The organism is Pedobacter hiemivivus (assembly GCF_004331685.1).
Classification (GTDB): Bacteria; Bacteroidota; Bacteroidia; order Sphingobacteriales; family Sphingobacteriaceae; genus Pedobacter; species Pedobacter hiemivivus.
On the sequence record NZ_SJSM01000005.1, the window covers coordinates 288,358 to 382,806 of the forward strand.

General features: G+C 39.6%; 79 protein-coding genes and 1 rRNA gene (1 of these 80 only partly in view). 48 read left to right on the forward strand and 32 right to left on the reverse strand.

All coding sequences use genetic code 11. The features are described from left to right. The 9 genes from EZ444_RS11680 to EZ444_RS11720 all read right to left on the reverse strand — a co-directional run. Nucleotides 1-324, reverse strand: partial view of a pectate lyase gene (locus tag EZ444_RS11680; RefSeq protein WP_131609135.1) — the 5' end (the start) only. 930 nt of this gene lie to the left of the window's left edge; only the first 324 of its 1,254 coding nucleotides appear in the window; its start codon is at nt 322-324; its stop codon lies beyond the left edge, outside the window. Beyond that, complete coding sequence (locus EZ444_RS11685) at nt 311-2,830, reverse strand: glycoside hydrolase family 20 zincin-like fold domain-containing protein (RefSeq protein ID WP_131608974.1); 2,520 nt, start codon at nt 2,828-2,830, stop codon at nt 311-313. Before EZ444_RS11685 ends, EZ444_RS11680 begins: the two co-directional genes overlap by 14 nt. Continuing rightward, complete coding sequence (locus EZ444_RS11690) at nt 2,827-4,401, reverse strand: glycoside hydrolase family 28 protein (protein ID WP_131608976.1); 1,575 nt, start codon at nt 4,399-4,401, stop codon at nt 2,827-2,829. Before EZ444_RS11690 ends, EZ444_RS11685 begins: the two co-directional genes overlap by 4 nt. Next, on the reverse strand, nt 4,394-5,686 hold the full coding sequence (locus EZ444_RS11695; RefSeq protein WP_131608978.1) for a sugar MFS transporter: 1,293 nt from the start codon (nt 5,684-5,686) through the stop codon (nt 4,394-4,396). Before EZ444_RS11695 ends, EZ444_RS11690 begins: the two co-directional genes overlap by 8 nt. Before the next feature lie 3 nt (nt 5,687-5,689). Continuing rightward, nucleotides 5,690-6,505 carry an N-acetylmuramic acid 6-phosphate etherase gene (murQ, locus tag EZ444_RS11700; RefSeq protein WP_131608980.1) on the reverse strand — a complete coding sequence of 272 codons (816 nt, stop codon included), beginning with the start codon at nt 6,503-6,505 and terminating at the stop codon, nt 5,690-5,692. A 35-nt stretch (nt 6,506-6,540) separates the two neighbouring features. Next, on the reverse strand, nt 6,541-7,833 hold the full coding sequence (locus tag EZ444_RS11705) for an MFS transporter (protein ID WP_131608982.1): 1,293 nt from the start codon (nt 7,831-7,833) through the stop codon (nt 6,541-6,543). Next, nucleotides 7,830-8,630 carry a sugar phosphate isomerase/epimerase family protein gene (locus tag EZ444_RS11710; protein ID WP_225874703.1) on the reverse strand — a complete coding sequence of 267 codons (801 nt, stop codon included), beginning with the start codon at nt 8,628-8,630 and terminating at the stop codon, nt 7,830-7,832. Before EZ444_RS11710 ends, EZ444_RS11705 begins: the two co-directional genes overlap by 4 nt. Then, on the reverse strand, nt 8,627-9,520 hold the full coding sequence (locus EZ444_RS11715) for a phytanoyl-CoA dioxygenase family protein (RefSeq protein ID WP_131608984.1): 894 nt from the start codon (nt 9,518-9,520) through the stop codon (nt 8,627-8,629). Before EZ444_RS11715 ends, EZ444_RS11710 begins: the two co-directional genes overlap by 4 nt. Before the next feature lie 101 nt (nt 9,521-9,621). Continuing rightward, the gene (locus tag EZ444_RS11720; RefSeq protein WP_131608986.1) at nt 9,622-10,395 is read right to left on the reverse strand and encodes a phytanoyl-CoA dioxygenase family protein; all 774 of its coding nucleotides are present in this window, start codon (nt 10,393-10,395) and stop codon (nt 9,622-9,624) included. 160 nt (nt 10,396-10,555) lie between these two features. Here EZ444_RS11720 and EZ444_RS11725 point away from each other — a divergent pair, with 160 nt between their 5' ends. Further along, on the forward strand, nt 10,556-11,437 hold the full coding sequence (locus tag EZ444_RS11725; protein WP_131608988.1) for a helix-turn-helix transcriptional regulator: 882 nt from the start codon (nt 10,556-10,558) through the stop codon (nt 11,435-11,437). A gap of 60 nt (nt 11,438-11,497) precedes the next feature. After that, nucleotides 11,498-12,514: a GntR family transcriptional regulator gene (locus tag EZ444_RS11730; protein WP_131608990.1), complete on the forward strand. Its 1,017-nt coding sequence runs from the start codon at nt 11,498-11,500 to the stop codon at nt 12,512-12,514. Between the two features lie 7 nt (nt 12,515-12,521). Here EZ444_RS11730 and EZ444_RS11735 read toward each other — a convergent pair whose 3' ends face one another. Further along, nucleotides 12,522-13,811 (reverse strand): DEAD/DEAH box helicase, encoded by a 1,290-nt coding sequence (locus EZ444_RS11735; protein ID WP_131608992.1) that lies wholly within the window; start codon nt 13,809-13,811, stop codon nt 12,522-12,524. Between the two features lie 270 nt (nt 13,812-14,081). Here EZ444_RS11735 and EZ444_RS11740 point away from each other — a divergent pair, with 270 nt between their 5' ends. Next, on the forward strand, nt 14,082-14,510 hold the full coding sequence (locus EZ444_RS11740) for a VOC family protein (protein WP_131608994.1): 429 nt from the start codon (nt 14,082-14,084) through the stop codon (nt 14,508-14,510). 54 nt (nt 14,511-14,564) lie between these two features. Here EZ444_RS11740 and EZ444_RS11745 read toward each other — a convergent pair whose 3' ends face one another. Continuing rightward, nucleotides 14,565-15,356 (reverse strand): response regulator transcription factor, encoded by a 792-nt coding sequence (locus tag EZ444_RS11745; RefSeq protein ID WP_131608996.1) that lies wholly within the window; start codon nt 15,354-15,356, stop codon nt 14,565-14,567. Between the two features lie 200 nt (nt 15,357-15,556). Here EZ444_RS11745 and EZ444_RS11750 point away from each other — a divergent pair, with 200 nt between their 5' ends. Genes EZ444_RS11750 through EZ444_RS11760 form a run of 3 tightly spaced genes read left to right on the forward strand, consistent with a single transcriptional unit; the run spans nt 15,557 to nt 20,021 of the window. Continuing rightward, nucleotides 15,557-16,420, forward strand: coding sequence for a DUF3575 domain-containing protein (locus tag EZ444_RS11750; protein ID WP_131608998.1), 864 nt, complete (start codon nt 15,557-15,559; stop codon nt 16,418-16,420). Between the two features lie 55 nt (nt 16,421-16,475). Next, nucleotides 16,476-17,561, forward strand: coding sequence for a winged helix DNA-binding domain-containing protein (locus EZ444_RS11755; RefSeq protein WP_131609000.1), 1,086 nt, complete (start codon nt 16,476-16,478; stop codon nt 17,559-17,561). Between the two features lie 51 nt (nt 17,562-17,612). Beyond that, nucleotides 17,613-20,021 carry an alpha/beta hydrolase family protein gene (locus EZ444_RS11760; RefSeq protein ID WP_165503597.1) on the forward strand — a complete coding sequence of 803 codons (2,409 nt, stop codon included), beginning with the start codon at nt 17,613-17,615 and terminating at the stop codon, nt 20,019-20,021. 4 nt (nt 20,022-20,025) lie between these two features. Here the strand turns inward: EZ444_RS11760 and EZ444_RS11765 are convergent, their stop codons facing one another. After that, nucleotides 20,026-21,246, reverse strand: coding sequence for an ABC transporter permease (locus tag EZ444_RS11765; RefSeq protein WP_131609139.1), 1,221 nt, complete (start codon nt 21,244-21,246; stop codon nt 20,026-20,028). 138 nt (nt 21,247-21,384) lie between these two features. Here EZ444_RS11765 and EZ444_RS11770 point away from each other — a divergent pair, with 138 nt between their 5' ends. Together EZ444_RS11770 and EZ444_RS11775 are read left to right on the forward strand one after the other, a co-directional pair. Continuing rightward, on the forward strand, nt 21,385-21,594 hold the full coding sequence (locus EZ444_RS11770; protein ID WP_131609004.1) for a hypothetical protein: 210 nt from the start codon (nt 21,385-21,387) through the stop codon (nt 21,592-21,594). Nucleotides 21,595-21,646: 52 nt separating this feature from the next. Next, the gene (locus EZ444_RS11775; protein WP_131609006.1) at nt 21,647-22,921 is read left to right on the forward strand and encodes an exo-beta-N-acetylmuramidase NamZ family protein; all 1,275 of its coding nucleotides are present in this window, start codon (nt 21,647-21,649) and stop codon (nt 22,919-22,921) included. A 74-nt stretch (nt 22,922-22,995) separates the two neighbouring features. On the opposite strand, the gene EZ444_RS11780 is transcribed toward EZ444_RS11775, so the two are convergent. Then, nucleotides 22,996-23,262 (reverse strand): hypothetical protein, encoded by a 267-nt coding sequence (locus EZ444_RS11780; protein ID WP_131609008.1) that lies wholly within the window; start codon nt 23,260-23,262, stop codon nt 22,996-22,998. A 156-nt stretch (nt 23,263-23,418) separates the two neighbouring features. Between EZ444_RS11780 and fmt the strand changes: the two genes are divergently transcribed. Next, nucleotides 23,419-24,327 (forward strand): methionyl-tRNA formyltransferase, encoded by a 909-nt coding sequence (gene fmt, locus EZ444_RS11785; protein WP_131609010.1) that lies wholly within the window; start codon nt 23,419-23,421, stop codon nt 24,325-24,327. On the opposite strand, the gene EZ444_RS11790 is transcribed toward fmt, so the two are convergent. The 3 genes from EZ444_RS11790 to EZ444_RS11800 all read right to left on the reverse strand — a co-directional run bounded on the left by EZ444_RS11790 (nt 24,322) and on the right by EZ444_RS11800 (nt 27,301). Beyond that, nucleotides 24,322-24,960: a DUF6266 family protein gene (locus EZ444_RS11790; RefSeq protein WP_131609012.1), complete on the reverse strand. Its 639-nt coding sequence runs from the start codon at nt 24,958-24,960 to the stop codon at nt 24,322-24,324. The two genes, fmt and EZ444_RS11790, sit on opposite strands and share 6 nt — an antisense overlap. A gap of 455 nt (nt 24,961-25,415) precedes the next feature. After that, nucleotides 25,416-26,252 (reverse strand): aminotransferase class IV, encoded by an 837-nt coding sequence (locus tag EZ444_RS11795; RefSeq protein ID WP_131609014.1) that lies wholly within the window; start codon nt 26,250-26,252, stop codon nt 25,416-25,418. A gap of 17 nt (nt 26,253-26,269) precedes the next feature. After that, nucleotides 26,270-27,301 carry an RluA family pseudouridine synthase gene (locus EZ444_RS11800; protein ID WP_131609016.1) on the reverse strand — a complete coding sequence of 344 codons (1,032 nt, stop codon included), beginning with the start codon at nt 27,299-27,301 and terminating at the stop codon, nt 26,270-26,272. Between the two features lie 349 nt (nt 27,302-27,650). Between EZ444_RS11800 and EZ444_RS11805 the strand changes: the two genes are divergently transcribed. Continuing rightward, a complete protein-coding gene (locus EZ444_RS11805; RefSeq protein ID WP_131609018.1) occupies nt 27,651-28,529 on the forward strand; it encodes a 1-aminocyclopropane-1-carboxylate deaminase/D-cysteine desulfhydrase in 879 nt (292 codons plus the stop codon). Nucleotides 28,530-28,602: 73 nt separating this feature from the next. Further along, the gene (locus EZ444_RS11810) at nt 28,603-29,736 is read left to right on the forward strand and encodes a sensor histidine kinase (RefSeq protein ID WP_131609020.1); all 1,134 of its coding nucleotides are present in this window, start codon (nt 28,603-28,605) and stop codon (nt 29,734-29,736) included. Here EZ444_RS11810 and EZ444_RS11815 read toward each other — a convergent pair. The 4 genes from EZ444_RS11815 to EZ444_RS11830 are packed head-to-tail and all read right to left on the reverse strand — an operon-like array spanning nt 29,733 to nt 34,276. Next, complete coding sequence (locus EZ444_RS11815; RefSeq protein ID WP_131609022.1) at nt 29,733-30,761, reverse strand: class I fructose-bisphosphate aldolase; 1,029 nt, start codon at nt 30,759-30,761, stop codon at nt 29,733-29,735. The two genes, EZ444_RS11810 and EZ444_RS11815, sit on opposite strands and share 4 nt — an antisense overlap. Before the next feature lie 14 nt (nt 30,762-30,775). Next, a complete protein-coding gene (locus EZ444_RS11820; RefSeq protein ID WP_131609024.1) occupies nt 30,776-31,387 on the reverse strand; it encodes an HAD family hydrolase in 612 nt (203 codons plus the stop codon). Next, complete coding sequence (gene tkt, locus EZ444_RS11825) at nt 31,375-33,399, reverse strand: transketolase (RefSeq protein WP_225874704.1); 2,025 nt, start codon at nt 33,397-33,399, stop codon at nt 31,375-31,377. Before tkt ends, EZ444_RS11820 begins: the two co-directional genes overlap by 13 nt. Next, nucleotides 33,374-34,276 carry an SPFH domain-containing protein gene (locus tag EZ444_RS11830; RefSeq protein WP_165503598.1) on the reverse strand — a complete coding sequence of 301 codons (903 nt, stop codon included), beginning with the start codon at nt 34,274-34,276 and terminating at the stop codon, nt 33,374-33,376. Before EZ444_RS11830 ends, tkt begins: the two co-directional genes overlap by 26 nt. A 184-nt stretch (nt 34,277-34,460) precedes the next feature. Here EZ444_RS11830 and EZ444_RS11835 point away from each other — a divergent pair, with 184 nt between their 5' ends. From EZ444_RS11835 to EZ444_RS11850, 4 genes are all read left to right on the forward strand, one after another. Next, entirely contained in the window at nt 34,461-35,549 is a 1,089-nt protein-coding gene (locus tag EZ444_RS11835; protein WP_131609026.1) for an alginate lyase family protein, read from the forward strand. Nucleotides 35,550-35,778: 229 nt separating this feature from the next. Continuing rightward, nucleotides 35,779-36,246 carry a hypothetical protein gene (locus tag EZ444_RS11840; protein WP_131609028.1) on the forward strand — a complete coding sequence of 156 codons (468 nt, stop codon included), beginning with the start codon at nt 35,779-35,781 and terminating at the stop codon, nt 36,244-36,246. Between the two features lie 177 nt (nt 36,247-36,423). Beyond that, a complete protein-coding gene (gene lat, locus EZ444_RS11845) occupies nt 36,424-37,755 on the forward strand; it encodes an L-lysine 6-transaminase (RefSeq protein ID WP_131609030.1) in 1,332 nt (443 codons plus the stop codon). After that, complete coding sequence (locus EZ444_RS11850) at nt 37,755-38,159, forward strand: hypothetical protein (RefSeq protein ID WP_131609032.1); 405 nt, start codon at nt 37,755-37,757, stop codon at nt 38,157-38,159. Before lat ends, EZ444_RS11850 begins: the two co-directional genes overlap by 1 nt. A gap of 4 nt (nt 38,160-38,163) precedes the next feature. Here the strand turns inward: EZ444_RS11850 and EZ444_RS11855 are convergent, their stop codons facing one another. The 4 genes from EZ444_RS11855 to EZ444_RS11870 form a co-directional block, all read right to left on the reverse strand. Then, entirely contained in the window at nt 38,164-39,477 is a 1,314-nt protein-coding gene (locus EZ444_RS11855) for an acyl-CoA dehydrogenase family protein (protein ID WP_131609034.1), read from the reverse strand. Between the two features lie 68 nt (nt 39,478-39,545). Then, nucleotides 39,546-40,262 carry a bacillithiol biosynthesis deacetylase BshB1 gene (gene bshB1 / locus EZ444_RS11860; RefSeq protein ID WP_131609036.1) on the reverse strand — a complete coding sequence of 239 codons (717 nt, stop codon included), beginning with the start codon at nt 40,260-40,262 and terminating at the stop codon, nt 39,546-39,548. Nucleotides 40,263-40,269: 7 nt separating this feature from the next. After that, nucleotides 40,270-40,752, reverse strand: a complete 483-nt coding sequence (locus tag EZ444_RS11865) for a glutathione peroxidase (protein ID WP_131609038.1) — start codon at nt 40,750-40,752, stop codon at nt 40,270-40,272. A gap of 4 nt (nt 40,753-40,756) precedes the next feature. Next, a complete protein-coding gene (locus EZ444_RS11870) occupies nt 40,757-41,374 on the reverse strand; it encodes a DUF4294 domain-containing protein (RefSeq protein WP_131609040.1) in 618 nt (205 codons plus the stop codon). A gap of 248 nt (nt 41,375-41,622) precedes the next feature. Here EZ444_RS11870 and EZ444_RS11875 point away from each other — a divergent pair, with 248 nt between their 5' ends. The 4 genes from EZ444_RS11875 (at nt 41,623) to EZ444_RS11890 (ending at nt 47,045) form a co-directional block, all read left to right on the forward strand. Beyond that, entirely contained in the window at nt 41,623-43,830 is a 2,208-nt protein-coding gene (locus tag EZ444_RS11875) for a RelA/SpoT family protein (RefSeq protein WP_090785886.1), read from the forward strand. Nucleotides 43,831-43,893: 63 nt separating this feature from the next. Continuing rightward, the gene (locus EZ444_RS11880; protein WP_131609042.1) at nt 43,894-44,385 is read left to right on the forward strand and encodes a Fur family transcriptional regulator; all 492 of its coding nucleotides are present in this window, start codon (nt 43,894-43,896) and stop codon (nt 44,383-44,385) included. A 33-nt stretch (nt 44,386-44,418) separates the two neighbouring features. Continuing rightward, nucleotides 44,419-45,696 carry an adenylosuccinate synthase gene (locus EZ444_RS11885; protein WP_131609044.1) on the forward strand — a complete coding sequence of 426 codons (1,278 nt, stop codon included), beginning with the start codon at nt 44,419-44,421 and terminating at the stop codon, nt 45,694-45,696. 95 nt (nt 45,697-45,791) lie between these two features. Next, entirely contained in the window at nt 45,792-47,045 is a 1,254-nt protein-coding gene (locus EZ444_RS11890) for an anthranilate synthase component I family protein (protein WP_131609046.1), read from the forward strand. 48 nt (nt 47,046-47,093) lie between these two features. Here the strand turns inward: EZ444_RS11890 and EZ444_RS11895 are convergent, their stop codons facing one another. From EZ444_RS11895 to EZ444_RS11910, 4 genes are read right to left on the reverse strand one after another with little or no spacing between them, the layout of a single operon-like run. Then, the gene (locus EZ444_RS11895; protein ID WP_131609048.1) at nt 47,094-47,900 is read right to left on the reverse strand and encodes a M48 family metallopeptidase; all 807 of its coding nucleotides are present in this window, start codon (nt 47,898-47,900) and stop codon (nt 47,094-47,096) included. Between the two features lie 10 nt (nt 47,901-47,910). Beyond that, nucleotides 47,911-48,558, reverse strand: a complete 648-nt coding sequence (gene plsY / locus EZ444_RS11900) for a glycerol-3-phosphate 1-O-acyltransferase PlsY (protein ID WP_131609050.1) — start codon at nt 48,556-48,558, stop codon at nt 47,911-47,913. 3 nt (nt 48,559-48,561) lie between these two features. Beyond that, nucleotides 48,562-49,404 carry a carboxylating nicotinate-nucleotide diphosphorylase gene (gene nadC / locus EZ444_RS11905; protein WP_131609052.1) on the reverse strand — a complete coding sequence of 281 codons (843 nt, stop codon included), beginning with the start codon at nt 49,402-49,404 and terminating at the stop codon, nt 48,562-48,564. Between the two features lie 36 nt (nt 49,405-49,440). After that, nucleotides 49,441-49,833, reverse strand: a complete 393-nt coding sequence (locus EZ444_RS11910) for a DUF4783 domain-containing protein (RefSeq protein ID WP_225874705.1) — start codon at nt 49,831-49,833, stop codon at nt 49,441-49,443. A 137-nt stretch (nt 49,834-49,970) separates the two neighbouring features. Here EZ444_RS11910 and gpmI point away from each other — a divergent pair, with 137 nt between their 5' ends. Beyond that, entirely contained in the window at nt 49,971-51,491 is a 1,521-nt protein-coding gene (gene gpmI / locus EZ444_RS11915; RefSeq protein ID WP_131609056.1) for a 2,3-bisphosphoglycerate-independent phosphoglycerate mutase, read from the forward strand. Further along, nucleotides 51,491-52,018 (forward strand): hypothetical protein, encoded by a 528-nt coding sequence (locus EZ444_RS11920; protein WP_131609058.1) that lies wholly within the window; start codon nt 51,491-51,493, stop codon nt 52,016-52,018. Before gpmI ends, EZ444_RS11920 begins: the two co-directional genes overlap by 1 nt. Before the next feature lie 172 nt (nt 52,019-52,190). Here EZ444_RS11920 and EZ444_RS11925 read toward each other — a convergent pair whose 3' ends face one another. Then, nucleotides 52,191-52,817: a tetratricopeptide repeat protein gene (locus EZ444_RS11925; RefSeq protein ID WP_131609059.1), complete on the reverse strand. Its 627-nt coding sequence runs from the start codon at nt 52,815-52,817 to the stop codon at nt 52,191-52,193. A gap of 261 nt (nt 52,818-53,078) precedes the next feature. On the opposite strand from EZ444_RS11925, the gene lon reads away from it, so the two are divergent. Together lon and EZ444_RS11935 are read left to right on the forward strand one after the other, a co-directional pair. Further along, on the forward strand, nt 53,079-55,556 hold the full coding sequence (gene lon, locus EZ444_RS11930; RefSeq protein WP_131609061.1) for an endopeptidase La: 2,478 nt from the start codon (nt 53,079-53,081) through the stop codon (nt 55,554-55,556). Nucleotides 55,557-55,681: 125 nt separating this feature from the next. Then, nucleotides 55,682-56,632, forward strand: a complete 951-nt coding sequence (locus tag EZ444_RS11935) for a lipid A deacylase LpxR family protein (protein WP_131609063.1) — start codon at nt 55,682-55,684, stop codon at nt 56,630-56,632. Between the two features lie 22 nt (nt 56,633-56,654). Here the strand turns inward: EZ444_RS11935 and arfB are convergent, their stop codons facing one another. Continuing rightward, a complete protein-coding gene (gene arfB / locus EZ444_RS11940) occupies nt 56,655-57,065 on the reverse strand; it encodes an alternative ribosome rescue aminoacyl-tRNA hydrolase ArfB (RefSeq protein WP_131609065.1) in 411 nt (136 codons plus the stop codon). 81 nt (nt 57,066-57,146) lie between these two features. Between arfB and cmk the strand changes: the two genes are divergently transcribed. The 25 genes from cmk to EZ444_RS12060 all read left to right on the forward strand — a co-directional run bounded on the left by cmk (nt 57,147) and on the right by EZ444_RS12060 (nt 92,908). Beyond that, nucleotides 57,147-57,824, forward strand: a complete 678-nt coding sequence (gene cmk, locus EZ444_RS11945; RefSeq protein ID WP_131609067.1) for a (d)CMP kinase — start codon at nt 57,147-57,149, stop codon at nt 57,822-57,824. Nucleotides 57,825-58,243: 419 nt separating this feature from the next. Beyond that, the gene (locus EZ444_RS11950; RefSeq protein WP_262711256.1) at nt 58,244-58,717 is read left to right on the forward strand and encodes a TetR/AcrR family transcriptional regulator; all 474 of its coding nucleotides are present in this window, start codon (nt 58,244-58,246) and stop codon (nt 58,715-58,717) included. Between the two features lie 18 nt (nt 58,718-58,735). Continuing rightward, nucleotides 58,736-59,905 (forward strand): efflux RND transporter periplasmic adaptor subunit, encoded by a 1,170-nt coding sequence (locus EZ444_RS11955; protein ID WP_131609069.1) that lies wholly within the window; start codon nt 58,736-58,738, stop codon nt 59,903-59,905. Nucleotides 59,906-59,937: 32 nt separating this feature from the next. Further along, nucleotides 59,938-63,114, forward strand: coding sequence for an efflux RND transporter permease subunit (locus tag EZ444_RS11960; protein ID WP_131609071.1), 3,177 nt, complete (start codon nt 59,938-59,940; stop codon nt 63,112-63,114). A gap of 10 nt (nt 63,115-63,124) precedes the next feature. Further along, nucleotides 63,125-64,528, forward strand: coding sequence for an efflux transporter outer membrane subunit (locus EZ444_RS11965; protein WP_131609073.1), 1,404 nt, complete (start codon nt 63,125-63,127; stop codon nt 64,526-64,528). A 146-nt stretch (nt 64,529-64,674) separates the two neighbouring features. Then, on the forward strand, nt 64,675-65,352 hold the full coding sequence (locus EZ444_RS11970) for a response regulator transcription factor (RefSeq protein WP_131609075.1): 678 nt from the start codon (nt 64,675-64,677) through the stop codon (nt 65,350-65,352). A gap of 36 nt (nt 65,353-65,388) precedes the next feature. Continuing rightward, complete coding sequence (locus EZ444_RS11975; RefSeq protein ID WP_131609077.1) at nt 65,389-66,699, forward strand: sensor histidine kinase; 1,311 nt, start codon at nt 65,389-65,391, stop codon at nt 66,697-66,699. Nucleotides 66,700-66,771: 72 nt separating this feature from the next. After that, nucleotides 66,772-66,972 (forward strand): hypothetical protein, encoded by a 201-nt coding sequence (locus EZ444_RS11980; protein ID WP_131609079.1) that lies wholly within the window; start codon nt 66,772-66,774, stop codon nt 66,970-66,972. A 508-nt stretch (nt 66,973-67,480) separates the two neighbouring features. Beyond that, nucleotides 67,481-67,621: a hypothetical protein gene (locus EZ444_RS27215; RefSeq protein ID WP_165503599.1), complete on the forward strand. Its 141-nt coding sequence runs from the start codon at nt 67,481-67,483 to the stop codon at nt 67,619-67,621. A 189-nt stretch (nt 67,622-67,810) separates the two neighbouring features. After that, entirely contained in the window at nt 67,811-70,189 is a 2,379-nt protein-coding gene (locus tag EZ444_RS11985) for a TonB-dependent siderophore receptor (RefSeq protein ID WP_131609080.1), read from the forward strand. An 8-nt stretch (nt 70,190-70,197) separates the two neighbouring features. After that, nucleotides 70,198-71,343, forward strand: coding sequence for a PepSY-associated TM helix domain-containing protein (locus tag EZ444_RS11990; protein ID WP_131609082.1), 1,146 nt, complete (start codon nt 70,198-70,200; stop codon nt 71,341-71,343). Nucleotides 71,344-71,457: 114 nt separating this feature from the next. After that, a complete protein-coding gene (locus EZ444_RS11995; RefSeq protein ID WP_131609084.1) occupies nt 71,458-72,432 on the forward strand; it encodes a GlxA family transcriptional regulator in 975 nt (324 codons plus the stop codon). A 206-nt stretch (nt 72,433-72,638) separates the two neighbouring features. Beyond that, on the forward strand, nt 72,639-74,576 hold the full coding sequence (gene rpsA, locus EZ444_RS12000; protein WP_131609086.1) for a 30S ribosomal protein S1: 1,938 nt from the start codon (nt 72,639-72,641) through the stop codon (nt 74,574-74,576). Between the two features lie 103 nt (nt 74,577-74,679). Then, a complete protein-coding gene (locus EZ444_RS12005) occupies nt 74,680-76,278 on the forward strand; it encodes a beta-N-acetylhexosaminidase (protein WP_131609089.1) in 1,599 nt (532 codons plus the stop codon). A 156-nt stretch (nt 76,279-76,434) separates the two neighbouring features. After that, complete coding sequence (gene pyrR / locus EZ444_RS12010; protein ID WP_131609091.1) at nt 76,435-76,983, forward strand: bifunctional pyr operon transcriptional regulator/uracil phosphoribosyltransferase PyrR; 549 nt, start codon at nt 76,435-76,437, stop codon at nt 76,981-76,983. Nucleotide 76,984: 1 nt separating this feature from the next. Next, nucleotides 76,985-77,917, forward strand: a complete 933-nt coding sequence (locus tag EZ444_RS12015) for an aspartate carbamoyltransferase catalytic subunit (protein WP_131609093.1) — start codon at nt 76,985-76,987, stop codon at nt 77,915-77,917. Nucleotides 77,918-78,086: 169 nt separating this feature from the next. Further along, a complete protein-coding gene (locus EZ444_RS12020; RefSeq protein WP_131609095.1) occupies nt 78,087-81,104 on the forward strand; it encodes a tetratricopeptide repeat protein in 3,018 nt (1,005 codons plus the stop codon). 11 nt (nt 81,105-81,115) lie between these two features. Continuing rightward, a complete protein-coding gene (locus tag EZ444_RS12025; RefSeq protein ID WP_131609097.1) occupies nt 81,116-82,834 on the forward strand; it encodes a porin family protein in 1,719 nt (572 codons plus the stop codon). Between the two features lie 53 nt (nt 82,835-82,887). Next, on the forward strand, nt 82,888-84,312 hold the full coding sequence (locus tag EZ444_RS12030; protein ID WP_131609099.1) for an HU domain-containing protein: 1,425 nt from the start codon (nt 82,888-82,890) through the stop codon (nt 84,310-84,312). A gap of 2 nt (nt 84,313-84,314) precedes the next feature. Next, on the forward strand, nt 84,315-85,025 hold the full coding sequence (locus EZ444_RS12035) for a MotA/TolQ/ExbB proton channel family protein (RefSeq protein WP_131609101.1): 711 nt from the start codon (nt 84,315-84,317) through the stop codon (nt 85,023-85,025). Beyond that, nucleotides 85,025-85,426, forward strand: a complete 402-nt coding sequence (locus tag EZ444_RS12040) for an ExbD/TolR family protein (protein ID WP_090785820.1) — start codon at nt 85,025-85,027, stop codon at nt 85,424-85,426. Before EZ444_RS12035 ends, EZ444_RS12040 begins: the two co-directional genes overlap by 1 nt. Further along, nucleotides 85,426-86,244 carry an energy transducer TonB gene (locus EZ444_RS12045; protein WP_131609103.1) on the forward strand — a complete coding sequence of 273 codons (819 nt, stop codon included), beginning with the start codon at nt 85,426-85,428 and terminating at the stop codon, nt 86,242-86,244. Before EZ444_RS12040 ends, EZ444_RS12045 begins: the two co-directional genes overlap by 1 nt. A gap of 41 nt (nt 86,245-86,285) precedes the next feature. Next, nucleotides 86,286-87,572, forward strand: a complete 1,287-nt coding sequence (locus EZ444_RS12050) for a bifunctional folylpolyglutamate synthase/dihydrofolate synthase (RefSeq protein WP_131609105.1) — start codon at nt 86,286-86,288, stop codon at nt 87,570-87,572. Between the two features lie 131 nt (nt 87,573-87,703). After that, a complete protein-coding gene (gene pafA / locus EZ444_RS12055; protein ID WP_131609107.1) occupies nt 87,704-89,365 on the forward strand; it encodes an alkaline phosphatase PafA in 1,662 nt (553 codons plus the stop codon). 150 nt (nt 89,366-89,515) lie between these two features. Continuing rightward, the gene (locus EZ444_RS12060; protein WP_131609109.1) at nt 89,516-92,908 is read left to right on the forward strand and encodes a methylmalonyl-CoA mutase family protein; all 3,393 of its coding nucleotides are present in this window, start codon (nt 89,516-89,518) and stop codon (nt 92,906-92,908) included. 96 nt (nt 92,909-93,004) lie between these two features. Here EZ444_RS12060 and EZ444_RS12065 read toward each other — a convergent pair whose 3' ends face one another. Both EZ444_RS12065 and rrf read right to left on the reverse strand, forming a co-directional pair. Then, a complete protein-coding gene (locus tag EZ444_RS12065) occupies nt 93,005-93,985 on the reverse strand; it encodes an acyl-ACP desaturase (RefSeq protein WP_131609111.1) in 981 nt (326 codons plus the stop codon). Between the two features lie 264 nt (nt 93,986-94,249). Continuing rightward, nucleotides 94,250-94,361: ribosomal RNA gene (gene rrf / locus EZ444_RS12070) — 5S ribosomal RNA — on the reverse strand. Nucleotides 94,362-94,449 lie beyond the last annotated feature (88 nt).

Sequence of the window (94,449 nt, forward strand, 5' to 3'; positions counted from 1 at the left end):
GATCTGCAGGCCAACCCAGTAGTTCCCGGCTTTCTTAGCAGCATTTAACCAACTTTCATTACCCCTGATCTTATAGCCTGCCAGCAGGGCATTGATAGCCTGGCCAGTATGCCATGGCACCTCATAAGGATACCATTTACCTTCCGTCAGGTTGTAATCACAACGTGATTTACCCTGCTCATCCAGGATCACATTGACAATACAATTGGCCGTCTGATCAATTGCGGTTACAATCTCTTCCTTTTTTACCTGGGAAAAGGCAGGAATTGAGGCGCTAATAAGGGCGACCAGGATTAAACTGGTCAGGATCTTAATCTGCTTCATGGCTCTCTTGGTTAGCATTGATAGTATATTTATGTTTATGGTTGGTTAGTGGCTCATTGGTGTCTAAGCGAAAGGTGAAAGCTGCATTTGTGGCATTACTTTTTACCTTTAACACGATATAATTGGTACCTGCTTTTAAAGGCAGGTCATAGGATTTCTCTTTTGGCAGGGCGATATTGCCTGCAGGGGCTACAGCACCTTCGGCAACCTGACTACCGTTACAGAATAGCTGCACTGCCGAGTTGTTTCCAATCCATGCTGATAGTGGTTTAGCGGTTTCAGTAGTGATCGTACAAAAAGCATAGACATAAGTATCGGCCCCAGGATTTTTAAATTTATCGATGATGCCACCATTGTCGGTATTGTATTTCATCCAGCGGGATTGCTTACCGTTGTACTGCGCAAAATCTCCGGGTTTGGGTGGATGATTGGCCTGTTGGTCTTCAGAATAAAGAAATTCAGGAAATGTGTTGTTTTTAAAAGGGCCACTGAGCAACCAGTAATTGAAATAGTAGCGATCGCTTTCCAGCACACTTAATCCTATAGTTGCAGCCTCAGGCAATTTGGCATTTCCCGCAGCATTGTTTATCGTTTTTAGTCTATCTTCAAGTCTATTTAAAGCAGCAATACGTGTTCGATAAGGTTTCAGTGCATAGTCCAGTGTATAAGGCTGGTTTTCCTGGTTCCATTTGTTTTGAAAATCAGCTTCCATAGCCACATAACGGTTTTTTAAGGATTGCAGCAGGGCTATCTGTTCGTTTAAACCTATGGCCTGTTTCCCCTCATTTTTCTGGTACCACTTTGCTATTGCCGCAATCTGTGTCCTGGTCTCAAAAAGCAGGTTGTAACGGTCTACAGTGTATTTTAATGTAGCGAGGTCGGAAAGATTTTTTGCAGGCTTTGCAAATTGCAGCAACGCTGCGGCTTCATTCACCAATCGTAAACCTTCTGGTACGTCTTTATTGTTCAGGATCAGGGTCTCGCCATCTAGGGGCAAAATTTGCTGCCACCAGATTTCGTGAGTCATATTGTAAGTCAGGGGCAGGTCTCTCAATTCCATCAACTTATCAATCGCTTTCACATAGGCGCCATTTTCGGTGCCATAAGCTGTTTTTTCATAGCGTTTATCAAACCCATCGTTGAAAACAGCTTTTGTATTCCAGCTTTTCTCTGCCGCCATATAAACACCATACCAATCTTCCGAAAACAGCTGGTCACCACCTTCGTCCCAAATGGTCGTACATGCACCAATAGTACCTTTTTCATAGCCTTCATTGATAAATCCGTTGATATTTGCTTTGGCGATGGCCAGATCAGGGAAGAGCCTGTTGGTGTTTAAAATACCCGGACAAACCATAAACTGCAGGTTACGTTTTACAAAAGGGTCTATCCATTTGCTGTACGATTTCGGATCACCATACTCCCAGGTCATATAAATAATATCTTTTGGCAGCATGTCCAGAATTTCCTCATGCTGTAATGCGATGTCGCCCCACATCATCAGTTTCTTGCCGTTCCTTTTAACCACATCATACAGGAACTTAAGATGGTCGGCATAGAATTTAGCGATACCGACACTATCGGTATATTTTTTAGATTTTCCCTTCCCCAGGTCAAAAGTCTCATCACAGTTGACATTGAAATAAGGAGAGCTGAAAGCACCACACATTTCAGTAATCACGCTTTCCAGAAAGTGTTTTGCCTTAGGATCGAGCGGTGAGATCATAGTAGAAGTTTCGCCCATCGACTGGTATTGGGGCAGGGACAAGATGTTATTGAAATGTCCGAATGACTGGAAGCTACCCACCAGCTGCATATGGTATTTCGCAGCATAAGCATCAAGCGCTTTGACATCGGCAATAGTCAGTTTTCCATCCGCAGGGGCAAAATCGGGATATGCATTAGTCTGGATCACATGCTCAATATAAAACGACAAGCCATTCACCTTTAAAGCGGCCATCCTTTCAATCTGCCGTTTGATATAGGCGACCTTTGAAATGGGGCCACGGCTAATGTCGTCAAACATGATCCTGTTAGGCAGGGACGGCCAGTCAGTAATAACCAACTCTTTATTCCAGCCGGCATCAGTTAATTGCCTTAAAGTCTGCAATCCGTAAAACAGGCCTGTTTCTGTGTTCGCCACCAGCAGCTGTTCCTTTTTGTTCAGAACCAGCACATAGCCTTCTTTTCCGATCTGTGTTTTCCAGTCAACCTTTAACTGTATAGTATACGCTTTTATCAATGCATCAACCATTTTGTTCCCGCTTAAGCTTAGCTTCAAGACGACACCAGTTCTTGTATCGGTGCTGTATTTAGCGACGTCAGCCAGGCGTTTCAACATAGGCAGATCTATCCCAATCGCTTTAACAGCTATGCTTTTACCCAATTTCATGGTAGCAACACCCTGCTCTACCTGTTGAGGATAAGGCACAACCGGAACCTCTGCCGCAAACAGTTTTATGTTCAGCAATAAGAGCAAAATGAGTATGTTTATTTTGCAGATCATTTTTTTATGATTTGATTACTGGTTGATTTAATTTTCGGATGATTGTTATTGCTTACCGCTACATCGGTTACCCTACCTTCCTTCCAGATGAAATGCTTTGCTGGATTGTACACTGAATTTGCGGTGATGAACCCCCTTGTTGTATTCTTCAGATAAATCAGTGCATTGGTATTTGCGCTGCTGTTCATTGTTAAGCCTTTAATTTCAAAATCGCTTGTATTTTCCAGTGCGATAGCAGGGCGCTCATCAGTCTCCGTAAAGGAGCAACTGATGTTGTTTAACCTGATACCTTTCACATGTTTGATAAATAAGCCATATGCGGGCAGCGGGCCAAACATAGTGGCTTCAGGATAATGATCAGCCAGGTTTTCCAGCTTCCTGAACATCGCATCAGCTTTAGCACCACCTGAACCAGATAGGGTAATATTACTTAGAGAGACATTTTCAATAATAGCATTTTCGAGTCCTATTACCGAACTGCCAGTAATGTCTGCACCTGTAGCCGTCACATTTGAAATGTGGATATTCCTGGCGATGCCAATACCTGGCGCCGGAGCGTTATCGGTATGTTTCCTTGCCCTGTTGCCCAGTCGGATAAACAAAGGCACCTGAGGGCCATCAATTACCACATTGCTGATGGTAATATTTTCCATAATCCCACCATCTACCATTTCCAGTGAAATACCGCTATTGCCGGCCGGCTTACCATAAATGGTGGTCAGCTGCGCAGATGGTTTGATCACAATATTGCTGACGGTCACATTCCTGAAACCACCGGTAGATTCTGTACCGAATTTCAACCCGTTACAATGACTACTGAATACACAATTACTGATGACAATATTCTCTGAAATGAGTTTAGAGGTACTTTTCAGGGTCAGGCCATCATCATCGGAATCTCCCTTAACATTGGTGATCAGTACATTTTTACAGCCGTCAATATCAATCATGTCGTTATTTTTATTCGAATGGTTCCAGATAGAAATACCATCTATGACTAGGTCTTCACAACCCAGGTAATGCTGCATCCAGAATGCAGAATTACGCAGATGAACCTCCTTAACGCTCACTTTTTTACAGCCTACAAACCAGATCAGGTACGGCCTGTTCATATAACGATCTGGTTTTTTGATCGTATTGATCTCGAAGCTCGCCCCCTGACCATCTATTGTTCCTGATCCTTCAATACCTATATTTTCGGCTTTATTGGCATAGATTAGTGCCTGCTTTGCCCAGTTTTCTCCATAAAAAGGGATTTCTGCCTGCTGATATGGGTAATTTGAGGCACCTTTAACGCCGATCAGTGTGCAACCATTAGCAAGGTAAAGGGTTACATTGCTTTTCATGACTATGGTTGCCGTCATGAAATTACCTGCAGAGAAGATCACTTTCCCCCCACCCGATCCCGCGCAGGCATCGATACTTTTTTGAATAGCTACAGTGTTTACGGTACTCCCATCGCCTTTGGCGCCATAGGTGGTTACCTCCACATCGGCTGCCTGTACAAGAATAGAAGTACCTGTGAGTATCACAAATAAGAAATTACGCATATGTAAGATTGAGCTAAGCATGATAAGTTTGTTTTTTAGTCCTGGAGATTTGGTAATACACATTAAAAAGGTAGCATGGAACCAATAGCAGGTAAGCGAGCTGGTTGTTGGAAATATGTGAAAGCCAACTGTAAACCAATGGCAGGATGGCACCACCTGCAATACCCATAATCAATATGGCTGATCCGCGGTTTAATAAGGCTCCACTTAATCCATGTAAAGCGAGTGGCCAGATTGCCGGCCAAAGCATCGCATTGGCAAAGCCTAGTAATGCGATAAATACGATTGAGGTCTGGCCCGGTACGAATACCGCAAGCAGTGTAAGCAGTATACCCAGCAGGGAAGAATACAAAAACGCCTTTTCCTGGGTGATGAGTTTAGGGATAAATAAAGCACCCAGAATATACCCCGTAAGCATAGATGCCAACGTATAAGAGGTGAGGCTTTTAGCGACATCAAGCCTTACCCCATGATAAATACCGTAATTACTGATGGTATCACCGGCAATTACTTCTACCGCTACGGTTACAAATATGGCTGTAAAACCTAGCGCAAATGCAGTATTATGGCTTTTACCGGTATTGGCCAGTTTTTGTTTTTCATTCAATGCCTGTTCTTCTTCCGAAGGTGTAATTTCAGGAAGATGCGCATACTTTATACCAAAGGCAATGATGCAGAGTATAATGGTTAACACAATATAGGGCATAATTACATCCCGGGCCAATTCGTCCAGGCGTGCGGTCTTTGCAATTGGAGCCAGGCTTTCCAATTCGGCCAGCAGACCATCAGAATTTTTAAGGATAATAGCACCCAGGATCATTGGCGCAAGGATACCTGCGAATTTATTACAAATCCCCATAATGCTGATCCGCTGTGCGGCCCTGGCTGGATCGCCCAGCTTGGTGATGTACGGATTTACTGCAGTTTGCAATAATGTAGTGCCTGCGCCTACCACAAACAAACCCAGTAGGAACAGTGGATAATAGCGCATCATGGCCGCGGGAACAAACAACAGACAGCCTGCAGCCATAATGAGCAAGCCCACCTGCATGCCTTTGATGATTCCTGTAAGCTGCAATATGCGACTGGATGGCAGCGCCATAAAGGTATACGAGATATAAAAGGCGAAGGTAACCAGATAGGCCTGCCATTCCTGTAGCTCGCAGGCAATACGCAGATAAGGGATCAGTGTTCCATTTACCCAGGTTACAAAGCCGAAGATGAAAAAGAAAAAACCGATGGTCATTACCTGTTTGACGTAAGTACCATTTGTTGCCGGCTTAGCCATGTTTACTATTGCATCCATAATTTACATTTTTAATTTTTCCATTGCATTCTTCACATTCCCATATTTTAACAGGCTTGCCTTAGCCTGCGCATAGTCTGTTATTCCGGTTTTCTCCATCAGCATTTTCACCCCACGCTCTACCAGCTTTTCATTGCTGATCTGCATATTCACCATACGGTTGTCTTGCACTTTCCCCAGCCTGATCATAACTGTAGTAGAGATCATGTTTAAAATCAATTTTTGGGCCGTCCCGCTTTTCATACGGGTACTGCCGGTAACAAACTCCGGACCTACCACCGCTTCAATTGGAAAATCTGCATATTCAGCTATTGGTGAATCGGCATTGCATACGATACAAGCAGTAAGGATACCATGCTCCTGTGCTTTTTTCAAAGCCCCCAAAACATAGGGTGTAGTACCGCTGGCGGCTATGCCGATCAGGATATCCTGATTGCTAATGTTGTATTTTTCCAGATCCAACCAGCCTTGTTCATGACTATCTTCCGCATCCTCAATACCAAAACGCAAGGCTTCATCGCCACCGGCCATAATACCGATCACCACATCGTCTGGCACCCCGTAAGTAGGCGGGCATTCGCTGGCATCCAGTACACCTAACCTGCCACTGGTACCTGCGCCGATGTAAAACAGCCGACCTCCTTGTTCCATGTGTAATGCAGCCGCATCAACCAGTCCTGCAATGCGGGGCACCAATCCACGTATCACAGCTGCAATGGAGGCATCTTCATCGTTAATGTGGTTCAGCAGTTCTTCTATCGACATCTTTTCAAGATGACGGTAGACTGATGGCATTTCGGTTGTTCTGATAAAACTCATTTTTATATAGAAGCTATGTTAAATTCTCATTTTTGTTAAAGTTTAACCTTTTCCATTTTAGGAGCAAGCAGGTGTATGACCAGCCATGCGACCAGAAATGAACAGCCACAGACTAGGAAAATGACGTTATAGCCTGCGACAATATTTCCTGTGCTTTTGTAAAAATCGAGGATAAAACCAATAAACATGGGAAAGAGCACACCACCTATGGCACCGGCCATGCCGCCTAAACCGACTACAGAGCTCACCGCCTTTTTAGGGAACATGTCTGAAACAATAGTAAAGATATTGGCACTCCAGGCCTGGTTTGCGGCTACCGACAGACTAATGAGGGCAATTACAAACCACATATTGGTCGTATAACGGGTTGCCATTACCGGGATCACACAGATGGCGGCAACCATTAATGCCGCTTTACGGGCTTTGTATACCGGCCATCCTTTTTTAATGAGCCAGGAAGAAAGGTAGCCCCCTCCGATACTGCCGATCATGGTACCGGTATAAACGATCACGAGCGGCAGACTTGGCTTTTTAAGGTCGAGGTGAAAATAAGTGGCGAAATAAGAAGGCAACCAGAACAGGAAAAAGTACCAGATCGGATCAGTAAAAAACTTACCGGCAATAAATGCCCAGGTTTGTTTAAGGCTCAACAGCTTTTTCCAGGTAACCGTACTGGTATCGTTATCTTCCAGAAGTGCATCCTCATCACTATTGATATAAGCGAGTTCTGCCGGTTTCAATTTCTTTTGCTTAACAGGGATCTCATAAAAAGAGATCCAGGCGGCCAGCCAGACAAAGCCCAGAGCCCCGGTTACAATAAATGCCATTTGCCAGCCGTATACCGACAGGATCCAGGGCACCAGGATTGGTGCCACACATGCACCGATGTTAGATCCGGAATCAAAAATACCTACGGCAAGCGCCCTTTCTTTTTTAGGAAACCATTCGGCAACAGTTTTAACACCTGCGGGATAATTACCGGATTCTCCCATTCCCAGTAAGGCACGCATGGCGCCAAAGCCAAAGGTTGTTCTTACGGCTGCATGCAGCATGGCTGCAATGCTCCATACGGTGATAGAAATGGTATAGCCCAGTTTTGTGCCTATTTTATCTATTAGTTTTCCATAAAACAGCTGACCTAAAGCGTAAGTCGCTGTAAAAGCCATTACGATATGACTGTAATCAGTCTCTGTCCAGCTAAATGTTTTTTCCAGACTTGGTTTCAGCAGACCGAGAATCTGTCTGTCCAGGTAATTGATAGTTGTCGCAGCAAATAGCATAAAGCAAATGAACCACCTGTAATTTCCGATCTTAGTTTCTTTTATCATGATTGGTTTAGCTGATATCTGTTTTTTAAAAGGTTCATTATATACAGGTTGTTTTGCCATTGCCTCTCCTGTGGCAGATGGTGTGGCATGTAAGGAATAGGGCCAAACTCCGGTGTGATGGTCAATATGTCCCCTTTATAATTTTCGACCACTTTATCCCAGCAGTTCAAATGAAAAGCCAATGCTTCCGCATATTCGGGAAGCGATGGATCTGCTACCTGTGGTCCCTGTGCGAAGCCTACCCTTGCATGGATATGTGCGGTATGCTTGATAGCCAGGTTAACTACCTCAGGCTGATCCTGCAACAGGCTCTCTGCTACAGCACACCAGTGCGAAACATCAAGGGTAAGCTGCAATTCCGGCCGTTGATTAAGGAATGGAGCGGTTACATGTGCGGCATAAGCAAACCTGCCGCGGTGGGTTTCATGTACAATCCGGACTCCCGTTTCTTTTTCTATTTTTTGGGCGCTATCCAATAGGCTGCAATTCTGTTCCCAGCTAAAAAAGTCCCTGCCCGTATGCGAATTGATGAACAGTGGTTTTAATGCGGCCAGCTTATGCAGCCTTTCCTCATACTCCTGCTGATGCGACTTCAGGTTTATAGCTGTTGTTTCCCAATGCTGGGCTATAAACTTCAATCCGTATTTTTCCAGCCCCTCCATAAACTCATTCTTTTCTCCTTCAGCAGGCAGATCTGTTTCTACGCCCTGGTAACCATGCGAAATGATCCCGCTAAAAAATTCATCCCAGCTATTCATTTTTTGTCCCCATGTTGTACAAAAGTAAAGTATCCTCATAAGCGTAGTTTTAGTGGTTCATCAAACAATAAAGGGTGAAACTGGCCTCCCATCTTTGTTCCTTTAGGAATTGGTATAGCTCCTGGCATCAGTTCCTTATCGGTATCAGACAAGGTTCCATCTGCGAAAACATTCAATACATAAGCCCGTCTTCTGTTCAGCGACTTGTTCTCATAAGAACCATGAACCAACAGGGGATGATGAAAAGTACCATAACCCTTTTTCAGCTCTATAGGCACAGGCTTAAATTCCGCCATTTGCTGTTCGTTAAGCTGGGCCAGCAGGCCGTCCATTTCTCCGGCAAGCTCAGGCTTATCCAGCAGCCCCCAGCGATGACTATCGGGCACATAATACAAACAACCGTTCTCTATAGTAGCATCATCCAAGCCAACCCAACAGGTTAAATGATGCATAGGTATCGTACGTGTCCAATACGAATAATCCTGGTGCCAGGCGACTACACCACCATGCTGTGCGGGTTTATAAAACAACTGATCATGCCAGAAACGCACAGCCTTATTCCCAAGCAGCTGACTTGCGGCCATTACAAAAGCAGGGTTCCACAGTACATCATGAAAACCAGGTGTAACCCGCCATGCCCCTAATGCGTGAAATAGTACCGCATTAGGATCTGAAGACTCATTGGAATAAAACTGATGGAACAAAGCACTTCCCGGATGTTGCGGATCAATAATCGCATCGAGCTCATCCCGTAGTATTAAGATCTGTGCCTCATCCAAAAATTTAATACCACTTACATATCCGTGCTCCCTGTAACACTCCATCTGCTCCTCATTAAGCTTATACTGTTCCCATTCCTCCCTGCTTTCAGGCCACTTAAATAAACCTGAAACCTGGGTATGAAATTTGGATAAGTCTTTATATTCCATAGTAAAACATGTTATAAAAAATGTAAACTAGTACATACTGGTACATAAATATAAACAACATATATTTCAGTTCCAAACCTTTATTTTAACATTTAAAGATGTTAATCTTTGAAATCGTCATTCTTCAATTTTCTGTCGCCCGCATTGTTTCTTCCATGGTCAAAACCCCGCTCCCTTTCATATTTTATCATTTCGGCCGGTCTGAAATTTAAGATAAAAGCCCTCCGCTCGGTATGGGTTGAATTACCTCTGCTGTAATGCAGGGTACGGCCCTGGTGGAAAGTACAGGAACCCGGTTTAAGCTCAATATATACGCCTTCATTTTCTGTTGCATTACAAGTTAGTGCACCACCTTCTTTTCCGGCAAAACGATGTGGTCTTACCTCTTTTAAATTAGAGCCCGGCACAAACCACATACAACCATTATCCACCGTTGCTTCATCCAGGGCCAGCCAACAACTTGCGGCACGCTTATCGGGCACATTTAGCCAGTAAGCTTCGTCCTGGTGCCAAGGCGTAATGGTATTGGTATTCGGGGCTTTATTGATCAGCATGTCAAAATCCATCTCAGCATCATCGCCGATCAGTTCTCTGCTAATGGCCAGTGCCCGCTGATGAAATGGCATATCTATCAGCTCCTTCACAAAATCACTTGGCCACATGATCTGGGTAATACTCTCCCTGGTTTTACTTTTTCCTAATCCATCACCAAGATCCGAGCGGTTAGCGCCTACATCTATCTTCTTAGACAGGAAATCGTTATAAATGTCCTTATAGTGTTCAATCTCATCGGGAGTAATAATATCTTCAACGGTCAAGTATCCGTTAGCATTAAAAAAAGCGATCTGTTCAGCAGATAAATACTTCTTGTTCATACGCACATATTTGGTTTTATAATCCTACAAGCAATGTCTATAAATCATCACAAGCGTTTGGCTGAATGATTCAATATTTGATTTGCTGAATTATTTTATCAAATTTAACTTTTGAGCAATAGCAAAACTTTCAATTTAGTAGGAACATACAATTTTATACATGTCAGATTTTGATACCCGCTCCACCACAGAAAGGAGCATTATAAATTTTAAAAAGTTTAATCTCGATGAGAAGATCAGGTTAGGCCGGTATTCCTACAAGCATGTACATGGCGAACTGGAAACCCATTCGCATGATGGCATGATGGAGATCTGTTATTGTGATAAAGGTATGCAGGTATACGAGGTGAATGGCAAAGAGTACCAAATCAGGGGTGGCGATGTATTTATTACCTTCCCCAATGAACCTCATGGAACAGCCCGGCACCCTGAAGAAAAGGGAGCTTTATACTGGCTGATCGTTCAGATTCCCAAAAATGAACGTTTCCTACATTATGATGATGAAGAATCAGCTGTATTTATAAAAGAACTAATGTCGATCGGACAAAGGCACTTCAAGGGAACTGATAGTATGAAGAAGATGCTGGACCAGCTCTTTATCCTGCACGAAGAACCTGTACAACAACCGCTACATAAATTGCAGACCTTAAACCTGATCAGCAATTTTTTATTAACGGTAATTGAATATTCGCAGAAAAATGTAGCCAGGGAGCAGTCCGACAGAATCTCGGAAATCAGAAACTATATCCATACCAATATTTACCAAAGTCTGCCTATTGAGCTGCTGGCCAAAGAACTCTGCATGTCGGATTCCCATTTTAAAAGCTGGTTTAAAAAGGAGTTTGGAATGCCCCCGGTAGATTATATTTTACGTACCAGGGTTGAGGAAGGGAAAAAACTATTGCAATTACCAGATGCTGAATCGGTAACCTCCATTGCTTTTAAGCTCAATTTCTCTTCTTCTCAATACTTCGCGACCGTATTTAAAAAGTATACAGGAGTAAGTCCGGCGGAATTTAAACAGCGCCACCTAAAAACTTAATTGCTATATTTTAATAGAATTATGACCTATTTTTGCGAAGACTAAACATGACCAAGAAAGATGAGCTATAATGATGCTGGGATCATAAAAATTGACAATGCGTTATCACTGCCATTGTATAAACAGATCGTTGCTTCTGTTCATGAGGCTATATCCAATGGCACATTAAAAAATGGCGACATATTACCTTCTGTAAATTCAATTGCCGCAGCACATTCACTGGCACGGGGCTCTATATTTAAGGCGTATAACGAATTAAAGACTGCCGGAATTATTGATTCTACACCCGGAAAAGGCTATTTTGTAACCAGCACCAATGTCCAAGTCAAGAAAAACATTTTTTTGTTACTCAGTACATTCAATCCCTATCGGGAAGTATTATACAATGCCTTTATAGACCAGATCAAAAATCAGGCAACGGTAGACCTTTACTTTCACCACCATAATATCAGTGTTTTTGACACACTGATCCGAAATCATGCAGCCTATTACAACACTTTTGTAATTATGCCGGAGATCAACAAAAAAACAAATGGTATTTTAAAACAGCTGGATGCTAAAAAGCTTTTCATCCTTGATTCGGGCTTAAATGAATTTGGCAACGACTACCCCTGCGTTTGCCAGAATTATGAAAAGGATATTTCGGGAATACTTAAAGCACATTTTGAGCAGCTTAAAAAATACAAAAGGATCATTTTATTGTTTCCTGACAACATTAAAACTGAAGGTGTAGTAAATGGTTTTACATCGGTATTCAAAAAAACAGATTTCCCGGCAGAGGTGATCAGGAATACCAGCGATTATGAACCGCAGCAGTTTGACTGCTGTATTATTATGGACGACATTGACCTGGTAAAAATGATGCGTGTCACAAGGAAGAACAAGTGGAAACTCGGCACTGATATCGGCATTCTTTCTTACAACGAAACACCACTCAAAAGCATTATCGCCGATGGCATTACGACTATTACCACAGATTTTGAACAGATGGGAAAGTCAATGGCCGATATGATCATTAAAAACAAACCAAGCCGTATAGAGAATCCTTTTCTGATGATAGATAGGAAATCTTTTTAAGAAGCACTTAGCCGTGCTTCTTCTTCATCGTCATTTTAGCCTTTTGCCCTATCCCGTAGTTATGGGTTTTTGAATTACTTTCCTTTTTCTCATGGAAAGCTCCACCACCAATAGGTCCTTCAACAACTACTTTTTTGGTTTTAATCGAGGCTGCTTTGGCAGCTTTATCAATCACCAAATCTTCAGGCAAATCCATCACATCGATTTTTTTACCCATAGATTGTTCAATCTTTCTTACTTCAGCAAGTTCAAGGTCAGTCGCAAAAGTAATTGCAACCAGTTCGTTCGCATCCCCTTTAACCACCCTTCTTAAGAAAGTTTCCTTTTCTTCAGGAATCTCAAAATGGAACATAAAATTGATACCCGAAAGATCAAGATCCGACGTACCTTCATTCGCGACAATTAAAACTCTCGCTTCAGGAGTATCCTTAAAATCCGCTATATGATCAAAACCATCCTCATCAAAAAACAAAGGGTTTAATACAGTAACAGCACCAGGTGTCGCCGAATGCAAGTTTTTAGCCAACTTTTGAGCAGTTAAACGAGTATTTACAAACACAACAACCTTATCAAATACCTCATCGTCCCTTAGTAAAAGATTCAACAGGTTAATCTTTGTCTTAGCATTAGGTACCTGATACAGTAAAAGCTCATGCGTTTCCACTTCACTATCACCCAAATCTTCCACTTCAATTGTGGTCGGAAAATTCATAAACTGATCAATCATCAGGCTCAGTTTATCATGTATTACAGTAGTAAATATCAAATGTTGTACTTTACCGGCACTTCTGGCCAGCTCGGCCACAGGCAATTGCATCCCTTGCTTTACAATCACTTCTGCATCATCAACAATAAAAGTTTGGAGTCTATTTAAGTTTAAACCTAGCTTAAGGTAAATAGCACGTGCCCTTGTTGGTGTAGCTACAACAATATCAATTCCATCTAAAAGAACCTGAATATCCTCATCCATACCACCTGTACCGTATAAGCCAATAATCCGCAAGTCTCTGTTTTTACTTAACAGCATAAACTCTGCAATTAAAGCCTCTACACGTTCTCCATCTGGAACCAGAATCAATACTTTAGGAGCTTCATCCCTACTGTATTTTAGCCTCATTAAAACACCAAGCACATAAGTGGTAGTTTTACCACAGCCTTCGGGACCAATAGCAATTATATCCTGCCCACCAATAATCCGTGACATTGTTTTTGCCTGAATTTCTTTTGCAGAGATGTATCCCGCATCATTCATTGCGGCTATAAGCGACTTGCTTAGTTTTAATTTATCTAACGACACAGTATCTTTATTAATTAATCAATTCGCAAATTTACGGATTTTACCATGTACTACACCTTTCTATCTGTAAAAGATGTCAATCAATCTACTTACGTTAGAAATGCTGATCACAATTATGCCGCAGACCACCCCTAACATTGGCGTATTACCACCCATCCATTTCAGACCATTCGGGTTAATTTTGAATTGTAAGAGCAGACAATAAAAACGTTTGTTATTAACAGTACAACCTATCAAATAACATAAAACTTACACTTAAAATTCAAAATTATGACCACGCTTAATCCTTATTTGAACTTTCCGGGGACAACCGAAGAAGCTTTTAATTTGTATAAAACTATAATTGGTGGCGAGATCACAATGATCATGCGTTTCAGGGATATGCCCGATGATAAAACACCCGAAAATGAAAAAGACAAAATCTGTCACATTTCACTAAAATTTCCTAACGGCAACATTCTTATGGCAACAGACACATTGGAATCAATGGGACAAAAAATAATATTGGGAAACAACTTCTACCTATCTCTTGGTGTAGAGAGTGAAGCCGAAGCAGACCGCATTTTTAAGGAGCTATCTCCCGGTGGAAAAGTAGAGATGCCAATGGAAAAAATGTTTTGGGGAGACTATTTCGGCATTGTCCAGGATAAATTCGGAACCCAATGGATGATTACTTATACCTACCCGCAAGCAAAATAAATCAACTAATTGATCTGCACAGTAATGCGATGGCTGACTGTGCAGATCATCTTTTTATATTACCCCATTTTTAATTGCAAAACTGACCAAAGCAATGGCATTTGCTGTATGCGTTTTATCATGCATATGTCTGCGGTGATTATTGATCGTATGCTCGCTAATAAACAACTTATCGGCAATCATTTTACTACTCAACCCCTCTGCCATCCACAACAGCACTTCCTTTTCACGCTTAGAAAACAGCTTATCTTCCTCGTTTAGGTAATACACCTTTTTGTAGATGGACTCATGCTCACCTATTCCAATACCATCAACTTTATCAACCGTTTGTACGATAGAATTGTGGTTACCAAAATGATTGATGTTCATGATCATCCCCATACTAAAGATCGGATTCCCTTCCTTATCTGATAAAAAACAATTACGCTGAAGAAAATCTTCATAAATACCTTCCCTGTTTTTCATCCGCTGTGTATAAGAGAAAACATAGTTCTTATGTTCTTCCGGTTTGATTTTTTTTAAAATGTCCAGTCGATCCGGAAAAATCTCTTTATCAAAAACATTTAAATGATCAGGATCATAAATCTGAAGCGTATGATTAATCCCATCTTTTAAAAAACATTCGGAACTGTAACCGGCAAAATTATCAGACATGTTGATATACATCCCCGTCCGATAATCCAGCAAGTAAATAAATGGGACATTGTATCTAAAAAATGAGTAAGCGAAACCATTGGCTTTGATGAAATCATCAAATGCAGTTAGGCTAAATTGGCTGGACTCATGAACACGCTGCCTTAAGTTCTCCAAATAGCCAAACCATGTTGGCCTACTTTTCGTTTTCATAGCACATTTTTATTTTATTGAATGACTAAATCTAAGGGACGATGTATACTACTATACACTCAGAAAGCAAAATAGTTTTATAAACTCATGTCGGCTTCATTACCATTGAAAAACAAAATTATACTCCAATGAAAAATGACAACAAATTGCTATATACTAAGAAGTTAACTAAGCTTAAATTTAACTAAATTTTTCGCACCATGAAACATTTCTTAACCTTAAGGGCTCCTGGGATTTCAATACTCTGGGGGACGTTACTCCTGTTAGCACTATCTGCAACCGGAGCAAAAGCACAGTCTGAAACAGACAGCATAAATACAGATAGCACAAATACAACAATTGACACTCCTAGAGTGGAAAAGGATCCTAGGCCTTATCGAAAAAATCTGATAAAGATCAACCTCGCTGCGTTAACCATGTTAAAAAGTTACAACTTTAGTTACGAGCATTTACTAGGCCGAAAAGTCAGTTTTGTATTTGGATACAATAAGATGTCAGAAAATACACTGTCGGACCTTCCAATTACAGAAAGAGTATCCGACAAAATATTTGATGATGATGACAGGATAAAAGATGATCTGGACAGAATCAGGGTTTCAAATACAGCCTATACTGCTGAGTTTCGCTTTTATGGTGGCCAATTCTCCGGAGCAAGAGGTTTTTATCTCGCCCTATATGGTCGGTACGTGAATACCAAGATTAATTATGATTATGAATTCCAGGCCAACACCAGAACCTATAACGTTCCTTTAAAATCGAACTTAAAAGGCTATGCGGGCGGTATTCTACTGGGAAGTCAATTCATCATTTCCAGGACCATATCACTTGACATTTATGTTGGTGGCCATTATGGAACCATAAAAGGCGATGCTGATGGACCTGTTGATTTAAGTACAATGTCGCAACAGGACAAAACGAATTTAAGAGAGGATATCGAGAGTACGACGACCATACGGGATAAACAATACGTAAATGCAACAGTCACCAATTCAGGTGTAACAGCAAAAGTAAAAGGTCCGCTGATTGGTTTAAGAGGTGGATTCAGTTTAGGAATTGCATTCTAATCGGGGATTGCTTTAGGCTCTTTTGATCTGTAAGTTAGTTTATTTAATTTGCAGGATGACAAAAGCAGCGTTACTGAATCATAGACTTGTTAACCAACAGATCTCGGAAACTGTATTTAAAACCCCTCAGGAAATTGTGAGCTGGATGGTGGCCATGCAAGCTCAGGAATATGCAATGTCGAAATGGGCAATTGCCCTACGCTTAAAAGGAGTAACAGAACAAGATGTTGAAAAAGCTTTTAATGAGGGTTTAATTTTAAGAACACATTTGTTACGGCCAACCTGGCATTTTGTAACTCCGACAGATATCAGGTGGCTAATTGGACTCACTGCGCCCAGGGTTGAAGCAGTTATGGCTTTCTATAACCGCGAATTGGGACTTGAGAGAAATCTGTTTAACAAATGTAATAATCTAATAACCAAAGCGCTTGAAGGTGGCAAACACCTTACGCGAGCGGCGATTGCTGCGGAGCTACTGCGCTCGGACATTCCTTTGAATGGACGTCAAATAGGGCATGTAATGATGCAGGCAGAACTTGACTGTATAGTTTGCAGTGGTGCGAGACAAGGCAAACAGTTTACCTATGCCCTATTTGATGAACGCGTACCTGCGGCTAAACCGATGCCACGTGAGGAAGCATTGGCCCTATTGGCGCATAAATACTTTAGTAGTCGAGGGCCGGCGACAATCAAAGACTTTTCAGTATGGTCGGGTTTAACACTCACCGAAGCAAAAAAAGGAGCAGCATCAATGAGCAGTTCGGCTTTTTTTGAGGAAACCTTTGAGGGCAAAACATATATTTTACCTTTCGAAAATCCTTCCGGTATTTTCAACCGAGCTGTAACAAGCTTATCCAAAAGCTTCCTCATGCCCGATTATGATGAATATGGCATGGGCTATATAGACCGCAGCGCTATATTTAACCCGATTAAAATAACTCCCGACTTTAAAAGAAACAATCCAGTGTTTAACAGGATGATCATTATAGATGGTATAATTGAAGGCACATGGCAGCGAACCTTAAAAGGGAAATCCCTTGTTGTGGAGACATTCCCATTCCATACTTTAAATAAAATACAATCCTCAGCCCTATCCAAGGCAGTCGAAAGGTTTGTCAATTTCGCTGAACACAAATGGTAATCTTAACTGAAAGAATCTTAAGTTTATACTTTGTAAAGTTAAATATCGATTATGAAAAGACTTATACTTCATCTATTTCTACTAGCTGGCTCCATTAACCTTTACGCGCAAGATGCCGTAGATTATCAAATACCTCCAAAAGAGATGGCCGACCTGCTACTAGCCAAACCAACACCTGCAGTTAGCATTGATAGTAAGGCAGAATGGATGTTGTTAAGTGGTCGTAATTCTTATCCATCGGTAGAGGAACTGGCCATGCCTGAATACCGCATTGCAGGATTACGAATCAACCCTGACAATTACTCGCTAAGTAGACAAACCTATATCAACAGCCTTACACTTAAAGACATTAAGACTGATAAAAATTTTACCATTACAGGCCTTCCAACTCCATTATTTGCCGGAAATATAAGCTGGAGCCCTGATGAGAAAAAAATAGCTTTCACCAATACCACTCAAAAAGGGGTAAATCTTTACCTCATTGATATTGCAACCAAAAAAGCGACAAAAATCAATACGCAATTCCTTAATATGGTACTTGGCACAGGTGTAACCTGGCTAAATCCAAGCACCTTATTGTACAAAGTGGCTACAAGGCCTGCCAGTGCAGCGCCTAAAAAACCTTTAATGCCTAAAGGCCCTACGGTACAACAAAACTTAGGCAAAGCCGCCCCAAGTGCAACCTATCAGGATTTAATTAAATCACCATACGACGAGCAATTGTTTGAGTTCTTCGCTACCGCTCAGTTGGTAAAAAATAAAAATGGTGTAGAAACACCTATTGCTAAACCTGCAATTTATTCGAGCGTAAGCAGCTCTCCTGATAAAAATTATTTGCTGATCAGAACGATAAAAAAACCTTTCTCTTACCTCGTTTCTGCAAATGGCTTCCCCTCTACCCTAAGTATAACAGATTTAAGTGGAAAACTGGTTAAAACACTTGCAGAACTACCTTCAAGCGAGGGCCGACCTTCCGGCTATGACAATGTACAAAACCTGCCTCGAGGCTATGACTGGCGCGATGACGAACCTGCCACCATCATCTGGGCACAGCCTTTGGATAGCGGATTAATCAAAAAACAAGTAGACTTTCATGATGCCGTTTATGCCTTAACGGCCCCTTTTAATGGGGAAGCAAAAGAACTTTTCAAAACCCAAATGCGCTATCAAGGAACTGCCTGGGGTGATGCTTCCCTGGCAATGGTACAAGAAGGACTACGAAGTAAGCAAAAACTTAAGGTAAGCCGCTACAATACCACAACTGGCAGCTTAGAGACTTTGTACGAGCGCAACGAAACCGATGCTTATAATGATCCTGGAGAACCTGTTACTACTAAAAATAAATATGGCCGACAAGTTATTCAACTCCTCAACAACGGAACTCAGCTATTGATGAACAATACCGTTGGTTCTTCGCCCAAGGGAGACTTACCCTTTCTCGCTAAGTTTGATCTGGGCACAAAAAAGAATGAGCTCATTTGGCGTAGCGCAGAAGGAACTTACGAAGTTGTCGTTGATGTATCGGATGCAAACAAGCTTGTTTTATTAACCAGAAAAGAATCGCAAAAAGAGGTTCCTAATTATTTCATCAAAAATTTAATACTCCGCATAGCCAACCGCCAGATCACCAACTTTACCAACCCCTATCCGCAACTGGATGGTGTTAGTAAAGAAAAAATCACCTACAAACGGGCTGATGGCATTGACTTAACTGGCAACTTATATCTGCCTAAGGGTTATGACAAAAGCAAAGATGGGCCCCTCCCCGTACTGGTCTGGGCTTATCCACGCGAATTTAACTCTGCCGCCGATGCTGCACAAATCAGAGGCTCTAAGGATCGTTTCACTACCATTAGCTGGGCTTCTCCTATTTATTGGGTTACACAGGGCTATGCCGTACTAGACAATGCAGAGATGCCAATTGTATCAGTAGAAGGGAAAAAGCCAAATGATACTTTTATTGAGCAACTAAAACTAAATGCGGAAGCAGCAATTAACAAACTGGTTGACGCGAAGGTTGGCGATAGAAATCGTATGGCCGTTGGTGGCCACAGCTATGGAGCTTTTATGACCGCCAACTTACTTGCGCATACCAACTTGTTTAAAGCTGGCATTGCACGTAGTGGTGCCTACAACAGAACATTAACTCCATTTGGTTTCCAAAACGAGGAACGCACCTATTGGGAGGCTCCACAACTGTATTATGAGATGAGTCCGTTTAGTTACGCCAACAAAATTAAAACACCATTACTATTGATACATGGTGATTCGGATAACAATCCGGGAACCTTCCCGATCAATAGTGAACGTCTATTTAATGCCATTAAAGGCTTTGGTGGCACCAGTCGTTTTATATTTTTACCTTATGAATCACATAGTTATAGCGGTAAAGAAAACTTGCTTCATATGCTTTGGGAAATGAACACCTGGCTTAACAAATATGTAAAGAACGCCAAGTAAATTTTTACTTAAACCTAATCGCTTTTAGTGGACTAATTCGGCTAACCAACATGGAAGGTAATATCAATACCACGAGGCAAATCACAAATGTGGCCAGGTTTAAGATCAAAACATCAACGAAATGAATCTCTATTGGGACGTACGATAAATAATATGAAGTCTGGTCTAGTTTATAAATGTGTGTGTATTGCTGTAAAAACCCTAAGCCCAATCCCAATATATTGCCAAGCAATAGCCCAAAACCTACGAGGTAAAGGGCATTGTACATAAATATTTTCATTACGCTGTAGTCCGTCATGCCGAAAGCTTTCAATATGCCGATCATATTGGTTCGCTCAAGGATCATGATCAATAAAGCGGTAATCATATTGATCACCCCTACGACCATCATCAATACCAACAACACTTTGGTATTGACATCCAGTAAGGACAGCCAGGTGAAAATTGCCGGAAAATACTCGGAAACAGACTCTGATTTTAGATTCAGCTCCATGTTCTCGTAAATATGATCGGATACTAATTTTAATTTAGAGAAGTCTTTAATTCTGATTTCAATACCACCAATCTCATTAGGCTTCCAGTTATTCAACCTTCTGATGATGTTTAGATCGCCGATTACAAAACCCTTATCAATTTCTTCAACACCGATGTCATAAATACCTACGATTTTAAAGGGGCGCTTACGCGGTGGATTCTGTACAAAGTACATGATAAAGTCGTCGCCAACTTTAAGTCTTAATCTGTTGGCCGTAAATTGAGAAATCATGATTTGCCTTGTCGCTTTAGCGCTATCTGCAAAATCAATCACCTTACCACTAACCAAATGCTTGCGAATATAATCCCAATTAAAAGTCTTATCTATCCCTTTAAAATTGATCCCTTCAACCTCATCATTGGCCGAAATAATTGCTGGTTTTGTAGCATAAGGCTGGTAAAATTCTACATCAGGATTGTTATTTAGCTGATCTATCGTTTTCTTTTGGGGCACAAAAGGCAAAAGTTCAAACGAATTATTTAAACTGTATTTAAAGATCCTTACATCTCCAATATAGCCTCTTACCTTCTCCTGTATTTCTGTTTTAAACCCCTTTATAATGGCGACAGAAAGCATCATCACCGCCAGACTTAGCATGACTCCTGCTATAGCGATACGAACAATCAACTTAGAAAAAGTACGCTCTGATTTTATGGCTATACGCCCTGCTATGAAATATTCTGTATTCAATCTTTTCACCTGCTATTGTGGTGTAAAAGTGCATTTTTTTAAATTAAGATTTTAATAAAAAATTAGATTATAGAATCTAGAGGGCTTCTTCCAAACAATCTGACCATGTTTAAGGTTTATATCTAAAACATAACGATTATGGCAAAGTCAACTATTGAAAAAAAGATAGAAAGCAAAGTAAAATCCATCCAAAATCAAATTAAAAAACTACAAATTGATTTAGCTCACTGGCAAAAAATTGCTAGCGATTATGAAACAAACAGAGAAACCATCGAATCAATCCTATCCGTACACAATGCACCAGATCTAGGTAGCAATAAGAAAGGAAGCAGTGGTGGTAAAAACTGATTAATCATTTTTTATTACCTTTATCTTTATACACAACGAAAAAGGTTATTAAATGACACGATCCTTAAAACTCCTCCTCAACGCAGTCTTATGTTCTTTTCTGCTTCAAGCTTGCAGTCCATCAACTACCGTAGCTTTTAATCCGGCCGTCCCTAATCCTTACAAGGTAAAGGCGGAAGATGTTGATAAGCCTAAAAATGGAAAGCTACTTACCGGTGCGGAACAAACAGAGCTTTACGTACCTTATTTAAAAGGCAAACGTGTAGGTATGGTGGTTAATCCAACCTCTATAATTGGTAAGGAAACAACTGTTGACAGTTTACTGAAACTCGGTGTAAACATTGTTAAAATATTTGGACCTGAGCACGGTTTTAGAGGAAACGCCAGCAACGGAACACACGTTGATGATGAAATTGACACTAAAACAGGGATAAAGGCCATTTCACTATATGGAAAACATTCTACACCTACCAACGCAGAACTGGCAGATGTGGATGTGATGGTATTTGACATCCAAGATGTAGGCGTACGTTTTTATACCTATATCAATACTTTGCAACATGTAATGGAGGCCTGTGCCGCCAACAAGAAGGAGGTTCTGATCTTAGATAGACCAAATCCCAATGGTTTTTACATTGACGGACCAATACTAGATCCACAATTTAAGTCGGGCATAGGATTAAAACCAATCCCAGCAGTACACGGACTAACTGTTGGTGAATATGCTCAAATGTTGAATGGTGAGAACTGGTTGGACAATAAGCTGAAATGCAAAATTAAAATCATTAAAGTGGCCAATTACACCCATGATACACCATATGAACTTCCCGTTAATCCTTCACCAAACTTAAATACGCCACAGTCTATTTTACTGTATCCAACGACTTGCTTATTCGAAGGAACGTATTTGAACTATGGTCGGGGCACACAGTTCCCATTTACCATTGTAGGTGCACCAGCATTAAAAGGTAAATACGAATTTTCTTTTACGCCCGTAAGTCTTAAAGGTATGTCTGAAAGCCCGCTGTTTATGAACCAGGTTTGTTATGGTTTAGACCTTAGAAATTATGACACCAATAACTTCAGAAAAACAAAGCAAATCAACTTAGGTTGGATGATCGAATTGTATAAGGCCTCACCAAACAAAGCAGACTTTTTTAACTCTAAGTTGAGCAAAGAAATGGGAACGATTGAGCGACTCATTGGCGTTGCTGATTTCAGGAAGCAAATTATTGCAGGAAAATCGGAGCAAGAAATCAGAGCCAGCTGGGAACCGGGGCTAAGTCAGTATAAAAAGATGCGCAAAAAGTATTTGTTGTATCCTTAAAATATTATCCACATAAAATGGCAAAAGGCCCTGCAATTGACTATTTGCAGGGCCTTTTTAATTAAAAACAATCTTTACTTAGCTTCAACTGTCTTTTTATCTTCTACAACATTTTTCTGTTCAGGTTTATAGATTGCACCCGTTGCAAAATCTACAATAAGGCCAGGCCAAAATAAGAGGATATCGGCAATTAAGGCCACCGGCCTAACGGCACGAGAAGGTTCACCTTCTTTTGGCTTTGTACGCTGAGCTGCAGTTACTTTACCACCAAATACGGTAGCGCAGCTAGATAAAATGCAAACGACCAATGCCATTGCAATAATACTTGTGTGTTTTTTCATTTGTGTGTGTGTTTATTTACTCCACAATTTATAATTTAATTTTAAATCAACAACACCTCTCTCCATAGTATTACCTTTGCTATCTTAATCGTTACACAAATAACAAAAACCCGTAAAATTTTTAGTTATTTTGTCACTCAATACAATCAAAAATATATGAAACTAGTTTTTATGGGTACGCCCGATTTTGCAGTTGCTTCTTTAAATGCTTTGGTACAAGCGGGGTTTGATGTAGTTGGTGTAGTTACCGCAGCTGATAAGCCTGCAGGTCGTGGTCAAAAACTCCATGAAAGTGCAGTTAAACAGTATGCCGTTGCAAACGGACTAAAGGTATTGCAACCTTTAAAATTAAAAGACCCTGAGTTTATTGAGGAATTGAAGGCTTTAAATGCCGACTTACAAGTGGTCGTAGCTTTCAGAATGCTACCTGAAATGGTATGGAATATGCCAACCAAAGGAACGATAAACTTACACGCCTCATTACTTCCTCAATACCGTGGTGCAGCCCCTATCAACCATGCCATCATTAATGGCGAAAAGGAAAGTGGTGTAACCACCTTCTTCCTAAAACATGAAATAGATACGGGTGATATTATATTTTCTGAAAAAGTAAACATTGCTGATGATGACACAGCGGGAGACCTACACGATAAGCTAATGAATGTTGGCGCAGGATTACTTGTAAGGACAGTACAAACCATTGAAACCGGTGATTACATAGAACAGCCCCAACCACAAAGTAATGAGCTTAAACACGCGCCTAAAATATTTAAGGAGCATTGCCTGATTGATTGGAACCAACCAGCACCTGCGATTTACAACCTGATCAGAGGCTTAAGTCCATACCCTACTGCCTTTACCCAGCTCAATGATAAAACCCTAAAAGTTTTTAAAGCCGAACTGGAAGAAGTTCAACCTGAAATTGAAGTCGGCTCCTTTTTATCCGATGGTAAAACCTATTTGAAATTTGCTGCAAAAGATGGCTATATTAAATTCATCAACCTACAATACGAAGGTAAAAAACGCATGCAGGTTGATGAATTTTTGAGGGGAATGAGGTTATAACCTCATTATCCTACCTAAATACAAACTATCTGCGGCATTTTTCCTATCATCAGATACAAAAGAGATATAAACCTCAAGGGGTTCGTTACGCATTTCAGGTGTAATCTGTAAGATATCACAACCCTTAATTCTTCGCGCTCCAGTATTTTTAAACTCATGCGTATTGCTTTCTGGGGCATAGGCTAACAGCATCACCTGGTCCCTGCTGTAGGGCCAGGAAATGCCTTCAACATTCCAACTAAATTTAAGTCCTTCGGCTACGAATTCGACAGTAGGATTTATTGGTTGAGGCAGATTACCAGCACTAATGACGACTTTAGCGTAATCAACCTCCACATCTGGATAAAATCCTTTAAGTGCATGAGGCTTGTTATATGCAATCGCCAAGTTGTGGTAGTTTTTTGTTGTCCCTTCCGCTTTGGGATTAAATCCGGTTTCGAGCAAAGTATCCATAGATTTCAAAAACTCCATGATTACTTTCATTTGCAACTTGTTATTCAGCTGCTTGTTTGTTAAAGGCTTCTTGTTCTCTCCAATTGCCCTTATAATTTCCTGACCGTTCAATGCGTAGCTTACCACATTGGCGATTTTACCTTTTACACCCCCTAGGATGCCATTTTTTAAGATTGCCATAATACTTTGTTTTAATTGTTTTACATTTAATTATCTATACAACATCCCCCAAACAAAGAATTTTTCTCGCAGAAAAAGCAAAAAATAGGTAAGCAGCAACTTCTAGGATCTTACCGAGGCCTTCCCGAGTCTGTGGCCCCGGCAAGGCCCCAGCAACACCCCGGCAATGCCCCATCAAGGCCCCTAAAACTACAACCGACTACCAGCCATGTTACGTCGTATTAAGCCCCGACTTCTATTCTCTTTTTTCCTTTGTATTTTCGCTTTAATTGGTTTGTTATTGTTATAATGTAAAGTAAAATAATTCAAAGTACAATGTCCAGTCCCCCGGGGTCGGAGACCCCCCACCTAAAAAACACCAAAAACCCATTCCCTTAGGCATTGTATGCCTCCTCATTTTTTTTAAAAAAAATGATTTTATTCAAAAAATACAGTAAATAGGATATAGAATTTATTTAAAAACTGTTCAACTTTGCGCTGAGCAACTTAGTCATCTCATTAAAATAACGTTTACGGCCATAGCCCATTACCCAACGGATACCACTAATGGCATTGGTGATAAATACCTCTTCCGCAGCTTTTAATATTTCTGGATTAATCTGTGCCTCAATCACAGGAATCTCATGTGCTTTGGCCATGCTCATCACTACATTACGCATTACGCCAGCCACACAGCCCTCAGATAATGCAGGGGTATAGATCTTTTTATCGTAAACTACAAAAATATTGGAGCTAATGCTTTCGCATAAAAAACCATGCTGGTTTAAAATGAAGACATCATCAAGGCGGTGCTGCTTTTTATACAGCCCGGCCATTACATATAGCAAAGAATTGCTTGTTTTATAATTAGAAAGGCTATTTACGGGCTTAGTCAATTCATCAAAGACATCAATGATCAGCCCTTTTTTATTCAACTCATAGTTACCTTCTTCAAGTGCCGAAGCCTCTAAAACATAACCCGATTTATTAATATTAGGTGTATAAAGTCCATCACCGGCACGGTAAACCGAAAGCCTGAAACGAACATTATCTTTTAGTTTATTTTTTTTGCAAAGCTCGCTCGTTTTCTGCTTCAAAAAGTATTCATCAAGCAAGGCACTGCCATCCATTTTCAGGGCCATCATCCCCGCACGTAATCTATCCGCATGCAGCTCGGCAAATTTAAGCTTGCCATTGCACATGCGCATCGTCTCAAAGAGCCCATCGCCATACTTAAATCCACGGTTACCAGCCGTAAATATTGGGTGATTGATGGCTACAAACTCATCATTATGTAAAATATATTCTTGCATTTATCTGTGCCAGCGCATTAGGAAGGTTGTACAATGTAATTTCTCCACTTATTCAGTGCCGAGTCGAAATCGGAAGGCAAAGGTGCTTCAAATTCCATATATATTTTAGTCCTCGGATGAATAAATCCTAAAGTTTGTGCATGAAGTGCCTGACGCGGCAAAATATTAAAGCAGTTTTGTACAAATTGCTTGTATTTAGTAAAGGTAGTTCCTTTTAAAATTTTATCTCCACCATAATTGGCATCGTTAAATAAGGGGTGACCAATGTGCTGCATATGCGCTCTGATTTGATGTGTACGGCCAGTTTCTAGCTGGCAACTAATTAAGGTTACATAACCTAAACGCTCTAACACCTTATAATGTGTTACCGACCACTTACCTTTTTCTTCTTCATCATACACATCCATTACAATTCGGTTTTTTAAGCTTCTGCCGATATACCCCGTAACGGTACCTTCATCTGCGATATCACCCCAAGCCAGGGCTACATATTTACGCGTAATGGTATGGTCAAAAAACTGTTTGGCCAACTTAGTCATCGTCATCTCGTTCTTGCTAATCAACAACAATCCAGATGTATCTTTATCTATACGGTGCACCAAACCTGGTCTACCCTCATTACCCGGTAATTGCGGAAGTTGTTCAAAATGGAAAGCCAGCGCATTAACCAGCGTCCCTGTATAATTGTTAAAACCAGGGTGTACAACCATACCGGCCACTTTATTCACCACCAATAGATCTTCATCCTCATATACAATGTCCAATGGAATATCTTCAGGATAAACTTCAGTATCGCGAGGTGGATGCGGAAATACAATTGAAATCTCGTCTAAGGGTTTTACTTTATAGCTAGGTTTAACCGTCTTCTGATTGACCAGCACGTTGCCAGCATCAATTGCATTTTGAATACGGTTACGCGACGCATTTTCCATGCGTTGCATCAAAAACTTATCTACGCGCAACAAAGACTGTCCTTTATCTACAACAATATTAAAATGTTCGTATAAATCCTGCTCTTCTAATTCCGGTCCTGTGTTACTGTTTTCCATTTAGTCTTTATTCTTATTTAGAGGTTATGGAGCTTGTGACCGCTTTTAGCTTTGCAGGTTCCATGCTGCAAAACTAATCTTTAAGTATTACATATTTAAAAAGAAATTGGTCTGCTTTTTGTTAAGTTAAGCACATACCCAATATTATAAATTTATGAGACAGTTACAAACCACTCGATATACCATGTATGCAGAGCATAACGACCTCGTAATTAATGAGAAACAGAAACCTACCACTATGAAAAATTTTACTCAAAACGTTAAAATCATTTTAAATTTCTTTCCCTACTTACTTAAAAAGATTTATTTCAAACCATAAGAGCTAAAAAAGGCGTCTATATTTGTGGCAATGTTTATAAATATACCCAGCCCTCTTCAACAATTAAAGGATTTCGCAGGACATCAGGTTCTGATAAAAAGGGATGATTTAATTGATCCTTATGTATCAGGTAATAAATGGCGTAAGCTAAAATACATTCTGGCGGCGGCCAACGCGCAACAAAAAAATCATTTGGTAACGTTTGGTGGTGCCTATTCTAATCATTTAGTCGCAACTGCTGCTGCTTGTTCTAAAGCAGGTTTAAAAAGTACAGCTTTTGTGCGTGGCGATGCAGTGGCCTGTATTCACAACGAAATGTTGATGTTGTGTAGGTTATTTGGGATGGAACTTATTTTTACGGACAGACTAAGCTATAAAAACAAATCATCATTATTTGAACTGCGATTTGCTGAAGATCAAAACGCATTTTTTGTTGATGAGGGTGGTGCCAGCCCTGAAGCGGTTAAAGGCTGCGCCGAGATTATAGCCGAATTACCGACAGATATTGATCATTTATTTTGTGCAGCAGGGACGGGGACCACTGCTGCGGGCCTATTAACCGGCATACACCAACTCGGACTAAAAACAAAACTACACGTTATACCGGTTTTAAAAGGGGGCGATTTCATTGCCGACGAAATTTTAAAATATACTGGTAGCACAGATCAACTGGTATTGCATACCGATTATCACTTTGGCGGCTATGCCAAAACCAAACCCGAATTAATTGACTTTATAAAAACCTTTACCGCGACTGAAGGCATACTAATAGACCCTGTTTACACTGCAAAGATGTTTTACGCAATTAGTCATTTACACGCCAGCGGATATTTTAAGCCTACAGAAAAGGTCGTAGCTTTACATACCGGGGGATTACTTGGATTAATGGGAATGAAAGATAAATTTTAATCAGTAATATTTCGTATATTATATAGATTATTGCATACGCTAGTATGGAATACAAAAGGGATAAAAATATTTTATGGGCATGCTAAAAAATGGTGACCTTGCACATCAGCACCTCAGTGAGAAACTAAGGCTCAGCGAAGATAGATTTTCGCGGGCTTTTGAACATGCTGCAATCGGTATGGCCATCGTAAGCCTGAAGGGTAAATGGCTCCGTATCAACAAAAGCATTTCCAAAATACTTGGCTATAAATCGTCGGAATTACTGAAATTGACTTTTCAAGACATTACGCATCCGGATGATCTGGACAAGGATTTGAACTTGCTGCATGAGATGATCGAAGGGAAAATTGAATCCTACCAAATGGAAAAGAGATATTTCCATAAAAACGGTCATTTGGTTTGGGTGATCCTTGCTGTATCCATTATAAAGAACAGTAATGGTAAACCTTTACATTTCATTTCACAGCTTACTGACATCAGCAAGGTTAAAGAGGCTGAATATGAAATGAAGGCTGTTTTGGATGTAACCAACGATCAGAATAGACGGCTACTCAATTTTGCACATATCGTTTCTCATAACCTCCGTTCCCATTCCGGAAATCTTACCATGTTACTTAACTTTATAGAAACAGAGACTGACGAGGATTCGAGGAAAGAATTGTTTAACATGTTCCGCCATGCGGCTTCTAACCTTCAAGAAACTATAGGACATCTAAATGAAGTGGTAGCGGTAAATACCACCATCAGCGAAAAGCTCACAAAAATTAATCTAAGCCAGGCCATCAACGGAGCTATTGGCAATATTGAGGCGCTACTAAAGGCTGAAGAAGTAATCTGTATCAACGAAGTAGAAGAAGACATCATCGTCGGGGTAGTCCCCGCGTATCTGGATAGCATTCTACTTAATTTCTTAACCAATTCCATCAAATATCATGCACATGGGCGGAGACCTATAATTAAGCTTTCTGCCAAAGTTGAGGAGAATTTAGTGGTGCTTACCATAGAAGACAATGGTATTGGCATAGATCTACAGCTTAATAGGGATAAAATATTTGGCATGTACAAAACCTTTCATAACAACCAAGATGCTAGAGGAATTGGTTTATTTATAACTAAAAATCAGATAGAAGCAATGGGTGGAAAGGTAAGCGTGGAAAGTGAAGTTGATAAAGGAACGATTTTTAAAATCTACTTTAAGCAGGGTTAGCTTTCATGGCTTTCCATTTCTGCATTATATTCTGCCCGGCGGGCAGCGCTATTACAAGCGGCACGGTGATATAACATCTTTTGTGCAGCATCTTTATTTTTATCTTCACCTTTCCAAATTTCCAAAGCGGGCTGCTGAATGGCTCTTGAAAAAGAAAAGGTTAAAGACCAGGGCATCAATGATCCAAACCTAAGCTGCATCATATTTAAACGTTCCGAAGCCAATTGATAAGCTTGTCCACCGGACAGGAATGCAATCCCCCCTACAGCAGCAGGAACCACTTTTAGAAAAGAAGAGATGGTTTCTGAGGCGATTTCCTCCGTATCACTTTGATCAGGACAGCTTAATCCCGGCAAAACCATGTTCGGTTTTAGAATCATCCCTTCCAGCGCAACCCTTTGTTCATATAGCTCATTAAAAACGGTGTGCAATACATCTCGTGTAACTGCCCCACACTGTCGAAGGCTATGATCACCATCCATGAGCACTTCAGGCTCTACAACAGGCACAATTCCTGCTTCCTGACGAAGCGCTGCATACCTTGCTAAGGTAAAAGCATTCGCTTTGATGCAAGTTCTTGTGGGGATCCCCTCACCAATAGTAATAACTGCGCGAAACTTAGCAAAGCGTAAACCTAGTTTATAATAGGCCGATAAACGCTCGCGCATTCCATCTAAGCCTTCCGTAACTTTTTCGCCAGGAAATGCGGGTAAGTCTACAGTACCCTGATCTACCTTTATTCCGGCAATAATCCCCTTATGTTCCAGTATCTCTAGAAATGAGATGCCGCTTTCTGTTTTTTGATACAATGTTTCCTCGAAAAGAATAGCTCCGCTGATGCACTCTTCCAAATGGGGCGTAGTGACAATCAATTCACGATACTTTCGTCTAAACTCTTCAGTTTCTGGAATCCCTAGTGCTTTAAATCTTTTGTTACAGGTCCCTAGACTTTCATCCATTGCCAACAATCCTTTATCGTCGGCCATAAGCCTTTGAGCGATATTTTTAAGTTCCAATGCGTACATAGCGATGTGTATAATTAAACGGAAGATTTAATCTCCTCCAATATTGTTTTAGTACTTAGAAAATCCTGATGATGAATACTTCTGATTCCCAGTTTTTGCGCAGCCTCGGCCAGCATAATCCGATCGTCAAAATACACACATTCTTCTGTGGATACCTGCGCAATTCCCATCGCCAGTTTAAAAATCCCTGGATCTGGTTTACGCATACCTACTTCACAGGAGGATACAAAAGCATCAAAACAATCATGTAACCCAAACTTCTTAATTCGGTAATCATTGAGTTCCCGACCTTCATTATTGATAGAAATAATTCTGAAGCCGCAGCTTCGCTTCCAGTCTTTTAGCCATTGTAGCAATCCAGGTAATTCTTCGGACTGTGCAAACATGAAGGTCTTAAAATCTTCTTTTGTAAAGCTCCTTGGGTGATTAAATACAACGGTATCCAGGTAGTCATCCAGTGTGATTTTACCGATCTCGTAAACATTAAAGATAAAGCTATGCAAGACCTCCATTTCAGAATAATCGAGGTCAAACAACCGGGCGGCCTCTTGTCGGGACTGATGTCCCCAGCCATTGTTTAGCAGTACTCCGCCAACATCAAAAAAAACGACTTTTATGGTCTCCATATAATTTCCATTGCTCTTTTTACCACATTTTCGGAAGTAAAGCCATATTCCTTCAGTACTTCTTCCCCTGGGGCAGATTCACCAAATTTATTAATGCCAATTACATCCCCTTCATCAGTTACATACTTATGCCAGCCCAAGGGAGATCCTGCTTCTACAGCCAATCGTTTTCTTAAAGCTTTCGGAAAGATCTTTTCCTTATAAACTGCGTCTTGTTTTTCGAACAATTCCCAGGAAGGCATACTGACTACCCTTGCGGCAACATTTTTATCCTTTAATTGTTCCTGCGCAGTTAACAACAACTGAACCTCAGAGCCAGTCCCCATCAATATGATTTGTGGTTCCTTTTCAGATTCCGAAAGTATATAAGCGCCCTTTTCAAGTTCGGTCGCTTTGGTATATTTCTCCTGATCAATTACGGGCAATTCCTGCCTGGTTAAAATTAAGGCAACCGGACCATCAGTATGTTCTAATGCTACACGCCAGGCATTAGCAGTTTCATTTGCGTCAGCAGGACGGATCACTGTTAAATTGGGGACAGACCTTAAACCGATCAGCTGTTCTACCGGTTGGTGGGTAGTTCCATCTTCACCTAAACCTATACTATCATGGGTATAGATAAATATAGGGCGGATTTTCATGATTGCTGCCAGCCGAATAGGCGGCCTCATGTAATCCGAAAATATAAGAAATGTAGCACCATAAGGAATAATACACTTACTAAGCGCCATCCCATTTAATATGGCCCCCATAGCATGTTCTCTAATTCCGAAGTGAAAAATACGCCCGCCAGGGTTCGCTGAAGAAAATGACTCATATTTTTTCAGATCTGTATCCGTTGAGGGAGAAAGATCGGCCGAACCGCCCATTAAATGAGGCAAATCATCGGCAATTGCATTCAGTACTTTTCCTGATGCTTTACGAGTTGCTATTTTTTCATCCCCAGCCTTGAAAACTGGCAATTTCTCTTTCCATCCTTTAGGCAGTTTGCCACTGCTTATTAATTCGTATTCATTGGCCAACTCCGGATATTTTCCTTTGTAGCGCTTATACAATTCATTCCAATCTTGCTCCTTTTTAATCCCTTTCTGCCCTGCTTCACGATAATAATGCAAAACCTCTGTGGGGACTTCAAAATGTTGATCAGGATCAAAACCAAATCTTTCCTTAACCAGCCTCAGTTCATCTTCGCCCAATGGTGAGCCATGAGCAGCAGCTGTATCCACTTTATTTGGGCTACCATAACCAATATGAGTTCGCACCTTAATCAATGAAGGCCGTTTCGTTTCCATTTGAGCATTTTTAATGGCTGCAAAAAGTGCGGCGAGATCGTTTCCATCTGCCAGCACCTGTACATGCCAGCCATAGGCTTCAAAGCGCTTCGCTACATCTTCATCAAAGGCGAGATCTGTATTCCCTTCAATGGTAATGTGGTTATCATCGTATAGATAAATGAGATTGCCCAATTGGAGATGCCCTGCTATAGAGGCGGCTTCAGAACTGACACCCTCCATCATATCACCATCACTGCAAATCGCGTAAATCTTATAATCAAACACCTCGAATTCCGGCTTATTGTAACGGTCAGCCATGTGTTTTTGTGCAATTGCAAAACCTACTCCGTTGGCAAAACCTTGTCCCAAGGGGCCTGTAGTGACTTCAATTCCAGCCAACAAACCATACTCTGGATGCCCCGCCGTTTTGCTATGTAATTGCCTGAAATGCTTAAGATCATCCAAAGTAATATCATAACCCGTTAGATACAAAAAACTGTATTGTAGCATACAGGCATGGCCGGCAGATAATATAAAACGGTCGCGATTTGCCCATTCTGGATTTTCGGGATTATAGGTCATACTTTCAGCCCACAAAACATGCCCTATGGGGGCAAGCCCCATTGGTGTTCCCGGATGACCAGAATTTGCTTTTTGAACAGCATCAATGGACAATACACGAACCGTATTGATGCCCAATTGTTGGATAGAATCAGTCTTCATTTGATAGTTTTTCACGTTCCCGGGTTTTGTCCTTCCTCATATTTAAAGGTAGCACACCGGCCATTTCACCAATAACATTTACCAGTTCGGTTCCTGTAGGGATGACTATTTTAGCGTTCGAACGCAATGAGTTCTCTACAGTCTCCAATTTTCTTAACAATTGTGCATTGCCTACAAAGTATTCGTTGGCAGCTTCATTTACCAGCTTAATTGCTTCGGCATCACCTTCAGCATGTAATATTTTCGCTTGTCTTGAACCTTCTGCTTCTTTTATTTTTGCCCGTTTTACACCGTCTGCAGCAGTCTCTGTTGCTGTAGCATAGTCGATGGCCGCTATCTTTTCGTTTTCTGCTTTTACGACCTTGTTCATGGTCTCCTGCACATCCCTAGGTGGATCTATTTCTTTTAATTCTGTACGCACAATGACAATTCCCCAGCTTGCAGTCTCATTTTTCAAGGTATTGTGTAATTCGGAGTTAATTTTCCCCCTTTCACTATTTGCCGATCTTAGAGTAAGTGTCCCTATGATGTTACGCAATGTTGTACGTGCAAGGTTTACGATTTGTAATTTGTAGTTATTTACATTGTATAGAGAACTTTTCACATTCTCTTCGTTTTCTATTACTCTAAAATAGACCTGAGCATCTACACTCGCGTTAAGGTTATCATTCGTGATGATTTCCTGTGGCTGTGCATCAACCATCTGTTCAGTGGTATTGATGACATACATTTTATCGATAAAAGGAATTATCCAATGGAATCCGGGCTGTGCAAACTTGATGTATTTCCCAAGTCGCTCGATGAGCCCCCGATGTGTGGGTCGGACTATTTTAACCCCCATGAAGAATAGTATGATGATTGCGGCAATGATGATGATAACTTGTGTTCCCATTTCCTTTTATGTTTAAATATGTATATTCTACCTAGGTATAAAATCGCATTTAAAAAGTATTCAATGAGTGTTGATCAATAGGAAATCAATTATTTAAACATAAAAAAACAGGCATTTGTTTTATATTAACCATATTAAACTTTTAAGCCAAATCTTATTCTAATCCGCTTTAAACCTTTTTCCCATGATGAGAAAAACCCTATTTTTTGCTATAGTACTATTGTTTTCTGCTCATGCTAAGGCGCAATATGTTAGTTTGAACGACAACGAGGTCCATAAATTGAAAACACTGATCGGTATTGATGCCCATGCGAAAAAACTGTATACCAAATATCAGGTCATTGCCGATGCTGCCGTAAAGGAAAATCCACAGCCAATCGACACAATACGCACCGAGGGGTTATTAAAAGGCAACCCAAAAAAAACAGCTACCATTAATGCTTTGCGTGATATGAGTAAGATGTATGCACTTGCCATTTGCTACCGCATAGAAGGCAAAAAGAGTTACTTAGAAAGCCTTGCTTCGTATTTAACAGCTTGGGCAAAAGTTAACACTTCGCGTGGCAACCCTATTGATGACACCAATCTGGAAGATGCGATTACAGCTTATGACTTGGTGAAAACATATTTACAACCAAAGGATAATGAATTAATAGTCAAATGGCTTAGCCAAGCCGCAAATGCGGGGATAACCTTCTATAGCAAATCCTCAAAAAAAATGACATCTTATAACAACTGGCGCTCGCATCAGCTAAAAATAGTTGGCTTGATCGCCTATGCCATTGATGATGCCGGGTATAAAAAATATGTGGACGAGCATTTGAAAATCCAGATAGAGAAAAACCTATATGCAGATGGATCGGGTGTTGATTTTAAGCACAGAGATGCGCTACACTATCATGTTTATACCTTAGAGCCATTCCTTAGGCTAGCCATTGTTTTAAAACGTGCCACTGGGGTTGACGCATACAGCGCCGTATCTGCAAGCGAGTCTTCTATCCAAAAATCTGTTGAATGGCTAATGCCTTACGCTACCAGTGAAAAAACGCACGGTGAATACGTAAATTCTACGGTTAAATTTGATCAGGCTCGCGCCAAAAATGGCGAAAGTGCCTATGAAGCCGGAAATTTATGGAAACCAAAATCGGGACTTAAAGTATTGGCCTTAGCTGCTTATTTTGATCCGCAATATAACAGCATCATTAAAATAGTTGTAAGTACAACAAATGACTATAGCGATTGGCAGTTGGTATTGAATAACGTGATGATGTAACCCATTAATTCACTGTAATACAGCTACATTATTTATTCTTTTATCTTTTTTTATTATTATCGTCAAGTATTTATAATTATATTTGTATCAGAATGACACTACAACCATTACATATAAAGAATTCATCTAAAGGATTTTTAGACCTCGTTACTAAGCTTAAGGCTGATAAGGACGCGAAGGTAAAGGCGTTGCTTTCTAAAAAAACGACCATTAAAAAGTAGTTTAATTAATGCCTCTCGAAGAAAGTTATTCCTTAACTACCAAGGAAGGTCACGAATACAGAATTGGCTTTTCTCCATTTGACATTTTTGCAACGCCTAAATCATTAACTAAACCTATTGTTGATGTTGTTATAGCAATTGATGATAACAAAGGAATAAATAATGCTAGTACATTATTCGAATTTTCAAAAATTATAAAAGAATATCTTTTTAAGAATGATGTAATTCTTTATTGTTATTGTGATAATAAGGAAATTGAAAGGGGCAAAAAACATCAACATCTCAGTCCTCAGGAATATAGGAGCTTATTATTTGAAAAAATGTTTGATAAAGCATCAAATAAAGATTTCATTAATAAGCCAATACTTCTTATTGACGCAACAGATAATAAACACTGCATTCATTTCTTCTCTAGCACTCAAAATCTTGATCAAATTGAATTGCTTTCTGAAGAACTTTACAAAGCAAAAGGATAATTAATATTAAATTCTTCAAAAAAAAACATCAACATTTGATAGACCAAAATCGATTCTATTACAAAAACATACTTTAAACTGTTTAAACCTAGATTTTGCATAAAACCCTGAAATAGTGCCTGTATTTGTTAATTTGGCGGTTTTCATTACATTTGGAATATACCAAAAACAAAAACTATGTATCAACTAACTGTAGCTCCGGACAAGGTAAATGAAACCCTAAGTAAGCACATTTTAGCCGATGGGTTTGATTTAACTTACGACATGGAACAAAGTCAGGGTGCTTATATTTACGATTCCAAAAACAAGCGTACCCTACTCGACTTTTTCACTTGCTTTGCTTCAGTTCCTTTGGGTTATAATCATCCTAAAATGATCAATGATGAGGCCTTCAAAAAGAACCTTTTGCAAGCTGCCTTAGCCAACCCATCTAACTCGGATGTTTATACACAGCAGTATGCACAATTTGTTGATACTTTTGCTAAACATGGTATGCCTGATTATTTACCCCATGCCTTTTTTATTGCAGGTGGCGGATTGGCGGTCGAAAATGCCATTAAAGTTGCCATGGACTGGAAAGTTCAGAAAAACTTTGCCAAAGGCTATAAAGAAGAAAGAGGCTTTAAAGTACTCCATTTTGAAAAAGCATTTCATGGTCGCACTGGCTATACCTTAAGCTTAACCAATACACTTCCTGATAAAACCAAGTGGTTTGCCAAATTCGACTGGCCAAGAGTTTCTGTACCTGTAGTTAAATTTCCTTTACAGGACGAAAATCTGAAAGTAGCCGTCGAGACAGAAGCCACTTCTATTGCCCAAATTAAACAAGCTTTTGCGGATAACAAAGATGATATCTGTGCAATTATAGTTGAACCCATACAATCTGAAGGCGGTGACAACCATTTGCGTGAAGAGTTTTTAATCCAATTGAAAGCCCTTGCTGATGAGCATGATGCTTTTCTTATTTATGATGAAGTACAAACTGGTGTAGGCCTAACCGGGAAGTTCTGGTGCCATCAACACTTTAGTGAGCAAGCTCGTCCGGATATTGTTGCATTTGGTAAGAAAATGCAGGTTTGCGGTATTTTGGTGGGTAACAAAGTGGATCAGGTAGAAAACAACGTATTTAAAGTTTCTTCCCGCATCAATTCTACATGGGGCGGTAACCTGGTTGATATGGTTAGGTCTTCCCAGATCCTGGATATCGTTGCTGAGGATAACCTATGTGAAAATGCCAGAATAGTTGGCGATTATTTAAAGGCAGGCTTGCAAGAACTGGCAGCCAAATATAATATCATCAGTAACGTTCGCGGTAAAGGCTTACTTTGCGCTTTTGATTTTGCCGATAAAGCTACCCGCGATGCTTTTATACAAAAAGGGATGGAGCATAATGTGATGTTCCTGGGATGTGGCAGTCAAACTATTCGTTTCAGACCAGCACTATGTATTGAGAAAAAACATATTGATGAGGGCTTAGCTGTTATGAACCTTATATTACCCTCTTTATAATGGGTAATAAAAAATTAAACGCTTTACTATCCGTACTCGTTATTGCATTAATCGTATGGATGGTTAAAGGCACATTTATGCAGCCCGGAGTTAATGATTTAAAAGGTGGATTTAAAGAGGTTGCCCATTACCGCAATGAAAACAATACGGGGCCTATTCAGCATGTATTTTCGGTTAGCGTAAAAGATACGGCTGTAGCTGAACTAGAGACTTATGGCAATTTTATGCCGCATCATAAAGGAGGGAATACCAAAGTATATTTCTTTTTAGAAGGAACTGAAGTACCCGACAAGCTTTATGCAGGAAAAGAAAACTTTGATCCGCAGTACAATACTTACTGTATTGCCCTTTACGAAAAAACCGCAATGGGCAATACCAGTATAGGGAAGAACCCTTTTAAGTAAGAAATTAAACGAAAGCGGAAAAGCCTGTAATGGCTCGACCTACAATGAGTGTATTGATCTCTTTGGTCCCTTCATAAGAATAGATGGCTTCGGCATCCGCTACAAAACGGGCCACATCATATTCCAATAGAATACCGTTACCACCCATTACTTCTCGTGCCCGGCTGACTACATCCCGGGTACGCATAGAGCAGAATACTTTTGCTAAAGAGGCATGTGCATCAGTTAACAAGCCCTGATCCTGCAATTGCGAAAGTCTGAAACAAAGGGTTTGCATTGCTGTAAGATTAGAAAGCATTTCTACCAGGTGGTTCTGAATCAACTGGTAGGAAGCTATAGGTCTACCGAATTGCTTTCTTGTTGTGGTATAGCTTAAAGCACTTTCATAAGCCCCCCTTGCACAACCTACCGCTTGCCAGGCTACTCCTGCCCTGGTCATCTTTAACACTTTGGCCGTATCTTTAAATGAATTGGCATTTTGCAGACGATCTTCTTCGTCGACTTCACAATTGGTTAAGGTGATCAATCCATTTTGTACAATGCGCAGGGCCATTTTATCTTGCATCTTTTCGACAGCAAAACCTGTAGTACCTTTTCTGACCAAGAAACCTTTAACTTGATTGTCGTCAACATCTCTAGCCCATATGATCGTAACATCGGAAAAAGTAGCATTGCCGATCCATTTCTTCTGGCCGTTTAAAATCCACTTACTTCCATTTCTTTTGGCTGTAGTTGTTAAGCCTCCTGCCACCCCAGAACCTACTTCTGGCTCGGTTAAGCCGAAAGCTCCAATGATCTTCATCTGCTGCATATCGGGTAACCATTCTTGCTTCTGCGCTTCGGAACCTAACAGGTAAATAGAGCCCATCGCTAAGCCACTCTGAACACCAAAAAAAGTAGATATAGAAGTATCTATTCTCGCCATCTCCATAGCTAGCATCCCCTCCATTAAATTGGATTTACCCATGCAACCATAGCCCTGGTAGGTAAGACCACAGATATTTAATTCAGCAATTTTAGGGATCAACTCAAATGGAAACGCTGCCTTAAGCCAATACTTATTGACAATAGGCTTCACTTCCTTTTCCAAAAAGGCCCGAACTTTTAGCTGCAATGCTCTATCTTCATCTTTTAAAGCTTCATCACCTAGATGATAAAAATCACCCTCAACCGGGGGGATTTGGCGCTCCTTGTGAGGGGCCCCAATCAACTTCATTAGTCCTTGTAATTGGGTCTCATCCAGGTTAGAAAACTTCTCAAAATCTACATTTTTTAAAAGGGTATAGGCCTTTTTTAAGGATGAAAAGATATTAGCCATAGTAAACTGTTTAAAATAGAACAGTTTAAATCGCCTTTTGTTGGCTCATAGCCGATATCAGGAAACAACTACCTCAAGTTAAACAGGTTATCTACCCCCAATAATTTATGGGAAGTAAATCCTTCGCCATAGGTAGCACCAACGGTTTTACCAAATTCCCGGGCACGGCCAATCACGCTTTCAAAAAACTCAGGCGAGGAAATGTATGTATCTGGCTCGTCTAGTTCGGGATTGAAGAACTGAGTCTTAAATGCTTTAATAGCGGCTATTTTAGTTTCAAAATAAGGTGTAATGTCGATGATAACATCAGGCTTGATGTAACGATCCTGAATATATTGTAATACCAATCTCGGCCTCCATGCCTCTTGCGCCACACCGTCAACTTGGGTACTTACTTTGGATAAGCCCGACAAAAAGCAAGCATCATTGACTAAGTCTCCAGCCCGACCATGATCAGGATGTCTATCATGTAATGCATTGGTCAATACTAACTCTGGTTGGTATTTACGAATCATTTTAACCACCTCTAACTGGTGGGCTTCATTATTCTCAAAAAAACCATCTCTAAATCTCAGGTTTTCACGTGCGTGTAAGCCCATGATCACTGCAGAATCAGCAGCCTCTTGATCACGCATTTCTGCAGATCCACGGGTTCCTAACTCCCCTCTTGTAAGATCAATGATTCCAACTTTCTTTCCTAACGCAATATGCTTTACAATAGTTCCAGAGCATCCCAGCTCTGCATCGTCCGGATGGACGGCAAATACCAATATATCTAACTTCATACAATCTTTAAAAATTAATTAGCCGTTGTATTTTCTTCTTTACTTTGGAAGAAAGCGGCTTTGTAAATGGGAAAAAGTAGTCAACTACTTCTCCATCTTTATCAATGAGGTATTTATGAAAATTCCATCTTGGTGTAGAGGTCTGTGTAAGAAACTTAAATAACGGATGAGCATACTCGCCACGCACCATGATTTTTTCAAATACAGGAAACTGAACACCAAAATTCACTTCACAAAAAGTACTAATGGCTGTACCTTCTAAAGGCTCCTGTCTACCAAAATCATTTGAAGGTAAGCCAAGAATTTCAAAACGTTCCGTCCCTAGTTCATCTCTTAGCTCCTGCAGCTCCTTTAATTGAGGGGCAAAACCACAGCCGGATGCAATATTAACAATTAGTAATACTTTGTTTTTATAGTCGGAAAGCTTCTTTTCAGTTCCATTAATGAGCTTCACCTTAAATTGGTGGACACTTTTAGATTGGTCAGACATAGTTTTATTGATAAAACCCTGAAGAAATGATAATAGACTCAATATCTCGATCCTCCTGCGGGCTATATGTACTTTTCAGATTATGGCCTACTACTCTTGCTACAGATTGGTAGACAAACGCTGTAACACCACCTTTTGTTTCTTTTATAATATCATAAGTGGTTCTCCCCAACTCACGGTCTATTAATTTCGTTAAAATTTGGCCTTGAGTAATGGTCAGTTCTTTGATCTCTCTGTTAAACATTTCCTTGATCTCTTTATCACATTGTTTAACGAGTTTTTTTTGTTCTTTTTTATCGCCAGTTACGGCAAGCTCGCGCTCGAGTTGCTCGTATCTTCTCTTCGCAAATAAAGCATACGGCATCACTTTCATTACATTGTAACGCAACCGATTAAAAGCCGTCTGGTCCGCCTGAGATTTGAAGATCCTAACGCCATAGATTACCACCTCATCTAATGGTATCCAGGGAATCATTTCTCCATCCACATTAGTTGATGCTACCCTTATTGTATCATTTTTTCCCATCACCGGCATTTTTACAGGCAACGAGCTCACCTGCGCTTTTACAGAAGCGCCTGTAATCATGACAATTAAAGGAATAAACAACCTATAAAAATTCATAAATTTATAACTCCTTCAAAGTTAGGGCTAATTTTATATTTTTGTTCCATTACTAATCTAATATACCCATTTAACCATAAATTGATATATTTTTTACGTAAATAATACAATTATACCCATTCATAAATGTCTATTTAGGACAACCATTTATTTGGTAGAATTATTGTATATTATGGGAATAACGAAAATATGAGGAAACCATTGTATATAATGGCTCCATTGCAAGCAAAAAGACAAAGACGAGACCAATGAAGAACGCATTAGTGATAGATTTAGAAGCGGAGAAACAAGAGATACTGAAAAGATACCGTGCCCTTTTGCGTGCCTGTAAACCAACCATGCAACGTGGTGATAAAAAGGAGATTAGAAAAGCATTTGACATGGCCCTGGAAAGCCATAAAAACATGCGGCGGAAATCAGGAGAACCATATATCTACCATCCAATTGCTGTAGCACAAATTGCGGCGGAAGAAATTGGACTGGGAACCACATCAATAGTTTGTGCCCTCCTACACGATGTGGTAGAGGACACTGACATTACTTTAGAGGATATTGAACGCGAGTTTGGCAAGAAAACTGCTAAAATCATTGATGGATTGACTAAAATATCAGGCGTTTTTGACTACAACAGCTCCCTGCAGGCAGAGAACTTCAGAAAAATGCTCCTTACCCTTGCTGATGATGTAAGGGTGATTCTGATTAAACTGGCCGACCGCTTGCATAATATGCGTACCATGGACTTTATGCCAAGGCAAAAACAGCTTAAGATTGCTTCGGAAACCATTTACCTGTATGCCCCCCTGGCCCATCGTTTAGGTTTATACACCATCAAGTCTGAACTGGAAGATCTCTCGATGAAATATCTGGAGCCAGATACTTATAAATACATCGCCACACAACTGAACGAGAAAAAAGCGGAAAGAACGCTATTTATCAAAAGGTTTGTGGAACCAATCAACGAAATTCTGGCCGAACAAGGACTAACGGCCGATATTTATGGTCGCCCGAAATCCATCCATTCGATATGGAATAAGATGAAAAGCAAAAACATTCCATTTGAAGAAGTCTATGACCTTTTTGCCATCAGGATTATTTTAGACAGTCCGCCTGAAAATGAAAAGGCAGATTGCTGGAAAGCCTATTCGATTGTAACGGATCTTTATCGCCCTAACCCGGATCGTTTGCGTGACTGGGTATCCTCACCAAAAGGAAATGGCTATGAGTCGCTACATACTACTGTAATGGGCCCTAAAGGACAATGGGTTGAAGTACAAATCCGTACACAACGCATGAATGAAATTGCTGAAAAGGGCTTTGCGGCACACTGGAAATATAAAGAGTCGAGCAATGACAATGGCCTGGATCAATGGATCATGAAAGTTAGGGAAATGCTGAACAATCCGGAAGCCAATGCTTTAGATTTTCTGGACGATTTCAAGATGAACCTTTTCTCTGATGAGATCTTCATTTTTACACCTAAAGGAGCTTTACTTCAACTGCCATTGGGTGCAACTGCGTTAGATTTTGCGTTTGAAATTCATACAGATGTAGGTGCAAAATGTATTGGTGCAAAAGTGAACCACAAACTGGTTCCTTTATCGTACAAACTACAAAACGGCGACCAGGTAGAAATCATTACTTCCAGCAAGCAATCGCCTAAGGAAGATTGGTTAAACATTGTGGTGACTGCCAAAGCTAAGTCTAAAATTAAATCTTCCTTAAAAGAAGAAAAGAGAAAAGTTGCCGAAATCGGTAAGGAAACATTGGAGCGTAAAATGAAGTCGCTTAAGATTACTTACAATACGGACAACTTAAATAAGCTGAGTTACTTCTTTAAACTACCTTCAACTCAGGAGCTCTTCATTGCTGTGGCAAAAGGGAAGATTGAATTAAAAGACTTAAAAGATTACTTGGCCAGCGAAAAGGAAATAGAAAACCGCGGTGCTGAAAAAAGTGACAATCAACAAATTGACGCCTTATTGAACAAGGTAAAAGGTCCTGAATCGGACATTTTATTAATTGGTGAGGATCTGCAAAAAATAGATTATACCTTAGCGGCTTGCTGTAACCCGATTCCAGGTGATGATGTTTTTGGCTTTGTAACAGTTAATGAGGGCATAAAAATACATCGGACCAATTGCCCGAATGCAGCACAGCTGATGGCCAATTATGGTTACCGCGTAGTAAAAGCGAAATGGAACAGACAAAAAGAACTGACCTTCTTAACCGGATTGCATATTATCGGTATTGATGATGTTGGTTTAATCAATAACATTACTAAAGTTATATCAAACGATTTTAAGGTAAATATGCGTTCTATAACTGTAGATACTGATAATGGTATTTTTGATGGTTCGATCATGATCTTTGTAAATGACAAAGAACACCTGGATAACCTGATTAAAAATCTGTTAGAAGTTAAAGGTGTAACGGGCGTTACCCGTTTTGATGCCTAAAAATAACAATAAATCGTACCGATTATATAAAAAATTGATACCTTTGAAAGGAGTTTAAAAACTATGTCGACAAATCACAACAGCGAGTTGGTTAGGAAAATATTCGAAGCCTACCTCGAAAATAAAAATCTGAGAAAAACACCGGAACGTTTTGCCATCCTAGAAGAAATTTACTCAAGAGATGACCATTTCGATGTAGAGACCCTCTATATCCACATGAAAAATCAAAAATATCGTGTGAGCAGGGCAACAGTATACAATACATTAGAGCTATTAGTTTCATGTGACCTGGTTACTAAACATCAGTTTGGTAAAAACATGGCTCAGTTTGAAAAGTCTTATGGCTATCATCAGCATGACCATATTATCTGTATTGATTGCGCAAAAGTTGTAGAATTCTGCGACCCACGCATCCAACAGATACAAAGTATGGTTGGTGAGCTATTGAAGTTTGAAATCAAACACCACTCTTTAAATCTTTATGGCGTTTGTTTCGATTGTGCAGCTAAGGCAGCAATGAACAGTCAGAATGCTGACATAAAACATGCAAGTTAACCAATATAATATTTCCATTTTTAAATTTAAATAATGACGCAAGTAGACGTGCTTCTGGGCCTACAATGGGGCGATGAAGGCAAGGGAAAAATTGTTGATGTACTAAGTCCACAATATGATTTGATAGCTCGTTTTCAAGGCGGTCCGAATGCCGGCCATACTTTAGAGTTTGATGGCAAAAAGTTTGTTTTAAATACTATACCTTCAGGTATCTTCAATGAAAAAACAATGAACCTGATTGGAAATGGTGTGGTAATTGATCCCATCATTTTAAAAAGGGAATTAGATAACCTGAAAAAAGCAGGTCATGATCCTGTTGCTAAAGGCAAACTGGTAATTGCCCGTAAAGCACACCTTATTTTACCTACTCACCAATTGCTGGATGCAGCAAATGAGCAAAAAATGGGTAAAGATAAAATTGGTTCTACGTTAAAAGGTATTGGTCCAACTTATATGGACAAAACTGGTCGTAATGGCCTAAGGGTTGGTGATACTACCCTACCTGATTTCAAAGACCGTTACAATAAACTGGTAGAGAAACACAAAGAAATACTTTCTCATTACGAATTTGAATACGATTTAGCTGAAAAAGAAGCTGCTTTCTTTGAAGCGATTGAATTCATCAAAACCATACCTCATGTAGATAGTGAGCACTATGTAAATGGTTTCCTAAAAGAAGGAAAAAAGGTATTGGCTGAAGGTGCCCAAGGAACATTATTGGACATCGATTTCGGTTCTTATCCTTTTGTAACTTCTTCAAACACGACTACTGCCGGTGCTTGTACTGGTTTAGGTATTGCGCCTAATAAAATTGGTCATGTTTATGGTATTTTTAAAGCTTATTGTACCCGTGTTGGTGGTGGTCCTTTCCCTACTGAGCTGGATGATGAGGTTGGAGAAAACCTACGTCAGGTTGGTCATGAGTTTGGTGCAACTACAGGCCGTGCCCGTCGTTGCGGATGGATTGATCTTCCGGCATTAAAATATGCAATCATGTTGAACGGTGTTACTGAACTGATCATGATGAAAGCAGACGTATTAGACGGTTTTGATACCATCTATGCCTGTACACATTATGAGCACAATGGTGAAACCATCGATTATATGCCATACGACATCATTTCTGTTAAACCGACTCCGGTATTAAAAGCAATTGATGGTTGGAAAACAGATGTAACCAAAGTAAACAAAGTAGCAGACATTCCTGCTAAGCTTGCTGATTACATCGCTTTCCTTGAAAAAGAACTTCAAGTACCGGTTAAATTCCTTTCTGTTGGACCAGATAGAGTTCAAACATTGGAATTAAACTAAAGGTTTCAATCCTATTGAAAAAAGGGGTGGTATTCTGAATAAGATTACCGCCCCTTTTTTGTAGAAATAAATGCGTTACATTTGCGCAAATTAAAATGAGAGTTCCGGATCTACCATCGTTCAAACAAAAAGCATTAAAATGGGCCGCTGCCGCTGAGGTATGTTGTGTCCTCGACTCCAATGACTACAAAGATCAGTACAGTAAATTTGATCTGCTGCTGGCTGTGGGTTCAAAAGAAGAACTAAACACCAACTCGGCCCATAAATTTAATGACCTGAAGGCTTTTTATGATCAGCAAAAGACCTGGATGTTCGGATTGCTTAACTATGAGCTAAAGAATGAAGTAGAACAGCTGGAATCGGCTAACCCAGACTCACTCAACTTTCCTGAATTGTTTTTCTTTATTCCGAAATACCTGCTCGTTATTAAAGGTGATCAGGTAGAAGTTTTAATCGGTGGAATAGAGGTTATAGATACTATTGATCAATTTAACTACGAAGTTGCGATAGATAAGACGACCATCCACATACAAAACAGAATTTCAACGGAGGTATATCTTAAGACTGTTGAAACCCTACAGCAACATATTGCACGCGGTGATATTTATGAGGTTAATTTTTGCCAGGAATTTTTCGCTGAGCACGCAGTTATCGACCCTATTGAGATTTATACACAGCTATGTAAGCTCTCTCCTACTCCATTTGCTGGTTTCTTTAAAATAAAAGACCAGTATATCCTTTCGGCCAGTCCGGAAAGGTATTTATGTAAAAGAGGGAACAAGTTGATTTCTCAGCCCATTAAAGGCACAGCTAAACGCAGTGCAGATCAAACAACAGATTTACAAATTAAAGCGGCTCTGAGGTTAAATGCGAAGGAACAAGCCGAAAATGTAATGATTGTGGATCTGGTAAGAAATGACCTGACCAAAGCAGCAGTAAACGGGAGTGTTAAAGTTGAGGAACTTTTTGGAATCTACGGGTTCCCACAAGTATACCAGATGATATCAACCATTAGCTGTACGATAAATCCTGAAATTCATTTTATAGATGCCATACGGCATACTTTCCCGATGGGCTCCATGACTGGTGCTCCTAAGGTAAAAGCAATGCAGCTGATAGAAGCATATGAATTTAGCAAGCGTGGAGCATACTCAGGTGCATTTGGCTACATTACCCCTGAAGCTGATTTTGATTTCAATGTGATCATTCGCAGCATCCTGTATGATGCAGCAAAAGAATACCTATCCTTCCAGGTTGGTGGCGCCATTACCTACGCTGCCGATGCGAATGCTGAATACGAAGAATGTATGCTGAAAGCCTCGGCTATCATTCAAACCTTGAAGCCATAAAAAAAGGCCACCATAATTGGTAGCCTATCCTTATAATTTTAATCCCTTTTAAGGTTTGTAATACTTCATTGCTTCTGGTATATCCCTTTGTATTTGGGCAATACGTGTAGCATCACTTGGGTGAGTACTTAAAAACTCAGCAGGCTTCTGCCCACCAGCCGAGGCTGTAGCCATTCTTTGCCAGAAAGCAGTCGCATTATTAGGATTATAACCAGCCATAGCCATAAAGATCAAGCCCAATTTATCTGCTTCCAATTCCTGATTACGCGAATATTTAAGCATAACCAATGGCGTACCTACTCCATACAACGTATTAAATACGCCTTGGCTCTTAGGATTATTTGACAAAAGTCCCGAGCCTAAAGCCCCAAGCCCTTGTGAAGCCATCTCCTGAGACATCCGTTCAGCACTATGTCCAGCAATAGCATGAGCAATCTCGTGCCCCATTACTGTAGCTAAACCCGCATCATCCTTGGTAACAGGAAGAATACCGCTATATACTACTATTTTCCCTCCCGGCATACACCAGGCGTTCAGTTCTTTACTTTGAACAAGGTTCACCTCCCATTGGTAATCTTTAATCAGGTTACCGTAGTTGTTGTTGTTCATATAGGTTTTTACTGCAGCAATAAGCTTGTTGCCAACCATTTTAACCTTTGATGCTTGTGCATTAGATGCAGGCAATACAGCGTTTTTATTTTCGGTTAGGAATGTGCTATAGGCTTGGAATGCCATTGGCAAAACCTGATCATCACTTACCAGGTTCAATCTGCTACGTCCTGTTAAAGGAACTGTAGTGCAGGATGAGAAGGCTAACCCTATTACGGTTACACCTACAATAAATATTTTTTTCATAAGTTTTAGTTTAATTCGTTTTCTTCTTAAACAGGTATACCTTGGATTCTTTGCCCATTAACAGTCTTTCCAGATTTTTTTGATGTGTGACTAAAATGAGTACACAAACACACATACCGTATAAAACTTCAGACTTTATTGATGAATGTAATAAGAACACAATGCTCAGTGGGAAGGTAAAACCAGCACATATGGAGCTTAATGATACATATTTTGTAATCAATAATATCGTAATAAATACAAGAACACAAAGCATTGCTGCGGGGAAGTTAACTGCCAAAATCATTCCAAAAAGTGTAGCCACTCCTTTGCCACCTCTAAAACCAGCAAATATTGGGAACAAATGGCCCATAACGGCTGTAACACCTAATGCCAGTTCATAATTAACAAATTGTGCAGAATTTTGTGGCCCGGTAACGGATAGTCCTATAAAATAGGCCAATTTGGTTGCGGTGTATCCTTTTGCGATATCTATGGTCATCACGGCAATACCGGCTTTTTTACCCAAAACCCTGAAGGTATTGGTTGCACCAGCATTCCCACTTCCATACTCCCTTACATCAACACCATAAAATGCTTGGCCCAACCAAACCGCAGTAGGTATAGAACCAAATAAATAGGCTAAAATAACCGCCGAAATAGAATAGATAGAAATCATGACCTAATAGGCTTTTAAACTCATGTCTAAACTCTTAACAGAATGCGTTAATGCACCCATAGATATATAATCTACACCGCAGGCTGCATATTCTGTTACATTTTCCTCTGTAATACCGCCAGATGCTTCTGTAATATACTGTTTATTGATCTTATTAACTGCTACTTTCAAATTACTGAAACTAAAGTTATCAAGCATGATCCTGTTTACATGACCGGTTTCAAGTACCTGATCAAGTTCTGAAAGATCTCTTACCTCAATTTCTATTTGCAATTGTTTGCTCTTTTCCTTTAAATATTGATTGGCTGCATGAATGGCATTAGCAATTCCGCCAGCATAATCAACATGATTGTCTTTGATCAGGATCATATCGTATAAACCAATTCTATGGTTTACTCCGCCGCCAATACGTACTGCCCACTTTTCCAAATACCTTAAACCTGGTGTAGTTTTGCGCGTATCTAACAATTGAGTATGATAGCCTGAAAGCATTTTTACAATATGATTGGTCTTGGTTGCAATACCGCTCATGCGCTGCATACAATTTAACACCAAACGTTCTGCAAGCAGAATGGATTGAGAATTTCCTGAAACGGTTAAAGCAATGTCTCCTACTTTCACTTCAGCACCATCATTAATAAATACTTCTGTAGTCAGGTCTGCATCTACTTGCTTAAAAATTTCGAGTGCAAGCTCCACTCCAGCGATGATACCTGCTTCTTTAATCAGCAGTTTTGCTTTGCCTTGTGCATTGGCAGGAATGGTAGAAAGGGAGGTATGATCGCCGTCGCCTAAATCTTCGGCAATAGCATTCTTTATAAATTGGTCTATGACTTGTTTATCCAAAATTAATATTTAAACCCAAAAATAGCATTTTTACCATTATTTATCAGGCTCTATCCTTAATTCTGTAATAAAAAAAGCATTTGATGATTTTTTTAGGGTGATTGAAACCCTGAATTTCCCATTTTTAGTATGTAGAGAAAGTATGCCAAACCTGAAATTTGGGTTGGTATTAATGAGGTGTATAACAGATGATTTAATAGGTGGATTTTTAGAAAAAAAGTTTCTTAGGATCTGCTCTGCCTGAGCTTTAGAGTATACATCTTCATCGTCGATGACGATTAATTCTACAGATGAAGCGAAATTTGCCGCGATCTCTTTTGCATTCCCAGCTTTAAAATGTGCCGATAGATTATCTATAATATCGCCTTGAAGCGTATAAGAGGGGAATTGAGTAAAAAAAACAAATAAAAAAAGAAGGGGCTTTATCATCTCTATATAGCTAAACGTAGGAGTCAGCATAAATTATGCCATTAATAGATCATAAAAAAGAAATTGGTTCAAAAAAAAGGCACAATAGACTTATATTTGTTAAGTTCAATAATACATTAAAACAAAGCGAACCACTAATGAACAATAAAAAAGTAGTACTATTAATTCTTGATGGCTGGGGATATGGAAAACAAGATAGCTCTGATGCAGCTTATGCAGCCAACACCCCTTTTTTTGATTCTTTAATCCAAAACTACCCAAACTCAAAACTCGAAGCATCTGGTGAAGCAGTAGGTTTACCGGCAGGACAAATGGGCAACTCTGAAGTTGGCCACATGAATCTTGGAGCTGGTAGAGTTGTATATCAGGAATTGGGAAGGATCAACAAAGCGATCAGCGACAGAACCCTTCATCAAAACCCAGTACTGCTTGACGCGTTCAATTATGCTAAGGACAATAATAAAGCTGTTCATTTTATTGGATTGACTTCTGATGGTGGAGTTCACGCTCACATCAACCACTTAAAAGCTTTATGCGATGCCGCGACTGAGCAAGGCTTAAAAGATGTATTTGTCCATGCTTTTATGGATGGAAGAGATACGGATCCAAACTCGGGACTTAATTTCATCAAAGATCTTGACCATCATTTACAAAGTACTTCTGCTAAAATTGCCAGCTTAATTGGCCGTTATTATGCAATGGACAGAGATAGCCGCTGGGAAAGAGTTAAACAAGCATACGACTTGCTGACTAAAGGTGTTGGACAAGCGACTAGTGATCCAGTTACAGCGGTTGAACAATCTTACAAAGACGGAATAACTGACGAATTTATAAAACCTATAGTAATCACTCAAGCCAACGGCGCACCAGTTGCTACCATACAACCTGGTGATGTGGTTATTTGCTTTAACTATAGAACGGATCGTGGTAGAGAGATTACGGCTGTACTTACTCAGAATGATTATCCTGATTTTGGTATGCATAAGCTCCCTCTTTATTATGTAACCATGACCACTTACGATGAGAATTTCGACAATGTAAAGGTGATGTTTACAAAAGACGATCTTTCGGAAACCTTGGGTGAAGTACTAGAAAAACACCATAAGAATCAAATCCGCATTGCAGAAACAGAAAAATACCCACACGTAACTTTCTTCTTCTCTGGCGGCCGCGAGCAGGTATTTGAAAACGAGAAAAGGATTATGATCCCTTCTCCAAAAGTTGCGACCTACGACTTACAACCAGAAATGAGTGCTGCCGGAATTACGGAAGCCATTTGTAAAGAACTTGAAACCAGATGGCCAGATTTTGTATGTTTAAACTTTGCTAACCCAGATATGGTTGGACATACAGGCGTTTTTGACGCTGTGGTTAAAGCTGTCGAAACTGCAGATAGCTGTGCGGAGATCGTAGTAAATAAAGGAATTGAAAACGGCTATTCGTTTATCATCCTTGCCGATCATGGTAATTCCGAATTTATGGTCAACAATGATGGTTCTGTAAACACAGCTCATACCACTAACCTGGTACCTTGTATTTTAATAGATAAAGACTACACCAGTGTAGCTGATGGTAAACTTGGCGACATCGCTCCTACCATATTAACTATAATGGACATTCCTAAACCGGCAATCATGACCGGCAATAGCTTGGTATAATGAGAAAAACCTTTTGGCTATTGGGTATCGTTTTGACCTTTTACAGCTGTAACCCGGCTGTTAAAAGTCAAAATGGTGCTTTGAATTATTTTGATGTTAAAGGTTATTTTGAGAAAGAGGCCTTGCGCCTTAACAAGAGTAATCCTTTGCTAACGAAAACTGTTGAGGTGAATGGTGCTACTGAAACCAAGAAAATCCATGTTCCAGACTGGGCTAAGGAACTATCTATCTTTTCTGACTCAGAAATCAACAGAAATGCATGGAAAGGTTTGTTTAGCACAGATAAAACCAACGCACAGGAGCTTTATACTTCGGACAATAAAAAAGTACCAGTAAAGGAAGTATTGATCACCAAAAAAGATGGTCATATATTTGGTATCCGAATCCTGGTAAAAAACAGCAATATGCTTTATAGTTCTGCGGACACGCTTTCTTATTATCCTGACAGTCTGTATCGGATCAATAAAAAGCAGCATATTAAACTGATGGCTGAAAAGAATTACAGTGTTACCGGAAGGTTTAAATAAAAAAAGGATGTTCAAATGAACATCCTTTTTTTATTTGCACTGTCGTCATTCTGAATTTATTTCAGAATCACTCAAGAGAAAGGTGGCTTTGCAGGTGCGAGATTCTGAAATAAATTCAGAATGACGACCGCTTTATAATACAGACTCTGTTTCACTTGCTTTAAAAGCCAGTTTATTTCAAACTGGTAACTTGTGCTTTAACATAATCAATCAACGAAAGAATATCTTTTCGTTGTGGCTGAACTAGCAAAACCTTCTGAAAATCGGCTACAGAATTATTAAATAAAGCTACACACCCTGCCTTTTCCGCTTTGGTTTTAATTTTATAAGATTTATAAATCGCGTAATCTTTATAAGCCAATGCCCTATTTTGTAGCAATTGAGCATCTTCTTCCCCATTGATTTCTATTGCTTTTGTGAAATCTTTAATGGCAGCCTGATAAAAACTCTCACGCATATTGTTTAATGATTCCTTAGGATCATTTGCAACATTTTGTCTAGCCTTACCACGGTAATAATAGGCAGAATAATCTGAAGGTTTTACAGTAATCAAACGACTGTAAGTATCTATAGAATTTTCAAAATCGCCACACTGAAAATAAGAATACCCCAACATTTTCAACACGTTAGCGTTATTAGGATTTTTTGTATCTGCCTTTTCAAGCTGATTCACAGCGCCTTTATAATCACCCTTCATCATGGCCTGCATGCCCAATTTATCATAGCCACTATTTTGTGCGAATGTAGTGGTTGCAGAAAAAACAAATAACAATAAGACTGTTTGCTTGAAGTAGTTCATTAACTTTTATTTAAAAATAAATATATTTAAAAGGTTAGATATAGACAACTATCATACCATTTGCAAATATCTAACTTAAACGCTAAATAATTCAAATTATGATTTAATAATTAATTATTATTGAGGCATGACTTTTTAACAGGGAATTGCTGCAAATTTCATTTTGGCACAGGAGTTGAAATTATCCCAGTATCACACAATTAATAATTTTTAAACGACATGCTGTCAGATTGTCGTTTTTATTTAAGAAAGACTTATTTAATGAGTAAACGAGATCAATTCGATTTTAGCAACGCACTTCCTATCATAAATGAAGATACTGAATTCTTTCCTTTGATGTCTCAACAAGATGAAGATGAGATGAATAACGAAGATACTCCAGAGATCTTACCCATTCTTCCACTTAGGAATACTGTACTTTTCCCAGGTGTGGTGATCCCTATTACCGTAGGAAGAGATAAATCTATAAAACTAATCAAAGAGGCCTATAAGGGCGACAGGATCATTGGCGTGGTTTCACAACGCGATGTTTCTATCGAGGATCCTACATTTGAGGAATTAAATCCTGTAGGTACGGTAGCTCATATCATTAAAATGCTGCAAATGCCTGATGGCAACACTACGGTAATTATACAGGGCAAGCAACGCTTCCGTTTATTGGAAGAGGTGCAGTCTGAGCCGTATATTAAGGTAACTATCAGCAAATTTGAGGAATCCAAGTTTAAAGCCGATAAGGAATTTAAAGCCCTGGTAGCCTCTATTAAGGAAATGTCTAGCCAGATTATCCAGCTGTCACCAAATATTCCAAGTGAAGCAGGTATTGCGCTTAAGAACATAGAAAGCACTTCTTTCCTGATCAACTTCATCTCTTCAAACATGAATGCAGATGTTGCTGACAAGCAAAAGATGCTGGAAATGACAAACTTGCGTGAACGTGCAATGATGGCCATGGAATTGTTGACGCTTGAACTACAAATGCTTGAATTGAAGAATCAAATTCAGAGTAAAGTACGTGTAGATCTTGACAAACAACAAAGAGATTATTTCTTAAACCAGCAGCTAAAAACTATACAGGAAGAATTGGGTGGCAACTCATCAGATCTGGAGTATGAGGCGTTAGAAAACCGTGCAAAAAAGAAAAAATGGGAACCTCAGGTTGCTACACACTTTAATAAAGAACTAGAGAAATTGGGTCGCATGAACCCTGCTGCACCTGATTATTCGGTACAGATCAACTATCTGGAACTTTTACTAGACTTGCCTTGGAATGATTTTACCAAAGACAATTTCGACTTAAAACGCGCACAGCGTGTACTTGATAAAGATCATTTTGGACTAGAAAAAGTAAAGCAGCGTATTATTGAGTATTTAGCTGTGCTAAAACTTAAACGCGATATGAAAGCCCCTATCCTTTGTTTGGTAGGTCCTCCGGGGGTTGGTAAAACCTCTCTTGGAAAATCAATTGCCAAAGCGCTAAACCGTAAATACGTACGTATGGCTTTAGGCGGCATAAGAGATGAGGCTGAAATCCGTGGTCATAGAAAAACTTATATAGGTGCTATGCCTGGTCGTATCATTCAATCTATTAAAAAAGCAGGTGCTGCCAATCCAGTTTTTGTACTCGATGAGATTGATAAAGTAGGATCAGACTTTAGGGGCGACCCTTCTTCAGCTTTGCTGGAAGTATTGGATCCTGAGCAAAATAGTGCATTTAATGATCATTATGTAGAAGCAGATTATGACCTGTCTCACGTGTTGTTTATTGCCACTGCCAACTCACTAAGCTCTATTCAACCGGCCTTGTTAGACCGAATGGAGATTATTGAAGTAAATGGATATACCATTGAAGAAAAGATAGAGATTGCTAAAAAATACCTTTTACCTAAGCAAAAGGATATACATGGCATAAAAAACAAGGATATCGCTTTAAAAGGCGCATTAATTGAAAAAGTGATTGAGGATTATACCAGGGAATCTGGAGTACGTGGATTGGAGAAAAAGATCGGGTCACTGGTAAGAGGTGTAGCTACTAAAATTGCTATGGAAGAAACCTATGACCCAAACTTGACTAATGATGACGTAGAGCGCATTTTAGGGGCTCCCATATACGACAAAGACCTATACGAAGGCAATGAAGTTGCTGGTGTGGTAACTGGCTTAGCCTGGACATCTGTAGGTGGTGATATTCTATTTATTGAGGCTAGCTTAAGTCCGGGTAAAGGAAAACTAACCCTGACAGGAAACCTGGGTGAGGTGATGAAAGAGTCTGCAGTTATTGCGCTTGCTTATTTACGCGCTCATGCTGAGCTTTTTGGTATTGAATACGCCTTGTTTGACCAATTTGATGTACACGTTCACGTTCCTGCTGGTGCTACTCCTAAAGATGGCCCTTCGGCAGGTATAACTATGCTTACTGCCCTAACATCAGCCTTTACACAACGTAAAGTAAAATCTAACCTGGCCATGACTGGCGAGATTACGCTTAGAGGTAAGGTATTACCTGTGGGCGGTATCAAAGAAAAAATACTTGCTGCTAAGCGTGCTAACATAAAAGACATCATTTTATGTAAATCAAACAGGAAGGATATTCTAGAGATCAAAGAAAGCTATATCAAAGACCTTCGTTTCCATTACGTTTCTGAAATGAAAGAGGTGATTGATCTTGCTTTGACTAAAGAAAAGGTAAAAAACCCACAAAATCTGACGGTTAGAACTGCCCTTCCTAAGAGCAGCGAATAGCTTAATCAGCAGGGAAAAACTATATCTAAAAAGCGTTCAGAAATTCTGAACGCTTTTTCTTTTAAAACTAATGCCAAATCTGATAACTTTACAGCATAACCAGCAACCGAATAACGAAACAACGGATGAAAAAACTACTCCTTGCCCTGACCACCATTTCCCTATTGAGTATCAATTCTTATGGGCAGACTTATAAAAACGAATTTGGATTCCGCAGCGACAATGATTCCTACCTTGCTCAGGGCTCCGATCGTTATTACACCAATGGTTTATTTATACATTATAGAAGGGCACTGGATCAACAAACCTTAAAAGTAGGATTAGAAAAAAAGATTTACGAAATTACTGCGGGGCAAGAAATATACAACCCATACTCTGGCTCCGCGCCAGACCCGGCCAGACAGGACCGTCCATTCGCAGGTTACTTATATGCTGGTGGAGCGTTGAGCTGGTTTCATACCAATGAGCGCATTTTAAAAGTTAGTGCGGAAATAGGTGCCACTGGTCCTAATTCTCTTGCCGAAGACGGACAGGAATTACTACATAACACCGTTGGCTTTTATGAGCTTGGCGGTTGGGAATACCAAATCAAAAATGCGGTAACCTTAAACCTTTCTGCTCAGTATACCAGGTTGCTACATCGTTCATCAAACAAGGCAACAGATTTTTCTTTTGAGGGATATGCCAATGCAGGAACTACATTTAGTGGTGCTGGTGCCGGTATTTTATTCAGAGCAGGTGGACTTAACCAGCTTTTCAACTCTGCCTATACCAATGCGGTAATTGGCAACAATCCAAAAACCAAAGCGCTGGTAAAAAGAGAGGTCTTCTTTTATGCTAAGCCACAGTTAAACTTTGTTGCTTACGATGCCACTATTCAAGGCAGTATGTTCAACAACAATGATCCGGTTACTTTTGGTGTTAAACCTATTGTATTTGCCCAACAAGTTGGCTTCAACTACAGTTCTCAACGGTTTACTGTCGACTTTGGGATGATCTTTAAAACTAAAGAAGTAAAGAGTACAGCTAAAGCACATCAATACGGCTCAATCAGCATGTTTTATCGCTTTAATTGATCCCGTTTAGCCAATGCTAATTTTAATCTAACTGAGGCCGTTTTCTAGATACTTTTTTAGTGGATGTGGATTGTTTGTTTTCCAGCCTTTTCCTGATCACAGCTTTAGGGATTTTGGTAGGCTTTCTCTTTTTCTGTACGTGTAATCCGGCTTTAAGTAAGATGAGCAATTTCGCAATCGTCTTTTCCTTGTTTAAAAGCTGACTTCGATCTTCTTGCGACACCACATGGATATTACCCTCCTGATCCATACGTCCTTCCAATCTTTCTGTTAGCAATAGGCGCTCTTCGTCTGTAAAAAAGGATGCTTCGGCTATGTTGAAGATCAGTTCTACTTTACTGGAAACCTTGTTAACGTTTTGTCCGCCTTTACCCCCACTACGTGAAGTTTTGAATGTAACTGTCTTTAATATATCTTCTCTGCTGGGTAACATGCTGCAAACATAAACATATGTTTAGGATTTAATAAAAATTTCATACTAAACAATTCTCCAAAATATTAACTTTGCTGGCCTATGAGAAAAAACCTCGTTGTAGCGATAGATGGCTATTCCTCTTGTGGAAAGAGCACCCTAGCCAAAGCATTGGCTAAAAAACTGGGCTTTATCTATATTGACAGTGGAGCCATGTACCGTGCCGTAACTTTATACTTTATCCGTAACCATGTTAATGTAAATGATCCAGAAGCAGTAGATTATGCTCTTGGACATATAGAATTGAACTTTCATTCTCAAGATTATCAGTCGCACATCACCCTCAACGGTGAAGAGGTGTCTGAAGAAATCAGACAGATGCCAGTTTCTACAACGGTAAGTGAAGTTTCTGCGAATAAGAAAGTGCGCAGGGAAATGGTGAAACAGCAGCAACGAATGGGGAAATCCAAAAACATAGTGATGGATGGTCGTGACATTGGGACAACTGTATTTCCTGATGCCCCGGTTAAATTTTTCATGACTGCCGATCCTAAAATAAGAGCAGAACGTCGTTTTAAAGAATTACAGAGTAAAGGTGATACGACGACTAGTCTGGAGGATGTTTTTGAGAATCTGGCACATAGGGATTACGCTGATACTACCCGCAAGGAAAGTCCGCTAACCAGAGCTGATGATGCGATTATCTTAGATAATACAGACCTTACGGAAGCAGAGCAACTTGACTTTGCACTGGATATGGTGCATCAGCAGTTGCCTTAAGGTTCATATTTGAATATTCAGAGGTTGTCGCAATTTGCGACAACCTGATAACCGATACTTTTTCGCCTCATGCGAAATGCTTTGAGTCCTCCCACGAGCTTTCAGGATGGTATCACAATTTGTGATACCACGATTTCAACCTTCTAATCGCTTAGGTTAATCCCATTACTCCCATACAGCTCCTCCTATTTCTCTGCAATTATTTGGTTACAAAACCAATCATAACCTAAACATTACATTCCCATGTTTTAATCTAAATACTGGATTAATACTTTTGTTTAACAATTTTGTCAAACTCAATTTAATGACCAACAGAGATACAGGAACGGAGCAGTTAATTAAGGATACTGCGAAGCACCTTTTTTTTTGCAGAAGGCAAGTTCCACGCTACTACACAAGAGATTGCGGATGCCGCAGGTGTGAATCGGACACTTGTAAATTATTACTTCCGATCACGAGATGCCTTATTCGATCAGGTATTTAATGAGGCTCAGGATGCCTTTTTAAAGATGATCGATGAAGTAATGGACGCTCCTACGCCATTCAAGAAAAAGATAGAGAACCTCATTTCGGTATTCCTTAAAGAGGCTATGCATTTCCCCTACCGCGAGCTGTTTATCATTACACAAATGAACAGACACGATGTAATCACTGCAAAAAAATCGAGAGCCCAAAAGGCAAATGCTTTTTTAGAAGAGATACAACGGGAAATGGACAAGGGAACGATAAAAACAATGAACCCAAGACATTTCACCATCAATCTTTTTTCTCTAATGGCTTACCCAATGGTTACTGCTCCTCTAAATAAAATACTATTTGGCCTGAATGACGAAGAGTACACCGCCCTGATGGAAGAGCGAAAACAATTAATTTTTGAACTAATATTCCCTTAAATACTACAATATATAAATATGAAAACTAGAATCCACTCTCTTTACTTACTACTTCCTGCATTGTTGATGATCGCTTCATGTGGAAATGGCGATCAAAAAAAGGCAGGACCTCCTGCTGGTCAGGTGCAATCGTACCCTGTAGTAGCTTTAACTGCCCAATCTACTTCATTAGAGACAGACTACCCTGCTACACTAGAAGGAATTCAAAATGTAGACATCAGGCCAAAAGTTGACGGCTTTATTGAAAAAATATTCGTTGATGAAGGTGCTACCGTTAAAAAAGGTCAGCCACTTTTTAACATCAACGCGCCACAATACGAGCAGCAAGTTAGAACTGCATCAGCAGCAATAAGCAGTGCCGAAGCCGATGTAAACGCAGCACAACTACAAGTGAACAAAACAAAACCACTAGTTGAAAAAGACATCATCAGCAAATACGACCTTGATGCAGCTATGCTAACCCTACAAAGCAGAAAAGCAGCATTGGCACAAGCTAAGGCAGAACTGGTGAATGCAAAAGTAAATTTAGGCTATACCCACATCACCAGCCCAGTTGATGGAGTAATCGGAAGCATTCCTTTCAAAACAGGAAGCTTGGTGAGCAGCAGCAGTGCCAGCCCACTAACAACCGTTTCAAACATATCTAAAGTATATGCATACTTCTCTTTAAATGAGAAGCAACTTTTAGACTTTTCTCGTCAATATAAAGGTACAAGCCTGGAAGCAAAGCTGAAAAACATTCCAGCCGTTTCACTGGTACTAGCCGATGGAACAACTTACGCCGAAAATGGTAAAGTACAATCTATAAACGGATTGATCAATACAGGAACAGGTTCTGCAAGCTTAAGAGCAACATTTCCAAACCCAATAAACCTTTTAAGAAGCGGTGCAAGTGCATCTGTACGCATCCCTCAACATTTGGAAAATGTAATCCTTATCCCTCAAAAATCTACCATCGATTTACAAGGTAAAAAATTCGTGTATGTACTGGGTGAAAAAGGCCTGGTCAAAAACACAGAAATTGAAGTGATGGAATTGACCAAAGGCAACTTCTTCGTCGTAACCAAAGGATTAAAAACAGGCGATAAAATCGTAATGGAAGGCTTCCAATCCCTAAAAGACGGTTCAGAAATTAAACCCGAAGAGAAAAATGCAGATTCAGTTTATGCTGACCTTAACAATAAATAATCTGGTTTTTATAACCTGCTGAAATAGAATATATGTTTAAGAAATTTATAGAAAGACCAGTTTTATCAACGGTAATATCCATTATCATTGTAATACTTGGGGTGTTGGGCTTAATCACCTTACCCGTATCTCAATATCCGGAAATTGCACCACCAACAGTACAGGTATCCGCCTCTTATCAGGGTGCCAATGCCGACGTGGTACTAAATAGTGTGGTGATCCCGCTAGAAGAACAAATTAATGGTGTAGAGGACATGACTTACATGACCTCTACTGCAAGTAATGATGGTACTGCCACCATTACCATCAACTTTAAATTGGGTACAAACCCAGATCTGGCAGCGGTAAACGTACAGAACAGGGTGGCCAGGGCAAGTAGTTTACTACCTGCAGAGGTAACTCGAGCTGGTGTAACTACGGCAAAAAAACAAGCCAGTAACGTATTGATCTTCGCTATTTATAGCGACAGTGCTTCTTACGACCAGAAGTTTTTGCAAAACTACGCCAACATCAACCTGATTCCACAAATCAAACGTGTTAACGGAGTTGGTGATGCCAGTGCATTTGGATTGATGGATTATACCATGAGGATCTGGCTTAAACCAGATGTAATGGCTACTTACGGATTGGTACCCAATGATGTAAGTGTAGCGCTTGCTGAGCAGAATATTGAAGCTGCTCCAGGTCAGTTTGGCGAGCAGGGTGACCAGTCGTTTCAATATGTGTTAAAATACTCAGGCCGTTTAAAAAATGAAGTAGAGTTTAGCAATATCATCATCAAAACTGCCAGTAATGGGCAACTGTTACGATTAAAAGATATCGCCAGAATTGAATTGGGTGCACAAAGTTACGCCAGTTCTGTACGCTTCAATGGGAAATCTGCATTAGGTATAGCCATTAACCAAACAGCTGGTTCAAACGCAAAAGAAGTAATCGAAAATTCCATAAAGATCCTGGATCAAGCTTCACTCACCTTCCCTAAAGGGGTGCATTATACCTCATTGGTAAACGTGAACGATTTCCTTGATGCATCCATAGAAAAGGTAATTCACACCCTGATCGAAGCGTTTATCCTGGTTTTCATCGTTGTATTTATCTTCCTTCAGGATTTTCGGTCTACCTTAATCCCTGCCATCAGTGTACCAGTAGCCATTCTAGGTACGTTCTTCTTCCTTAGTTTATTTGGCTTTACCATTAACCTACTTACTCTTTTCGCATTGGTACTGGCCATTGGTATTGTGGTGGATGATGCCATTGTAGTCGTCGAGGCCGTCCATGCCAAGCTCGATCATGGATATACCTCAGCCAAAAAAGCGACTATTGATGCCATGGAAGACATTACAGGTGCCATTATTTCCATTACCTTAGTTATGGCGGCCGTATTTATTCCGGTAAGTTTTATCCAGGGTTCATCAGGTGTATTCTATAAGCAATTTGGTTTAACCTTAGCCATTGCCATTATCCTTTCAGCAATTAACGCCTTAACCTTAAGTCCGGCACTCTGTGCTTTATTATTGAAACCTCATGCCGATGATCATGGTAAAAAGAAGAACTTCATGCAGCGTTTTTATGCAGCATTTAATGCTTCTTTTGATGCCATGACCACCAGATACAAACGTTCTGTAAGCTTTTTAGCGCGAAGAAAATGGGTTGCAGGTGCAGGAATTGCCTTGTTTGCTGTTGTACTGGTTTGGACAATGAACACTACCCCAAAAGGTTTTGTGCCAAATGAGGATTTGGGAACTATTATGTCCGACATTTCATTACCTCCGGCTACTTCACAAGAACAAACCGCCATTGTCATTAAACAAATTGACAGCATTGCCCATACTATCCCAGAGATCCAATACTCATTAACAGTGGTTGGCCGAAGCATGATTAGTGGTTCAGGAAGTTCTTACGGTATGGTAATTGGAAAACTAATTCCCTGGAATGAACGTAAACGAGATGTAAAAGCAATTATCGGTGAGTTGTTTGCTAAGACTGCAGGTGTTAAAGGTGCCAGAGTAATCTTCTTTGCCCCTCCTACTATCCAGGGATTTGGTACCAGTGGTGGTTTTGAATTCCAGTTACAGGATAAAACAGGTGGCGACATCAACAAATTCAACACCATTGGAAACGAATTTCTTGCCGCATTAAGCAAAAGACCTGAAATTCAATATGCCTCAACTTCGTTTAACCCTAATTTCCCTCAGTATCAAATTGACGTAAATGTAGCTACAGTAAAACAAGCCGGATTAAGCGTTAGTGATGTGTTGGGCGTATTGCAAGGTTATTACGGTGGAGTTTACGCCTCCAACTTTAACAAGTACGGAAAGCAATACCGTGTAATGTACCAGGCTGATGCACCTTACCGTGCCAATCAGGAAACGTTAAACAGCATATATGTTAGAAATTCGAGTGGACAAATGGCTCCTATCAGCAATTTCATTACCTTGAAAAAGGTGTATGGGCCACAAGCAATATCACGTTTCAACTTGTTTACCTCTATTTCCGTAACCGGAAGTCCAAATGCCGGATTCAGTTCTGGTGATGCACTAAAGGCGGTACAGGAAGAAGCAGCCATCCATTTACCGGCAGGATATGGATATGAGTTTTCAGGCTTATCACGTGAAGAGATGTCAAGCGGTAGTCAAACCATATACATCTTCCTACTTTGTGTAATATTTGTTTACTTCTTACTTTGTGCCCAATACGAAAGTTACATCCTGCCATTAGCAGTACTAATTTCATTGCCAATTGGTTTAGCCGGTGTATTTATATTCGATAAAATATTTGGCGTAGACAACAACATCTATACCCAAATCACGCTGATCATGCTGGTCGGTTTGCTCGCAAAAAATGCCATTTTGATTGTGGAGTTTGCGGTAGATAGACGAAGAAAAGGAATGAGCATTGTAAGTGCGGCCATTAGCGGTGCTACAGCTCGTTTACGTCCTATTTTAATGACCTCTTTCGCCTTTATTTTGGGTCTATTACCATTAATGCTATCAACCGGAGTAGGTGCTGCAGGTAATAAATCAATCGGTACAGGAGCTGTAGGTGGTATGCTTATCGGAACCATATTCGGGATATTTGTAATTCCTACCTTATTCATCGTCTTCCAAAGTCTACAGGAAAGAGTGAGCAAAAAATCACCTTTTGATGAAGGATATGGCCCAATACAGGAAACCATTGCATTTCCTGAAGTAGACACCCGCGAACACTAATTAAAAAAACATGAACACCAGATATCATAAATATTATTTCATTATCGCCTTTTCCGTACTGACCTTATCGGCCTGTGTAACGAAGAAGTACGAGCGTCCAGCTGTAATCAGTAAGGATTTATACCGTGGCAATACGAGTACAGACAGCACTACAATTGCTGATCTGCAATGGAAAACGCTATTTGTCGACGCAGGATTGCAGTCGCTGATTGAAGAAGGTATAGGCGGAAATCTTGACCTTAAACAGGCCATAGAAAGAATTAAAATTGCTGAAGCGACACTACTGCAAAGTAGAGCCGCTTTATTGCCAAGTTTAACGGCCGATGTTTCGGTAACGGACGCTAAGCAATCAAGGGCAGCATTAAACTTTCCTCCAGGTATCAACATCAATACCGAAACTCAAACTTATAAAGCACAGTTAAGTACAAGCTGGGAAGCTGACATTTGGGGCAAACTGAGCAGTGCAAAACGCTCGGCCTATGCTTCATTATTGCAAAGCGATGCTGCAAAAAGAGCGGTACAAACTCAGCTCATTGCCAACATAGCCAATGGCTATTACAACTTACTGGCACTGGATAAGCAATTAGCTATTACCGAGCAAACCATCCAAATCAGAGAAAAAGATGTAGAAACCATGAAGTCCTTAAAAGAAGGTGCAGTGGTAAATGGTGCAGCCGTAGTACAAAGTGAGGCCAATTTATACGCCGCACAAGTAACCCTTCCCGATCTGAAAAGAAATATCAGAGAAACAGAAAATGCATTGAGCATACTTTTAGGAAGAGGCCCGGGAAAAATAGACCTTTCTACACTTGATCAGCAAACTACATACAGCAATTTACAAACTGGCGTATCGGCACAACTGTTGCAAAACAGACCTGACGTACAAGCTGCAGAATTTGCTTTCAGGGCTGCATTTGAGAATAAAAATGTAGCTAAAGCGTATTTCTACCCTGCTTTAACCTTAACAGCAAATGCAGGTTTATCAAGCTTGAGCCTGAAAAACTTTTTCGACAATTCGGTATTCTACAATTTAATTGGTGGTATTACGCAACCGATATTCAACAAAGGTCAGAACAAGGCTCGCTTAAAAACAGCACAGGCACAACAGCAAATTGCATTTTATAGCTTCCAACAAAGCCTATTAACGGGCGGACAGGAAGTATCTGATGCCCTTTTTGCTTATCAGACCGCAGCTCAAAAGGAAACGACAAGAGCAAAGCAGGTTGCCTCATTAACTAAAGCAGTTGATTTTACTAAAGAATTGTTACGCTACAGTTCGGCTACAAATTATACTGACGTATTGACATCTGAGCAAAGTTTATTAGCTGCTCAGCTTAGCAGCATCAACGACAGACTTCAAAAATTACAGTCTGTGGTTAATTTGTATAGAGCACTTGGTGGCGGTTGGAAGTAAAAAAGGAGAGATTCTGAAATAAATTCAGAATGACGAACGCACAAAAAAGAGCCTGATCATTTTTTTTTAATGATACAGGCTCTTTCTTTTATCAGTTCTTTTTACCTAGCTTCATGCTCTAATACGATTAAGCTTTATTTTATCCAATGAATATCCTGATAGTTGAAGACGAAAAAACACTGGGTTTAGAAATAGCCGAGTTTCTGGGCAAAGAAGGTTACACCATTGAACATGCCTGGAAAAAATCATCTGCTGAAGAAAAAATCTTTGTAAACACCTACGATTTTATCCTGCTCGATCTTAGCCTACCCGGTGGTGATGGTTTTGAACTTTTACACCAGCTAAAGAAAATGCCAGGACGAGAAGATGCAGTGATTATACTTACTGCCCGTGGTGATGTGGACGACAGGATTAAAGGTCTGGAAGCAGGTGCCGACGATTACCTCCCAAAGCCTTTCTCCTTAACGGAACTTCTTGCCAGAATGCATGCCATCATCCGCCGTAAGCATAAACTCGTAATGAACGAGGTAAACGTTCATGGTTTTACACTAGATATTAAAAATCATAAAGTGAGTTTTGATGGGGAGCGTATTAATTTAACCAACAAAGAATTTGAGATTTTTAATTACCTAATCCTAAGCAAAAACAGGGTTATATCAAGAGTTAACCTTACCGAACATGTTTGGGGAGATATACTAGAAGTAAACTCTGATTCGAACTTTGTGGATGTCCATGTAAAAAACCTTCGTAAAAAACTGGCTGCTCATGCCACAATAGATTGGTTTGAAACCGTGAGAAGCATTGGTTACCGGATTAATTTTTAAAAAATAATAGCTCAGTTTTATACAAGCAATGCCACTATGAAATTACAATTCAAACTTGCTTTATATAACACCCTAACCAAGATTGCCATTATTACCGTGTTGGGGATCCTGATATTAGTTTCTATCAACCATATCTCGATCAATCACATCCAAAATCGGCTGTTACAAAAAAAGATCCGACTCATTGCCAATCTTTCCAACGTAGAGATAAACGATCTACTATTGCAAAAAACATTTACAGACTACAACCTACTACGTGAGGAATACATCATTCTTAAGGAAATAAAAAAAACAGATCATCCCATAAAGCAGAAGTTTTTACGGGAGCTACGTAGTATTGAAGGGAACCAGGAAGAATTTCAAATCCTAATTACTGACTTTAACTACGAAGGGAAGAGCTATAGGCTCGAACTTGGCGAAACCATGTCCACCTTAGCCCAATTGGAGCATACCATTTCCATGTTCACCTTTGGAATCTTGATTGCGGCCGTTATCCTTACCCTAATTATTGATCTCAGCTTTATGCAATTCTTGCTAGGCCCTTTCTACCAGATTATTGATCAAAAGCTGAATAAAGTAAACGACCCCATTAATTTTAATTATCATCCTGTAAAAACCAGTACCGACGATTTTAAAATACTCGATCAGAGCATCAGTGTGCTGATGAATAAAATTGCGACACTTTTCTTGACCGAAAAAGAGTTTATCGCCAATGTATCTCATGAACTGCTTACCCCTATTTCCATCCTCAATACCAGGCTCGAAAACCTCTTAAATGATGAGCAGCTAAGCCCTGAAGGAGAAAATAAACTATTTGCCTGTTTAAAAACATTAAACCGCTTAAAAGCGATAATAAATAGCTTGTTACTAATTTCTAAAGTAGAGAACCACCAATACGGGAAAACTGATACGATCTCTGTAAAACATACTGTAGAAGAAGTCCATGAAGAACTGGAACATCGCCTGTTGATGATGAAACTTAAAATGCACATTAACCTTACAGAAGATTACAGCTTTACCGGAAATAAGTCACTGTTCCATACCTTGTTGATGAATTTAATCAACAATGCTATCAAATACAATAAGCCATCAGGCTCCGTTGATATCTATAGCGAATCTTCCGTAGAAGGTTATACCCTTGTGATTGCTGATACCGGCCGTGGGATGAATCCGAAACTCGTTCAAAATGCGTTCATCCGGTTTGAAAAACTACAATCAGAAAAAGAAGATAGCCACGGACTTGGCCTGGCCATCGTAAGAAGTATTGCTGCTTTTCACGAAATCAAAATCGATATCACCTCAGAAAAGGGCCAAGGGACGCAGGTGCGCATTGTTTTTCCCAACTAAATTGTTCTTCATCAAATCTTCATTTAGTGTATGCAACTTTGATATAACAAAAAACACTAAATAAATTATAACATGAAAAGAACAATTTTAGCGCTAGCATTAGTTGCAACAACTTTCGGCGCATTCGCACAAAACACTACTCCAGCTGCCAAACCTGCAACTGCTACAACTGAAACAGCTAAACATAAGCACAAAAAAGCAGCTAAAAAAGCTGTTGCAACTACTGCCAAAGCTGATGCAAAACCAGTAGAAGTTAAAAAAGCTGGTAAATAGTAATTTCTTAAGTTTTTAGCGAAAGGCCACCTGTTCCATCACAGGTGGCCTTTCTTTTTGTATTTGGAATTTTTCGGCTACAAAGACGCTTCGCTGGCTTTGCTCTGAGTTTAGTATAAAGCAACTTAATTCACTGATATTACTCGGACATTAACCGGACACTATTCGGCTCCAGCCGGGCAATGTCCGGGTAATGTCCGAGTAATGTCCGGGTAATGTCCGGGTTTATAGCGAACTATATACGGTTACTTATAAAGCAACTTTTTAGATGAACGTCCGCTGTATAAACTTTTAAATTAATTTTATTTCCTTATAATATAACAACGTAACGACAAAGAGGATCATAGACTCATTATTTTCTCAATTGATTAAAATAATCATTAGGCAATAAAAATAATATCTTTAAATAATATCATAATATTTTACAGGAAAACTTTGTGTTTGTAATTATTATAATAATCTTGCAATAGATTTAATCCTAAAACCAAGCCTTGAAATGCTTTGGCGAATGATCCAACAAAGCTTCTATACCAAGAGATTTTTCTTAACTAATGCCGAACGTGGTAATCTGATCGCTTATTACGAAAACCTTCATGCCGTAATTCTGGCCGCTAGTATCGTTAATGATGAATTAAACAAGCTAGCTTAATTCGCTTAATTGTTGTATTTGGGTTTGTTGATCACACGTCAACGAACCCAAACTAACACTCAAACCGATTAATAATTGCAGCAAAGGGTAGCTCAAACATATATTAACTAGAATAATTCTAAATAAATTTTGTTCGTAACAAAATAGATGCAATATTTGCCGACGAATAGAATTAATCTAAATAACAACATGAATAAACTTCGACTATTAAATTTAATAACACTGCTCTCCTTATTCTCCATCACAGCGCTTGCCCAACAAAGCAATAGCATAAAAGGACGAGTATTAACAGCCGACGGAAAAGCCGCAGCTAATGTTAGTGTAGGATTGAAGGGAAAAGGGATTGCAGTAACTACAGATGACCAAGGAGAATATAGTTTCGTAAAAATAAAAGATGGCCATTACACCATTCGAGTTTCTGCGATAGGCTTAAAAAGTGCAGAAAAACAAGTAACGGTTTCTGGCAACCAAACAATTAACATAAACTTCAACTTATCCGAAAGCGCAGATCAATTAAATGAGGTTGTAGTTTCGGGTAATAAAAAGAAATATAAAGTTGACGCCCCCTCTTCCTCATTAAGATTGGATGCACCATTATTAGAAGTGCCACAAAATATTCAAATCATTACTTCTGCTACACTTGCCGATCAGCAAATTACCAGTATGAGTGATGGCGTAATTAGAAATGTAAGTGGTGTAACCAGATTAGAGCATTGGGGCGATATCTATACCCGTGTAAATACGCGTGGTGCAAGGGCCGCAGCTTTTAGAAATGGGATAAATTTAACATCTGATTGGGGTCCACTTACAGAAGATATGAGTTTTGTAGACCATATCGAATTTGTGAAAGGTCCATCTGGTTTTATGATGTCTAATGGTGAACCAAGTGGTATTTACAATGTGGTAACTAAAAAACCTACTGGAAAAGATTTTAACGGAGAAGCCTCTTTTACATTAGGTAGTTATGATATGTACCGCAGTACACTTGATTTGGATGGTAAATTAAACAAATCTGGAAAACTGTTGTACAGGGTAAACTTAATGGGACAAACTAAAAACTCACACCGTCCATATGAGTATAACGATCGTTATAGCATTGCCCCTGTAATTAGTTACCAAATTGATGATCAAACCTTATTAACTGCCGAGTACAATTATCAGCACGTCAAATTATCAGATCTTGGTTCAGCTTATGTTTTTGCACCAAATGGTTTTGCTACACTACCAAGAAACTTTACCATGTCTGAGCCTGGTTTAGAACCAAACATTGCAAAGGAGCATAGCTTATTTTTAAACATGCAGCACCATTTCAATGCCAATTGGAAACTTACAGCACAGTTAGCTTACGTAGATTTTAATCAAAAATCAAGCGATATATGGCCATCATCTGTAGCCGCAAATGGTGATATAATTCGCGACTTGTACGTCTTTGATGCCGCACTGAATTATAAATTTGGTCAGGTATTTTTAAATGGCCATGCCACTACAGGACCTATTGAGCATCGCATTTTAGTGGGCTTAGATGTAGGTGATAAAGAGCGTTTTTATGATTGGGGACAAACATTTCCACTTGACAATGCCACTAAACCATTTAATATTTACAACCCGGTATATGGCGCTCCTGTAAATGGAATACCTCAATTTGATCGCAGTAAAAGTTTGTATCAAAGAGGCGCGAATAATCGTGTAAATCAATCCTACACTGGCTTGTACGTACAAGATGAGCTTGGTTTTTTAGAAAACAAGATCCGTTTAACACTTGCAGGAAGATATACCTACGTAAAACAATCTGAATATAATTCAGATACAGAGGACAAAAAGTTTACCCCACGAGTTGGTTTAAGTGTTTCTATTGATAATCAAACTTCTGTTTACGGTTTATACGACCAAACGTTCATCCCACAAACAGGCTCTATTAAAAGTGGCGAACAACCTAAACCAATTACAGGAAACAATATTGAATTTGGAATAAAAAAAGATTGGTTTGATGGCCGTTGGAACACCACCGTTGCTGCATACCGTATTCTTAAAAATAATGAATTATCACCTGATCCAACCAGTACACCTGCAGCCCCATTCTCTTTACAGTTGGGACAAAGCACTACAAAAGGTATTGAGTTTGACTTACGTGGAGAAATTTTACCTGGATTAAACCTGGTAGCCAACTACGCGCTTACAGATTCGAGAGTAAGCAAAGAAACTGAGGTTTATGGAGAGATAGTTCCAGTTGGAACTAAAATAACTGGATACGCTAAACACAATGCCAATGCTTGGTTAAGCTATAAAATTCAAAAAGGAGAATTAAAAGGCGCCGGAGTATCTGGTGGTTTCAGTTACCTGGCCGACCGTAGCACATGGTCATGGGGTGGTTCCGGAACTCAGGAATTGCCTAGCTACTTTAAGCTAGATGGGGGTATTTTTTGGGAAAAAGATAAAATACGCTTAACGGCCAACGTGTTTAACATCCTTGACAAGTATCTTTATAGTGGAGCTTCTTATGGAGATTATTACTACTGGCAAAGTGATCCACCAAGAAATTATAGACTAAGCATTGCTTACAAATTCTAGTAACATCAATGTTGGGTAAAAAGAAATATAGGTTCAAATATTGGACCGGACAAGTACATTTATGGCTCGGATTAACATCCGGGCTATTTGTGTGTTTTTTAGGCATCACCGGATGTATACTGGCCTTTGAACGTGAAATTGAGAATATCACGCAGCCTTACCGTTTTGCCAAAGCAGAACAACGGGCTTTGATGGCGCCCTCTTTACTTAAAAAGATTGCAGATGAGGCATTACCAGGTAAACACGCCCATAGTGTTGGCTATCAACAAGGAAAAGCATCACAAGTTGTTTATTTCGCTGAAAATCCTTCATATTACTGGATTGTGTTTTTGAACCCTTATACCAGTGAGGTGCTAAAGGTTAAAAACATGGATGACGACTTTTTCAGGGTTATGATTATGGGCCATTATTACTTGTGGCTTCCACCAAATATAGGGCAACCTATTCTAGCTTCAGCTACTCTAATGTTTCTTGGCTTACTCATTTCTGGTCTGGTATTATGGTGGCCAAAAAACAAAGCAGCGAGTAAAAAGAGGTTTAGCATTAAATGGAGCGCAAAATGGAAACGGGTAAATTATGACTTACACAATGTACTGGGTTTTTACATGACCTGGATTCTTATTTTTATTGCCATAACAGGCCTGGTAATGGGTTTTCAATGGTTTGCAAAATCTGTTTACTGGATCTCTTCTGGTGGCGAACAAATGACTCCATTTGCAGAAAGTTATTCGGACACCACTTTAGTAAACTCAGCTATAGGTAAGAAGCCTGCTATGGACATTTTGTGGGCACAAACTTTAAACAACTTACCTGGTTATACTGGCGGTCTTGAAGTACATGTTCCCGAAAATGCAAAGTCGGCCATAGAAGTAGCCATCAATCCAGATACGGATACCTATTGGAAAGCCAATTATCTGTATTACGATCAGTATTCTTTAAAAGAGATGGAAGTTACCCATAGTTATGGTAAACTGGCAAATGCAAGCCTGGCAGATAAAATAACCAGGATGAATTATGATATCCATATTGGTGCAATTGCCGGTCTACCGGGAAAAATAGCAGCCTTTCTGGCCAGTTTAATTGCCGCAAGTTTACCTATAACAGGCTTTATGATTTGGCGTGGACGCAAAAGAAAAAAAGCAGCCCAGGTATAAGTCAGGATATACTTTAATTAAAAACTAAAAAGAAAGGTCAGCTGTTTCATAACAACTGACCTTTCTTTTTTGCCGTATTTTTTTCTAATTTGCATCTCCCCAATCGAAATAATAATGACACAAGTAGCTTTGTTATTGACCAATAGATACCGTTTGCTAAGCATAGCAGCGATATTAGATGTATTTGACACGGTAAACAGCCATTATGAAGCCAATGGTGAAGAACCGCTGTTTAAAGTGAATGTACTTTATGCCGAAAACAGTGATAATCAAATTCCTGTTTTTAACAAGCATAAACCACAGCCTTTAAAATCAGCAGGACTGCATGACTTGGTGCTTATCCCAGCATTTTCCTCTTCCGATTTAGCCGCGGCCATCCAAGAGAACCTAGAATTCATTCCATGGTTATGCAAACAACACGAAGATGGAGTTGAAATCGCTTCCTTTTGTACAGGCGCTTTTTTACTTGGCGCAAGTGGTTTGTTAAATGGAAAAAGTGCAACTACACATATCCATGCCAGCACCTCTTTTGCGGCGAGTTACCCAGATGTTTTTTTAAGAGCAAATGAAATAATTACTTACGACCATGGAATATATACCAGTGGTGGTGCTACAAGTACCTTTCACTTATTGTTAAGACTAATTCATAACTATGGCAACAGAGAAATTGCGGTAAGAATGGCCAAAGTATTTGCTATAGATATGAACCGTGGACAACAAAGCTATTTTGGCACCTTCATACCGTCCAAGGATCATGGTGATGATTTGGTTGCTCAAACACAACTTTGTATTGAAAACCTCTACAATAAAGCGGCTACCGTTGATGATATACTCCAGCAAATACCAGCAAGCAGGCGAAACATTGAACGCAGGTTTAAAATGGCAACTGGAAATACGATGATCGAGTATTTACAGAAAACGAGAATAGAAGTAGCCAAGAAATTACTGGAACAGACCAATCAAAGCATCCTCGAGATTATGTTAAACTCTGGCTACAACGACCTAAAGGCGTTTAGACAACTGTTTAAGAAAAGCTCGGGAATGACTCCGAAAGATTACCGCGACAAGTTTAAAGCGCGGGTTGCATAACTTTCCGAGGGACGTTTTGCACTCCCCTTTTTCTCTTCTATTAATGAATCCAAAATTTTGCCTATTTTTCTGCTATGCATAGCGAAAGCTGTGCAATCCCTTTACAATCTGTTCTAAATCAACAACATTTATCTAAAATTTCTTTGTTGGAAAAAGAATAATTATTATCTTTGCCGTCCCACACGGGAAAAGGAGATTTAATTTTAATGGCTAAAAAACAAGTAGCAGAAAAAGAACTAGAGGCTAAAACAGCCGAATTACAAGGCGCAGACGCTCGTCTGGCTGAGAAAGAAACCATTGAGTCAGAAGCTGATTCAGTGTCGATCGAACAGATCAAATCATCATTAGCAACACCAGATCAAGATTTTGACTGGGATGCAGACGACAAAGCATTCGGAAATTACAGTGACGAAGACCGTAAAAAGTTTGAAGACATGTATACCGATACTTTCAATCAAATCAACCAAGGTGAAATCATCAGTGGTACTGTTGTTTCAATCAACAACAAAGACGTAGTATTAAACGTAGGATTTAAATCTGACGGTTTAGTATCAACTTCTGAGTTCCGTGATACACCTGATTTGAAAGTTGGCGACAAAGTTGACGTTTTCGTGGAAGCCCCTGAAGATGCTAACGGCCAGTTAATTTTATCTCGTAAAAGAGCTAAAACCCAAAGATCATGGGAGTCTATTAATGAGGCTCTTGACAATGACAGAATCATCAACGGATTTGTTAAAAGCCGTACTAAAGGTGGTCTTATCGTTGACATCATGGGTGTTGAAGCTTTCTTACCTGGTTCTCAAATTGACATCAAACCTATCCGCGATTACGATGTATACGTGGGTAAAACAATGGAATTCAAAGTTGTTAAGATTAACCACGAATTTAAAAACGTAGTTGTATCGCACAAAATCCTTATTGAGGATGACTTAGAAAGCCAAAAAGTTGAAATCGTATCTAAACTTGAAAAAGGACAGGTATTAGAAGGAACAGTTAAAAACATCACTGACTTCGGTGTATTCATCGATTTAGGTGGCGTTGACGGTTTACTTCACATCACTGATATTTCTTGGGGCCGCATAGAGCATCCAAAAGAAGTATTGAGCTTAGATGAGAAAATCAATGTTGTTGTTCTTGACTTTGATGACGAGAAAAAACGTATTGCTTTAGGTTTAAAACAATTGACTCCACACCCTTGGGAATCTTTAGATACTAACTTAGCTGTTGGTTCTAAAGTTAAAGGTAAAATTGTTACTGTAGCTGATTACGGAGCTTTCTTAGAAATCATTCCAGGTGTTGAAGGTTTAATCCACGTTTCAGAAATGTCGTGGTCACAAAACTTACGTAGCCCACAAGAATTCTTGAAAGTTAGCGATGAGATCGAAGCTGAAGTTTTAACTTTAGACAGAGATGATCGTAAAATGAGCTTAGGTATCAAACAATTAACTCAAGATCCTTGGCAAAATGTTGCTGAAAGATATCCTATCGGAAGCAAACATACTGCTGTAGTTAAAAACATGACTAACTTCGGTGTATTCGTAGAAATCGAAGAAGGCATCGATGGTTTAATCCATATCTCTGATCTTTCTTGGTCTAAAAAAGTTAACCACCCTAACGAATTCACTAAAGTTGGTGATACATTAGACGTAGTTGTATTAGAATTAGACGTTGAAAGCCGCAAATTGAGCTTAGGTCACAAACAATTAGAAGAAAACCCTTGGGATACTTTTGAAACTATCTTCACGTTAGATTCAATCCACCAAGGAACTGTTGTTAAAGTAACTGATAAAGGTGCTGTTATTGCTTTACCATATGGTGTAGAAGGTTTCGTACCAACTAAACACATGGCTAAAGAAGACGGTGGTACCATCAAAGCTGAAGAAACTAATGACTTCAAAATCATTGAGTTTAACAAAGATGCTAAACGTATCGTTGTTTCTCACGCCCGTATCTGGGAAGAGGCTAAAGCTGAAGCTGTTGCAGAAGAGCGTAGTGCTAAGAAAAAAGAAGCTAAAGCTTCTAGTAGTGCAGTGAAAAAAGTTAAAGATTCAGTTGAAAAATCTACATTAGGTGATTTAGGCGTGCTTGCACAATTAAAACAACAAATGGAAGGTGAAGAAAACAAAGCCAAAAAAGGCGAGTAATCTTTAAAGCTTATATATTTAAAAGCATCCCCTAACCGGGATGCTTTTTTTTTGCCTGCATTTTTTAGTATTTTGCAATCACACACAAATCCCAACCACCACTATGAAAAGAATTGCGATGTTTTGCCTTTTACTTATGTTGGCAAACCGGCTATCAGCCCAGGAAGTGCAAATCATTCCTCAGCCTGCCTATTTAGAGATCAAAAAAAAACTGCCCCCATTTATTATAAACAAAAACACTAAGATTGTAGTTAAAGACAGCTCTTTATTAAAGTCGGCAAACAATTTAAACGAATATTTAAGCAAGTATTTTCAAATCAAACTTGGAATAACTAGTAAAGACAGCACAGCGAACAGGATTAACTTAGTACTGAATACAACAGTTAGTGAATTCGATGATGCCTATATATTAAACTCCTCTAAAGAGAATATCTCAATCATAGGAACCTCTAGTCCGGGAGTTTTCTACGGCATACAAACCTTACTCCAACTTTTACCCTACAATAAAACCTTTCCAATACACGTTGCTTCTGTCTCAATTGTCGATCATCCTCGCTTTGGTTACCGCGGTATGCACCTTGACGTAAGCAGACACTTCTTTGATGTGGCCTTCATTAAAAAATACATTGACTACCTCGCCTACCATAAACTAAACAACTTTCATTGGCACTTAACTGATGATCATGGCTGGAGAATAGAGATTAAAAAACATCCTAAGCTAACCAATATCGGTGCATGGCGTAATGGCTCCATTATAGGTTTATATCCTGGAACAGGTAATGATGGCCTTAGATATGGTGGATTCTACACCCAGGAAGAGGTTAAGGAAGTGATCAAATATGCCGCAGACCGATACATCAATGTCATCCCTGAGATTGAAATGCCGGCACATAGCATGGCAGTACTGGCCGCCTACCCTCAATTTGGCACCGAGCCTTCCAAAAAATATGAAGTGGCCCAGACCTGGGGAATTTTCAATAAGTTCAACAATGTGCTCCAGCCTACCGATCAGACCTTTAAATTTCTTGAAGATGTATTAACGGAAGTCATGAACCTGTTTCCATCCAAGTACATCCATATTGGTGGTGATGAAGGTTCAAAAATCTGGTGGAAACAATCCGCAGTATCACAGCAAATCATGAAGGCGAATGGTATAAAAGATGAAAGTGGCCTGCAAAGCTATTTCATCCACAGGATAGAAAAATTTGTAAACAGCAAGGGTAAAACCATAATTGGCTGGGATGAAATACTTGATGGTGGACTGGCCCCTAATGCGATTGTGATGAGCTGGCGCGGAGAAAAGGGTGGCATTGCTGCTGCAAAACAGAAACATAAAGTAATCATGACACCAGAGGACATGATGTATTTTAACCATAGTCAGTTTTTAAAAGATGATTCGCTTACTGCGTCCAAATATCTGCCGCTAAAAACGGTATATGATTACGAACCCGTACCCGCGGTATTAAATGCTGCCGAGGCGAAATACATCTGGGGTGGACAAGGCAATTTATGGTCTGAATACATTACCAATCCAGCCAAAGTGGAATATATGCTTTTCCCGAGACTGGATGCTTTAAGTGAGATTTTATGGAGCCCTAAGGAAAAAAAGAACTATACCGATTTTCAGATAAGGCTAAAAACCCAATTCAAAAGGTACGACCTGATGAAGATAAATTACAGTAAACGATATTTAGTAAATTAATAAATATATGCCCATAAATATGGAGCCTCCAATTTAAATACATAACCTATTTAAGCACAAGCTGCTACATTCGCATTTTACATTATTTTAATTTAAAAGCGTTTTTATGTATTTGAGGTTCCAAATTTTGGCTATATTTGCATAATCTTTAAGTCAATGCAAAAACGAACACTGCTAGACGGTCAAAAATTCCAGATCACAATTAAGCGACTTTGTCATCAATTAATTGAGAATCACAACGATTTTTCTAATACTGTTTTAATTGGCATACAGCCAAGAGGCAGCTATTTTGCCGATAGAGTTAAACACGAACTCTCGGAAGTCCTGAAAAAAAGCGTCATTCAGAAAGGTAATTTAGATATTACTTTCTTTAGGGATGATTTTAGACGGAAAGATGGAATCGTTTCAGCAAACAGCAATACCATAGATTTTATTATTGAAGGCAAGAACGTAATCTTAATTGATGATGTATTGTGGACAGGGCGGACTATCCGAGCTGCACTTGATGCATTATTAGCCTACGGAAGACCTGCGAAAGTGGAGTTGTTGGTGCTAATAGACAGACGCTTTTCAAGACACGTACCTATTGAACCGGATTATATCGGGTTACAGGTAGATACGTTAGTCTCGCAACAAGTGCGGGTAAGTTGGAAAGAAACAGAAGGAGAAGACAAAGTTATCTTAATATCAGAAAGCAATAAATAATATGGCAGTAGAAAAATTATCAACCCGACATCTTTTAGGAATCAAAGATATTAACCGGAATGATATCGAATTAATCCTCGAAACTGCAGACCATTTTAAAGGGGTAATTAATAGAACCATCAAGAAGGTTCCTTCGTTAAGAGACATTACTATTGCCAATATATTTTTTGAAAACTCTACCCGTACCAAACTTTCTTTTGAACTGGCTGAAAAACGACTTTCGGCAGATGTAGTTAATTTTGCAGCTTCCTCTTCCTCAGTAAGTAAAGGTGAAACCCTAATTGATACGGTAAACAACATCCTGGCCATGAAAGTGGACATGGTGGTGATGAGACATCCTTATGCAGGTGCAGGTCAGTTTTTAAGCAAACACATCAAAGCCCAAATTATTAATGCGGGTGACGGTGCGCACGAACATCCCACACAAGCTTTACTAGATGCTTTCTCTATCCGCCAGAGATTGGGTGACGTTGCAGGTAAAAAAGTAGTGATTGTTGGTGATATACTCCACTCAAGGGTAGCCATTTCTAATATCCTTTGCTTGCAAAAACTAGGAGCAGAAGTAATGGTGTGTGGCCCTACAACCTTAATCCCTAAACACATTGAAAGTTTAGGTGTAAAAGTAGAACACAACTTAATCAAAGCATTGAACTGGTGTGATGTAGCTAATATGCTACGCATACAGTTGGAGCGCCAAGATATCAAATACTTCCCTTCTTTAAGAGAGTATGCCATGATGTACGGACTGAATAAACAGATCCTTGACAACCTGGATAAAGAAATCATTGTGATGCACCCGGGGCCGATCAACAGAGGTGTGGAGATTACTAGTGATGTAGCTGACAGTAAGCAATCTATCATCCTTGAACAGGTTGAAAATGGTGTAGCAGTACGCATGGCGGTACTCTATCTTTTAGCTGCTCAAAACGACTAAAAAACCTGCTCAACGCAAATTCAATTTCATAGATATCAGATATTTTTAAAGAGTCGATACGAACTTTCTTTAAAAATCGTTAAACCTGTGTTATCAACACATGTTAATTTCTTATGTTAATAAGACCCATTACTATATCTATATTAGTACCAACCATATTTGAAATCAGATGTCAAAAAAATACTTTTTTATTCCGCTACTCCTAGCAGGTGGCTTTACGGCCGGTTACGCGCAAACGAGTGTACTCGTAAACCTGAACAAGAATTACCAAAGTGGTTTGGAATTACTGGATAATGAGAAATATATAGCTGCAGCGCAACAATTTAGATTGGTAGAGCAACAGCGACAAAAGCCAGGAACCCAACCGGAAAGCAATGCAGAGTTATCATTGCTTAAAGAAAATGCTAAGTTTTATGCGGCCGTTTGTGCTTTAGAATTAGGTAACCGCGATGCCGAAGGTTTATTTCAAAACTTTATTAAAGATTATCCCCTAAATCCAAATACAAAACTTGCTTACTTTCATGTAGGTAAATCCTACTTCGCACAAAAAAACTATGAGAAAGCATTAGAATGGTTCGAAAAAACTGACCCTTCTACCCTTTCTGGTAAACAACGATTGGAATATCAGTTTAAACAAGGTTACGCTTATTTTGAACTGAAAGACATGGAAAAAGCAGAGCCTTTGTTTGAGGCGGTGAAAAAAGAAAAATCACCTTATCAGGAAAGTGCCACCTATTACTTTGCATATATCAATTACCTGAATAAGGAATATAAAACAGCCTTAAGCAATTTTGAAAAACTAAAAGGCTCGCCTACTTATGAAGCAAGCTATCCCTATTATATCACCTCGATGTACTACCTGGATGAGCGTTACGATGATGTAATCAGCTATGCTATTCCTATTTTAAAAACCTCAAAGCAACAATACGAAGCAGAAATGCTGAGTCTGATTGCAGCTTCTTATTTTGCAAAATCTGATTATGTAAATGCCGAGAAGTATTTCAAGGATTTTTATGTAAAAGATAAATCAAACAATAAGAATAACCTTTTCATCTATCAGTACGGTTATTCATTATTCGAATTAAAAAGATACAGTGAATCGGTAACGATATTAGAGAAGCTGAATACCGATGATACTTACCTGCAAAGCGGGATGTATACGCTGGGCCGTTCCTTCTTACAGTTAAAGAATAAAGAAAAAGCGAGAAGTGCTTTCTTCAGAGCGTCGAGACTTGATTTTGACAAGGTGATACAGGAAGAAGCCTGGATTAATTATGCAAGGTTAAGTTATGAGCTTGAATTTAATCAGCAGGCTTTGGAAGCTACTCAAAACTTCTTAAAGCAGTTTCCAACCTCTCGTAAATTAAACGAAGCTAAAACACTATTGGGAGAAATCCTGCTGACCAGTAAAAATTACCAGGCAGCGATAGATATTTTAGAACCTATTCAGAATAAATCGGAAGAAGCCAAAGAAGCTTATCAAAAAGTAACTTACTTCAGAGGACTTGAATTTTATAACGAAAGGGCATTTCCTAATGCATTATCGATGTTCCTTCGCTCAGAAAAATTCCCTCAGGATGAAGAGATTCTTGCTTTAAGCACTTACTGGAAAGCAGAATCTAGTTATGAGTTGAGAAAGTTTGGTGAAGCGGTAAAACACTTTGAGACATTTTTGGATATGCCGGGCGCCAGCAAAACAGGCGTTTACAACTTCGCAAATTATGCCCTTGCCTATTCGGCTTTTGAGGATGAGCGTTATGGCAAAGCAGCGACTTACTTCGAGCGTTTTTTAAGAGGTAACGATAAGGATCAGAAAACAGTAAATGATGCGACCATCAGGCTGGCAGATTCATATTTTGTGAATAAAAGCTATGGTAATGCCTTAGTTAATTATAACAAGATTATAGGTAACAAATCTACTGGCGAAGATTATGCATTGTTTCAACGCGGTATGATTCAAGGCCTGGAAAATCAAAATGATGCAAAAATCAGCACGATGCAGAGCTTGCTTCAACAATTTCCGACTTCAAACTATGCTGATGATGCAGGTTTTGAAATGGCCTATACTTATTTCAACAAAGGTGATTTGGACAAATCGAAATCAGATTTGATTAGCCTGATTAGTCAGTACCCGAACAGTAGTTATGTACCACGTGCATTGGTAACTATAGGTTTGGTACAGTATAACCAAAACCAAGACGATGCGGCACTTGAATCGTTTAAAAAGGTAATCAGAGACTATGCAAGTACAGAAGAGGCTAAACAGGCTTTAGAATCGATTAAAAACATTTATGTAGACAAAGGAGATTCTCAGGGTTTCATCACCTATGCAGGCACTACCCCACTAGGCAACTATTCATCAGCTGAACAAGACAACATTTTGTTCCAGGGTGCAAACAACCTTTACTTAAAAGGTGATGCTAAAGGTGCTTTTGAAGCCATCAATGCATACTTCGACAAGTTCCCTAAAGCGATACACGATAAGGAAGCTAAATTTATAAGGGCCGAATCGTTGGTAAAATTAGGTCGCCCTAATGAGGCTATTCCTGATTATGAATATATCTTGAACGACTGGACGAGTGATTACACTGAACGCTCACTGGTAAGTATTTCTAAATTATTCCTCGATCAGAAAAAATACAATGAAGCCATCGTATATCTGAAACGATTGGAAACAACGGCTGACTATAAAGTGCATTACACTTATGCCCTAAATAATCTGTTAAAAGCATACAATGAACTAAACATGCCGGATGATGTGTTGAAGTATGTACAGCTGATTAAAGAATCGGACAAAGCTTCTGAAGAAGAAAAAAACAGTTCGGATCTGTATGCCGGTAAGGCTTATTTGTTAAAAGCAGATACGACACTCGCTGTAAAATCGTTTAACAACGTAGTGAGCAAAACTAAAACACTTGCTGCTGCTGAAGCTAAGTATAACCTGGCGGCAGTACAGTATGCTAAACACGAGTATAAAACATCAACTAAAACATGTTTTGATTTGATCAATAATATGCCTTCTTATGATTATTGGGTGGCTAAGGCTTTTATACTGTTATCTGATAACTATGTAGCCTTAAAAGACAATTTACAGGCAAAAAGTACGCTATTGAGTATCATAGACAACTATGATGGCAAGGATGATATTGTGCCTACGGCCAAAGCGAAATTAGAAAAAATTAAATAAGACGAAGCGACATGAGATTGACCAAATTAATATATACAACACTATTTTTTATTGCAGCAGGTACCCTAAATACGGTGGCGCAAGACAAAAAAACGACGGAGAAGAAAACTGAAGAAAAGAAGACAGAAGAGAAGGCAGTAACAGAGGAAATAGAAGTAGTAAGACCTTACAAACCTGTTTTAGCAGAAGCTGTTAAATTAAGAAGAAGTCCGGATTTGAACGATGTTAAAACCTATAAAGCAAAATTCAATTACAGCTTAACTGATAGAAAGCTCGAGCTAAACTCTGACATCAATAAACTACAAGCACAACAATTGGCAGCCGAGAAAGAAACCGAGCTAATTAACAATTATGTTAAAGGTGCTTTTGGTAGCGCATCGACAACACTAGCCGAAGCTTATATCAATATCGGTAGAGATGAGGCTTTACAGGCTGGTGCATTTTTTAAACACTTTGGACAATCAGGAAGCTTAAACAAACAAAGTGCAAACCAGCAACAGCTAAGTGCTTTTGGTAGAAGCATTGGCGATCTGGTAACTTTAAGTGGCCGACTAAACTTTCAAAGAAACGGCTTGTACTTTTATGGCATTGACAAAGCCAACCCTACTTTAAACCCTAATCCGGAACAACAGGCGTTGAGCTTTCTTGAAGCTGAAGGTGAGCTGGTCAATAAATTCACCAACGATCCTGATGCTTTAAGTTATGCAGCGAAGTTGAACGGATATGTATGGAGTGATAAATTTGAGGCAAAAGAAAGTTCGATCGTATTAAATGGTTACCTGAACAAGCGCATCAGCAGTTTAAATTTGGGACTTGCCGCTTCCGCAGAATTTGGCAGCACAAAAGATGCGCTTACTAGTGTTGGTAATAACTTATTAAGGTTAAACCCATACATTAAGCTACAGACTAATGGTGTTAAAATTAATGCAGGAATTAATTTTGTACAGGAATTTGGAACGGTTTCTTCGACCAGAATATTCCCAGCAGTAACCGCTGATTTTACATTGATACCTGATTACTTAGAGATTTTTGGAGAAGTGAAAGGTGATGTAAATCGTAATTCATTGAAACAATTAATGGATGAGAACCCGTTTTTGAATAGCAATATATTTATCAAAAACACTATTGAAAAACTAAGTATCAGCGGCGGTATTAAAGGAACAGGTGGACCTGGATTTGGCTATAAAGCTAGATTTTACCACAAACGTATCGAAGACATGCCTTTGTTTGTAAACAACTTTAGCAGCTTTAACAAATTTGATGTGATTTACGATTTTGGTACCATGAAACTAACAGGTATTGAAGGCGAATTATCGGTACAGGTGAGTGATGCCTTAAAGTGGACGGGTAAACTGAATTTTGAGAATTACAAACCTGCAGCGGAAACGCAAAGCTGGTTTAAACCTCAATTGCGTTTAAGTTCTGATTTAATGTATGCCATTACAAAAAAAATATCTTTAAATGCGGCTGTTGCTCTTCAAGACGAAAGCAAAGCAAAAGTCTACACTGCTGCTCCTGCAAGTCCATACCTTATTCCCGACTTAAATAATGAAACTGTAGTTACTGTAAAAGGTTTTGTAGACCTTGGCGTAGGGGCAACTTATAAGATCAACAACAAGTTTTCGGCCTTTGGTAGAGTAAATAATTTACTAAACACCAAGTACAGCAAATATTTACATTATGAGGCAATTGGCATGAATATCTTTGGTGGTGTATCTTATTCGTTTTAATGCATTTCAATTAATAATTGCTTGGTACGGAATTAAAATTTAATTTTACCAGAATGGATATATTATCATACCTGACAACGCTTATAAAAACCCACAAAGAGGTGGGAATTCCCGGATTGGGAACCATTTATAAAAGGAAATCTCCTGGGAGGTATGATATTGATACGCACACGTTTTTGCCACCGAGCTATTCGTTGAGCTTTACTTCTGATTTAAAGGAGCAAACCCTGCTTACTGATTTGATCAGTAAGCAAAAGAATATATCGGTAGATGCTGCAACATATTTTGTTGAACAATTCGCTCAGAATATACTGGATGAACTTTCTGGTCATCAGGAATCTGATTTTGGTGATCTGGGTACTTTTTCTACCACAACTGGCAGTTTAACTTTTATACCTAAACAGGAAAGTAATCTGGGCTTTGATTTTTACGGATTACCGACCTTAAAGGCCGAACTGAATACCGGAAATGAAGAAGCACCTGTACCTTTGCAAGCGGCCGAATTACCTATTGAGGAGGAACAGCAGCAGGTACCTGAAGTGCAACTGGATCTGGAAAATAACAATGCCGATCTGAGTGATGGCAGCATTGTTGAGGAAGAACCTTTACCTACTGACGATGTCCTTATTTCTCATTTAGATAGTACAGAATTACCTGAAGAGCAGAAAGAAGCAGAGCAGGAACAAGACGATCAACCTGTGTACGAGGAAATAGCTGAAGTTGCAGCTATACCACAGTTTGAAGCTGTACCTGAGGTTGAACCTGTACCTGAAGTGCAGGAAGAAAAACCTGATGTCGTTATAGAAACTCCTGAAAACTTACCTGAAGTTGAAGTTAAGGAACCGGTTGTTATTGTTGAGAATACTGAACCAAAAGGACCTGGTCATTTTGAATTGGATTATTCTGATCCTGAAAAATTGGGAATGCCAGCGTACCTGAAAGTAATCATTGCGCTTGTTAGCATTATCGTGCTTACTGGAGTTATTTATTTGGCAAAGCCTGAGCTGTTTGATAGCATTCTTAAAAAACCTTCGGCCCTACCAGTTGTACAAACGGATACAATACCAACTATTATTGATAGCTCACAGCTAAAAATAGATTCTATTGCAAAAGTTGACAGTGCCAGAAAAAGCAATGAAAAGGCTACCCTTGCTGTCGATACTCCTAAAAAAGATACAGTGGTTGCAAAAGTTGCAGCTCCAGTTGTAGCACCAGTAGAAAAGCCAGTAGTCATTTCCTATGAAATTATTGCAGCATCACTATTAAATAAACAGGAAGCAGACAACTTCCTTGCCCAGATGAAAAAGAAAGGCATTCCAGCTAAAATTGCGAATATGCCAGGCAGAAGAGTAAAAATCAGTATAGGTTCATTTACCGATGAATCAACTGCAAAAAAAGAACTTGAAATCCTGAAGGAAACAACAAAACTCCCAGGAATTTACATTTACCCGGTTAGACACACAAACAATCCTAAATAATTATGATCGCATTAATTCAAAGTGCCACTGATACCATTCAACAACTTACCGATACCGCAAATGCCCTAAATCAGGCCGTTACACCACCTGCCCCTGAACTACATTTCATAGATCTATTGTTAAAAGGAGGCTGGGTAATGCTTCCACTCGCTTTTTTAGCATTTATGGGTCTTGTTATTTTTGTAGAAAGATACATTACCATCAGAAAAGCATCTAAAACAGAATCAAATCTGATGCTTCAGATTAAACAATATATACACGATGGCAGGTTAGATAATGCAATTGCCTTATGTAAAAACAACAATTCGCCTTTGGCCAGAATGTTGGAAAAAGGATTAAAACGTATTGGAAGACCGATTAAGGATATCGAAGCGGCCATTGAAAACAATGGTAAACTTGAAGTTTCTAAACTGGAGAAAAATATTGGTATTCTTGGTATCATTGCCGGTATTGCACCGATGCTTGGTTTCGTAGGAACAATTATTGGTGTAATCACGATTTTCCATGATGTTTCCATTAAAGGAGCGATTGAGATTGGAACCATATCAGGTGGTCTTTATACTAAAATGATTACTTCTGCAACTGGATTAATCATTGGTATCATTGCCTATGTATTGTACCATATCTTAAACATGATGGTTGAACGCATCATCTTAAGAATGGAAACTGATGCAATTGAATTTATTGATTTATTAGAGGAGCCAGGTAAATAATGAATCTACGCAAGAGAAATAAAGGGACTGTAGAGGTTCATACCTCTGCCCTGAACGACATCATGTTCTTTCTATTGCTGTTTTTTCTATTGGCCTCAGCCGTAGTTAATCCGCAAGTAGTAAAGCTATTATTACCGCGTTCTGAATCTGGACAGCAATCTTCGGCACAAAAAACCGTTACTGTATCTATAGATGAGAAGCTAAATTATTTTGTAGATAAACAAAAGGTTTCGCTGGATCAGATGCAACCGATGATAGAGACGCTTCAAAAGGCCTCACCGGATCTGACTATTGTACTTTATGTGGCCAGAGGTGTTTCTATAGAGAATACCATGCAGGTATTTGATGTGGCAAACAAATTGAAACTGAAAGTTGTACTTGCTGTAGAACCTAAGAAATAATGACCTATCCTAAAGAAGAAAATAATTACCCAAAGGCACTGGCGATATCAACCGGCATCATGGCGGTTCTGCTTGCTTTAAGCTTTTTTATCGCCATTGGTACCTTTAAGCCCGAAGTTGAAGCTGGTATGGGCGGTATGGTAGTCAATTACGGAACTTCTGTAGAGGGTATGGGAACAGATTACACGAGTATTGAGGAACCATCGGCTGATCCAAATGCAAACAAACAGGCACCTGATAAAGTCGTGCCGGAGGAGCCAACTCCTCAAACATCTACTGCACAAACCAGTGATAAGGATATTGTAACCCAAAGCACCGAAGATGCCGTAAGTATCAAGACAAAAACAACCAAAAGCACCCCTACTCCTGTTGCTACGACAACGGAAAGTAAACCTGCCAAGCCAACCATCAACCAAAATGCTCTTTATAAAGGCAAAGCCAATAAAGGAACTGGCGGTGGTGATGGAACAGGCGCTACCCCTGGTAACCAGGGAAGTGTTAATGGTGATCCATTAGCCAACAATTATGGTGAGGGTGGTTCTGGTTTTGGAGAAACTCCTATTGCCTTAAGGAAATTTACCAACCTGGTAACTCCGCAAGACGATGGACAAAAAACAGGGAAAATTGCCGTAAGGATAAGTATCAATAAAAGTGGAATAGTAATAGCTGCCACTCCTGGAGTTAAAGGAACAACCTTAAATGACAGAGAACTATGGCAAAAATGTAAAGATGCGGTAATGGGCGCACGCTTAACACAATCAGAATCTGCTCCGGATGTTCAAATTGGTGTAGTTGTTTTCAATTTTAAAGTGAAATAATTCGCTCGCTTTGGTAATTTTGCCCCCCTCAGGCTTTACAAATGAATTATAAGCAAACAATCGACTATTTATACAGCAAGCTGCCAATGTTTACACGCGTTGGCGCTGTTGCTTTTAGAAAAGATCTGCACAATACAATAGCTATGTGCGAAAATCTGGGCAATCCCCAGACCGAATTCAAAACCATCCACGTTGGTGGTACGAACGGCAAGGGATCAACATCTCATATGTTGGCAGCCATTTTTCAGCAGGCAGGTTATAAAACCGGCTTGTATACCTCTCCTCATCTTAAAGATTTTAGGGAACGCATCAGAATCAATGGAGAAATGATTCCCGAAAGCTTCGTTGCGGATTTTGTAAATCAACAACAGCCAATTATGGAGGAGATCAGCCCCTCCTTTTTTGAGGTCACGGTAGCCATGGCTTTTTCCTTTTTTGCGACAGAAAAAGTAGACATCGCTATCATAGAAGTTGGATTGGGTGGTCGGTTAGACTCCACAAACATCATTACGCCCGAGTTATCTGTCATTACCAATATCAGTCTTGATCATACCAATATATTGGGCGATACATTGCCCGAAATTGCGCTTGAAAAAGCAGGTATTATTAAACCCGGCATCCCCGTAGTTATTGGAGAAAAACAGCCCGAAATAGAGCAGGTATTTATTAAAAAAGCCTCGGAGACTGGTAGTGACATCGTTTTTGCAGATCAGGAACTCCATCTGGCAAATACAACCAGAGAAAAAGAATACCTCAATACTACAGTTTATAAAGCTGCAGTTCCTATTTATAAAGATCTTAAGCTGGACCTTAATGGCCTTTACCAATTGAAAAATGTGCTTACGGTATTAGAGGCCGTAGCCATTTTAAAAGAAAAGGATTATCAAATAACAGAAGAGCACGTTTACCAGGCACTAAAACATGTTAAAGATTTAACAGGACTTCAGGGCAGATGGCAGAAATTAAGCGAACACCCGCTTGTCATTTGTGATACGGGACACAACAAAGCCGGTATTACTGAAGTGATGCAAAACATCAATACAACCGATCATGAGCAACTACATATAGTGATTGGAATGGTGAAGGATAAAGACATCACCGGTGTTTTAGCCTTACTTCCCGTAAATGCTATTTATTACTTCTGTCAACCACGGTTAGAAAGGGCATTACCTGCTGCAGATTTAGCTGCTGAAGCTAAAAAGTATGAGCTAAATGGTCAGGTTTTCGACACCATTAGTCTGGCAGTTGAGGCGGCAAAGAAGAATGCAGCGATGAACGATCTCATTTTCATAGGGGGAAGTACATTTGTAGTCGCTGAAGTGCTATAGAATCTTTACATAACGTTAAAGAATACTTATCATCAAGTATTTATATTTATAGCCTCATCACAAAATTTTCACATCTTTAAATGAACCTTAAGGCGCTGCATAAAAGCACGCTAACCAATAAACAATACACAATGAGAAAAATTTATTTATTATTTACCGCACTTATCCTGGTCAGCCAGATATCAACGGCTCAACAAAAGACCACTAAGACAAAAGTATCTTCTTCTGAGGGAGTAAAGAGACCGAAAATTGTTGTGGGCCTGATTGTAGATCAAATGAGATGGGATTACCTTTACAGGTATTACAGCAGATATTCAAATGGTGGTTTCAAAAGATTAATCAATGAAGGTTTCTCTGCCGAAAACACTTTAATCCCCTATACCCCTACCATTACGGCTTGCGGACACTCCAGTATTTACACCGGATCCACTCCAGCAATCAATGGAATTGTAGGTAATGACTGGTATGACCGTAAATTAAAAAGGGATATGTATTGTGCGGAAGACACCACCGTAACTACTGTTGGAAGCACTTCAAGGGCAGGCGTAATGTCACCCAAAAATATGTTGACCACCACCATTACCGATGAACTTCGTTTAGCGACCAATTTCAAAAGTAAAGTAATAGGTATTTCGCTTAAAGATCGCGGTTCGATCCTACCAGCTGGACATGCTGCCAATGCAGCTTACTGGTTTGACTCGCAAAGTGGCAACTGGATTACCAGTACCTACTACATGAAACAGCTGCCAACCTGGGTTCAGGATTACAACAAACAAAAGCCAGCAGATCAGTTTTTCGCAAAAAACTGGAACACGCTTTATCCTATTGAAAGCTATACACAGAGTACTGCTGATAATAAAATATATGAAAGGAAAACAAGAGGCGAAGAAACACCTACTTTCCCTCACCCATTAAAGCTTTACATAGGCAAAAACTACGAAATCATTAAAAGTACGCCTTATGGAAATACGATGACGCTTGATCTGGCTAAATTGGCTATTGCGTCAGAGCAAATGGGGCAAAACAATACAACAGACTTCTTAGCAGTAAGCTGTTCAGCCACAGATTATGTAGGTCACCAATATGGTCCTAACTCTATAGAAGCCGAAGATACCTACCTGAGACTCGATAAGGATCTGGAAGATTTCTTTAATTATCTGGATAGCAAATTTGGTAAAGGAAATTACTTGTTCTTCCTTTCTGCAGATCATGGAGCAGCACATGTTGCTGGTTTTATGACTGAAAATAAGTTACCCGGAGGAACCTTTAGTGAAGGTCCTGTTCTGAAAAAGATAAATACCTTGATAGCGGAAAACTTTAAAGTAAAAAATGCAATCGAATCCTCTGCAAACGGTCAGCTTTACTTTAACCGCGAAGCCATAAAATCTGCAAAAGCAGACTTTGATGCCATAAAATCATTGGCGATAGATATACTGCGAACTCAAGATGAGGTTTTTGATGCGGTTGACTTGAGTAAACTTGCCGTAACCACCTTACCTGAACAGCTAAAAAAATCACTCACTTATGGTTACAATTATGGCAGAAGCGGCGACGTTTACTACGTGTTAAAATCAAACTATTTTAGCGGTAGTAGCACAGGTACAACACATGGTGCTTGGGCTCCATATGACGCACACATTCCTTGTGTATTTATGGGATGGAATGTAAAGCCAGGAAAAACCAATAAACAACACTACATGACGGACATTGCGGCGACTTTAGCTGCTATGTTACACATACAAATGCCTAGTGGCTGCATTGGCGAACCGATAACGGAGCTAACCCACCAATAAAAGAGGCGATTCTATTAGCATTAAAAGGCCGTTCTGGAACAAAAACCAGAACGGCCTTTTTGTTTATCAGCTTAGTGTATTTGATGGGCCTATTTCTACCCGCCTCCGCCCAGTTTTTGTTACCTTTGTCTACCGATTATAAAACCTATTATGGAGCAAATTGAAATCTATAAACCTAAACATAAAATCCGTTTTGTTACTGCTGCTGCTCTTTTTGATGGACACGACGCTACAATTAACATCATGCGCCGCATCCTACAATCCTCAGGCGCAGAAGTTATACACTTAGGCCATAACCGCTCGGTGGATGAGGTCGTAAATTGTGCAATACAGGAGGATGTTCAAGGTATTGCCATGACATCTTATCAAGGTGGTCATATAGAGTATTTCAAATATATGTACGACCTGTTGAAAGAGCGTGGTGCAACCCATATTAAAATATTTGGTGGCGGCGGTGGTGTAATACTACCTTCAGAAATAGAAGAACTTCAAGCCTATGGCATAACAAAAATATTCTCTCCAGATGATGGTCGTAAAATGGGACTCCAAGGCATGATCAATAGCATGTTGGAGCAAACGGATTACATCACTACAAAATCATTAAACGGAGAGCTTAAATCTATCCCTCAGAAAGATGTTAAGAGTATTGCTGCTGCCATTACAGTAGCCGAAAATGATCCTGAAGCTGCGCTAAAATTTGTAAATGAATTAAAAAAGCTAACCTTAAGTAATCAGGCGCCGGTATTGGGCATTACAGGAACAGGTGGCTCTGGAAAATCATCTCTTGTAGATGAGCTGGTGAGGAGATTCTTAATAGAAGTAAAAGATAAAACGTTGGCAATTATATCTGTCGACCCATCTAAACGTAAAACAGGTGGTGCATTGTTGGGCGATAGGATTCGTATGAATGCCATCAATAACCCGCGTGTATATATGCGCTCGCTGGCCACCAGACAAGCCAATCTTGCCTTATCTAAAAATGTACAGGAAAGCATTGACATCTGCAAAGCCGCCGGATATGACCTTATCATTGTCGAAACCTCAGGAATTGGCCAATCTGATACCGAGATCACCGAACACTGCGATGTATCTTTATATGTAATGACGCCAGAGTTTGGGGCGGCTTCACAGTTGGAAAAAATCGACATGCTTGATTTTGCTGACCTGGTAGCTATAAATAAGTTTGACAAAAGAGGTGCTCTTGATGCCTTAAGAGATGTACGCAAACAATATAAACGCAATCATAACCTGTTTGATGCCAAGGATGAAACCATACCGGTATACGGCACCATGGCTTCTCAATTTAATGATCCAGGTATGAATAACCTGTTTACTTCATTAATGGATAAGATTGAAGAGAAAACAGGTGTTAAGTTTGATGCCCAGATGGAACTTACAGCTGAGCAATCAGAAAAAATATACATCATTCCACCAGACAGGATCAGATACTTAGCAGAAATTGCAGAATCCAGTCAAACCTATAATGAATGGGTTGAAAAACAAAGTACCATCGCCCGCAAACTGTACCAATTACAGGGAGTAATCCAACTATCACAAGAACAACATACAACAAAAGACATTCCTGCAAGCGAAAACCTTACAGAGACACTTCAGGATATATATAAACATTTGGAGGAGCAATTGGGTGGAGAATGCAAGCGCCTACTCCGTCAATGGCCCGAAACGAAACTTAAATACAAGCAAGAGTTTTTTGTTTACAAAGTAAGAGATAAGGAAATTAAACAACCATTGTTCTATGAATCCTTATCAAAACTACAAATTCCAAAAGTATCATTACCTAGATATGAAGACTGGGGAGATATCCTCCGCTGGCTCTTAACAGAAAATGTACCGGGAGAATTTCCTTATGCAGCAGGTGTATTTCCATTAAAGCGCGAGGGAGAAGATCCAACACGTATGTTTGCCGGTGAAGGTGGTCCGGAACGAACCAATAAAAGGTTCCATTATGTTTCCTTAGGTCAACCTGCCCATCGTTTATCTACGGCCTTCGACTCCGTTACTCTGTACGGTGAGGATCCACACATCAGACCTGATATATATGGAAAAATTGGTAACTCAGGGGTAAGTATAGCCACTATTGATGATGCTAAAAAATTGTACTCAGGTTTCGATCTTTGTGCGCCTTCTACATCCGTATCCATGACCATCAATGGTCCTGCACCTATGTTACTCGGCTTTTTCATGAACGCAGCAATTGATCAGCAGTGCGAAAAATACATTGTAACACATGGATTAGAAAAAGAAGTTAACGAAAAGATCAAACAAATCTACAAAGCCAAAGGACAAGAAAGGCCAACTTATAGTGGCTCACTTCCTGAAGGAAACAATGGACTTGGCTTAATGCTTTTAGGTGTTACTGGTGATCAGGTTCTACCTGCCGATGTTTACGCGAAAATACGTGCACATGCCATTAGCACTGTCCGCGGTACCGTTCAGGCGGATATTCTAAAAGAAGATCAGGCCCAAAACACTTGCATCTTTTCTACAGAATTTGCCTTAAGGATGATGGGTGATATCCAGAGCTATTTTATTAGCGAAAAGGTACGTAATTTCTATTCTGTATCCATTTCAGGCTATCACATTGCAGAAGCCGGTGCAAACCCAATCTCACAACTGGCCTTTACGCTAAGTAATGGTTTTACATTTGTAGAGTATTATTTGAGCAGAGGAATGAATATTGACGATTTCGCACCTAACTTATCTTTCTTCTTCTCTAACGGTATTGATCCTGAGTATTCTGTTATTGGTCGTGTTGCACGCCGTATATGGGCTAAGGCAATTAAAAATAAGTACAAGGGAAATGACAGATCTCAAAAGCTAAAATATCACATTCAAACATCCGGGCGCTCCCTTCATGCTCAGGAAATAGACTTCAATGATATTCGTACCACACTGCAGGCTTTATATGCCATATATGACAACTGCAATTCGCTACATACCAATGCATATGACGAGGCCATTACCACCCCTACCGAAGAATCTGTTCGCAGGGCGATGGCCATTCAGCTGATTATAAACCGTGAACTCGGACTTGCTAAAAATGAAAACCCTTTACAGGGAGCCTTTATAATCGAAGATCTTACGGATCTGGTAGAAGATGCCGTATTGCAAGAGTTTAAGCGTATCAACGACAGAGGAGGTGTATTGGGAGCGATGGAAACCATGTACCAACGTGGAAAAATCCAAGAAGAAAGCTTATACTATGAAACCTTAAAACACACCGGAGAATATCCTATTGTTGGAGTTAATACTTTCCTAAACAAGAATGGCTCGCCAACAATTGTCCCAGGAGAAGTTATTCGTGCAACAGAAGAAGAGAAGCAGTATCAAATAACTGCACTTCAATTGTTCCAGGACAGAAATGTAGACAACGCTGAACTTGCATTAAGAAATTTGCAAAAGTCAGCTGTTGCAGGAGACAATATATTTGAACAGCTCATGGAAGTATGTAAAATATGTTCATTAGGGCAAATATCGAATGCTTTATATGAAGTAGGTGGACAATATCGCAGAAACATGTAACCAGGCTGTAACCGATCGAAATGATTGCGTACGGCTATAAACGAAAGAAGGCTGAATAATTAATTATTCAGCCTTCTTTCGTTTATCTAACTTCAGCTAAGCATGTATCCAGCTAAACTTATAATCCATTGTTGGTGTTTTCATCCGTTCTGCAACACGCAACAAACGAGAAGGTAATGCCATAATATAATCTCTAGCTTTTTCACCTGCTTCATTTAAATCACGCATGCTATCTAATTTCCACTCTTCAATTAACTGTTGCATAATCTCAACATAGTCAATCGCAGTATAAACTCCTAAACGCTGAGCCGCATCTGTAAAATGACCAAAGGTTTGACCAATTTTCAGTCCCATTTCACGAAGGAAATGTGCTGGCATAACAATTTTCTGACGCATCATATCTTCAAAAGCGATCATTGCTTCATTAGGATCTACTTCAAAAATCTTACTCATAAAATCTTTGTAAGCTTTTGCATGACGAGCTTCATCAGAAGCAATAACACCACACATTTTAGACAATAATGTATCTCCATCTTTTTTCGCTAATGAAGCTACCCTTCTGTGCGAAATATTGGTTGCCAATTCCTGGAAACTAGTATAAATAAAGTTTCTGTAAGGATCATGACCAGTACCGATGTCAAAACCATCAGCAATCAGATATTGTGTCGAAATTTCCATCTGACGCATATCAACGCGACCAGAAAGGTAAAGATATTTGTTTAGCAAATCACCATGCCTATTCTCTTCTGCAGTCCAGTGCCTGTTCCATCTCATCCAACCTCCATCTTCTCTACGACTTACACCTTCTACCATGGCTAACCATGATTCATATGTAGGTAAAGCTTCTTCTGTAATAGTATCGCCTATCAAAACTGCTACCAGATCATAAGATAGATCGTTAGCATTTTCACGTAGCACTTTTATATCCTGGAAAAATGTATCGCTTGTAGAATCAGGCAAAAAATCAGATGGCTGCCAATTTGTATCAATCGGTTTTAAGTAGGTATCCATCATTTCAAGCATATACTTCTCAATGTGCACCATTACTTCCCCTCTTTTCTCTGCGAAAAAACTCATTAGTTTATATTTTAATTTTGTATCAAAGATAACCAAAAAATGGACAAAATAAGTGACGAAGATCACTTATTCACAATTTAGTTCTACATATTTATCATCAATAAGATAAAATTTGGCGTAGCACATAAAATGCGGTTTGGCCCAATTAAAAAATCCTACATATACTATCAAAAATCCCATAAACCTTTGACAGAAATAAGGGAAAATAAAAATGTTATAAACAAGAAAAGCCGATAGTCTTTATGACTACCGGCTTTCTATAAGATTTGGCACCGACCTACTCTCCCACGTGTTACCGCAGTACCATCGGCTCTGGTGGGCTTAACTTCTCTGTTCGGAATGGGAAGAGGTGGACACCACCGATATAGGCACCTAAATATTTTTAAATATCTAGTATATATCGTTTCGCTTTTGTTGCTCAGCTTACGCCTTGCTCGATTTGTTACTAAACAAATGACATATTA

Excerpts from the sequence above, each read along its gene's own strand:
- EZ444_RS11685 (WP_131608974.1), bottom strand. The coding sequence starts at position 2,830 with ATGATCTGCAAAATAAACATACTCATTTTGCTCTTATTGCTGAACATA.
- EZ444_RS11690 (WP_131608976.1), bottom strand. The coding sequence starts at position 4,401 with ATGCTTAGCTCAATCTTACATATGCGTAATTTCTTATTTGTGATACTC.
- EZ444_RS11695 (WP_131608978.1), bottom strand. The coding sequence starts at position 5,686 with ATGGATGCAATAGTAAACATGGCTAAGCCGGCAACAAATGGTACTTAC.
- murQ (WP_131608980.1), bottom strand. The coding sequence starts at position 6,505 with ATGAGTTTTATCAGAACAACCGAAATGCCATCAGTCTACCGTCATCTT.
- EZ444_RS11705 (WP_131608982.1), bottom strand. The coding sequence starts at position 7,833 with ATGATAAAAGAAACTAAGATCGGAAATTACAGGTGGTTCATTTGCTTT.
- EZ444_RS11710 (WP_225874703.1), bottom strand. The coding sequence starts at position 8,630 with ATGAGGATACTTTACTTTTGTACAACATGGGGACAAAAAATGAATAGC.
- EZ444_RS11715 (WP_131608984.1), bottom strand. The coding sequence starts at position 9,520 with ATGGAATATAAAGACTTATCCAAATTTCATACCCAGGTTTCAGGTTTA.
- EZ444_RS11720 (WP_131608986.1), bottom strand. The coding sequence starts at position 10,395 with ATGAACAAGAAGTATTTATCTGCTGAACAGATCGCTTTTTTTAATGCT.
- EZ444_RS11725 (WP_131608988.1), top strand. The coding sequence starts at position 10,556 with ATGTCAGATTTTGATACCCGCTCCACCACAGAAAGGAGCATTATAAAT.
- EZ444_RS11730 (WP_131608990.1), top strand. The coding sequence starts at position 11,498 with ATGAGCTATAATGATGCTGGGATCATAAAAATTGACAATGCGTTATCA.
- EZ444_RS11740 (WP_131608994.1), top strand. The coding sequence starts at position 14,082 with ATGACCACGCTTAATCCTTATTTGAACTTTCCGGGGACAACCGAAGAA.
- EZ444_RS11745 (WP_131608996.1), bottom strand. The coding sequence starts at position 15,356 with ATGAAAACGAAAAGTAGGCCAACATGGTTTGGCTATTTGGAGAACTTA.
- EZ444_RS11750 (WP_131608998.1), top strand. The coding sequence starts at position 15,557 with ATGAAACATTTCTTAACCTTAAGGGCTCCTGGGATTTCAATACTCTGG.
- EZ444_RS11755 (WP_131609000.1), top strand. The coding sequence starts at position 16,476 with ATGACAAAAGCAGCGTTACTGAATCATAGACTTGTTAACCAACAGATC.
- EZ444_RS11760 (WP_165503597.1), top strand. The coding sequence starts at position 17,613 with ATGAAAAGACTTATACTTCATCTATTTCTACTAGCTGGCTCCATTAAC.
- EZ444_RS11770 (WP_131609004.1), top strand. The coding sequence starts at position 21,385 with ATGGCAAAGTCAACTATTGAAAAAAAGATAGAAAGCAAAGTAAAATCC.
- EZ444_RS11775 (WP_131609006.1), top strand. The coding sequence starts at position 21,647 with ATGACACGATCCTTAAAACTCCTCCTCAACGCAGTCTTATGTTCTTTT.
- EZ444_RS11780 (WP_131609008.1), bottom strand. The coding sequence starts at position 23,262 with ATGAAAAAACACACAAGTATTATTGCAATGGCATTGGTCGTTTGCATT.
- fmt (WP_131609010.1), top strand. The coding sequence starts at position 23,419 with ATGAAACTAGTTTTTATGGGTACGCCCGATTTTGCAGTTGCTTCTTTA.
- EZ444_RS11790 (WP_131609012.1), bottom strand. The coding sequence starts at position 24,960 with ATGGCAATCTTAAAAAATGGCATCCTAGGGGGTGTAAAAGGTAAAATC.
- EZ444_RS11795 (WP_131609014.1), bottom strand. The coding sequence starts at position 26,252 with ATGCAAGAATATATTTTACATAATGATGAGTTTGTAGCCATCAATCAC.
- EZ444_RS11800 (WP_131609016.1), bottom strand. The coding sequence starts at position 27,301 with ATGGAAAACAGTAACACAGGACCGGAATTAGAAGAGCAGGATTTATAC.
- EZ444_RS11805 (WP_131609018.1), top strand. The coding sequence starts at position 27,651 with ATGTTTATAAATATACCCAGCCCTCTTCAACAATTAAAGGATTTCGCA.
- EZ444_RS11810 (WP_131609020.1), top strand. The coding sequence starts at position 28,603 with ATGGGCATGCTAAAAAATGGTGACCTTGCACATCAGCACCTCAGTGAG.
- EZ444_RS11815 (WP_131609022.1), bottom strand. The coding sequence starts at position 30,761 with ATGTACGCATTGGAACTTAAAAATATCGCTCAAAGGCTTATGGCCGAC.
- EZ444_RS11820 (WP_131609024.1), bottom strand. The coding sequence starts at position 31,387 with ATGGAGACCATAAAAGTCGTTTTTTTTGATGTTGGCGGAGTACTGCTA.
- EZ444_RS11830 (WP_165503598.1), bottom strand. The coding sequence starts at position 34,276 with ATGGGAACACAAGTTATCATCATCATTGCCGCAATCATCATACTATTC.
- EZ444_RS11835 (WP_131609026.1), top strand. The coding sequence starts at position 34,461 with ATGATGAGAAAAACCCTATTTTTTGCTATAGTACTATTGTTTTCTGCT.
- EZ444_RS11840 (WP_131609028.1), top strand. The coding sequence starts at position 35,779 with ATGCCTCTCGAAGAAAGTTATTCCTTAACTACCAAGGAAGGTCACGAA.
- lat (WP_131609030.1), top strand. The coding sequence starts at position 36,424 with ATGTATCAACTAACTGTAGCTCCGGACAAGGTAAATGAAACCCTAAGT.
- EZ444_RS11850 (WP_131609032.1), top strand. The coding sequence starts at position 37,755 with ATGGGTAATAAAAAATTAAACGCTTTACTATCCGTACTCGTTATTGCA.
- EZ444_RS11855 (WP_131609034.1), bottom strand. The coding sequence starts at position 39,477 with ATGGCTAATATCTTTTCATCCTTAAAAAAGGCCTATACCCTTTTAAAA.
- bshB1 (WP_131609036.1), bottom strand. The coding sequence starts at position 40,262 with ATGAAGTTAGATATATTGGTATTTGCCGTCCATCCGGACGATGCAGAG.
- EZ444_RS11865 (WP_131609038.1), bottom strand. The coding sequence starts at position 40,752 with ATGTCTGACCAATCTAAAAGTGTCCACCAATTTAAGGTGAAGCTCATT.
- EZ444_RS11870 (WP_131609040.1), bottom strand. The coding sequence starts at position 41,374 with ATGAATTTTTATAGGTTGTTTATTCCTTTAATTGTCATGATTACAGGC.
- EZ444_RS11875 (WP_090785886.1), top strand. The coding sequence starts at position 41,623 with ATGAAGAACGCATTAGTGATAGATTTAGAAGCGGAGAAACAAGAGATA.
- EZ444_RS11880 (WP_131609042.1), top strand. The coding sequence starts at position 43,894 with ATGTCGACAAATCACAACAGCGAGTTGGTTAGGAAAATATTCGAAGCC.
- EZ444_RS11885 (WP_131609044.1), top strand. The coding sequence starts at position 44,419 with ATGACGCAAGTAGACGTGCTTCTGGGCCTACAATGGGGCGATGAAGGC.
- EZ444_RS11890 (WP_131609046.1), top strand. The coding sequence starts at position 45,792 with ATGAGAGTTCCGGATCTACCATCGTTCAAACAAAAAGCATTAAAATGG.
- EZ444_RS11895 (WP_131609048.1), bottom strand. The coding sequence starts at position 47,900 with ATGAAAAAAATATTTATTGTAGGTGTAACCGTAATAGGGTTAGCCTTC.
- plsY (WP_131609050.1), bottom strand. The coding sequence starts at position 48,558 with ATGATTTCTATCTATTCTATTTCGGCGGTTATTTTAGCCTATTTATTT.
- EZ444_RS11910 (WP_225874705.1), bottom strand. The coding sequence starts at position 49,833 with ATGATAAAGCCCCTTCTTTTTTTATTTGTTTTTTTTACTCAATTCCCC.
- gpmI (WP_131609056.1), top strand. The coding sequence starts at position 49,971 with ATGAACAATAAAAAAGTAGTACTATTAATTCTTGATGGCTGGGGATAT.
- EZ444_RS11920 (WP_131609058.1), top strand. The coding sequence starts at position 51,491 with ATGAGAAAAACCTTTTGGCTATTGGGTATCGTTTTGACCTTTTACAGC.
- EZ444_RS11925 (WP_131609059.1), bottom strand. The coding sequence starts at position 52,817 with ATGAACTACTTCAAGCAAACAGTCTTATTGTTATTTGTTTTTTCTGCA.
- lon (WP_131609061.1), top strand. The coding sequence starts at position 53,079 with ATGAGTAAACGAGATCAATTCGATTTTAGCAACGCACTTCCTATCATA.
- EZ444_RS11935 (WP_131609063.1), top strand. The coding sequence starts at position 55,682 with ATGAAAAAACTACTCCTTGCCCTGACCACCATTTCCCTATTGAGTATC.
- arfB (WP_131609065.1), bottom strand. The coding sequence starts at position 57,065 with ATGTTACCCAGCAGAGAAGATATATTAAAGACAGTTACATTCAAAACT.
- cmk (WP_131609067.1), top strand. The coding sequence starts at position 57,147 with ATGAGAAAAAACCTCGTTGTAGCGATAGATGGCTATTCCTCTTGTGGA.
- EZ444_RS11955 (WP_131609069.1), top strand. The coding sequence starts at position 58,736 with ATGAAAACTAGAATCCACTCTCTTTACTTACTACTTCCTGCATTGTTG.
- EZ444_RS11960 (WP_131609071.1), top strand. The coding sequence starts at position 59,938 with ATGTTTAAGAAATTTATAGAAAGACCAGTTTTATCAACGGTAATATCC.
- EZ444_RS11965 (WP_131609073.1), top strand. The coding sequence starts at position 63,125 with ATGAACACCAGATATCATAAATATTATTTCATTATCGCCTTTTCCGTA.
- EZ444_RS11970 (WP_131609075.1), top strand. The coding sequence starts at position 64,675 with ATGAATATCCTGATAGTTGAAGACGAAAAAACACTGGGTTTAGAAATA.
- EZ444_RS11975 (WP_131609077.1), top strand. The coding sequence starts at position 65,389 with ATGAAATTACAATTCAAACTTGCTTTATATAACACCCTAACCAAGATT.
- EZ444_RS11980 (WP_131609079.1), top strand. The coding sequence starts at position 66,772 with ATGAAAAGAACAATTTTAGCGCTAGCATTAGTTGCAACAACTTTCGGC.
- EZ444_RS27215 (WP_165503599.1), top strand. The coding sequence starts at position 67,481 with ATGATCCAACAAAGCTTCTATACCAAGAGATTTTTCTTAACTAATGCC.
- EZ444_RS11985 (WP_131609080.1), top strand. The coding sequence starts at position 67,811 with ATGAATAAACTTCGACTATTAAATTTAATAACACTGCTCTCCTTATTC.
- EZ444_RS11990 (WP_131609082.1), top strand. The coding sequence starts at position 70,198 with ATGTTGGGTAAAAAGAAATATAGGTTCAAATATTGGACCGGACAAGTA.
- EZ444_RS11995 (WP_131609084.1), top strand. The coding sequence starts at position 71,458 with ATGACACAAGTAGCTTTGTTATTGACCAATAGATACCGTTTGCTAAGC.
- rpsA (WP_131609086.1), top strand. The coding sequence starts at position 72,639 with ATGGCTAAAAAACAAGTAGCAGAAAAAGAACTAGAGGCTAAAACAGCC.
- EZ444_RS12005 (WP_131609089.1), top strand. The coding sequence starts at position 74,680 with ATGAAAAGAATTGCGATGTTTTGCCTTTTACTTATGTTGGCAAACCGG.
- pyrR (WP_131609091.1), top strand. The coding sequence starts at position 76,435 with ATGCAAAAACGAACACTGCTAGACGGTCAAAAATTCCAGATCACAATT.
- EZ444_RS12015 (WP_131609093.1), top strand. The coding sequence starts at position 76,985 with ATGGCAGTAGAAAAATTATCAACCCGACATCTTTTAGGAATCAAAGAT.
- EZ444_RS12020 (WP_131609095.1), top strand. The coding sequence starts at position 78,087 with ATGTCAAAAAAATACTTTTTTATTCCGCTACTCCTAGCAGGTGGCTTT.
- EZ444_RS12025 (WP_131609097.1), top strand. The coding sequence starts at position 81,116 with ATGAGATTGACCAAATTAATATATACAACACTATTTTTTATTGCAGCA.
- EZ444_RS12030 (WP_131609099.1), top strand. The coding sequence starts at position 82,888 with ATGGATATATTATCATACCTGACAACGCTTATAAAAACCCACAAAGAG.
- EZ444_RS12035 (WP_131609101.1), top strand. The coding sequence starts at position 84,315 with ATGATCGCATTAATTCAAAGTGCCACTGATACCATTCAACAACTTACC.
- EZ444_RS12040 (WP_090785820.1), top strand. The coding sequence starts at position 85,025 with ATGAATCTACGCAAGAGAAATAAAGGGACTGTAGAGGTTCATACCTCT.
- EZ444_RS12045 (WP_131609103.1), top strand. The coding sequence starts at position 85,426 with ATGACCTATCCTAAAGAAGAAAATAATTACCCAAAGGCACTGGCGATA.
- EZ444_RS12050 (WP_131609105.1), top strand. The coding sequence starts at position 86,286 with ATGAATTATAAGCAAACAATCGACTATTTATACAGCAAGCTGCCAATG.
- pafA (WP_131609107.1), top strand. The coding sequence starts at position 87,704 with ATGAGAAAAATTTATTTATTATTTACCGCACTTATCCTGGTCAGCCAG.
- EZ444_RS12060 (WP_131609109.1), top strand. The coding sequence starts at position 89,516 with ATGGAGCAAATTGAAATCTATAAACCTAAACATAAAATCCGTTTTGTT.
- EZ444_RS12065 (WP_131609111.1), bottom strand. The coding sequence starts at position 93,985 with ATGAGTTTTTTCGCAGAGAAAAGAGGGGAAGTAATGGTGCACATTGAG.